Source organism: Massilia sp. 2TAF26, assembly GCF_052115005.1.
In the GTDB taxonomy this organism is placed as follows: Bacteria; Pseudomonadota; Gammaproteobacteria; order Burkholderiales; family Burkholderiaceae_D; genus Telluria.
In genome coordinates this window covers 109,199-222,768 of the sequence record NZ_JBFRFV010000006.1, presented here as the reverse complement: position 1 = coordinate 222,768, position 113,570 = coordinate 109,199, and the positions used below count along the sequence as shown (strand labels likewise).

At 66.7% G+C, this 113,570-nt stretch carries 97 protein-coding genes (2 of these 97 running past the window's edge); 51 read left to right on the top strand and 46 right to left on the bottom strand.

Annotation, left to right across the window (positions count from 1 at the left end):
* The 4 genes from AB4Z32_RS08945 to AB4Z32_RS08930 all read right to left on the bottom strand — a co-directional run.
* On the bottom strand, window positions 1-669 hold the 5' portion of the coding sequence (locus AB4Z32_RS08945; protein ID WP_442121492.1) for a dihydrolipoamide acetyltransferase family protein. It extends 687 nt beyond the left edge of the window; 669 of the gene's 1,356 nt are visible here — the first part of the coding sequence; it begins with the start codon at window positions 667-669; its stop codon lies off the left edge, out of view.
* 2 nt (window positions 670-671) lie between these two features.
* A complete protein-coding gene (locus AB4Z32_RS08940; protein ID WP_442121491.1) occupies window positions 672-1,676 on the bottom strand; it encodes an alpha-ketoacid dehydrogenase subunit beta in 1,005 nt (334 codons plus the stop codon).
* 40 nt (window positions 1,677-1,716) lie between these two features.
* Window positions 1,717-2,949, bottom strand: coding sequence for a 3-methyl-2-oxobutanoate dehydrogenase (2-methylpropanoyl-transferring) subunit alpha (locus tag AB4Z32_RS08935; protein ID WP_442121490.1), 1,233 nt, complete (start codon window positions 2,947-2,949; stop codon window positions 1,717-1,719).
* Between the two features lie 211 nt (window positions 2,950-3,160).
* Window positions 3,161-4,306, bottom strand: a complete 1,146-nt coding sequence (locus AB4Z32_RS08930) for an SMP-30/gluconolactonase/LRE family protein (RefSeq protein ID WP_442121489.1) — start codon at window positions 4,304-4,306, stop codon at window positions 3,161-3,163.
* 130 nt (window positions 4,307-4,436) lie between these two features.
* Between AB4Z32_RS08930 and AB4Z32_RS08925 the strand changes: the two genes are divergently transcribed.
* A complete protein-coding gene (locus AB4Z32_RS08925; protein ID WP_442121488.1) occupies window positions 4,437-7,658 on the top strand; it encodes a PAS domain S-box protein in 3,222 nt (1,073 codons plus the stop codon).
* Here the strand turns inward: AB4Z32_RS08925 and AB4Z32_RS08920 are convergent.
* Genes AB4Z32_RS08920 through AB4Z32_RS08905 form a run of 4 tightly spaced genes read right to left on the bottom strand, consistent with a single transcriptional unit; the run spans window position 7,648 to window position 11,357 of the window.
* On the bottom strand, window positions 7,648-8,094 hold the full coding sequence (locus tag AB4Z32_RS08920) for a GNAT family N-acetyltransferase (RefSeq protein WP_442121487.1): 447 nt from the start codon (window positions 8,092-8,094) through the stop codon (window positions 7,648-7,650). The two genes, AB4Z32_RS08925 and AB4Z32_RS08920, sit on opposite strands and share 11 nt — an antisense overlap.
* A gap of 4 nt (window positions 8,095-8,098) precedes the next feature.
* Entirely contained in the window at window positions 8,099-9,076 is a 978-nt protein-coding gene (locus AB4Z32_RS08915; protein ID WP_442121486.1) for an alpha/beta fold hydrolase, read from the bottom strand.
* Window positions 9,073-9,882, bottom strand: a complete 810-nt coding sequence (locus AB4Z32_RS08910) for an SDR family NAD(P)-dependent oxidoreductase (RefSeq protein ID WP_442121485.1) — start codon at window positions 9,880-9,882, stop codon at window positions 9,073-9,075. The genes AB4Z32_RS08915 and AB4Z32_RS08910 overlap by 4 nt, the downstream gene beginning before the upstream one ends.
* Window positions 9,879-11,357, bottom strand: a complete 1,479-nt coding sequence (locus tag AB4Z32_RS08905; RefSeq protein WP_442121484.1) for a flavin-containing monooxygenase — start codon at window positions 11,355-11,357, stop codon at window positions 9,879-9,881. Before AB4Z32_RS08905 ends, AB4Z32_RS08910 begins: the two co-directional genes overlap by 4 nt.
* A gap of 93 nt (window positions 11,358-11,450) precedes the next feature.
* On the opposite strand from AB4Z32_RS08905, the gene AB4Z32_RS08900 reads away from it, so the two are divergent.
* Together AB4Z32_RS08900 and AB4Z32_RS08895 are read left to right on the top strand one after the other, a co-directional pair.
* Entirely contained in the window at window positions 11,451-12,074 is a 624-nt protein-coding gene (locus tag AB4Z32_RS08900) for a TetR/AcrR family transcriptional regulator (RefSeq protein ID WP_442121483.1), read from the top strand.
* 181 nt (window positions 12,075-12,255) lie between these two features.
* On the top strand, window positions 12,256-12,651 hold the full coding sequence (locus tag AB4Z32_RS08895; RefSeq protein WP_442121482.1) for a YybH family protein: 396 nt from the start codon (window positions 12,256-12,258) through the stop codon (window positions 12,649-12,651).
* 10 nt (window positions 12,652-12,661) lie between these two features.
* On the opposite strand, the gene AB4Z32_RS08890 is transcribed toward AB4Z32_RS08895, so the two are convergent.
* From AB4Z32_RS08890 to AB4Z32_RS08875, 4 genes are read right to left on the bottom strand one after another with little or no spacing between them, the layout of a single operon-like run.
* Window positions 12,662-13,045, bottom strand: coding sequence for a DUF7668 domain-containing protein (locus AB4Z32_RS08890; RefSeq protein WP_442121481.1), 384 nt, complete (start codon window positions 13,043-13,045; stop codon window positions 12,662-12,664).
* Window positions 13,042-13,818: an exodeoxyribonuclease III gene (gene xth / locus AB4Z32_RS08885; RefSeq protein ID WP_442121538.1), complete on the bottom strand. Its 777-nt coding sequence runs from the start codon at window positions 13,816-13,818 to the stop codon at window positions 13,042-13,044. Before xth ends, AB4Z32_RS08890 begins: the two co-directional genes overlap by 4 nt.
* Before the next feature lie 34 nt (window positions 13,819-13,852).
* Window positions 13,853-14,473, bottom strand: coding sequence for an NUDIX hydrolase (locus AB4Z32_RS08880; protein WP_442121480.1), 621 nt, complete (start codon window positions 14,471-14,473; stop codon window positions 13,853-13,855).
* Window positions 14,474-14,475: 2 nt separating this feature from the next.
* A complete protein-coding gene (locus tag AB4Z32_RS08875; protein ID WP_442121479.1) occupies window positions 14,476-15,129 on the bottom strand; it encodes an HAD family hydrolase in 654 nt (217 codons plus the stop codon).
* Between the two features lie 232 nt (window positions 15,130-15,361).
* Between AB4Z32_RS08875 and AB4Z32_RS08870 the strand changes: the two genes are divergently transcribed.
* A complete protein-coding gene (locus AB4Z32_RS08870; RefSeq protein WP_442121478.1) occupies window positions 15,362-17,776 on the top strand; it encodes a TIM-barrel domain-containing protein in 2,415 nt (804 codons plus the stop codon).
* Between the two features lie 106 nt (window positions 17,777-17,882).
* The gene (locus AB4Z32_RS08865) at window positions 17,883-18,788 is read left to right on the top strand and encodes a hypothetical protein (RefSeq protein WP_442121477.1); all 906 of its coding nucleotides are present in this window, start codon (window positions 17,883-17,885) and stop codon (window positions 18,786-18,788) included.
* Window positions 18,789-18,812: 24 nt separating this feature from the next.
* Here AB4Z32_RS08865 and AB4Z32_RS08860 read toward each other — a convergent pair whose 3' ends face one another.
* Entirely contained in the window at window positions 18,813-19,202 is a 390-nt protein-coding gene (locus tag AB4Z32_RS08860) for a cupin domain-containing protein (protein WP_442121476.1), read from the bottom strand.
* A gap of 144 nt (window positions 19,203-19,346) precedes the next feature.
* Between AB4Z32_RS08860 and AB4Z32_RS08855 the strand changes: the two genes are divergently transcribed.
* From AB4Z32_RS08855 to AB4Z32_RS08835, 5 genes are all read left to right on the top strand, one after another.
* Complete coding sequence (locus AB4Z32_RS08855) at window positions 19,347-21,692, top strand: PAS domain S-box protein (protein WP_442121475.1); 2,346 nt, start codon at window positions 19,347-19,349, stop codon at window positions 21,690-21,692.
* Window positions 21,693-21,795: 103 nt separating this feature from the next.
* A complete protein-coding gene (locus AB4Z32_RS08850) occupies window positions 21,796-22,692 on the top strand; it encodes a PLP-dependent cysteine synthase family protein (RefSeq protein ID WP_442121474.1) in 897 nt (298 codons plus the stop codon).
* Window positions 22,693-22,764: 72 nt separating this feature from the next.
* Entirely contained in the window at window positions 22,765-24,723 is a 1,959-nt protein-coding gene (locus AB4Z32_RS08845; protein ID WP_442121473.1) for a CocE/NonD family hydrolase, read from the top strand.
* Window positions 24,724-24,757: 34 nt separating this feature from the next.
* On the top strand, window positions 24,758-25,330 hold the full coding sequence (locus AB4Z32_RS08840) for a flavin reductase family protein (protein WP_442121472.1): 573 nt from the start codon (window positions 24,758-24,760) through the stop codon (window positions 25,328-25,330).
* Window positions 25,331-25,417: 87 nt separating this feature from the next.
* The gene (locus tag AB4Z32_RS08835) at window positions 25,418-26,086 is read left to right on the top strand and encodes a TonB family protein (protein WP_442121471.1); all 669 of its coding nucleotides are present in this window, start codon (window positions 25,418-25,420) and stop codon (window positions 26,084-26,086) included.
* A 119-nt stretch (window positions 26,087-26,205) separates the two neighbouring features.
* On the opposite strand, the gene AB4Z32_RS08830 is transcribed toward AB4Z32_RS08835, so the two are convergent.
* A complete protein-coding gene (locus AB4Z32_RS08830; protein ID WP_442121470.1) occupies window positions 26,206-27,243 on the bottom strand; it encodes a lysozyme inhibitor LprI family protein in 1,038 nt (345 codons plus the stop codon).
* A complete protein-coding gene (locus AB4Z32_RS08825; protein ID WP_442121469.1) occupies window positions 27,240-27,914 on the bottom strand; it encodes a GntR family transcriptional regulator in 675 nt (224 codons plus the stop codon). Before AB4Z32_RS08825 ends, AB4Z32_RS08830 begins: the two co-directional genes overlap by 4 nt.
* Window positions 27,915-28,202: 288 nt before the next feature.
* Between AB4Z32_RS08825 and AB4Z32_RS08820 the strand changes: the two genes are divergently transcribed.
* The 5 genes from AB4Z32_RS08820 (at window position 28,203) to AB4Z32_RS08800 (ending at window position 34,230) form a co-directional block, all read left to right on the top strand.
* Window positions 28,203-29,738 (top strand): Rieske 2Fe-2S domain-containing protein, encoded by a 1,536-nt coding sequence (locus AB4Z32_RS08820; RefSeq protein ID WP_442121468.1) that lies wholly within the window; start codon window positions 28,203-28,205, stop codon window positions 29,736-29,738.
* Between the two features lie 18 nt (window positions 29,739-29,756).
* Window positions 29,757-30,752, top strand: a complete 996-nt coding sequence (locus AB4Z32_RS08815; RefSeq protein WP_442121467.1) for a PDR/VanB family oxidoreductase — start codon at window positions 29,757-29,759, stop codon at window positions 30,750-30,752.
* Window positions 30,753-30,808: 56 nt separating this feature from the next.
* Complete coding sequence (locus AB4Z32_RS08810) at window positions 30,809-31,672, top strand: class II aldolase/adducin family protein (protein ID WP_442121466.1); 864 nt, start codon at window positions 30,809-30,811, stop codon at window positions 31,670-31,672.
* A 154-nt stretch (window positions 31,673-31,826) separates the two neighbouring features.
* On the top strand, window positions 31,827-33,137 hold the full coding sequence (locus tag AB4Z32_RS08805; RefSeq protein ID WP_442121465.1) for an MFS transporter: 1,311 nt from the start codon (window positions 31,827-31,829) through the stop codon (window positions 33,135-33,137).
* Window positions 33,138-33,162: 25 nt separating this feature from the next.
* On the top strand, window positions 33,163-34,230 hold the full coding sequence (locus AB4Z32_RS08800; RefSeq protein ID WP_442121464.1) for a porin: 1,068 nt from the start codon (window positions 33,163-33,165) through the stop codon (window positions 34,228-34,230).
* 114 nt (window positions 34,231-34,344) lie between these two features.
* Here AB4Z32_RS08800 and AB4Z32_RS08795 read toward each other — a convergent pair whose 3' ends face one another.
* A complete protein-coding gene (locus tag AB4Z32_RS08795) occupies window positions 34,345-35,706 on the bottom strand; it encodes an amino acid permease (RefSeq protein WP_442121463.1) in 1,362 nt (453 codons plus the stop codon).
* 230 nt (window positions 35,707-35,936) lie between these two features.
* Here AB4Z32_RS08795 and AB4Z32_RS08790 point away from each other — a divergent pair, with 230 nt between their 5' ends.
* Window positions 35,937-38,294 carry a TonB-dependent receptor domain-containing protein gene (locus AB4Z32_RS08790; RefSeq protein WP_442121462.1) on the top strand — a complete coding sequence of 786 codons (2,358 nt, stop codon included), beginning with the start codon at window positions 35,937-35,939 and terminating at the stop codon, window positions 38,292-38,294.
* Window position 38,295: 1 nt separating this feature from the next.
* On the opposite strand, the gene AB4Z32_RS08785 is transcribed toward AB4Z32_RS08790, so the two are convergent.
* The 5 genes from AB4Z32_RS08785 to AB4Z32_RS08765 all read right to left on the bottom strand — a co-directional run bounded on the left by AB4Z32_RS08785 (window position 38,296) and on the right by AB4Z32_RS08765 (window position 42,847).
* Window positions 38,296-38,991: an MBL fold metallo-hydrolase gene (locus tag AB4Z32_RS08785; protein WP_442121461.1), complete on the bottom strand. Its 696-nt coding sequence runs from the start codon at window positions 38,989-38,991 to the stop codon at window positions 38,296-38,298.
* A gap of 81 nt (window positions 38,992-39,072) precedes the next feature.
* Window positions 39,073-40,602 (bottom strand): FAD-dependent monooxygenase, encoded by a 1,530-nt coding sequence (locus AB4Z32_RS08780; RefSeq protein WP_442121460.1) that lies wholly within the window; start codon window positions 40,600-40,602, stop codon window positions 39,073-39,075.
* Window positions 40,599-41,060 (bottom strand): DUF6691 family protein, encoded by a 462-nt coding sequence (locus AB4Z32_RS08775; RefSeq protein WP_442121459.1) that lies wholly within the window; start codon window positions 41,058-41,060, stop codon window positions 40,599-40,601. Before AB4Z32_RS08775 ends, AB4Z32_RS08780 begins: the two co-directional genes overlap by 4 nt.
* Window positions 41,061-41,062: 2 nt before the next feature.
* Window positions 41,063-41,494 carry a YeeE/YedE family protein gene (locus AB4Z32_RS08770; protein ID WP_442121458.1) on the bottom strand — a complete coding sequence of 144 codons (432 nt, stop codon included), beginning with the start codon at window positions 41,492-41,494 and terminating at the stop codon, window positions 41,063-41,065.
* Between the two features lie 45 nt (window positions 41,495-41,539).
* Window positions 41,540-42,847 (bottom strand): hemolysin family protein, encoded by a 1,308-nt coding sequence (locus tag AB4Z32_RS08765; protein WP_442121457.1) that lies wholly within the window; start codon window positions 42,845-42,847, stop codon window positions 41,540-41,542.
* Window positions 42,848-43,013: 166 nt separating this feature from the next.
* Between AB4Z32_RS08765 and AB4Z32_RS08760 the strand changes: the two genes are divergently transcribed.
* Complete coding sequence (locus AB4Z32_RS08760) at window positions 43,014-43,547, top strand: hypothetical protein (protein WP_442121456.1); 534 nt, start codon at window positions 43,014-43,016, stop codon at window positions 43,545-43,547.
* 27 nt (window positions 43,548-43,574) lie between these two features.
* Here the strand turns inward: AB4Z32_RS08760 and hmgA are convergent, their stop codons facing one another.
* Entirely contained in the window at window positions 43,575-44,855 is a 1,281-nt protein-coding gene (gene hmgA / locus AB4Z32_RS08755; protein ID WP_442121537.1) for a homogentisate 1,2-dioxygenase, read from the bottom strand.
* Between the two features lie 142 nt (window positions 44,856-44,997).
* Here hmgA and AB4Z32_RS08750 point away from each other — a divergent pair, with 142 nt between their 5' ends.
* From AB4Z32_RS08750 to AB4Z32_RS08720, 7 genes are all read left to right on the top strand, one after another.
* The gene (locus tag AB4Z32_RS08750) at window positions 44,998-45,903 is read left to right on the top strand and encodes a LysR family transcriptional regulator (protein ID WP_442121455.1); all 906 of its coding nucleotides are present in this window, start codon (window positions 44,998-45,000) and stop codon (window positions 45,901-45,903) included.
* A 37-nt stretch (window positions 45,904-45,940) separates the two neighbouring features.
* Window positions 45,941-47,020, top strand: a complete 1,080-nt coding sequence (hppD, locus tag AB4Z32_RS08745) for a 4-hydroxyphenylpyruvate dioxygenase (protein ID WP_442121454.1) — start codon at window positions 45,941-45,943, stop codon at window positions 47,018-47,020.
* Window positions 47,021-47,289: 269 nt separating this feature from the next.
* Window positions 47,290-48,081: a TorF family putative porin gene (locus AB4Z32_RS08740; RefSeq protein ID WP_442121453.1), complete on the top strand. Its 792-nt coding sequence runs from the start codon at window positions 47,290-47,292 to the stop codon at window positions 48,079-48,081.
* A gap of 9 nt (window positions 48,082-48,090) precedes the next feature.
* Window positions 48,091-50,034, top strand: a complete 1,944-nt coding sequence (locus tag AB4Z32_RS08735) for a methyl-accepting chemotaxis protein (RefSeq protein WP_442121452.1) — start codon at window positions 48,091-48,093, stop codon at window positions 50,032-50,034.
* A gap of 50 nt (window positions 50,035-50,084) precedes the next feature.
* Window positions 50,085-50,444 (top strand): CidA/LrgA family protein, encoded by a 360-nt coding sequence (locus AB4Z32_RS08730; RefSeq protein WP_442121451.1) that lies wholly within the window; start codon window positions 50,085-50,087, stop codon window positions 50,442-50,444.
* Window positions 50,437-51,177, top strand: a complete 741-nt coding sequence (locus AB4Z32_RS08725; protein WP_442121450.1) for an LrgB family protein — start codon at window positions 50,437-50,439, stop codon at window positions 51,175-51,177. Before AB4Z32_RS08730 ends, AB4Z32_RS08725 begins: the two co-directional genes overlap by 8 nt.
* An 84-nt stretch (window positions 51,178-51,261) precedes the next feature.
* A complete protein-coding gene (locus tag AB4Z32_RS08720; protein WP_442121449.1) occupies window positions 51,262-53,646 on the top strand; it encodes a sensor domain-containing protein in 2,385 nt (794 codons plus the stop codon).
* Between the two features lie 147 nt (window positions 53,647-53,793).
* Here the strand turns inward: AB4Z32_RS08720 and AB4Z32_RS08715 are convergent, their stop codons facing one another.
* A complete protein-coding gene (locus tag AB4Z32_RS08715) occupies window positions 53,794-54,372 on the bottom strand; it encodes a hemerythrin domain-containing protein (RefSeq protein ID WP_442121448.1) in 579 nt (192 codons plus the stop codon).
* A gap of 150 nt (window positions 54,373-54,522) precedes the next feature.
* Window positions 54,523-55,023 (bottom strand): arsinothricin resistance N-acetyltransferase ArsN1 family B, encoded by a 501-nt coding sequence (locus AB4Z32_RS08710; RefSeq protein WP_442121447.1) that lies wholly within the window; start codon window positions 55,021-55,023, stop codon window positions 54,523-54,525.
* 220 nt (window positions 55,024-55,243) lie between these two features.
* Here AB4Z32_RS08710 and AB4Z32_RS08705 point away from each other — a divergent pair, with 220 nt between their 5' ends.
* Together AB4Z32_RS08705 and AB4Z32_RS08700 are read left to right on the top strand one after the other, a co-directional pair.
* The gene (locus tag AB4Z32_RS08705) at window positions 55,244-55,432 is read left to right on the top strand and encodes a hypothetical protein (RefSeq protein ID WP_442121446.1); all 189 of its coding nucleotides are present in this window, start codon (window positions 55,244-55,246) and stop codon (window positions 55,430-55,432) included.
* A gap of 76 nt (window positions 55,433-55,508) precedes the next feature.
* A complete protein-coding gene (locus AB4Z32_RS08700; protein ID WP_442121445.1) occupies window positions 55,509-56,396 on the top strand; it encodes a ZIP family metal transporter in 888 nt (295 codons plus the stop codon).
* Window positions 56,397-56,411: 15 nt separating this feature from the next.
* Here the strand turns inward: AB4Z32_RS08700 and AB4Z32_RS08695 are convergent, their stop codons facing one another.
* Entirely contained in the window at window positions 56,412-58,007 is a 1,596-nt protein-coding gene (locus AB4Z32_RS08695; RefSeq protein ID WP_442121444.1) for an EAL domain-containing protein, read from the bottom strand.
* A gap of 162 nt (window positions 58,008-58,169) precedes the next feature.
* Window positions 58,170-59,516 (bottom strand): MFS transporter, encoded by a 1,347-nt coding sequence (locus AB4Z32_RS08690; protein WP_442121443.1) that lies wholly within the window; start codon window positions 59,514-59,516, stop codon window positions 58,170-58,172.
* Between the two features lie 165 nt (window positions 59,517-59,681).
* Here AB4Z32_RS08690 and cyoA point away from each other — a divergent pair, with 165 nt between their 5' ends.
* From cyoA to AB4Z32_RS08655, 7 genes are read left to right on the top strand one after another with little or no spacing between them, the layout of a single operon-like run.
* On the top strand, window positions 59,682-60,707 hold the full coding sequence (gene cyoA, locus AB4Z32_RS08685; RefSeq protein ID WP_442121442.1) for a ubiquinol oxidase subunit II: 1,026 nt from the start codon (window positions 59,682-59,684) through the stop codon (window positions 60,705-60,707).
* Window positions 60,708-60,710: 3 nt separating this feature from the next.
* Window positions 60,711-62,714, top strand: a complete 2,004-nt coding sequence (gene cyoB / locus AB4Z32_RS08680) for a cytochrome o ubiquinol oxidase subunit I (protein ID WP_442121441.1) — start codon at window positions 60,711-60,713, stop codon at window positions 62,712-62,714.
* Window positions 62,707-63,342, top strand: coding sequence for a cytochrome o ubiquinol oxidase subunit III (gene cyoC, locus AB4Z32_RS08675; RefSeq protein WP_442121440.1), 636 nt, complete (start codon window positions 62,707-62,709; stop codon window positions 63,340-63,342). The genes cyoB and cyoC overlap by 8 nt, the downstream gene beginning before the upstream one ends.
* Entirely contained in the window at window positions 63,339-63,764 is a 426-nt protein-coding gene (gene cyoD, locus AB4Z32_RS08670; protein WP_442121439.1) for a cytochrome o ubiquinol oxidase subunit IV, read from the top strand. The genes cyoC and cyoD overlap by 4 nt, the downstream gene beginning before the upstream one ends.
* Before the next feature lie 7 nt (window positions 63,765-63,771).
* Window positions 63,772-64,623: an SURF1 family protein gene (locus AB4Z32_RS08665; RefSeq protein ID WP_442121438.1), complete on the top strand. Its 852-nt coding sequence runs from the start codon at window positions 63,772-63,774 to the stop codon at window positions 64,621-64,623.
* Window positions 64,604-65,914 carry an ATP-binding protein gene (locus AB4Z32_RS08660; protein WP_442121437.1) on the top strand — a complete coding sequence of 437 codons (1,311 nt, stop codon included), beginning with the start codon at window positions 64,604-64,606 and terminating at the stop codon, window positions 65,912-65,914. The genes AB4Z32_RS08665 and AB4Z32_RS08660 overlap by 20 nt, the downstream gene beginning before the upstream one ends.
* A 19-nt stretch (window positions 65,915-65,933) precedes the next feature.
* Window positions 65,934-66,494, top strand: a complete 561-nt coding sequence (locus AB4Z32_RS08655; RefSeq protein ID WP_442121436.1) for a response regulator transcription factor — start codon at window positions 65,934-65,936, stop codon at window positions 66,492-66,494.
* A gap of 60 nt (window positions 66,495-66,554) precedes the next feature.
* On the opposite strand, the gene AB4Z32_RS08650 is transcribed toward AB4Z32_RS08655, so the two are convergent.
* From AB4Z32_RS08650 to AB4Z32_RS08625, 6 genes are all read right to left on the bottom strand, one after another.
* Window positions 66,555-67,271 (bottom strand): hypothetical protein, encoded by a 717-nt coding sequence (locus tag AB4Z32_RS08650; RefSeq protein ID WP_442121435.1) that lies wholly within the window; start codon window positions 67,269-67,271, stop codon window positions 66,555-66,557.
* A gap of 107 nt (window positions 67,272-67,378) precedes the next feature.
* Window positions 67,379-67,897, bottom strand: a complete 519-nt coding sequence (locus AB4Z32_RS08645; RefSeq protein WP_442121434.1) for a YbaK/prolyl-tRNA synthetase associated domain-containing protein — start codon at window positions 67,895-67,897, stop codon at window positions 67,379-67,381.
* Window positions 67,894-68,586, bottom strand: a complete 693-nt coding sequence (locus tag AB4Z32_RS08640) for an HAD family hydrolase (RefSeq protein WP_442121433.1) — start codon at window positions 68,584-68,586, stop codon at window positions 67,894-67,896. The genes AB4Z32_RS08645 and AB4Z32_RS08640 overlap by 4 nt, the downstream gene beginning before the upstream one ends.
* Window positions 68,583-69,215 (bottom strand): helix-turn-helix transcriptional regulator, encoded by a 633-nt coding sequence (locus AB4Z32_RS08635; protein WP_442121432.1) that lies wholly within the window; start codon window positions 69,213-69,215, stop codon window positions 68,583-68,585. The genes AB4Z32_RS08640 and AB4Z32_RS08635 overlap by 4 nt, the downstream gene beginning before the upstream one ends.
* Before the next feature lies 1 nt (window position 69,216).
* Window positions 69,217-69,759 carry a gamma carbonic anhydrase family protein gene (locus AB4Z32_RS08630; protein WP_442121431.1) on the bottom strand — a complete coding sequence of 181 codons (543 nt, stop codon included), beginning with the start codon at window positions 69,757-69,759 and terminating at the stop codon, window positions 69,217-69,219.
* A gap of 123 nt (window positions 69,760-69,882) precedes the next feature.
* Window positions 69,883-72,330: a TonB-dependent receptor plug domain-containing protein gene (locus tag AB4Z32_RS08625; protein ID WP_442121430.1), complete on the bottom strand. Its 2,448-nt coding sequence runs from the start codon at window positions 72,328-72,330 to the stop codon at window positions 69,883-69,885.
* 187 nt (window positions 72,331-72,517) lie between these two features.
* On the opposite strand from AB4Z32_RS08625, the gene AB4Z32_RS08620 reads away from it, so the two are divergent.
* The 3 genes from AB4Z32_RS08620 (at window position 72,518) to AB4Z32_RS08610 (ending at window position 76,462) form a co-directional block, all read left to right on the top strand.
* The gene (locus AB4Z32_RS08620) at window positions 72,518-73,933 is read left to right on the top strand and encodes a metallophosphoesterase (RefSeq protein ID WP_442121429.1); all 1,416 of its coding nucleotides are present in this window, start codon (window positions 72,518-72,520) and stop codon (window positions 73,931-73,933) included.
* A 213-nt stretch (window positions 73,934-74,146) separates the two neighbouring features.
* Window positions 74,147-75,328 (top strand): cation:proton antiporter, encoded by a 1,182-nt coding sequence (locus tag AB4Z32_RS08615; protein WP_442121428.1) that lies wholly within the window; start codon window positions 74,147-74,149, stop codon window positions 75,326-75,328.
* Window positions 75,329-76,462, top strand: coding sequence for a YbdK family carboxylate-amine ligase (locus AB4Z32_RS08610; RefSeq protein ID WP_442121427.1), 1,134 nt, complete (start codon window positions 75,329-75,331; stop codon window positions 76,460-76,462). It begins immediately after the preceding gene.
* 7 nt (window positions 76,463-76,469) lie between these two features.
* Here AB4Z32_RS08610 and AB4Z32_RS08605 read toward each other — a convergent pair whose 3' ends face one another.
* Window positions 76,470-76,976, bottom strand: coding sequence for a MarR family winged helix-turn-helix transcriptional regulator (locus AB4Z32_RS08605; RefSeq protein WP_442121426.1), 507 nt, complete (start codon window positions 76,974-76,976; stop codon window positions 76,470-76,472).
* 62 nt (window positions 76,977-77,038) lie between these two features.
* Here AB4Z32_RS08605 and AB4Z32_RS08600 point away from each other — a divergent pair, with 62 nt between their 5' ends.
* The 3 genes from AB4Z32_RS08600 to AB4Z32_RS08590 all read left to right on the top strand — a co-directional run bounded on the left by AB4Z32_RS08600 (window position 77,039) and on the right by AB4Z32_RS08590 (window position 83,753).
* Entirely contained in the window at window positions 77,039-78,388 is a 1,350-nt protein-coding gene (locus AB4Z32_RS08600; RefSeq protein ID WP_442121425.1) for a chloride channel protein, read from the top strand.
* Between the two features lie 58 nt (window positions 78,389-78,446).
* On the top strand, window positions 78,447-81,257 hold the full coding sequence (locus AB4Z32_RS08595) for a bifunctional diguanylate cyclase/phosphodiesterase (protein WP_442121424.1): 2,811 nt from the start codon (window positions 78,447-78,449) through the stop codon (window positions 81,255-81,257).
* Window positions 81,258-81,344: 87 nt separating this feature from the next.
* Complete coding sequence (locus AB4Z32_RS08590; protein WP_442121423.1) at window positions 81,345-83,753, top strand: penicillin-binding protein 1A; 2,409 nt, start codon at window positions 81,345-81,347, stop codon at window positions 83,751-83,753.
* Between the two features lie 205 nt (window positions 83,754-83,958).
* Here AB4Z32_RS08590 and AB4Z32_RS08585 read toward each other — a convergent pair whose 3' ends face one another.
* Window positions 83,959-85,059, bottom strand: a complete 1,101-nt coding sequence (locus AB4Z32_RS08585; RefSeq protein ID WP_442121422.1) for a mechanosensitive ion channel family protein — start codon at window positions 85,057-85,059, stop codon at window positions 83,959-83,961.
* Window positions 85,060-85,178: 119 nt separating this feature from the next.
* Entirely contained in the window at window positions 85,179-85,361 is a 183-nt protein-coding gene (locus tag AB4Z32_RS08580; RefSeq protein ID WP_442121421.1) for a DUF3606 domain-containing protein, read from the bottom strand.
* Between the two features lie 309 nt (window positions 85,362-85,670).
* On the opposite strand from AB4Z32_RS08580, the gene AB4Z32_RS08575 reads away from it, so the two are divergent.
* Genes AB4Z32_RS08575 through AB4Z32_RS08565 form a run of 3 tightly spaced genes read left to right on the top strand, consistent with a single transcriptional unit; the run spans window position 85,671 to window position 87,734 of the window.
* Window positions 85,671-86,003: a thioredoxin family protein gene (locus AB4Z32_RS08575; protein ID WP_442121420.1), complete on the top strand. Its 333-nt coding sequence runs from the start codon at window positions 85,671-85,673 to the stop codon at window positions 86,001-86,003.
* The gene (locus tag AB4Z32_RS08570; RefSeq protein ID WP_442121419.1) at window positions 86,000-87,286 is read left to right on the top strand and encodes an MFS transporter; all 1,287 of its coding nucleotides are present in this window, start codon (window positions 86,000-86,002) and stop codon (window positions 87,284-87,286) included. Before AB4Z32_RS08575 ends, AB4Z32_RS08570 begins: the two co-directional genes overlap by 4 nt.
* A 25-nt stretch (window positions 87,287-87,311) precedes the next feature.
* Window positions 87,312-87,734 carry a GFA family protein gene (locus AB4Z32_RS08565; protein WP_442121418.1) on the top strand — a complete coding sequence of 141 codons (423 nt, stop codon included), beginning with the start codon at window positions 87,312-87,314 and terminating at the stop codon, window positions 87,732-87,734.
* Here the strand turns inward: AB4Z32_RS08565 and AB4Z32_RS08560 are convergent.
* Entirely contained in the window at window positions 87,722-88,528 is an 807-nt protein-coding gene (locus AB4Z32_RS08560; protein WP_442121417.1) for a DUF481 domain-containing protein, read from the bottom strand. The genes AB4Z32_RS08565 and AB4Z32_RS08560 overlap by 13 nt on opposite strands.
* 208 nt (window positions 88,529-88,736) lie before the next feature.
* Between AB4Z32_RS08560 and AB4Z32_RS08555 the strand changes: the two genes are divergently transcribed.
* On the top strand, window positions 88,737-89,369 hold the full coding sequence (locus AB4Z32_RS08555; protein WP_442121416.1) for a response regulator: 633 nt from the start codon (window positions 88,737-88,739) through the stop codon (window positions 89,367-89,369).
* 297 nt (window positions 89,370-89,666) lie between these two features.
* Window positions 89,667-92,324, top strand: coding sequence for a GGDEF/EAL domain-containing response regulator (locus AB4Z32_RS08550; protein WP_442121415.1), 2,658 nt, complete (start codon window positions 89,667-89,669; stop codon window positions 92,322-92,324).
* Here the strand turns inward: AB4Z32_RS08550 and AB4Z32_RS08545 are convergent.
* The gene (locus AB4Z32_RS08545) at window positions 92,309-93,601 is read right to left on the bottom strand and encodes an NCS2 family permease (RefSeq protein ID WP_442121414.1); all 1,293 of its coding nucleotides are present in this window, start codon (window positions 93,599-93,601) and stop codon (window positions 92,309-92,311) included. The two genes, AB4Z32_RS08550 and AB4Z32_RS08545, sit on opposite strands and share 16 nt — an antisense overlap.
* A gap of 323 nt (window positions 93,602-93,924) precedes the next feature.
* Between AB4Z32_RS08545 and AB4Z32_RS08540 the strand changes: the two genes are divergently transcribed.
* The 4 genes from AB4Z32_RS08540 (at window position 93,925) to AB4Z32_RS08525 (ending at window position 101,156) form a co-directional block, all read left to right on the top strand.
* The gene (locus AB4Z32_RS08540; RefSeq protein WP_442121413.1) at window positions 93,925-95,142 is read left to right on the top strand and encodes a hypothetical protein; all 1,218 of its coding nucleotides are present in this window, start codon (window positions 93,925-93,927) and stop codon (window positions 95,140-95,142) included.
* Between the two features lie 516 nt (window positions 95,143-95,658).
* A complete protein-coding gene (locus AB4Z32_RS08535) occupies window positions 95,659-96,894 on the top strand; it encodes a glycosyltransferase (RefSeq protein ID WP_442121412.1) in 1,236 nt (411 codons plus the stop codon).
* 79 nt (window positions 96,895-96,973) lie between these two features.
* Window positions 96,974-98,245 carry a lipoprotein-releasing ABC transporter permease subunit gene (locus tag AB4Z32_RS08530; RefSeq protein WP_442121411.1) on the top strand — a complete coding sequence of 424 codons (1,272 nt, stop codon included), beginning with the start codon at window positions 96,974-96,976 and terminating at the stop codon, window positions 98,243-98,245.
* A 79-nt stretch (window positions 98,246-98,324) separates the two neighbouring features.
* Window positions 98,325-101,156 carry a M16 family metallopeptidase gene (locus AB4Z32_RS08525; protein ID WP_442121410.1) on the top strand — a complete coding sequence of 944 codons (2,832 nt, stop codon included), beginning with the start codon at window positions 98,325-98,327 and terminating at the stop codon, window positions 101,154-101,156.
* Here the strand turns inward: AB4Z32_RS08525 and AB4Z32_RS08520 are convergent.
* From AB4Z32_RS08520 to AB4Z32_RS08505, 4 genes are all read right to left on the bottom strand, one after another.
* The gene (locus AB4Z32_RS08520; RefSeq protein WP_442121409.1) at window positions 101,143-101,976 is read right to left on the bottom strand and encodes a metallophosphoesterase; all 834 of its coding nucleotides are present in this window, start codon (window positions 101,974-101,976) and stop codon (window positions 101,143-101,145) included. The two genes, AB4Z32_RS08525 and AB4Z32_RS08520, sit on opposite strands and share 14 nt — an antisense overlap.
* Window positions 101,977-102,054: 78 nt before the next feature.
* Entirely contained in the window at window positions 102,055-103,209 is a 1,155-nt protein-coding gene (gene glf / locus AB4Z32_RS08515; protein WP_442121408.1) for a UDP-galactopyranose mutase, read from the bottom strand.
* Window positions 103,210-103,546: 337 nt separating this feature from the next.
* Entirely contained in the window at window positions 103,547-103,873 is a 327-nt protein-coding gene (locus tag AB4Z32_RS08510) for a hypothetical protein (RefSeq protein WP_442121407.1), read from the bottom strand.
* A gap of 126 nt (window positions 103,874-103,999) precedes the next feature.
* Window positions 104,000-105,115 (bottom strand): mechanosensitive ion channel family protein, encoded by a 1,116-nt coding sequence (locus tag AB4Z32_RS08505; RefSeq protein WP_442121406.1) that lies wholly within the window; start codon window positions 105,113-105,115, stop codon window positions 104,000-104,002.
* Window positions 105,116-105,254: 139 nt separating this feature from the next.
* Here AB4Z32_RS08505 and AB4Z32_RS08500 point away from each other — a divergent pair, with 139 nt between their 5' ends.
* Together AB4Z32_RS08500 and AB4Z32_RS08495 are read left to right on the top strand one after the other, a co-directional pair.
* Window positions 105,255-108,560 (top strand): response regulator, encoded by a 3,306-nt coding sequence (locus AB4Z32_RS08500; RefSeq protein ID WP_442121405.1) that lies wholly within the window; start codon window positions 105,255-105,257, stop codon window positions 108,558-108,560.
* Window positions 108,557-108,982: an NUDIX hydrolase gene (locus tag AB4Z32_RS08495; RefSeq protein ID WP_442121404.1), complete on the top strand. Its 426-nt coding sequence runs from the start codon at window positions 108,557-108,559 to the stop codon at window positions 108,980-108,982. Before AB4Z32_RS08500 ends, AB4Z32_RS08495 begins: the two co-directional genes overlap by 4 nt.
* Here the strand turns inward: AB4Z32_RS08495 and AB4Z32_RS08490 are convergent.
* Entirely contained in the window at window positions 108,971-111,286 is a 2,316-nt protein-coding gene (locus AB4Z32_RS08490; protein WP_442121403.1) for an ATP-binding protein, read from the bottom strand. The genes AB4Z32_RS08495 and AB4Z32_RS08490 overlap by 12 nt on opposite strands.
* Before the next feature lie 182 nt (window positions 111,287-111,468).
* On the opposite strand from AB4Z32_RS08490, the gene AB4Z32_RS08485 reads away from it, so the two are divergent.
* Complete coding sequence (locus AB4Z32_RS08485; protein ID WP_442121402.1) at window positions 111,469-112,299, top strand: phytanoyl-CoA dioxygenase family protein; 831 nt, start codon at window positions 111,469-111,471, stop codon at window positions 112,297-112,299.
* On the opposite strand, the gene AB4Z32_RS08480 is transcribed toward AB4Z32_RS08485, so the two are convergent.
* The 4 genes from AB4Z32_RS08480 to AB4Z32_RS08465 all read right to left on the bottom strand — a co-directional run.
* Window positions 112,296-112,568 (bottom strand): hypothetical protein, encoded by a 273-nt coding sequence (locus tag AB4Z32_RS08480; RefSeq protein ID WP_442121401.1) that lies wholly within the window; start codon window positions 112,566-112,568, stop codon window positions 112,296-112,298. The genes AB4Z32_RS08485 and AB4Z32_RS08480 overlap by 4 nt on opposite strands.
* Before the next feature lie 70 nt (window positions 112,569-112,638).
* Window positions 112,639-112,905 (bottom strand): DUF5985 family protein, encoded by a 267-nt coding sequence (locus AB4Z32_RS08475; protein WP_442121536.1) that lies wholly within the window; start codon window positions 112,903-112,905, stop codon window positions 112,639-112,641.
* A gap of 11 nt (window positions 112,906-112,916) precedes the next feature.
* Complete coding sequence (locus AB4Z32_RS08470) at window positions 112,917-113,180, bottom strand: DUF5985 family protein (protein WP_442121400.1); 264 nt, start codon at window positions 113,178-113,180, stop codon at window positions 112,917-112,919.
* Window positions 113,181-113,570: the 3' portion of a hypothetical protein gene (locus tag AB4Z32_RS08465; protein WP_442121399.1), read on the bottom strand. The gene runs 3 nt beyond the window's last position; only the last 390 of its 393 coding nucleotides appear in the window; its start codon lies off the right edge, out of view — the gene reads right to left on this strand; the stop codon is at window positions 113,181-113,183.

Sequence of the window (113,570 nt, the reverse complement as noted above, 5' to 3'; positions counted from 1 at the left end):
CTCCTCGCCATGCAGCTCGGCGTAGCGGCTGTCGGCGCTGCCGTGCACGGCATGGCCCTGCTTCCGGCCGGCGACGAAGTTGTCGAGGTCGGCATGCGTGATGCGGCCGGCCGGACCGCTGCCGCCCACGTACTGCAGCTCGATGCCCATGTCCCAGGCGCGCTTGCGCACGGCGGGCGCGGCCAGGGGTTTTTCGTTCGCATCACGGAAAGTCGCGCGCGAGGCGGCGCCATTGCCGGCGCGGTCGCCGGAGCCCGCGGATTTCGCCGCCGGGGCAGGGACCGGCACGCTCGCCGCGCCGGCCACGATGCGCTGCGGCTCCGGCACGAAGCCGTGCGGCAGATCGGCCGGCTCGTCCGCAACCTGGGCGGCGGCCGGGGCAGCGGCAGCCGCCGGCTTCGCTGCCTCACCCTTGAAATTGCCGGCCCCCTCGATTTCGAGGCGCACCAGTTCGGCGCCCACGGCCAGCGATTCGCCGACCTTGCCGCCCAGCGCCATGACGGTGCCATGCACCGGCGACGGGATCTCGACCGTGGCCTTGTCGGTCATGACGTCGGCCAGGATCTGGTCTTCGGTAACGGTGTCGCCGGGCTGCACGCGCCAGGCCACCACTTCGCATTCCGCAATACCCTCGCCCACGTCGGGCATTTTGATGACGTGAATACCCACCTTTATGCCTCCATCGCTCGTTTGAATGCCGCGCCGACGCGGTCCGGTCCGGGGAAGTACGCCCACTCCTGCGCATGCGGATAAGGGGTATCCCAGCCGGTCACGCGCTCGATCGGCGCTTCCAGGTGGTAGAAGCAGTGCTCCTGCACCAGGGCGGCGAGTTCGGCGCCGAAGCCGCTGGTCCTGGTGGCCTCGTGGACCACGACGCAGCGGCCGGTCTTCCTGACCGATTCGACGATGGTGTCGAGGTCGAGCGGCCACAGGGTGCGCAGGTCGATGATCTCGGCATCGATGCCGGTCTCGTTGGCGGCGGCCTCCGAGACCCAGACCATGGTGCCGTAGGTCAGCACGGTGAGGTCGGCGCCGGGACGGAAGATCGCCGCCTTGTCCAGCGGGACCTTGTAGTAGCCTTCGGGGACCTTGCCCAGCGGGTGTTTTGCCCAGGAAGTGACCGGACGGTCGTGGTGGCCGTCGAAGGGGCCGTTGTACAGGCGCTTGGGTTCCAGGAAGATCACCGGGTCGTCGTTCTCGATCGAGGCGATCAGAAGGCCTTTCGCATCGTAGGGGTTGGACGGCATCACGGTGCGCAGGCCGCAGACGTGGGTGAAGAAGGCTTCCGGGCTCTGGCTGTGGGTCTGGCCGCCATAGATGCCGCCGCCGCAGGGCATGCGGATGGTCAGCGGCGAGGTGAAGTCGCCGGCCGAGCGGTAGCGCAGGCGCGCCGCTTCCGAGACGATCTGGTCGGTCGCCGGATAGAAGTAGTCGGCGAACTGGATCTCGACCACCGGACGCAGGCCGTAGGCGGCCATGCCGACCGCGGTGCCGACGATGCCGCCTTCGGAGATCGGGGCGTCGAAGGCGCGGTGCTTGCCGTACTTGGCCTGCAGGCCGTCGGTGACGCGGAACACGCCGCCGAAATAGCCGACGTCCTGGCCGTAGACGACCACGTTCTCGTCGCGTTCCATCATCACGTCCATGGCCGAACGCAGGGCCTGGATCATCGTCATCGGGGTTACTACTACATCCTTCTCGATATCTCGCATCACTTCACACCCCCAGTTGTTGGCGTTGGCGGCGCAGGTGTTCGGGCATGTCCTTGTAGACGTCCTCGAACATCGATGCGGCGCTCGGCACGCGGCCATCGATCAGCGTGCCGGATTGCTCGGCTTCCTTCTGCGCGGCCAGGACTTCGGCTTCCAGCTCGGCCTGCAAGGCCTCGTGCTGGGCGTCCGACCACCAGCCCTTCTTGACCAGGTGGCGCCGCAGGCGGCCGATCGGGTCGCCCAGCGGGAAATAGGTCCATTCGTCGGCCGGACGGTAGCGCGAGGGGTCGTCGGAGGTCGAGTGCGGGCCGGCGCGGTAGGTGACCCATTCGATCAGGGTCGGCCCCAGGTTGCTCCTGGCGCGTTCGGCGGCCCAGCAGGAGGCCGCGTACACGGCCAGGAAGTCGTTGCCGTCGACGCGCAGCGAGGCGATGCCGGCGCCGACGCCGCGGGAAGCGAAGGTGACGCTCTCGCCGCCGGCGATGGCCTGGAAAGTCGAGATGGCCCACTGGTTATTGACCACGTTCAGGATCACCGGGGCGCGGTAGACGTGGGCAAAGGTGAGGCCGGTGTGGAAGTCGCTTTCGGCGGTGGCGCCGTCGCCGATCCAGCCGGAGGCGATTTTCGTGTCGCCCTTGATGGCGGAGGCCATGGCCCAGCCGACCGCCTGCGGAATCTGGGTGGCGAGGTTGCCGGAAATCGTGAAGAAGCCATCTTTCCTGGACGAGTACATCACCGGCAGCTGGCGGCCCTTCAGCGGGTCGCGCTCGTTCGACAGCAGCTGGCAGATCATGTCGACCATCGGGTACTTGCGCGCCATCAGCAGGCTTTGCTGGCGATAGGTCGGGAAACACATGTCGCCATCCTTCAGGGCCAGCGCGTGGGCGGTGCCGATGGCCTCCTCGCCGAGCGAGGTCATGTAGAAGGACATCTTCTTCTGGCGCTGGCCGATGACCATGCGGGCGTCGAAGATACGGGTCTTCATCATGGTGCGCAAGCCGGACAGGAGGGTCTCCTGGTCCAGCGCCGGGACCCAGGGGCCGACGGCGTCGTCGTTGTCGTCCAGCACGCGGATCAGGCTGGAGGCGATCTCCGCGGTGTCCTGGTAGCGCACGTCGACGGGCGGACGCGGGACGATGCCCGCGGGATTAATTCCAAGATACGAAAAATCAGTCTTGCAACCCGGGCGGCCGGTAGGCTCCGGGACGTGCAGCGACAGAGGTTGACTCTGGCTCATAGTTCGCTTTCCCCTCGGTAAAGGTGTGTGCAGCAGAAAACATATTAATTGCGGCAAGACCGCGCACGCATGTTTTGCGAGAATATTTTTCTGCTGCTTTGCAGCACGGATAGCGCCTGGAAAGATCGCGGCTGCCCGCGGGATCAGGTCAAGACACTAGCACGCGGCGCAGCGAAGCCATGCCGATTGCGGCAAGCGTGCGCGGCACTGCTCAGCGCTGATTGGACCGTTCGGCGAGGCCGGCGCGGGATTTCGGTAGCCAGCCGATGCCGCCCGCGTGCACGCTCTGGATGTACAGGCGGTCCGCGGTTTCCAGCACGCCGGTCGTGTCCGGATAGGCACCGGTCGGGTCCTGCAGGTCGGCGACCACCCGGCCATCCTCGGTAAAGGCAAGTACATGGCCGTAGGCGGGCGGCACCGGCCACAAGGAGCGCGGCAGGCGCAAGGCCAGCTTGCGCATGAAGGGATGGGCGGCCGCCACGTCGCCGGAGGCGGTGCGCGGCTTCGCCAGGCCCAGCCAGATGCGGCCGTCCATGCCGCGCATCAGGTTGTCCGGGAAGCCCGGCAGATCGGCGAGGATGACACGGGCCTGGGCGCCGGGAGCGCGGGTGAGGTCGAGGCCGCGGGCATCCGCATCGATGCGCCAGACCCGGTAGGCGCCGCTCTCGGCCACGAACAGGGAGCGCTCGTTGCGCGACAGGACGATGCCGTTGGCGAAGGACAGGCCGTCGGCCACCACTTCGACCTTGCCGCCTGGCTGATAGACCAGCACGCGGCCGGTCGGCCGGTGTTCGAGGTAATCGAGGACGCTGGCCTCGAAGGGGCCGCCATTCTCGGCCGGCGAGAAGCGCCGGCTGGCGTCGGTGAAGTAGACCCTGCCGTCACGCGCCAGCGTCACCGCGTCCGGAAAGCGGATCGGATCGCCATCCGGCAAGCGGTCGGCGAGCACCGTCACGTGATGGGGCGGCGCCGCGGCGATCGCCACCAGGCCGCGATACGCGTCGGCGGCGATCATCCGCCCATCGGCATCGAAATCGAAACCCAGCACCCGGCCGCCGGTCTGGGCCCACACTTCGAGGCCGCCGCCGTCCGGCCGCATGCGCAGCACGCTGCCGCCCTCGACCCCCGTATACAGGAGGCCCTCGGGCCCGAGAGCGATGTGTTCGGGACCGATGGCGCCATCGAGGCCGATGGTCCGGAGGCCGGTGAGCCGGCGGTTGGCTGCGTACACACCGGTGTAGCCGGGGTTCGGCGGCGCTTCCCAGGCCACCGGATCGACCGCCAGCGGCTTGCGGCTCAGACAGCCGCCCAGGGCAATCAGCAACAGCGCGGCAGCACCGGCAAGACGGCGTCGCATACGGCCTCCATCGTGTCATCGTTATAAATTTGGTATCGCTCCTGATATTACTTCAGGTGAACTGTGTTCCATAGAAAGGTGAAACCCCTTACAATCGCTGACTTCACAATTTCCTGGACTTATTGACAACATGGCGATGCGCGACGCGGCCCCGGCCAGGACCTTCGGCAGCAACGGTGGACTCCTCGGACAGCTGATCGACGATGCCGACTGGAGCGCGACCAGCCTCGGGCCGGTCGACCGCTGGCCGGCTGCGATGCGCACCACGCTCGAACTGGTGCTGCGCTCGCCGGTGCCGATCGCCACCCTGTGGGGACGCGAGGGCGTCCTGATCTACAACGAGGGCTATGCGGGGTTGTCCGCCGCGCGCCATCCGGCCATCTTCGGCGCCAGGGTGGCCGAGGCCTGGCCGGAAGCCGCGGCCTTCAATGCCAATGTGCTCGAGGTGGTGCTGGCGGGCGGCACGCTGTCCTACCGCGACCATCCATTGAGTCTGGAGCGTAAGGGCAAGCCGCCGGAATGCTGGTTCGACCTCGACTATTCGCCGGTCACCGGCGAGGATGGCGAGGCGATCGGCGTGCTGGCGGTGGTGACCGAAACCACCGCCAAGGTCATGGCCGAGGCCGGCCTGAGCGCGGAACACAGCCGCCTGCGCGCGATCTTCCAGCAGGCGCCCGGCTTCGTCGCCCAGTTGACCGGACCCGACCACGTCTTCGCCCTCGTCAACGCCTCCTACAGCGCGCTGATTGGCGGACGCCCGGTGCTCGGCCGTCCGCTGCGCCTGGCGCTGCCGGAGACGGTGCCGCAGGGCCTGGTGGGGGTGCTCGACCGGGTCTACCACAGCGGCGAGCCGCACACGGCCCATGCCGCGCCGATATGGCTGGCCGAGGACGGCCACCAGCGCTGCCTGTACTACCTCGACTTCGTCTACCAGCCGATGCGCGACGAAGGCGGCAACGTCACCGGCGTGTTCGTGCAGGGCCACGACGTCACCGAGCGGGTGCTGGCCGAACAGGCGCTGAGGGAAAGCGAGGCGAAGTTCCACAGTTTTGCGCAGGCGATCCCGCACCAGGTCTGGAGCGCGACCGCGGACGGCAAGAACGACTGGTTCAACCAGCACGCCTATGCCTACAGCGGCCTGGGGCTGGACGAACTCGGCGGCATAGGCTGGACCGCCATCGTGGATCCGGACGACCTGGCCCAGGTGACCACGCGTTGGGCGATCGCGGTCGCTTCCGGCTCGACCTACGAGGCCGAGATGCGCCTGCGCGCGCAGGACGGCAGCTACCGCTGGCACCTGTCGCGCGCGGTCGCCCAGCGCGGTGCGGACGGCGAAGTCAGCGGCTGGGTCGGCACCAATACCGACATCGAGGACCGCAAGCGGGGCGAGCAGCGCCTCGAACACCTGAACGCCAGCCTGGAGCAGACGGTGTCCCTGCGCACCGCCGAGCGCGACCGCATGTGGCGGCTGTCGAAGGACATCATGCTGGTGGCCGGTTTCGACGGACGGGTCGAAGCGGTCAGCCCGGCTTTCGGCTCGCTGCTGGGCTGGAGCGATGCCGACGTCGTCGGCCGCAACTTCCTCGATCTGGTGCACCCGGAAGACCAGGCCGCCACGACGACGCAGATGGATTCGCTGGGCAAAGGCCATCACGTGTACAAGTTCGAGAACCGCTTGCGCCGCAAGGACGGCAGCTGGTGCCTGCTGTCGTGGTCGGCCGCGCCGGACACCGTCTACATCCACGCGATCGGACGCGACATCACGGCCGACCGCGAACAGGCCGAGCAGATCCGCCGCACCGAGCTGGCCTTGCAGCAGTCGCAGAAGATGGAGACCATCGGCAAGCTCACCGGCGGCGTGGCCCACGACTTCAACAATCTGCTGCAGATCATTTCCGGCAACCTGCAGCTGCTCGAGGTGCAGTGCGAGGGCGGCGAAGCCCTGCGCTGGATCGGCAATGCCCGCTCGGCGGTCGAGAAGGGCGCCAAGTTGGCCAGCTATCTGCTCGCCTTCGGCCGCCGCCAGCCGCTGGAGCCGCGCGTGGTCAAGATCAGCCGCGTCGTGATGAGCATGGAAGACATGCTGCGCCGGTCGCTGGGCGAGGAAATCGAGGTCGAGCTGGTGATCTCGGGCGGCCTGTGGAATACCGCGGTCGACGTCGCCCAGGTGGAAAATGCGGTGCTGAACCTGGCCATCAATGCGCGCGATGCGATGAACGGGGCCGGCCGGCTCACCATCGAGGCGAACAATGCGGTGCTCGACGACCTGTACTGCCGCAACCATGCCGACGTCGCGCCCGGCCAGTACGTGATGATCGGCGTGACCGACACCGGCGCCGGCATGACGCCGGAGGTGCTGCGCCAGGCCTTCGAGCCTTTCTTCTCGACCAAGGAAGAGGGCAAGGGCACCGGCCTCGGCCTGTCGATGGTGTACGGCTTCGTCAAGCAGTCCGGCGGCCACGTGAAGATCTACAGCGAGCCGGGGCAGGGCACCACGGTCAAGATCTACCTGCCGCGCACCCTGGCCGCCGAGGACGCGATGGCGCCGCCGGTCGAGCCCTCGCCGCCCGTCGGCGGCACCGAGACCATCCTGGTGGCGGAAGACGACGAAGCCGTGCGCACCACGGTGGTCGAGATGCTGACCGACCTCGGATATCGCGTACTGAAGGCGGCCGATGCCGCCAGCGCGCTGGCGGTGGTGGAATCCGGGGTGCCGATCGACGTGCTGTTCACCGACGTGGTCATGCCCGGCACCCTGCGCAGTCCGGAACTGGCGCGCATGGCGCGCGAGCGCCTGCCCAACCTGGCGGTGCTGTTCACGTCGGGCTATACGGAAAGCGCGATCGTCCACGGCGGGCGCCTCGATCCCGGGGTCGAGCTGCTCGGCAAGCCCTACACCCGCGAAAGCCTGGCCCGCCGGATCCGCCAGGTGCTGGCCAACCAGCGCAGCCGCGCGCTGGGCGGACCGGCGCCGCTGCGCCCGCGTGCCGACGAGAGTACGGTGGGCCCGGCGCTGCGCATCGTGCTGGTGGAGGACGAAGAGGAAATCCGCGACAGTACCGAAGCCCTGCTGATCCACCTCGGCCACGAGGTGCGCTCGGCCGCTACCGCGGAGGATGCGCTGGCGCTGATCTCGAACGAATCCGGCGTGCTGATCACCGACGTCCAGCTGCCGGGCATGTCCGGCGACATGCTGGCGGCCGAGGCGCGCGTGCTGGCGCCGGGGATCCGGATCGTGTTCGCGACCGGCAAGGGCGAGGTCAGCAACTGGCCGGATGCGGTGGTGCTGCGCAAGCCCTACGACCTGATGGCGCTGGCGGCAGTGCTGACCAACGTGGCTGTTACAGCTTGAGCGAGTACTCGTAGAAAGATTCGTCGCGTACCCAGCCCTGCGACTCGTACAAGCCCTGGGCGGTGGTATTGGTGCGCGCGGTCGACAGCGCCAGGCGCAGGGCGCCCTGTTCGCGGCCGAAGGCGGCTGCGGCGTCGAGCAGGGCGCGGCCGATGCCGTTGCCGCGGCCTTGCGGCGCCACGAACAGGTCGTTCAGGATATAGATGCGGCCCGCGGACACCGAGGAGAAGGACGGGTAGAGCTGGGTGAAGCCGAGCGGCTCGCCATCGTCGCCGAGCGCCAGGAAAATCGCCGAGTCCGCGTTCGCCAGGCGCTCGGACACGAAGCGCAGGGCGACGTCGGGCTCGGCCGGCTTGCCGTAGAACTGGCGGTAGGCATCGAACAGGGGAGCGACGAGCTGGGCGTCGGCGGCGAGGGCTGGGCGGATCGTGGTCATCCGATTATTGTACTCCGGCGCCGGCAGCGCTGAGCGCTTCTTCGATGAAGCGCGCACTCAGGGCCGCCTGCGTCACCGGCAGCATATGGCCGCCCTCGACCAGCTCCAGCTTCGCACCCGGCACCTTGTCCACCAGCGCCTGACCGTTCGCCTTCCAGTCGAGGATGCGGTCGTCCTTCCCGTACAGGACGTGTACGGGCAGCCGCAATTCCTCGTAACGCGCCTGTACCAGCGGCAGGTGCGCCGGCAGGGCCTGCATGTCGGCCGAGGCGGACAGGAAGGCGGAAGGACGCAGCGAGAGCAGGCCGCCGCCCTTGGTCGCGAAATCGCGCGGCACCGCTTCCGGCCCGAACACGGCTTCCAGCGTGGCGGCGCTGTTCTTGACGGAGGCCGGAATCGCCAGCGTCCAGGCCACCAGCTTGCGCACAAAGGGCGACTCGATCGCCAGGCCCTTGAACACCGGCGGCACGTCGTCGCGCATATGGGTCAGCGGCGCCAGCAGGGCCAGTCCCGCCACCTGCCGCGGATGTTCGAGCGCCAGCGTCAGCGCGACCGCGCCGCCCAGCGAGTGGCCCACCACGAAGGCCTGGCCGGGACCCAGGGTGCGGATCAGGGCCGCCATCGATGCGGCCTGGGCCGAAAGGTCGGCGGAGGTGTCCGGCGCGCGGGTCGAATAGCCGGAGCCGGGGCGGTCGACCACCACGATGCGGTGATGCGCGGCCAACCGGCCGACCACGCCATAGGTGTAGTGCGAGAGCTGCCCGGCCAGGCCGTGGATCATCAGGATGGCCGGTTCGCCTGCGCGCGCTTCGCCGAATTCACGGATGTGCAGGCGTGCGCCGGGTACGTCGACGAAGCGTCCCTTGGGCGGCAGCACGGACTGCACCTTGCGCGCCGTCCAGGCGCTGAACAGGACCAGGATGGCGGCCAGCACCACTAGCGCGCCAAGCAGGAAGCCGGCGACGGTCAGGAGGGTAGTCATCGCTTGATCGCTTTCTTCAGGAGCTTCCAGTAGCCGACCGGAGCCAGGCGTTCGAGGAGGGCGGCGGCCTTGGCGTCGCTGCCGACCAGGATGCGGGCCTGGCGCTTCTCGATGCCGCGCACGATGATCTCGCCGGCCTGTTCGGGCGGCATGCGCAGCAGCTTTTCCGTGGTCTTGCGCCCGCGCTCGACCTCGTCCTGCGGGGCGCCGTGAGGGATCCGCGCATTCCTCGCAATCGAGGTGGCGACGCCGCCCGGATGCACGACGGAGACGGCGACCGTGCTGCCTTCGAGTTCGTGGCGCAGCACGTTGGAGAAGCCGCGCACCGCGAACTTGCTGGCCGAGTAGGCGGCCTGGCCGGGCGGTGTGATGATGCCGTAGATGCTGGAGACATTGACGATGCGGGCATCGTCCGAGCCATGCAGCAGCGGCAGGAAGGCGCGCGTCATCCTGACCACGCCTTGGAAGTTAATCTCCAGCAGCCAGTCGAAATCGGCCTCGCTGACCTGCTCGAAGGTGCCGCCCAGGGCCACGCCGGCATTGTTCATCAGGATGTCGAGCTTGCGGTGCGCGGCCCGGACCTCGTCGGGAAAGGCGCGCACGGCCTCGCGGTCGGCGACGTCGAGGCGGTGGGCGGTGGCGCGTACGCCGAATCCCTGGGCCAGATGCGCAGTTTCGGCGACGCTCTCATGGTCGATGTCGGCCAGCGCCAGGTGGCAGCCGCGCCTGGCCATCGCCAGCGCGGTGGCGCGGCCGATGCCGCCGCCCGCGCCCGTGATCAGGGCAACCCGGTTTTTCAGCTTCAAGGCAGTACTCCTTTCGCTCCAAAATGCATGACGCCGTCGGCGATGCGGCCGTAGCGGATGGTGATCATGTCCTGCAGGTAGTTCTGGTAGACCTGCCAGGGGCGGCGCGAGCCCTGCTGCGGCAATTCGCCTTTGGCGCGCTGCACATAGCCCGAGGTGAAGTTCAGGAAGGGTTCGGGCTCGACCCCGGCTTCGCGGCGCGGCACCGCGATGGCAACGCCCTTGCGGTCCATGTAGCGCAGCAGCCGGCACACATAGGCGGCGGTGAGGTCGGCCTTCAGGGTCCAGGACGCGTTCGTATAGCCGAAGGTCATCACGCAGTTCGGCAGCTCGCTCAGCATCATGCCCTTGTAGGACATCGATTCGCCGGCGTGGAAGGGCTTGCCGTCGACGGTGACGGCGACGCCGCCCAGCACCTTGATCTTCAGGCCGGTCGCCAGCACCACCACGTCGGCCGCCAGCTCCTTGCCGGACTTCAGCAGGATGCCGGTTTCGGTGAAGCGCTCGATGTGGTCCGTGACGACCGAGGCCTGGCCCTTGCGGATGGCCTTGAACATGTCGCCGTCCGGCACCACGCAGACGCGCTGGTCCCAGGGTTTGTAATCGGGCGTGAAGTGGGTGGCGACGTCGAAATCCTTGCCGAGCTGGTGGCGCGCCATCGCCACGATCTTCTGCCTGGCCAGATCCGGCTTGCTGCGCGCCAGGCGGTACAGCAGCATGGATTCAAGAATCACGCGCCAGCGCGTGGCCCAGTAGGCGGCCCGTTCCGGCATCCACTTGCGGAAGCGCTGCGCGAAGCCGTATTCGGAGGGCCGGGTCACCACATAGCTCGGGGAACGCTGCAGCATGGTCACGTGGGCCGCCGCGCCGGCCATCGCCGGCACCAGGGTCACGGCGGTGGCGCCGCTGCCGACCACCACGACCTGCTTGCCGGCGTAGTCGAGGTCCTGCGGCCAGAACTGCGGATGCACGATGCGGCCGAGGTAGAGGTCCTCGTCCTCGAAGGGGGGACGGTAGGCTTCCTCGTAGCTGTAGTAGCCGCTGCACATGTAGAGGAAGCGGGTGCGGATCGTGCCAGGGGTGCCGTCGTGGTCGGCTTCGATGGTCCAGCAGGCGTCCGCGCTCGACCATGCGGCCGCGACCACCTTGTGCCGGAAGCGGATGTGGCGGTCGATGCCGTTGTCGCGCGCGGTGTCGCGGATGTAGCCGCGGATCGAGGGGCCGTCGGCGATCGCCTTGCCCGCGGTCCATGGCTGGAAGCCGTAACCGAGGGTGTACATGTCCGAGTCGGAGCGCACGCCGGGATAGCGGAACAGGTCCCAGGTGCCGCCGATGGCAGCGCGCGCCTCGAGGATCGCGTAGCGCTTGTCCGGGCAGCGCTGCTGCAGGTACCAGGCGGCGCCGATGCCGGACAGGCCGGCGCCGACGATCAGCACGTCCAGGATCTCGCCGCCCGCAGTGGAAGCTTGGGGCATGGTGTCTCTTGTTCTGGTTCTTGGTACTGACACTGTACATTGTCAGTTTATGTCTGACAACAATTTTGCAATGTTCTATGCCAGAATAGAGGGATGTCTCGAGAAACTCTCCCAGCGCGTCCCTACCGCGGCATGTCGCAAGACGAGCGCCGCGCCCAGCGCCGCAGCCAGTTGATCGCCGCCGCCATCGAAGTGTACGGAGAGCGCGGCTACCGCCAGGCCACGGTGAAGGCGGTCTGCGAAGCGGCAGGCCTGACGGAACGCTACTTCTACGAATCCTTCGCCAACAGCGAGGACCTGCTGATCGCGTCGTACAACGCAGTGACGTATTCCGTGTTCGGCGAGATCCGCAAGGCCGCCGAAGAAGCGGGGCCGGTCCGCACCGGGCGCGCGCGCGCCATGCTGCGCGCCTACTTCACGGCCCTGCAAAGGGATCCGCGCTCGGCGCGCGTGTTCCTGGTCGAAATCCGTGGCGTCAGCCGTGCCGTCGACAAGGCCTTCGATGCATCGCTGCGCGCGATCGGCGAGGAAGTCGGCCGCATCGCCGGACCCGAAGCGGAAGGCGCCGACCCGCTGCTGCAGGCCGGCGTGGTGGGCGGCGTGATCCACATCGCGCTGCGCTGGATCGAGGACGACTACAGCCCGGACATCGACAGCGTCACCGACAGCGCGATGCGCCTGGTGATGGTCGACGCCAGGCCCAGGCCCGCGCCCTGAGCTTGCACGGCCCTGGATTCGCTGTTAGCCTGAAGGCATGAAGAGCGCATCCGCCACCCTGGCCATCATTATTCCCGCCATTCCCTCGATGGTGGGTTAGCGCTTGTCAATCATCGCAACCCGCCTGGAGGCGGGTTGTCCAGTGCCTGTCTCCGCGCATTCACTTCAAGGAGACTCACCTATGGCACCGCATCCGCTGCAAGCACTCATCCAGTCCGCCGACCGCGCCATCACCGCCGAGGATTTCGACGCGCTCATGAATTTCTATACCGACGACGCCGTCCTGGTCGTCAAGCCCGGACTGAACGTGGCCGGCAAGGACGGCATTCGCGCGGCCTTCGTGAAGATCGCGGAAATCGTCCGCCATACCCTGCGCGTGGGCCAGGGCAGGATGGAGGTGCTGGAGGCCGGCGACAGCGCGCTGGTGATCATGGAATCGACCCTCGATTACATGGACGCGGACGGGACGCAGGTGCACGCGAACCGCCGCGCCACCTATGTGTTCAGGCGCGGCGCGGACGGGCGCTGGCTGTGCGCGATCGATAATTCCTACGGGACGGCGCTGCTGGACGCCTAGCGGCCGGCGCTCACGGCACGTACACCAGGTGGACTTCGAACAGGTAGCCTGCGCCATGCTCGCGCACCCGCACATCGAGCACCAGGTCGCTGGCGCCTTCGGCCTCGGTGTACAGGTCGACCAGTACATGCCAGTAGCCGTCCATCCACTGGGAGACCGAGGTCTCCCAGGCTTCGTCGGGCAGGCTGACCAGGGTCGCGCCGTAATCCTCGATGCTACCGGCGGTGATCTGCGCGTCCTCCGGCGACAGGGGGCTGACCTCGGGGATGCCGCGCGCCAGTTCGAAGTCGCCCTCGCGGAAGGCGTCGACAATGGCGGCGAGGGTTGGCCGCCAGATGGCCGGCACCGGCGTTTGCTGGTCTTCGCTCAGGTCTGCGCTCATGTCTTCGCTCATGGCCAGTCCAGTTCCACCCAGGTCGGCGCGTGGTCGCTCGGTTTCTCGCGCCCGCGCACGTCACGGTCGACGCCGGCCGCTTTCAGCGTCGGCGCGAGCGCCGGGCTGAGCAGCAGGTGGTCGATGCGCAGGCCGGCGTTGCGGCCGTAGGCATCGCGGAAGTAATCCCAGAAGGTGTAGATCACTTCGTCCGGATGCATGGTGCGCAGGGCATCCGTCCAGCCCTGGTCGAGCAGCTTGCGGTAGGCGGCGCGGGTCTCGGGGCGGAACAGGGCGTCGTCGAGCCAGCGCTCGGGCTTGTAGACATCGAGTTCGGTCGGCATCACGTTGTAGTCGCCGCACAGGATCACCGGCGCGCCGGTGTCGATCAATTCCTGGGCGCGCGCATGCAGGCGTTCGAACCAGCGCAGCTTGTAGTCGAACTTCGGACCCGGCGCCGGATTGCCGTTCGGGAGATACAGGCAGCCGATCAGGATGCCGTTCACCGCCGCTTCGATGTAGCGGCTCTGCTCGTCCTCCGGGTCGCCCGGCAGGCCGCGCCCGATTTCCTGCGGTTCCGTATCGCGCGCGAGGATGGCGACGCCGTTCCAGCTTTTCTGGCCGTGCCAGATCGGATGATAGCCGGCGGCACGGATCTCCATTTCCGGGAACTTCTCCTGCGGCGCCTTCAGCTCCTGCAGGCAGGCGACGTCAGGCCGGGTCTCTTCCAGCCATTGCAGCAGGGCGGGCAGGCGGCTGTTGATGCCGTTGACGTTGAAGGTCGCCACTCTCATTCTTCGCTTCATGGTCCGTATCCATATGGTTGTTTTAATCGAACAATGTGCTTTGGCCAGGGCTACGATAGTGCGCGAATGCCCGCTCGATGTCCTCCTCGACGATTCTATCCTTGCACAGCCTGGGCAGGCGGTCCAGCGGGAAGAATGCGGCGTCCGACACTTCGGGGCCGGGCCTGGGGACTGCGTCGCCGGTACGCTCGCAAAGGAAATAGAATTTGTAGAACTCGCGGGCATCGGGGTTGAACGGCCCCTTGGCCTTGTGCCTGACGCTGTAGAGTTGCTTTGCGACGACATCGATGCATGCTTCTTCCGCGATCGCCTTGACGACATTCTCCGCGGCGGAGAGCCCGACATCGGCGAATCCGCCTGGCAGAGTCCACAAGCCCGAGACCCTTTCCCGAACCAGCAGAATCCGGTCATCTTCGATCACGGCACCGCGGACGTCGTTCATCGGGGTCACATAGGTCCTGGAGCCTGGCGCAAGCGCAGCGATCTGCGTAGTCGGTGCCATGAACAGCTTCGACAACATGGCCTCGGCTATCTCCTTGATTTCCCGATAGCGTTCGATGTCGTATTCCCCTTTGGCGTATGCCAGGCCGGTCAGCGCCGAAGCCTGCAGGCGCTTGGCATACGTCAGCCATTCGTTTTCCATTCTTATTCCGTCACAGGCAGGGGAAGTCCCAATGCCCTCAGCCTGAAGCGCAAGTCGGCGGCGCCTTGAAAATGAATGCCGCGCAGGCCTTCCTTGGTGGAGGCCTCGACATTGCGAATGCTGTCATCGATGAAAACGGTGTTCTCCGGGACCAGTTTGTAGCGATCGATCAGAAGCCTGAAGATCGCCGGATCCGGCTTCACGAGTTGTTCGCGGCCGGACACCACGATGCCTTCGAACCAGGCAAGGAATGGAAAACGCCTGAGAGCGATGGGGAAGGTTTCGTCCGACCAGTTGGTGAGGGCCAGCAGACGGACATCGAGCGCGCGGAGTTCCGCGAGGACCTCTACGGTCTCCTCGATCGCGCCCGGTATCATCTCTTCCCAACGCTCACGAAAAGCCCTGATATGACGTTCATGGGAAGGGTGTGTTTGAATCGCCATGTCGATTCCATCCTTCCATGAACGGCCCCGGTCTTGCTGCTCGTTCCATTCCATGTTGCACACCTCGGACAGGAAATGCTCCATTGCCGCTTCGTCGTCGGCAAACAGCTTCCTGTACAGGATGCGCGGATCCCATCGAATCAGAACATTGCCGAGATCAAAAACGACGGTGTGAACAAGCGGCGGTACTTGGGGTTGGGTAGTCGGACTCATGGCTCTCCTGGCTGGCCCCTGGATGTTACCTCAAGCAGAGGAGGGGCCGCCGCACCGGTTAGGGGCTGAGCCGGCGTAGTCAAACTACGTACGGCTGTCGCATGCAATTTCTGAGGTATACCAGCTCGTTTGCCCCGTGCGTGTAAATTAACTACCTCAACCATGTAAATTCTGGCATGCTCTTGCCTGCGGCCGCCCAGGCCGCCAAGATCACGACAACGACCACGAGACCATGAAATTCACCACCTTTGCGGTGGCGTTCGCCTCCGCGTTCGCCGCCTTGACCGCCAGCCCGTTCGCCCAGGCCCAGAACGCCGACCGCCACTTCCTCGGCTTCAAGAGCGTCGGCGGCAAGGGCTATGAGATCGCCACCAGCGACGGCCGCTACCTGATCAAGCCCTACGCGCCCAACATCGTCGAGACCAGCTTCGTGCCCAGCGCGGAAGAGGGCATGCCGCAGGCCGCCTCCCACGCCGTGGTGCTGGCGGCGGGCCAGGTGCCGGTCCGGGTGCAGGAAGACGCGGCGCGCGTCGTGCTCGCCACAGAGGGCATCACGGTCACGGTCGAGAAGTCGCCCTTCCGCATCGGCTACAGCTACAAGGGCAAACCGCTGGTGGCCGAAAAGCGCGGCTACGGCCGCGGCGACCAGCTGGAGTCGATCGAATTCGCGGTCGACGGCGGCGAAGCCCTGTACGGCGCCGGTTCGCGCGCGGTCGGCATGAACCGCCGCGGCTACCGCTTCCCGCTGTATAACAAGGCCTCCTACGGCTTCGGCAGCCACGCCGAGCAGATGGGTTACGGGATTCCGATGGCGCTGTCCTCGAAGCGCTATGCGATCCACTTCGACAATCCGCAGGCCGGCTACCTCGATCTCGACAGCCGCAAGGACGGCACCCTGCGCTTCGAAGCCATCGGCGGTCCCAAGACCTACCAGGTGGTGGCGGGCGACGACTGGGCCCAGATCATGGACGGCTATACCCGCCTGACGGGCCGCCAGCCGCTGCCGCCGCGCTGGGCCTTCGGCAATTTCGCGAGCCGCTTCGGCTATCACACCGAGCTTGAAACCCGCGCCGTGGTCGACAAGTTCATCGCCGACGGCATTCCGCTGGACGCGGTCGTGCTCGACCTCTACTGGTTCGGCAAGACCGTCAAGGGCACCATGGGCAACCTGGCCTGGGACCGCGACAACTTCCCCCAGCCCGAGAAGATGATGGCGGACTTCCTGCAGAAGGGCGTCAAGACCGTCCTGATCACCGAGCCCTTCATCCTGACGACCTCGAAGCGCTGGAATGAAGCCGCGCAGCAGGGCGTGCTCGCCACCGGCAGCGACGGCAAGCCCCTGCGCTACGATTTCTATTTCGGGAACACGGGCCTGGTCGACGTCTTCAAGCCGGAAGCCCAGACCTGGTTCTGGAACATCTACAAGAACCTGAAGTCGGGCGGCGTGGCCGGGTGGTGGGGCGACCTGGGTGAGCCCGAAGTGCATCCGGCCGAAGCCCGGCACGCGGCCGGCACGGCCGACCAGGTCCACAATATCTACGGCCACGAGTGGGCGCGCCTGATCCACGACGGCTATGCGCGCGACTATCCCGACGAGCGCCCCTTCATCCTGATGCGCTCGGGTTATTCGGGCTCGCAGCGCTTCGGCATGATCCCCTGGTCCGGCGACGTCAGCCGCGGCTGGGGCGGCCTGCAGTCGCAGATGGAGATCTCGCTGCAGATGGGGATGCAGGGCCAGGCCTGGATGCATTCCGACCTCGGCGGCTTTGCCGGTCCGGTGCTGGACGACGAACTCTATGTGCGCTGGCTGCAGTACGGCGTGTTCCAGCCGCTGTTCCGCCCGCACGCCCAGGAAGAGGTGGCGGCCGAGCCGGTGTTCCGCGAACCGAAGACGAAAGCGCTGGCGCGCGAGGCGGTGCGCCTGCGTTACGCGATGCTGCCGTATAACTACACGATCGCCTTCGAGAACAGCCGCAGCGGCATGCCGATGATGCGTCCGATGCTGTTCGAGGAGCAGGACGAGGAAGCGGCGGCGGCGATCTCTTCGACCTATCTGTGGGGCCCGAGCTTCCTGGTGGCGCCGGTGGTCGAGCCGGGCGCGACGCGCAAGGAAGTGCACTTCCCCGACAAGGGCGTTACGTGGTTCGATTTCCATACCGACGAACCGCACCGTGGCGGCATCACCGAAGTGGTCAAGCCCGTCGCCGACCATATTCCGACCTATGTGCGGGCCGGCGCCTTCGTGCCGCTGGCGAAGGTGGTGCAGAGCACCCGCGACTACTCGACCCGTGCGCTCGACCTGCACTACTGGCACGACGCTGGCGTGAAGAGTTCGTCCGGCCAGCTGTACGACGACGACGGCAAGACCCCGAACGCCTTCGAGGCCGGCAAGTACGAGCTGGTGCGCTTCAGCAGCCGGCTCGATGCCGGCAGGCTCGAGATCGCCCTGCAACCGGAGACCGGCGCCAGCTATGCCCCGACTTCGCATGCCTTCACGCTGAAGGTCCACAACGTGGGGCGACAACCACGTGCCGTGCAGGTCAACGGCAAGGCCCAGGTCTTCCGCTGGGACGCCCGCCGGCGCCTGCTGGAAGTGAGCCTGCCGGCTCTGCGCCAGGCGCCGATGGCGGTGGCGATCGCGCTCTGAGCAGGGCCCCATACGCTTGAGTTGGGGGCGCGCCCGTGTTCAGGCGCGCTCCGGCGTGGTCGGCGATTCGTTAAACTGCGGGGAAGCAGAAGCGATCTACCGCACCATGAAGCCTCAACTCCTGCAGGATCTCAACGAAAGCGGCTCAGCGCAGTCCAAGCCGCCAATCCCTGGCGCCGCCGAGCAAGTCACGCGGCCGCGCCCGACCGTCGAGCCGCGTCCGCAAGCGGCGGAGCCCGGCGACACCGTCCCGGCAACGGGATTTGCGCCGCAGCCCCCGGCCTTCGCCGAGCCCATCCCGACGCCAGCGCCAAGGCCGCCGCCGATGCGGGCGACGGCGCAGGCGACCGAACCGTGGGCACCGGCCGACAGCACGGAGGAGCAGGTGCCGGGCTGGCTCGCCGAACGCCTGGCCCTGGACGCCGAGGAGCAGCGGCGCACGGAACGCAGCCGTCTCTGGGGGCGGCGCCTCGTCGCCTGGGGTGCGGCCGGCGTGCTGCTCGCACTGCTGGCCAGCGGCGGCCTCTATCTGTACGACCAGAGCCAGGTCGAAGACGCGCTGGTGGTGGTGGCGAACACGAATCCCGCCCCCGCATCCGCCGCCCCCGGCCTGGAAGCGGCGCAGGCATCGCGGGCCTTGCCGGCAAGCGTGGCGGCGCCCGTCACGCCGGCGCCCGCGCCGGCTGCGCCTGTCAGTGCGGAGGCAAGGACCGCGGAGCGAAGCACCGCGGTGGGCGGATCGGCAGCGGCGCAGACCGACGCCGGCGCAGGCCAGCCCGTGCCGGCCGAAGACCAGCCCGCCGACCTGGCGCCGCCGCCCAAGCGCCAGCGCAGCCATGTCCGCAAGCGCGTCAAGGCCGAGGCCAGCGCCAGGGCCGCCGACGCCGAACCCTCGGCCCGCCAGCGCCGCGAGGAAACGCTGATGCAATGCCGCGCCCACGGCTATGACGAACACCAGTGCCTGCAGCGCGGTTGCGAAATGACCCGCTACGGCTTCGCCTGCAAGGGCTGAGGCCTGAGGCCGCGGCGGGCGGCATCAATCTTCGTGGTGGTGTTTCTCGTACTCGTCGGCCTCGGCCTTGGTGGCGTGCACGATGCCGTCCGGGTGCTCCGGCGGCGTGTACAGGGTGTAAAGGCGCATCGGCTCGGTCTTCGAGGTGTTGATCACGTTGTGCTCGGTACCGGCCGGCACCACCACGGCCACGCCGTCTTCCAGCTTGTGCTCTTCGCCGTCGAGGATGGCGACACCGGTGCCGGCTTCGACGCGGATGAACTGGTCGTGGCCGGTGTGGTGTTCCATGCCGATCTCTTCGCCGGCCTGCAGGGTCATGATGACCAGCTGGCTGCGCGGGGTCGTGTACAGGACCTCGCGGAAGTTGTTACCTGCGAGGGTTTTTTCTTCGATATTGATGCTGTAACCCGACATGCTTGTTCTCCTGTTGACTCAGTTTCGGCAGCTGCCTCTTGCGTTCGACAGCTGCTGCCCAATATCGATTGTATAAGACCGCAGGATTCCGCGCAGGCGGCCACCCCACTGTTATACTCGGGAATTTAAAGTTTCCATAATTTCATGTCGAGCGACCTCAATGCCCAGCGCCGTGCCCAGCTTCTCATCGAGCGGGTGGCGGACTACGCGATCTACATGCTCAATCCGGACGGTACGGTGGCGAGCTGGAACGCCGGTGCCCGCCGCTTCAAGGGTTACGAGGAACAGGAAATCCTCGGCCAGCACTTTTCGCGCTTCTACGCGGAAGCCGACCGCGCGGCCGGCGTGCCCGAGCGGGCCCTGAAGACCGCGCTGGAGTCGGGACGCTTCGAGGCCGAAGGCTGGCGCGTGCGCAAGGACGGCAGCCGCTTCTGGGCCTCGGTCGTGATCGACGCGATCCACGACGACAACGGCGAACTGTTCGGCTTTGCCAAGATCACGCGCGACATCACCGACAGGAAGCTGGCCCGCGATGCGCTGCGCCACACCGAGGAGCAGTTCAAGCTGCTGGTCGAGAGCGTGGTCGACTACGCCATCTATATGCTCAGCCCCGAAGGCGTGGTGACGACCTGGAATGCCGGCGCCCGCAAGATCAAGGGCTATGCGGCCGATGAAATCGTCGGCAGCCACTTCAGCCGCTTCTACACCGAGGAAGATCGCCGCAACGGCAAGCCCGAACAGGTGCTGGCCCAGGTACGTGCGGACGGCCGCTTCGAGGCCGAAGGCCTGCGGGTGCGCAAGGACGGCACCGCCTTCCGCGCCAGCGTGGTGATCGACGCCATCCGCGATCCCGAAGGCAAGCTGGTCGGCTTTGCCAAGATCACCCGCGACATCACCCAGCGCACCCAGCTCGAGGATGCGCGCCAGGCCTTGCAGCATTCGCAGCGCCTGGAGGCGGTCGGCAAGCTGACCGGCGGCGTGGCCCACGACTTCAACAACATCCTGCAAGTCATCGGCGGCAGCCTGCAGCTGATGAGCGGCACCGTGGCCGGCATCCCGGCCGCGCAGCGCCACCTGAACATGGCCTTGTCGGCGGTGGACCGCGGCGGCAAGCTGGCGGCCCAGCTGCTGGCCTTCGCGCGGCGCCAGCCGCTGCAGCCGGTGGTGCTGAACGCCGGCCGCGTGGTGCGCGGCATGGAGGACCTGGTGCAGCGCGCCGTCGGCGAGAGCGTCGAGGTGGAGATGGCGGTCTCGGCCTCGCTGTGGAATACCCTGGTCGACCCGCACCAGCTCGAGAACGTGGTGCTGAACCTGGCGATCAACGCGCGCGATGCGATGCCGAACGGCGGCAAGCTCACCATCGAGCTGTCCAACACCATGCTCGACGATACCTATGTGAGCGCGGCCCACGAGGTGCCGTCGGGGCAGTACGTGCTGCTGGCGATCAGCGACACGGGTACCGGCATGACGCCCGAGGTGCTGGCGCGCGCCGTCGAACCCTTCTTCACCACCAAGGGCGAAGGGCAGGGCACCGGCCTGGGCCTGTCGATGGCCTTCGGCTTCGTCAAGCAGAGCGGCGGCCACTTCCGCATCTACAGTGAAGTCGGCCACGGCACCACGATCAAGGCTTATTTCCCGCGTTCGCTGGAAGCCGAGCAGACGCTGCCGGAACAGGTCGGCGGCGGCGACATGCGCGGCGGCACGGAGACCATCCTGGTGGTCGAGGACGACCTGAACGTGCAGGCCACCGTGGTCGGCATCCTGTCCGAACTCGGCTACCAAGTGCTGCGCGCCGATAACGCCGAGATGGCGCTGGCCGTGCTGCGCGCCGGCGTGCGCTGCGACCTGCTGTTCACCGACGTCGTCATGCCGGGCAAGATCAAGAGCACCGAGATGGCGCGCCAGGCGAGAAGCCTGTTGCCCAACCTGAAGGTGCTGTACACCTCCGGCTACACCCAGAACGCCATCATCCATGGTGGCCGCCTCGACGCCGGTGTGGAACTCCTCAGCAAGCCGTATCGCCGCGAGAAGCTGGCCGCCAAGGTGCGCCAGATGCTGGGCGGCCAGGGCCAGCAGGCCGCCGCGGCGCCGGAGCCCCCGGCCCAGCCGGGCCGCGTCGTCCACCCGGACGGCCTGCGCGTGCTGCTGATCGAAGACGATGCCCAGGCCAGGGAACTGTACCGCGACATCCTGGGCACTGCCGGCTACCGCGTCGCTGAAGCGCCGACGGCCGCCGCCGCGATCGCGATCCTGGCGCGCGAGCGCTTCGACGTCGCCGTGGTCGACTACAGCCTGCCCGACCAGGACGGCCTGACCCTGGCGCGCCGGATCGTCGCCGACCATCCGGGTGTGGCGCTGGTGTTCGCGTCCGGCTACGGCAGCCTGGTGGCGGGCGCCTCCGACCTGGCGGCGCGCGTGCTGACCAAGCCGTTCACGGACCTGCAGCTCAAGCAGGCCGTGATCGCCGCCGTCGCCGCGCGAAGGCTGTGATCCCCAGACTGTGACACGTGGCGCACGATTGTTTGCAATCTTGCGCCACGTAAAAACTCTTCATGCTAGCCTTGCTCCATAGCAATTATAAGGAGGAGAAGGCGTGCAATCCCAGGTCAGAAATTCCGTGATGGACGCGATCGGCGAGACCCCGGTCGTCAGGCTTGGCCGGGTGTTTCCGGAGGCGAACGTGGTGGCCAAGCTCGAGTACATGAACCCGGGCGGCAGCATCAAGGACCGCATGGTGCGCTACATGCTGCGCCATATGCCGGCCGGCACCCGCCACGTGGTCGAGAGCTCGTCCGGCAATACCGGCGCCGCCCTCGCCATGGCCAGCGCCGTGCTGGGCCTGCGCTGCGACGTCACGGTGCCGGACACCACCAGTACCGAAAAGCTCAGGCGCATCGCCGCCTACGGCGCCACCGTCCACGCTTGTGCGCCGGACGACTACCATGCTTGTGCCGAAGACCTGGCCCGCGACAACGAAGCCCATTATCTCGACCAGTACTGCACGCCGCTCAACCGCGAAGCGCATTACCGCGACACCGGCCCCGAACTGTGGCGCCAGCTGGCCGGCGAGATCGACGTCTTCGTCTGCGGCGTCGGCTCGGGCGGCACCATCTCCGGCATCGGCCGCTACCTGAAGGAGTGCGATGCGCGGGTGCGCGTGATCGGCGTCGAGCCGCTGCACTCGTCCTACCGCAAGCTGGTGACCGACGAGCGGCCGCATGGCGAGTTCAAGACGGTGATAGAAGGCGTCGGCAAGCGCCAGCCTTCGCGCAGCTTCGATCCGGCCGTGGTCGACGACGTGGTGCAGGTGGCGGACGAGGACGCGCTGGCCTGGTGCCGGCGCCTGGCCAGCGAGGAGGGCATCCTGGCGGGTGGATCGAGCGGCTGCGTGGCCGCCGGCATCGCCGGCCTGCGGCCGCGGCTGCGGGGCTTGCGCATCGCCACCGTATTCCCGGATTCGGGCGCCTTCTACCTGTCGAAATACTTTTGACGGGCTGTCAGGAATGACAAATCTTACTTACTGAACATATACTGGCGGCTTTATCTTTCCGATAAGGAAATCATGAGCCGCCGTCCTCTTTCGATCCTCGCACTGTCACTGGCCCTCGCATTCGCGGGCGCAGCCTCCGCCCCGGCTTTCGCCGCCAATGCCGTGGCCGCCGATGCGCCCGCCGTCCAGCGCGACCTGCGCGCCAGCTACACCAAGTATGAGTACCGGATCCCGATGCGGGACGGCACCAGGCTGTTCACCGTGGTCTACGTGCCGAAGGACGGCTCGAAGAGCTATCCTTTCCTGATCAACCGCACGCCATACAGCGCCGGCGTGTACGCCGACGGTGAGCTGCGCTACGGCGAGGACTGGTATCCGACTTCGATCGGCCCGTCGAAGGAATTCGAGGATGCCGGCTACATCTTCGTCAAGCAGGACGTGCGCGGCCGCTATATGTCCGAGGGCAAGTGGCAGGAGATGACCCCGCACCTGAAGGCGCAGCGCGCCGCCGGCGAGGGCCAGGAAAGCCAGGACATGTATGACACCATGGAATGGCTGCTCAAGCACGTCCCCAACAACAACGGCAAGGCCGGCATCTACGGCATCAGCTACCCGGGCTTCTACACCTCGGCCAGCATCATCGATTCCCACCCGTCGATCAAGGCGGCCTCGCCGCAGGCGCCGGTCACCGACCTCTTCATGGGGGACGACTCCTATCACGGCGGCGCATTCATGCTGGCGGCGAACTTCGGCTTCTACGCCAACTTCGTCGAGCAGAAAAACCCGACCACCGGCCCGAAGAGCCGCGAGCGCTTCGACTATGGCGCGTCCGACGCCTACGACTTCTACCTGCGCCACCTGACCATGCCGAACATCCTGGCGACCTTGACCGACGGCCAGCGCGCCTACCTGGCGCCGACCATCGAGCACGACACCTACGACCAGTTCTGGCAGACCCGCGACATCTCGCGCCACCTGAAGGGCGTCAAGGCGGCGGTGCTGAGCGTCGGCGGCTGGTTCGACGCCGAAGACCCGCAAGGCCCGTTCACGACCTACCAAGCGGTCAAGAAGTTCAACCCGACCACCTTCAGCGGCCTGGTGATGGGCCCGTGGGTGCACGGCGGCTGGGCGCGCTACGACGGCCAGCAACTGGGCCACGTGCGCTTCGACAGCAAGACCGGCGAATACTTCCGCACCCAGATCCAGTTCCCCTTCTTCGAACAGCACCTGAAGGGCGTGAAGCCGGCCCGGCCGATCGCCGAGGTAACCGTGTTCGAGACCGGCTCCAACGTCTGGCGCCAGTACACGGCCTGGCCGCCGGCGCCGGCCAAGGCCCGCATGCTCTACCTGGCACCGGGCGGGAAGCTGAGCTGGACCCAGCCCGCCGCCGGCGCCGACTATGACGAGTACGTATCGGATCCGAAGAAGCCGGTGCCCTACATCGGCTACCCCTCGTTAGGGGTGCCGCAGGAATACATGGTGTCCGACCAGCGCTTTGCCGCCACCCGTCCGGACGTGCTGACCTACCAGTCGGACGTACTGGAAGAGGACGTCACCATCGCCGGACCGGTCACGCCCAAGCTGTTCGTCTCGACCACCGGCACGGACGCCGACTGGGTCGTCAAGCTGATCGATGTGTATCCGAACGAGTACCCGTCCGGCGAACGCGGCCCACGCGGCAAGGACGTCGGCGCGCCCGAGACCAGCCTGGCCGGCTTCCAGCAACTGGTGCGCGGCAACCCGCTGCGCGGCAAATTCCGCAACAGCTTCGAGAAACCGGAGCCTTTCGTGCCGGGCAAGATCGAGGCGATCAGCTACCATCTGGGCGACGTCAACCACACCTTCCGGCGCGGCCACCGCATCATGGTGCAGGTGCAGAGTTCCTGGTTCCCGCTGATCGACCTGAACCCGCAGACCTTCACCTCGATTCCGAAGGCCAGGCCGGAAGACTTCAAGGCCGCGACCCAGCGTGTCTACCATGCGGCGCAGACGCCTTCGGGACTGCAGCTGATGGTAATGCCGGCGCATTGATGCGCGCACGCGGCCGTTCGAAAGGAGCAGCAGGATGAGCGACCGCGTACCAGTCGAGCTAAGCAAAGCCTACCGCCTGATGAACCACGGCCCGACCGTGATCGTCACCAGCCACCACGGCGGGCGGTCCAACATCATGTCGGCGGCGTGGTCGATGCCGCTCGACTTCGACCCGCCCAAGGTGGCGGTGGTGATCGACAAGTCGACCTTTACCCGCGGGCTGATCGAGGCCTCGGGCGAGTTCGTGCTGAACATTCCGTCGCGGGCGCAGGCGCGCCTGACCGTCGATGTCGGCAACGAGACCGGCGCCGAGGTCGACAAGTTCGCCGCGCACGGCATTGCCACCGCCGCGGGATCGAAAGTAGCCGCGCCGCTGGTCGAAGGCTGCCTGGGCTGGCTGGAGTGCAGGCTGATTCCGGAACCGCATATCCAGCAGGCCTACGACCTCTTCCTCGGCGAAGTCGTGGCTGCCTGGGCCGATCCCGCCGTGTTCGACGGCGCGCACTGGAAGATGGAACAGGGCGGCATGCGCAGCATCCATTATGTGGCGGGCGGCCACTTCTTCGAGATCGGGGCGCCGTTCTTTGCCGGGGACGACAAAGGGTGATTCCGCGTCGGCGGCATCGAAGCTTGCCGCTGTGATGACAATGCCATAATATTGTCGTTCCAATCACTTTCGTATCGAGCGCGCGCCATGAAGCGGACCACCTTGACCCTCGTTCTCGCCGCGGCCCTGTCTCATACGGGAGGTTCCGCGCTTGCCGAGGAAACCCGGTTCAAGCTGCCCTCGATCGACGCGGCGCAGTGCAAGTTTCCCGGCTATCCAAAGCCGGCCTTGAGAAGGGGCGAGGAAGGCCTGGTCATCGTCGGCGTCCAGGTGGATGAAAGCGGCACCGTGCTCGATACGAAAATCCTGTTGTCCAGCGGTTCGCCCGACCTCGACCAGGCCGCGCAGACCGCGTTCCGGAAGTGTCCCCATAAGCCTGGCACGGTCGATGGTCGGCCGGTGACGATGTGGGGACAGGTTCAGTATGTGTGGACGATGGAGCCGTCGAGCGGCAAGCTGTGGAAGGGGCTCCAGCAAGCCGCCCTCGACGGAAACCTGGAAGCGCGCTATGCGCTTGGCGCGCTGCTGAGCGGGCCAAGCAGGACGGAGGCCGAGCAGGCGGCGGGCCTGAAGCTGGTGATCAGCGCGGCGGAGGCTGGGCAGCCCATGGCGCAGATTGCGCTGGCTTCAAAATACGAGTCCGGAAAGCAGGTTCCCAGGGATCTCGCCGAAGCGCACCGCCTGTACGCCGAGGCCGCCGCGCAGGGCAACGTCGTCGCGATCGACCACTTGCGCGTGCTGGGCGATGCACACTGAGGGTGCTTCAGGACCCATGACGTGGCGGGCGGCCACGTTCCGGGCGACCCCGGCGTCCACGTGCCGGCGATGCCGGTCGATTCCTCCCTGTCGACCCTGAGCGTCGACGCCCGCCCGCGCTAGCGATAGCTCTCGAGTGCGCGCAGCTCGGCCGTCCGCTGGGAGGTCAGCAAGGTCCTGATCGCGTCCGCGCCTGGACCCGAAGGCAGGCTGGCGCGGAAGGCGAGGAAGGCGTCGCGGTAGGCCAGCCAGAGGCGCTGGTCCTTGCGCACGTCGGCGTGTTCGATGGTCGAGTCGCCGATGCGGTCGGGATGGCCGTCCTGGGTCGACGGAATCGCCATGACCTTGCCATAGGCATCGTTCAGCTGGCGGTCCCATTGCGCGAAGTCCTCGGCCGACGCCGGCGGCAGCTTGCCGGCGACTGTGTCGAGCATGGCTTGCATGGCTTGTTCGCGCAGCTTGGCCTGGCGCTGGAACGCGAAGTCCGCTGCAGCCGTGCCGCGGGCGTCGTTCTCGCCGCTGCCGGCTTCGCTGGCGTAGCGCTCCGCCGCCTGGCGAAGCTTCGAGAATGCTGCGCGGCTTGCGGCAGGAAGCGCGCGTTCCATTCGCTCCAGGCGGGAATTGCGCGTCCGACCGTTCTGCGTTTCCCGCCGCTGCGCGCAGACGGCGCCCATATAGCCGCTGGTGATGTCGTCGCAGACATCGATGGGTTTGTCCTGTGCCTGCGCGCCGGCGAGATGGGCGACGCGCGACGTCATCTCGGCCTTTGCGATGTAGTCGACGATGCAGGCGTGATGAATCGCACGGTCCATATCGCGCGCCACCCCGTAGCCGTTCGCATACAGCATCATCAGCACGCCGTTGTCGTTCTTCGCCAGCGCGCAGGCGCGGACCTGATCCCATTCGGCCTGCGAGGTGCTGGCCTGGCTGCGCTTGTGGTCATAGAGGTCGATGGCGTCGCAGTCCTGCGCCGCCCTGACTTGTGCAGGCGCAGGCGCCGGCTGCAGTCGTTCGACCCGCATGCACTGCTTGTACCAGTCCTCATCCTTTGAAAACGGCACCCCGAAGTTAGCGGTGTTCGGATAGGGGCCGGCAGCCAGCACCGCAGCCGATGCGGCCAGCGCCATCGCCGCCCAGGCCAAGGCAAGGCGTCTCATGCTACCCGATGGCTCAGAACTTCATTCAGCCGCGCCACCAGATTCAGCCGCGCCTCGGTCGCATGATGGTCGGACATCTCGACCGCCCGCGCGACGTCGCCGGCCGCGATCGCCTGCGCCATCGCCTCGTGCTCGTCCCAGATCGATTCGCGCTGCATCGCCGACTGCAGCACCGCCCCCATCACGCGCCGCAGGTGCACCCAGTGGAACTGGGTCGTCTCGAAGATCAGCGGATTGCCCGAGGCCTGGTAGATCGCCGTGTGGAAGGCGATGTCGGCGTCGATCATCGCTTTCACGTCCTTGCCGCGCGAAGCCTTGCGGCCGTTGGCGATGATCTGCGGGTCGATGGCGGCCCTGCGTTCGGCGGCCAGGCGCGCCGCCAGGGTGTCGAGGGCGCCGCGCACCTGGTAGAGGTTGCCGATCCATTGCGGATCCAGTTCCGCCACCAGCACGCCGCGTCCCGGCGCATCCTTCACCAGACCGTCCTTCTTCAGCAGGCGCAGGGCCTGCAGCACGGGCGAGCGCGAGACGTCCATCTGCTCGGCGATTTCTTCCTGGGTGATGCGGGCGCCGGGCGGCAGCGAGCCGTCGCTGATGGCGTCGAGCAGTGTTTGATAGACCTGGTCGACGAGGTCCGGACGTACCTGAATTTTCGATAGTTGTTTGAGCATGGGTTCACCTTTGTATTCAGTATACGTCCAGTTGACCCGAAGTCAATTTATTAAGCCGAGTCACCGGAGCAGGAGCGCGCGATACAAAAAATCGGTTGACAAGCGATCCACGGAAGCGAAGAATGTATTCTGTATACAGAACACAGAGTGGGCGGAATCGTAAGAAAGATTCCCGACCGCAAACTGTGCGAGCGACAAAAATTTTTTGCCTGTATGCTTTGTATACAGAATACGGAACACGGATGCGCCTCCGGGACGCAGCCACCATCGAGCCAGAGGAGACACACAATGAACACCCGCGACAAGACCGCCGAAGCCGCAGCCCAGACCCAAGCGGTTGCGAAGAAACTGATCCCGTACGGCGGCTACCACACCAATAAAGTGCCGGGCCACGATCCGGAGCTGACCGAAGTCGGCCCCGGCACGCCGATGGGCGAGTACATGCGCCGCTTCTGGCATCCGGTCTGCATGTCGATGGAGTTGACCGATACCCCGCACTTCCTGAAGATCCTCGGCGAAGAGCTGGTCGCCTTCCGCGACGGCTCCGGCCGCGTCGGCCTGCTGCATGCCCATTGCGTGCACCGTGGCGCCTCGCTGGAATATGGCGCGATCCAGGAAAAGGGCATCATGTGCTGCTACCACGGCATGGTGTTCGACGTCGACGGCAGCTGCCTGCACGTGCCTTTTCCAAAGGGGGAAGAGAAGGAAGCCGAGAAGTATGCCTGCTCGATCAAACAAGGCGCGTACAAGGCTTTCGAGCGCCACGGCCTGGTGTTCGCCTATATGGGCCCGCCGGAAGAGGAACCGCCTTTCCCCGAGTGGGAGGGCAACTTTACGGTGGCCGAGGGCGACGAGCTGGTCCCCTACAGTAACTTCCAGCACTGTAACTGGCTGCAGGTGCAGGACAACGCCGCCGACAACTTCCACCCGACCGCGCTGCACTCCGCCAAGAACGTCGTCAACAAGCAGTACCAGGGCACGACCTTCGACGAAGTCGGCGCCGCTTCGATGGAAGTCGCGCCGGACATGCAGTTCATCCCCGTGCACGGCGGCCGCGGCCTGGCCTGCGCCGGCGCCCGCCGCGTGAACAAGGACAAGCTCTTCGTGCGCGTCCAGCACCAGGTACTGCCCAACCTCAGCCTGCACGCCTACACCTCGGAAGACGGCTCGAACAAGAAGCTGTTCTCGCGCTTCCACATCATCCGCTGGACCGTGCCGGTCGACGACGTCAATTCGAAGATGATCGGCTGGCGCGTGATGGGCCCCGGTATCGACACCCGCGGCATCGGCAACAAGGAGATGGTCGGCTACGAGACCATCGACTTCCTCGAAGGCCAGGTGGCGATGCGCCGTCCCGAACGCTTCGGCAAGTACAAGCTCGAAGACATGCCGCCGATCCCCTCGGACCACCGCGCACGCCACAACTACAAGGAGTGCCAGTACGCGCCGGGCGACTACGAAGCCATCATCAGCCAGCGCCCGATCGCGGTGCACGCGCTGGAGAACCCGACCAAGTTCGACGCCGGCGTGTTCCTGTTCCGGAAGATGCTGCGCGACGCCGTCCGCGGCAGCAACCCGGCCGCCGGTCCGCGGGAATTCGCGCAGTGGCTGCGCGATAACGCGGCCGCGCCGAACAGCTACTGCTCGGGCAATGTGCTGGAGGTGCCGGAAGGCGGAACCGTCGAGGAAGAGGTGGCGCGCCGCCGCCATGTGACGCGCCAGATCGTCGCCATCCTCACGCAAAGTGAAAACATGAAGGGCGACGAACGCGCGGCCTTCGTGCGCCAGAAGTTCGACGAGCTGGAACAGTCGACCAGGCAGTAATCCCGCGGGAGACCCGACATGGAAATGACCCAGACCCATATCATCAGCCGCGACAGGAGCAAGCTCTCGCTGCTGGTGAAGCAAATCCGCTTTGAGGCGAGCGGCATCAATTCGTACGAACTGGTGCACCCGCAGGGCGAGGAGCTGCCGTCCTTCAGCGCCGGCGCACACATCGACGTCCATCTTCCGAACGGGATGACGCGTCAGTACTCGCTGTGCAATCCGCCGGCCGAGCGCCACCGCTACGTGATCGCGGTCCTGCGCGACGAGAAGGGACGTGGCGGTTCGAAGGCCCTGCATGACGCGCTGCGGGTGCAGGACCTGGCCACGGTCAGCGCACCGCGCAACAACTTCGAACTGGTGCCGCAGGCGAAGAAGGTGATCCTGCTGGCAGGCGGCATCGGCGTGACCCCGCTGAAGTCGATGGCGCATGCGCTCGACCATGCCGGCATCCCCTTCGAGCTGCACTACTGCGCCCGCAATCCCGGCTGCGCCGCGTTCAGGGAAGAACTCGGTATCGCCTGGGAACACGGCAAGCTGGTGCACCACTTCGACCACGGCAATCCGGCCGACGGCCTCGATATCGGCGCGCTGTTGCGCGAGCCGGAAGAGGGCGCCCACCTGTTCTACTGCGGCCCGGCCGGCTTCATGAAAGCCTGTGCGGAAGCGTCCGGCCACTGGCCGGCCGGCACCGTCCACTGCGAGCACTTCAAGGCGCCCGAGCCCGCGCCCGACACCGGGGCACTGGCGCCCGGCGCCTTCATGGTGAGGATCGCCAGCAGCGGCGCCCTGCTCGAAGTGCCGGCCGACCGCAGCATCGCCGACGTGCTGGAACAGAACGGCATCCGCATCGAGACTTCCTGCCAGGCCGGCCTGTGCGCGACCTGCAAGATCCGCTATATCGAGGGCGAGGTCGACCACCGCGACTACATCCTCGGCGACGACGAACACGGCCAGTTCCTGACGGCCTGCGTGTCGCGCGCCACCAGCCCCGTGCTGGTACTGGACCTCTAAACGCCACCGTCGTTCCCGCGAAGGCGGGAACCCAAGTTGATACTCAAGGAGACAACATGCTGGACAAAGTAAAACAGTTCGCCCCCGTCGAGGCGGAGCGCATCGCGCAGTCGCAGAAGGACGCGCTGCGATCGATCTACCATCCGCGGCAGAGCGACGTCATCTACCCCGAGATCCCGGCCTTCGGCGATCCGGCCGACGAACGCCGCCACCGCAAGGAGCGCCTGGTCGCGGCCTGCCGCGCCTTCGCCCAGCACGGCTTCGACTATGGCTTCGCCGGCCACCTGACGGTGCGCGACCCCGAGCATCCGGAGCTGTACTGGACCAACCCGATGTGCGTCCATTTCTCGCAGGTGAAGGTGTCGAACCTGATCCTGGCCGACCACCAGGGCCGCGTGGTCGAGGGCGAGTATGCGATCAACCGCGCCGGCTTCGTGCTGCACGCCGCGGTGCATGAAGCGCACCCGGACATCGTCGCGATGTGCCATGCGCACACCGTCTACGGCACCGCTTTTGCATCGCTGGGCCGCGAGCTCGATCCGATCAGCCAGGACGCCGCCGCCTTCTTCGAAGACCACGTCGTGATCCGCGAAGAGGCGGGCCAGGTGGCGGTTGAGGAAAAGGCGGGGCTGTCGGTGTGCGACTGGTTCAAGGGCGTGAAGGCGGCGATCCACCAGAACCACGGCCTGCTGACGGCGAGCCGCCACAGCATCGAAGCGGCCGCCTTCTGGTTCATCGCGCTGGAGCGCTGCTGCCAGCAGCAGCTGATGATCGAAGCGACCGGCATCAAGCCGGTGATGGTGCCGCCGGACCGCTCGCGCTACAGCCGCGAGCACGTTGGCAGCGAATACATCGGCTGGCTGCACTTCCAGCCGATTTTTGACCAATTGGCAAAAACGCAGCCCGATATGTTTAACTGAGGTTTGACTGATGTTCAGTTAGCTATCCCGCTGCTCCATTGTTTCAAACCGCCGACCACGGGCGGTGACACCGCGGACGATAGACCACGGAAGCGGCATCCACGAGATGCCGCCATACCGGGCACGTTCCATAACCATATCTGGAGACAAAACAATGCTGAGCTCAACCAAGGTGGCAGTAGGCACGTCCACGATCGACGAAGCGTCCAGGGCATATTCGAAGGTCGCCTGGCGCCTGCTGCCTTTTCTGTTTCTATGCTACGTGTTCGCCTATCTCGATCGCGTAAACGTCGGCTTCGCGAAGCTGCAAATGATGTCCGACCTCGGCCTGTCAGAGGCCGTCTACGGGATGGGCGCCGGCGTGTTCTTTGCCGGCTACCTGATGTTCGAAGTCCCGAGTAATATCGTCATGCTGAAGGTGGGCGCCCGCAAGTGGATCACCCGCATCATGGTGACCTGGGGCGTGATCTCGGCGGCCATGATGTTCGTGAAGTCGCCGGCCAGCTTCTACGCGCTGCGCTTCCTGCTGGGCGTCGCCGAAGCCGGCTTCTTCCCCGCCATCCTGCTGTACCTCACCTACTGGTTCCCGGCCAGCCGCCGCGGCAAGGTCACGGCGCTGTTCATGACCGGCATCCCGATGTCGGGCGTGATCGGCGGACCGCTGTCCGGCCTGATCATGGGCACGATGGACAATGTCGGCGGGCACCACGCCTGGCAATGGGTGTTCGTGCTGGAGGCCATCCCGACCATCATCCTCGGCTGCATGGCCTGGTTCTACCTCGACGACAAGGTCGCCGACGCCAAATGGCTGGACGACAGCGAGAAGTCGCTGATCGAGCACGACCTCGCCCAGGACAAGCAGGGCGGCCACCTGCACAAGCTGCGCGACGGCCTGGTGAACCCGCGTGTCTGGCTGCTGAGCGGCATCTACCTGTTCTACACCATGGGCCTGTACGGCATCAGTTTCTGGCTGCCGACCATCATCAAGGCCAGCGGCGTCTCCAGTCCCTTCGACATCGGCATGCTCACCTGCATTCCCTATGCCGCGGCCACCGTCACCATGATCCTGGTCGGTCGCAGCTCCGACATCCGGCGCGAGCGCCGCTGGCACCTGGCGCTGGCTGGCGTCGCCGGCGCCGTTGGCCTGACCTGGAGCGCGGCCTATGCCGACAACACGGCCATCGCCATGCTGGCGCTGACCCTGGCAACCATGGGCATCATCACCACGATCTCGCAGTTCTGGCTGCTGCCTCCGGCCGTATTGACAGGTGCGGCTGCCGCTGCCGGCATCGCGCTGGCGAATTCGGTCGGCAGCGTGTCCGGCATGATCGCGCCCTACATGCTGGGTGTGGTGAAAACCATGACAAACAGCACCAATGCGGGCGTGATCGCGATTGCTGTCTGTCTATTAGTTGGCTGTGTGCTAACCTTTGCATTGCCTGCAAAGGCGGTCAACCCAAGATAATGCGGACAAAAAACGGAGACAACGGATGAGGAAGAAACTGATCGTATCTGCCTTGCTGGCGTCAGCATCGCAGTTGGCTGGCGCCCAGAGTAACGTCACCATTTACGGCATGCTCGACACGGCGGTGGTACGCGAAAGCGGCGGCACCGCCGGCTCGATGACCAAGATCACCGGCGGCACCACCGGCGGCTCGCGGCTCGGCTTCAAGGGCACCGAGGACCTCGGCAACGGCCTGAAGGCGCTGTTCCTGATGGAGAGCGGCTTCCAGCCCGACACCGGTGCATCGGGCCAGGGCGGCCTCCTGTTCGGACGCCAGATCTATGTCGGTTTGCAGGGCGGCTTCGGCAGCGTGCTGCTCGGCCGGCAATACACGCCACACTACCTGGTGCAGGTGTTTGCCGATCCCTTCGGTTCGGGCTGGGTTGGCGATACCAAGAACCTGCTCGGCACCAGCGGCAATTCCTTCAGCCGCATGGATAATACGGTCAAGTACATCTCGCCGACCGCCAACGGCGTGACCGTGGAACTGGTGGCGGCGCCGGGCGAGGTCAGCGGCAGCAGCGCCTCCGGCCGCCAGCTGGGCGGATCGCTGGCCTGGGCCAACGGCCCGCTGCAGGTGCGGCTCGGCTACCACAACCGCAACAACGATAGCGCGACCCTGCACGGTACCGAGAACGCCAAGAACACGACGATCGCCGCCGTCTACGACTTCGGCGTGGTCAGGCTGCACGGGCTGTACGACTGGAACCGCGGCCTGAACAGCTCGGTGCTGCGCAACACGGCGAATCCCTTCGGCCGGCCGGCGATCGCCTCGACCGACAGCCGCGATGCGATGGTGGGTCTGACGGTGCCCATCGGTGGCGTCCACGCCCTGCTGGCCTCGTACATCTACAAGGATGACCGTACGGCCTTCAACCAGGATGCCTCGCAGCTTGCGATCGGCTACCGCTATACCTTGTCGAAGCGGACCGACATCAATATGGCGATCTCGAAGATCAATAACCGGAATGGTGCGAGCTATACGGTGGGTAGTGCGATCGAGTCGGGGACCGGGGATAAGTCCGCGATGATCGGGTTGCGGCACGCGTTCTGATCGGATGACGTGCTGACGGGAGCGGCGCCGAGGCGCCGCTTTTTTATTTGCGGCTACGGCGTCATGGCTTCAAGCGCGTGCGGGCGGCCTGCTCGGAAGCAGGCCTTCGTCCATTCAGGCCGCCGCCGTGTCGCGGGTCCGCATCCGCATCCGGTAGCCGACACCCAGCACCACCAGCCAAACCGGAATCAACCAAACCGAAACCCGCATCTCCGGCGTCATATACATGATCACCAGGATCCCGGCCAGGAACGCCAGGCACAACCAGTTCGTCACCGGATAGAAGGGGCTGGCGAATACGGGCTTGGCACCCTGGGCCGCCTTGGCCTGACGGAAACGCAGATGACTCCAGCTGATCATCGCCCAGTTGATCATCATGCCCGCCACGGCCAGGCCCATCAGCATGCCCAGCGCCTTGCCCGGCAGCGCATAGTTGACCGCCACGCAGATGACGGTCGCCACCGCCGACACGCTCAGCGACACCAGCGGCACGCCGCGCTCGTTCACCTTCAGCAGCGCGCGCGGGGCGTGGCCCTGGGTGGCGAGGCCGTACAGCATGCGGCTGTTCGAATACACGCAGCTGTTATAGACCGAGACGGCGGCCGTCAGCACCACCAGGTTCAGCACGTGGGCGACCGCGCCGGCGTCCAGCGCCTTGAAGATCAGGACGAAGGGGCTGGCGCCGGGCTTGATCTGGTTCCAGGGATACAGCGAGAGCAGCACGGCCAGCGAGCCGACGTAGAACACCAGGATGCGCCACAGCGCCTGGTTGGTGGCTTTCGGGATCGACTTCGACGGGTTGTCGGCCTCGGCCGCCGTGATGCCGATGACTTCCAGGCCGCCGAAGGAGAACATCAGCACCGCCATCGACATCACCAGGCCTTCGATACCGTGGGCGAAGAAGCCGCCGTGCTGCCACAGGTTGGCCACGCCCGCCTGCGGACCGGCGCCGCCGGAGAACAGCAGGAAGATGCCATACAGGATCATGGCGACGATGGCGACCACCTTGATGACCGCGAACCAGAATTCGGTCTCGCCGAAGGCGCGCACATTGAACATGCTGATGGCGTTGGCGAACACGAAGCAGCCGAGGGCCGAGACCCAGGTCGGGATCTCCGGGAACCAGTACTGCACGTAGATGCCGACCGCGGACAGCTCTGCCATGCTGACCAGCACGTACAGCACCCAGTAATTCCAGCCGGTCAGGAAGCCGGCGAAGCGGCCACAGTATTTGTCGGCGAAGTGGCTGAACGAGCCGGCCACCGGTTCGTCGACCATCATCTCGCTGAGCTGGCGCATGATCAGGAAGGCGATCAGGCCGGCCACCGCATAGCCCAGCAGGATCGAGGGGCCGGCCATGCTGACCGTCTGCGCGACGCCGAGGAAGAGGCCGGTACCGATCGCGCCGCCGAGGGCGATCAGCTGGATGTGCCGGCTCTTGAGGCCGCGTTTGAGGTGGTTTTCGTGGAGCGCCATCGGGTTCCCGCCTTGGGTTGTCTTGCCTGAAAGACAGGAATGATAATCGATGCCCGCCGTGCGGGGGAGAATATCGCCGGCCGAGCTCCGCGCACTCACGTATTGACATGTGCAAAGAGTTGTAAGTCTCGGCAACTTTCGCTGCTGTTCAGGTATCCTGCACGCTTCGTTCGGCCGGCATTGCGTCCGGTCGGCGCTTTTGAGACTCGTTCAACGCCTACAACAATCAAATGAACCACTCCCAACGCAAGCTTGGCGGCGGTGCGTCCCGGCGGCGCCGCGCCCATTACCTGGCAATCGGCCTGGCCTTGTGCGACCTGGCCGTCCTGCATCCGGCCATCGCCCAGACGACGGGCGGCGCGCCGGCCGCGGCACCGGCATCGAGCGGCGCCACCAGCGGCCAGGCCGCGCCCGGCGGCAAGGTCCAGTCCGTGAACGTGGTCGGCGAACGCCAGACCAACCGCATCGACCGCCAGGTCTACGACGTCAAGAGCGACGCCAGCAGCTCGAACGGCAGCGCCGCCGATGCCCTTGGCAATGTGCCCTCGGTCGGCGTGGATCCGGACGGCACCGTGTCCCTGCGCGGCAATACCAATGTGCAGATCCTGGTCGACGGCAAGCCTTCGGCAATGCTGCAGGGAGAAGGGCGCGGCTCGATGCTGCAGGCCATGCCGGCCGAGGACATCGACTCGATCGAGGTCATCAACAATCCCGGCGCGGAATTCGGCAACGAGGGCGGCGGCGGCCCGATCCTGAACCTGGTGATGAAGCGTTCGCGCCGTCCCGGCGGACAGGGCGTGGCCAACGTCAACTATGGGACGGCGGGGCGCTACAACGGCCAGGTCAGTGGCGGCTACAACAGCGGACGGTGGGGCATGCAGGGCGGTGTCAACTTCCGCCACGACGGCCGCAATTCGACCGGCGACACCGAGCGTGACCGCATCGATCCGCGCACCGGCGCCGACCAGCACACGATCCAGACCTCCTCCAGCACGGGCCTGAACGACATGGCGGGGGCGCGCGGCCAGCTGACCTATAACCTGGGCCAGGACGATACGCTGGAAGCCAACGCCGGCTACATGAAGCGCAACAACGACAACCTGAACCAGAGCCACTACACGCTGGCCAACGATGGCGCGCCGTACAGCGACTACTTCCGCACGACCAGGCGCACCGGCGAGAATACCAACTCGACATGGGGCGCCCGTTGGGACCACAAGGGCGAGAAGATCGGCGAGCTGTTCCGCATGGACCTGCGCGTGTCGGACAGCGACAACAGTAATGACTCGCGTTACGCGAACCAGTACCTGATCGCGCCGCCGCGCCCGATCGACCCGGGCCAGCCGTTCTCGGGAACCGATACCAGCAGCCTGCAGGACGTCGCCAACAAGGTCAGGATCGTCGACTACACCGGCGACTACGAGACCCCGCTCGAGAGCGGCGCCATCGTCAAGCTGGGATACAAGATCATCGACACCGACAGCCAGTTCGATACCCGCTACTTCGACTTCGATCCCTTGAGCGGCGCGGCGGTGGCGAACGGCCGCCGCACCAACGCCTTCGAGGTCGACGAGCGCGACGCCGCCCTGTACGGTTCCTACCAGTGGAAGGTGAACGAACGCTGGGGCGCGCTGGTCGGCCTGCGCGCCGAGCACACGCACATGGACCTGGACGAGATCACGACCGGGCTGAGTGCCACCAACAGCTACCTGAACTGGATTCCGAGCGCCTTCGCAACCTACAAGCTGAACGAGACGACCAATCTGCGTTTTGCCTACGCCCACCGGATCCGCCGCGCCACCGGCCAGCAGCTCAATCCCTTCGTCGTCTACCAGGACGAGTTGAACGAGTCGAGCGGTAACCCGAAATTGAAACCGGTGCAGACCGATTCCTTCGAGATCGGCTACGAGACCAAGGCCGGCCAGCTGAACGCCAACCTGCGCGCCTACTACCGCGCTGACCGCGACATGATCCGCAGCCGCCAGGTGGCGGTCAACGACACCGTGCTCTTGACGACGCTGGAGAACGGCGGCCATAACCGCGCCGGCGGCCTGGAGTTCACCTTGAGCGGCAAGCTCACGCCGCAACTGACGATCAACACCAGCGGCAACCTGGCCTACACCGAGCAGCAGCAGATCGACATCACGGGTGCCGAGTACACGCGATCGGCGACCTCGCTGACCGCGCGCGGCCGCCTGAACTACCAGATGACGCCGCAGGACATGCTGCAGTTCATGATCAGCGCCCAGGGCAAGACCCTGGCCGGTACCGGCTACCGCGAGCCGTCGGCGACGCTCAACTTCACCTACAAGCGCAGCCTGACGCCGCAGCTGTCGCTGGTCTTCGATGTGCGCGACGTCTTCCGTTCGCAGAAGATGGAAACCATCACCGATACCACCTACCTGAAGCAGCACTCGATCACGCGCTACGATGGCCGCATGGCTTTCATCGGCCTGTCCTACCGCTTCGGCGGCGTGCAGGGCGGTGGTCAGCGCCGGGAACGCGGTGGTCCTGAGGGCGAAGGCCGGCATGGCGGCCCGGGCGGCTTCGGCGGCGGCGGCCCGGGCGGCGGCGGCCCGGGTATGTGATTCAGACGCTGTGCGGCAGGCCGAGGTTGCGGTTTGCCGGCACGGCGACGTCGATCAGCTTCGGCTTGGGCAGGTTCAGCTGCCCCATCAGCTGCACGAAATCCTCGCGCGAGCGTCCGGCCAGGCGCGCGTTGTTCCTTTTCTCCCAGCCGATGGTGGACACCGACTGTCCCTTGTAGTCGTGGCCCGGCCAGACCCTGGTCTCGTCGGGCAGGCCGAACAGCTTGCCGGTGACGCTGTCGTACAGCGCCTCCGCGCTGCCACCCTGGAAATCGGTGCGCCCGCAGCCGTTGATCAGCAGGGTGTCGCCGGTGAACACACTCCCCCGCCAGACATAGCACATGCTGCCCGCCGTGTGGCCGGGCGTGTGGATCACCGAAATCGTTTCAATCCTGCCGAAGCGGATGGTGTCGCCGTCGCGCAGCTGCAGTTCCGCCGTCGGGACGCCGCAGCCGCTCGGTACGGCGGTCTTGGCCCCGGTCAGCGCGTGCAGGCGGCCCGCCGAGGTCACGTGGTCGGCATGGACGTGGGTCTCCAGGACGTAGGCCAGGCGCAGGCCGAGCCTTTCGACATGGGCCAGGTCGCGCTCACAGTGCTGGTCGACCGGATCGATGATCACCGCTTCCTTGTCGTCGGGACCGGCGATGATGTAGGTGAAGGTGGACGAGACGGGGTCGAACAGTTGGATCGGATTCATGCCATGTCTATACAAGAAGGTGGATGCCGCAGTGTGCCATGTTGCTGTCGGAGCGGCAAGTTTCCGGACCCTCGGCCGCCTCTACCCCGTGAACCGCTGATACCCGATCTCCCGAAAATAATGCCGAATCCCCTCCGGCCGCGCCTGCGGATCCGCCAGCGCCACATACCCGTCCGGCCGCAAGAGATAAGCCGCATCCCGCGCCAGTCCGGCGTGCTCATGCGCCCGCTCCCAGTCGAACACGTGCAGCGCCAGGCCGACGTGGTGGCACCAGCTTGACAGCGCATCGGACGCCCGGCCATACACATGCACCTGCCAGTCCACGGTGCCGGTCGGCGCGTAGTTGTCGAGTGCGGCGCCGTGGGCCCAGGGCAGGCGGTCGCCGCCCTTGACCTTGCCGGCCGAGCCGCTGCTGAGCGGGCTGCCGTGGTAGTTCAGCATGCACTGGGACACCAGCCGGAACATGAACTCCCGCACCCCTTCCACCTTGTAGGCCGCGCTGACGAACAGTGGGGCGATGCGGGTGCGGACGAAGTTCGCGAAGCCGCCCTCGGCGGAGACGAAGGTGAAGACGCGGTCGGTGGTCTCGACCAGGGTGCGCGCGAAGGCCAGGCGTTCGCTGTCGTAGCTGTCGAGCAGGCGGTCGGCGGCGTCGCCGTGGAGGACCGCCTTCAGCTTCCAGGCCAGATTGATGGCGTCGCCGATGCCGGTGTTCATGCCCTGGCCGCCGGCCGGGCTGTGGATGTGGGCGGCGTCGCCCAGCAGGAACACGCGTCCGTGGCGGAAGTGCTCGGTCAGGCGGTGGTGCACCTTGTAGGTCGAGAACCAGTTCACCTGTTTGACCTCGACACCCAGGCCGCGGATCGCGCGCTCGCTGACGTCGTCGAACGTCAGCTCGCGGTCCGGCGCGACGCGGTCTTCGCGGATGCTGCCGATCAGGCGCGCCAGGCCGTCCTTGGTGTACGAGAACAGCGCCAGGAAGTCGGCATCGTCCAGCGAGACGTGGATCTGGCCGTCCGCCGGCGGACCGCACGCGACCACGTCGGCGACGTAGAACAGCTGGTCGTAGGTGCCGCCTTCGAAGTGGGCGCCGAGCTGGTGCCGCACCGGCGAGCGCGCGCCGTCGCAGCCGGCCAGGTAGCGCGCCTCGCAGGTCTCCTCGCCGGCGGGGCCGCGCAGGCGCACCTGCACGTGGTCGTCGTGCTGCTCGAAGCCCAGCAGCTCGGTCTCGCGCTCGACCTTCACGTCCATCTGCTCCAGGTGGGCGATCAGGAGGCGCTCGTGCCGGTCCTGGGGAAAGACCAGGATGAAGGGGTAGGGCGTGAGGTCGGTGCCGGCGTCGATGAAGGTGATGTGGGCGCGCCGCTTGCCGCGCACCCAGAGGTTGATGCCTGGATTGACCATGCCGGACGCGATCACCTCGCCGGCCATGCCGAGCTGGCGGTAGAGCTCCAAGGTCCGCGCATGGACCACCACCGCGCGCGAGGTGGTGCCGGGGCCGGCGGTCTTGTCGACGATGCGCACCTTCACTCCCTGGCGCGCCAGCCACAGGGCCAGCACCAGGCCGGTGGGACCGGCGCCGGCGATCAGGACGTCTTCGCGTTGCTTCATGGAGTCTCCGTTGCGGGTTGGGGAGGTCCGCCCGAGGTGCGCCGGGCGTTGATTCGTTCGCTGACTTCGAACACGGCCATCCCGGCGATCATGGCGGCCACGAACAGCAGGGTCGGCCAGCCGCCGACGCCCAGGCTGGTGAGCGCGGGACCGGGACAGTAGCCGACCAGGCCCCAGCCGACGCCGAACACCACGCTGCCGAGTATCAGCCTGGCGTCGATGTGGCGGGCGCCGGGCAGGTGGATGGTGGCGCCGAGCACGGTGTGGGCGCGTTCGCCGCCGGCGCGGAAGGCGACCGCCGCCACCAGGATCGCGCCCAGCATCACGAACAGCAGCGAAGGATCCCAGCGGCCGGCCAGGTCGAGGAAGGCCAGCACCTTGGCGGGGTTGCTCATTCCCGACAGGATCAGGCCGGAGCCGAACAGCAGGCCGGCAATGAAGGCGGTGACGGTCGGCATGATTAGCCCAGCACGTGACGCATCACGTAAACGGTGACGAAACCTGCCGCCACGAAACAGATGGTGGCGACGATCGAGCGCGGCGACAGGCGGGCGATGCCGCACACGCCGTGGCCGCTGGTGCAGCCCGAGCCGAAGCGCGTGCCGAGCCCCACCAGCAGGCCGGACACGGCCAGCAGCGCCGGCGTGTGGTCGATCTGGGCCGGCGGCATCGCCTGCAGCGCCAGCCAGCCGAGCGGCGCGGCCAGCAGGCCGAGCAGGAATGCGAGGCGCCAGCCGATGTCGCCGCGCGCCGGACGCAGCAAGCCGCCGGCGATGCCGCTGACGCCGGCCACGCGTCCGTTGGCCAGCAGCAGCACGGCGGCGCCGAGCCCGATCAGCAGGCCGCCGCCGAACGAGGCCAGCGGGGTGAAGTGGATGCTGTCGATGACCATGTCGTTCCTCCCCTCAGCTGAATTCTGGCAGGTATGCCGACGCTGTCAAGGAAGGCTTGCGGCGGGCATCACCAGCAGGCGGTCGATGCGGTTGCCGTCCATGTCCGCGACTTCGAACAGCCAGCCGCCCCAGTCCAGGCGCTCGCCGGGCTTCGGGATGTAGCCGAGCTGGTAGAGGATGAAGCCGGCCAGCGTGTGATAGGCGTCCGAGCCCTCGTCCGGGAATCTGAACTGGGCCCCGGTCAGGTAGCGGAAGCGGTCCAGCACCATGCCGCCGTCCATGAACCAGCTGCCGTCTTCGCGCTGCACGGCGTCCGGGGCTTCCTCGTCCTCGACCGCAGGCACTTCGCCCACCAGGGCGCCCATCACGTCGGTGAGGGTGATCATGCCCTGGATCTCGCCGTACTCGTCGACGACCATCGCGAGTTCCGCATGGTTCTTCTTGAGCTGTTCGAGCAGGTCGATGGCGCTGACCGATTCCGGCACGTAGAGCGGGGCGTCGAGCTCGGCCTCGATGTCGATTTCCTGGAGCGAGCCCTTGCGGATGGCCTGGCGGAACAGGTCGCGCGCGTTGACGATGCCCAGCACCTGGGAGCGGTCGCCGCGGTAGACCGGAAAGCGGGCGTAGGGACGGTCGGCGATGTGGACCAGGTTGACTTCCAGCGGGTTGGCGAGGTCGAGGTATTCGAGATCGACGCGCGGCGTCATCAGCGCCCGCAGATGCCAGTCGTCCAGGCGCAGGGCGCGCGCGGCGATGTCGTACTCGGCGCGCTCGAAGACGCCGGCATCGGTGCTCTCGCGGATCATGCCGGTGACTTCTTCCTCGGTCGGGGTCTCGTCCTTGTGGTGGCGCATGCCGAGCAGCCGCATGATGAAGTCGGTCGTCAGCGACAGCAATTGCACGAAGGGATGCATCAGGCGCGACAGCGCCTTCATCGGCCGCGCGATACGGCTGGCCAGCAATTCCGGGTAGAGGATGGCGATGCGCTTGGGCACCAGCTCGCCCAGCACGATCGAGGCGAAGGTGATGCCGACCACGACCACGGTCAGCGCCGCCGGGCGCGCATACGTTTCCGGGATGCCGATGTCGGTCAAGGAGGGAATCAGGCGCGCCACCAGCGAGGCTTCGCCGAAGGCGCCATTGAAGATGCCGATCAGGGTGATGCCGACCTGGACGGTGGAGAGGAAGCGGCTGGGATCTTCCGACAGCCTGATCGCGGCCGGGGCGCCCGCATTGCCTTCGGCAGCCATCTTCTCGAGGCGCATGCGCTTGGCCGAGACCACCGCCAGTTCCGACATCGCGAAGATGCCGTTGAGCAGAATGAGGACGAGGATGATGATGATGTCGGCCATGCGGATTCCGTGGGTTGTCACCTTATCATCGCACGGCAGCAATCGCGCGCCAACGGTCGCACGATTCGCCGAGGGCAAGAATGGATGAGAAACGGCTTTCCTTGCAATAAGAGCAATAATACCCGTACACTTGACGTTCGCCGCGCCTGGAACGGAGCTCGACCGGATGAAGATGACCTTTCCTCATTTCTGCAAGCAGGTACGAAGAATCCTCTTCCTGGTCCTGGCCTTGATGGCGGCAGGCCCCGGCTCGGCAACCGAGCCCCTGATCGACCAGTATGCCGATGGCGCACGTAGCGGCCGTATTTTTCCGTCGAGCTGTTGCTGGGTCGAGCTGCCCGACAACGAGCGTATATGGAAAATCCGTCGCAAAGAATTCGGATGCTCCGCCATTGGCGGCCCCGTCGGGCGGTTCAGGCTGGAAGACGGGAAGCTGTGGATGACCGGCCTCATGAAATGCAGCGGCGACATCCCTCTGCAGGAAATCTATCCCGACATGAAAAGCCCGGCCTTCGCGGAATGGCTGAGCGGCACCTTCAAGACGGTACTGGACTACCGATGCCATGCAGGCAGCCAGTCCATTTATGCCGTGAGCCAGGAGCTGGTCGTCGAGAAGGGTGTGGTGCGCTCGCTGAAGGAAACAGCGAATGACCTCAGCGCTTGTGAGGCCCGGCATCGGCCGGAAGCGAAGTCCGAATAGGACAGCGCCTTCCGGCCGGCGATTGCATCAAGGGCGGGCCGGATCGAAATGCTTGCCGATACCCGCCCAGCAGTCCTGGTAATTCGCCTGCAACTGCGGCGATTCCAGGGCCTGGGCCGTCGCCACGATCGGCGTGCGGGTCTCGAACATGAAGGCCATCGTGTCGGTCACCTTGTGCGGCTTCGAGGTGTCGGCGCTGCTGGCCTTGTCGAAAGTCGCGGCGTCCGGCCCGTGGCCGCTCATGCAGTTGTGCAGGCTGGCGCCGCCCGGCACGAAGCCCTCGGCCTTGGCGTCGTAGGCGCCGTGGATCAGGCCCATGAACTCGCTCGCCACATTGCGGTGGAACCAGGGCGGGCGGAAGGTATCCTCGCCGACCAGCCAGCGCGGCGGGAAGATCACGAAATCGAGGTCGTCGACGCCGGGCGTGCTGGTCGGCGAATGCAGCACCAGGAAGATCGACGGATCCGGGTGGTCGTAGCTGATCGAGCCGATGGTGTTGAAGTGGCGCAGGTCGTACTTGTAGGGTGCGTAGTTGCCGTGCCAGGCCACCACGTCCAGCGGCGAATGCCCGATCGGCGCCGCCCAGAGCTTGCCGCCGAATTTCGCCACCAGTTCGAAATCTCCTTCCACATCCTCATGACGCGCCACCGGCGACAGGAAGTCGCGCGGATTCGCCAGGCCGTTCGAGCCGATCGGCCCCATGTCCGGCAGGCGCAGCAGGGCGCCGAAGTTCTCGCAGATATAGCCGCGCGCCGCGCCGTCCGGCAGGGCGACCGTGAAGCGCATGCCGCGCGGAATCACGGCGATCTGCTGCGGCTCGACTTCCAGCAGGCCCAGCTCGGTGGCGATTGACAGCCGGCCCTGCTGGGGCACGATCAGCAGTTCGCCATCGGCGCTGTAGAAATAGCGTCCCGTCATCGGCTGGTTGGCGGCGTACAGGTGGATCGCGCAGCCGGCCATCGCGCCCGGCGAACCGTTGCCGGCCATGGTCACCCAGCCGTCGATGAAGTCGGTGGGGGCATCGGGAATCGGCAGCGGGCTCCAGCGCATCTGGTTGGGCGAGGGCGCCAGGCCGTCGAAGCCGGCCGCGATGCGGGTCTGCTCGACCGGGACGAAGGCGCCGTGCATGGCGGCCGGACGGATCCGGTACAGCCAGCTGCGGCGGTTGTGGCCGCGCGGGGCGGTGAAGGCGGTACCGGAGAGTTGTTCGGCGTACAGGCCATAGGCCACGCGCTGCGGGGAATTGCGGTGGGCGGGCAGGGCGCCCGGCAGGGCTTCGGTGGCGAATTCGTTGCCGAATCCGCTCATGTATCCGTGGGTCAAGATTTTCTCCTGGACGATCTATGGCATATGACGTGGCTTTTTCGTCACTGTAGAGGAGACTTGCGAATTTTACGAGGTGAATATAAAAATGTAGACTATTTACCCCGTCAATAACACTATCGAGCGCATGATCGAACCGTCTAGCATCGACCTGAACCTGTTGTCCGTGTTTCAGGAGGTTTACCGCGAGCGCCAGATTTCGGGTGCGGCGCGCCGCCTCGGCCTGACCCAGTCCGCCGTCAGCAATGCGCTGGCGCGCCTGCGCCGCACCTTCGGCGACGAATTGTTCGTGCGGACCGCGCACGGCATGCAGCCGACCCCGCTGGCGCAGCAGATGGCCGAGCCGATCGGCGCCGCGATGGCCCAGGTGGCGCTGGCGCTGAGCCAGCGCAGCCGCTTCGAGCCGGGTACGAGTACGCGCCGCTTCACGCTTGCCATGACCGACGTCGGCGAGGTGTACTTCATGCCGGTGCTGATCGAACGCTGCCGCGCGCTGGCGCCGAACGTGGAGGTCGCCTCGAAGCGCGCCAACCCGCTCACGCTGAAGGACGACATGGAGACGGGCAGGGTGGACCTGGCGATCGGCGCCTTCGAGGAGGTGTCGGAAGCGCTCTACCAGCGCCAGCTGTTCCGGCAGCCTTTCGTCAGCATGTTCCGCAAGGGGCATCCGCTGGCGACCGGCAGCGTGGACCTGGCGCGCTTCGTGCAGGCGACGCACCTGATCGTGGATGCGGCCCAGAGCCCCTACGACCGGATCAACGTCCTGCTGGAAAAGGCCGGGGTGGGGACGCAGGCGCGCTTCCGGGTGCCGCATTTCACCGCGGTACCGTATATCGTGGCCACCTCCGACCTGGTGGTGACGGTGCCGCAGAAGCTGGCGGAGAGTGCCGCGGCGCCATTCGGATTGAAGTGGATCGAACCGCCGCTTGCCTTGCCGACCTTGCAAACCAACGTCTTCTGGCACCGGCGCTTCAACCACGATCCCGGCATCCAGTGGCTGCGCGGCCTGATTGCGGACGTGTTCGCAGAGTAGTACCGATAAAAACGCTTAATGAATAGAGGACATGACAATGGCTGACCTGTTTGAGAATCCGATGGGCCTGATGGGCTTTGAATTCGTCGAATTCGCTTCCCCGACCCCGGGCCTGCTCGAGCCGATCTTCGAGAAGCTGGGCTTCACCAAGGTGGCCGTGCACCGTTCGAAGGACGTGGTGCTGTACCGCCAGGGCGACATCAACTTCATCGTCAACAACGAGCCGAAGAGCGCGGCCGCCTACTTTGCCGCCGAGCACGGCCCGTCGGCCTGCGGCATGGCCTTCCGCGTCAAGGATTCCCACAAAGCCTATGCGCGCGCGCTGGAACTGGGCGCGATCCCGATGGAGATCCCGACCGGCCCGATGGAACTGCGCCTGCCGGCCATCAAGGGCATCGGCGGCGCGCCGCTGTATCTGATCGACCGTTTCGAGGACGGCAAGTCGATCTATGACATCGACTTCGAATTCATCGACGGCGTCGACCGCCATCCGCAGGGTCATGGACTGAAGATCATCGACCACCTGACCCACAACGTCTACCGGGGCCGCATGACCTATTGGGCCGGCTTCTATGAGAAGCTGTTCAACTTCCGTGAGATCCGCTACTTCGACATCCAGGGCGAATACACCGGCCTGACCTCGAAGGCGATGACGGCGCCGGACGGCATGATCCGGATTCCGCTGAACGAGGAATCGCAGGCCGGCGGCGGCCAGATCGAGGAATACCTGCTCAAGTTCAACGGCGAAGGCATCCAGCACATCGCGCTGCTGACCGAGAACATCTTCGAGACCGTCGACGGCCTGCGCGCCGCCGGCATCCCCCTGATGACTGCGCCGCCGGAAACCTATTACGAGATGCTGGAAGCCCGCCTGCCGGGCCACGGCGAAGACGTTGGCGCCCTGAAGGCGCGCGGCCTGCTGGTCGACGGCAAGGTCGAGGGCGATTCGAAGCGCCTGCTGCTGCAGATCTTCTCGGAAAACCAGCTGGGTCCGGTGTTCTTCGAGTTCATCCAGCGCAAGGGCGACGAGGGCTTTGGGGAGGGTAATTTCAAGGCGCTGTTCGAGTCGATGGAGCGGGACCAGTTGAAGCGCGGGGCGCTGAAGACCGCGGCGTAAGATTCGAGCGTTCGCTTTTCGTCGGGTCCCCGCTTTCGCGGGGACGACGACGCGATAGTCGCGGGGCGACGAAGCGATAGTCGCGGGGCGACGAAGCGATGGGCGGCGGGCAGGACGAAATAACTTTCCAGTTCGCTATCGTCTGAGACAGGAAGTGTTGTAAGCACGTCGCATTCCCACGCGAAATACGTATTTTCCCGTGGGAAAATACGCACATTCTCACGTGCACCACCTAGAATTTCCGCATGGCATCAATTTTCCCAGCCGTCATGCGACTCTCTCCACGTTCCACCCTTCCGCTGCTCGCCGGCTTCCTCGTTGCCGGCCACTGCAGCGCCGGCGACTATTCCACCGCCTCCGAAGAAGCATCGCCGTTCAGCGCCAACCTGGGCGTGGTCTCCCAGTATGTCTCGCGCGGCATCCGCCAGTCCTGGGGCCGTCCCGCCGTCCAGGCCGGGTTCGACTATGCGGGTTCGCGCGGCTGGAACGCCGGCGTCTGGGCCTCGAGCATCGACGAGCGCTTCGTCGAAAACGGATCGATGGAAGTCGACCTCTACGCCGGCTATGCGGGCACCATCGGTCCGCTCGGCTACAACGCCACGCTCACCTGGTACAAGTACCCGGGCGCGCGCGTCTCGGCCACCGGGACCAGCTACGACTACGGCGAAGTGCAGGCCGGCCTGAGCTGGAAATCCCTGTACGCCAAGTACAACTACACCTTCAGCCGCGATTTCTTCGGCATCCAGGATGCGCGCGGCACCGGCTACCTGGACGTCGGCGCCAATCATGAGCTCGGCCATGCGCTGGCGCTGCAACTGCATGCCGGCGATGGCCGGGTGGCGGGAGCCGGCAACGGGATCTGGGACTGGCGCGACCTGCGCGCCGGCCTCAGCAAGAAGTTCGAGGGCGGCTGGGTCGCCGCGCTGAACTACACCCGTGCCTTCGGCGGCGCCGGCGTCTACGACCGCTATACCACCGGCGTCCCGCGCGCCGACGGCCGCCCCGCGTTTGCGAACGTGGCCCGCCGCGCCCTGGTCCTCTCCCTCACCCGTACTTTCTGAGTCAGCCGCATGTCCTACAAAGTCCTGTCCTCCCTGTCGCTGAACGCACGGATTTGCCTCACCGCAACCGTGCTGGTGATCCTCAGCCTGGCCGTCACCGCCACCTTGATCGGCGTGCGCGGCAGCCGCAGCGCGGAAGCCGCCAGCATGCAGCTGGCCCGTACCGCGGCGCGCGAAGCCGCCGAAGCGGTGCAAGCGCGCATCGGCGCCAATCTCAGCGCGGTCGCCAACCTGGCCGCCGCGATGCGTGCGACCCGCGGCGCCGGCATGACCCTGGCGCGGCCGCAGATCGGCGAAATGACGAAAGCCACCCTGCTCGGTTCCGAGGACCTGATCGGCGCCGCCGTCACCTGGGAGCCCGGCGCGCTGGACGGCAAGGATGAAGAGTACGCCGGCAAGCAGCCCGAGTACGATGCCAGCGGCCGCTACATGCCTTACTACACCCGCAGCGGCGGCGGCGTGCACGTCGAGCCGATCGTGTTCTCGGACGCACCCGGCGCCAATGACTGGTACGACGTGCCGAAGCGGTCGCGGCGCCTGTTCTTCACGGAACCCTATGCCTATCCGGTCGGCGGCAAGCAGGTGCAGATGGCGTCGCTGGTGGCGCCGATCCTGATCGACGGCCAGTTCAAGGGTACCGTCAGCGCGGATTTCATGCTGACCCGCCTGGGCGACATCCTCGGCGGCATGAAAGCCATCAGCGGCGGCAGCCTGTCGCTGGTGTCGAACGGCGGCCTCTACGCCAGCCATCCGGACGCGGCGCGCAACGGCAAGAAGGCGGCCGATATTCCCGCGGCCGGCCTGGCGGCGGTCCGCGACGGCAAGGCCTATGAATTCGTCGACGCCGCCGGCATGGTGCACCTGCTGCAGCCGCTGCGCCTGCACGCCGACATCGCGCCCTGGTCGGTGCAGCTGGTGTTCCCGCAGAGCGTGGCCACGGCCGACGCCCGCAGGCTGCTGCAGGAGACCCTGGTCGCCGCGCTGCTGTCCGCCGCGCTGGCCGCCGCGGTGATGATCGCGGTCCTGAACCGCCTGACCCGGCCGCTGCGCGTGCTGGGAAGCACCATGAGCGGCCTCGCGAGCGGCAATGCCGACCTCACGGTGCGCCTCGAGGTGAAGGGCAGGGACGAGCTGGCGGCCATCGCCGCCGGCTTCAACGGCTTCGTGGCCAGGATCCAGGACGTGCTGGCCCAGGTGCGCCACAGCTCGGACAATGTGGCCTCGGCCAGCCACGAGATCAGGCAGGGCAATGCCGACCTGTCGGACCGCACCGAACAGCAGGCCAGTGCGCTGGAGGAAACCGCGGCCTCGATGGAGGAGCTGACCTCGACCGTCAAGCAGAACGCCGACAACGCTAGGGAAGCGCGCCGGCTGGCCCAGGCCGCCGCCGACACCGCCGCCAGCGGGGGCGCGGCGGTCGCGCGCGTGGTCGAGACCATGGATGCGATCAGCGCGGCCTCCGGACGCATCGTCGAGATCATCTCGGTGATCGACGGCATCGCCTTCCAGACCAATATCCTGGCGCTCAACGCCGCCGTCGAAGCGGCGCGCGCCGGCGAGCAGGGCCGCGGCTTTGCCGTGGTGGCCTCCGAAGTGCGCAACCTGGCCCAGCGCTCGGCCGCGGCGGCGAAGGAAATCAAGGGCCTGATCGGGGATTCGGCGGCCAAGGTCGGCACCGGCGCCACCCTGGTGGGCGAAGCCGGCATGACCATGGAGCAGGTGGTGGACAGCGTGCGCCGGGTCAGCGCGATCGTCGCCGAGATCAGCGCCGCCAGCGCGGAACAGAGCAACGGCATTGCCCAGGTCAATGCGGCGATCGTGCAGATGGACGGCGCGACCCAGCAGAACGCCGCCCTGGTCGAGCAGGCCGCCGCCGCTGCGGCCAGCTTGCAGGACCAGGCATCGCTGCTGGTCGGACTGGTCGGCAAGTTCCGGATCGAAGCCCGCGCCTGAGCGCCGATAACTGCTATCCTCGCCGAATCGATGAGATTCGGGAGGAAGCCTTGCTGTCCGCATTTGCCGTTCTGCTGGTGTTCCAATGCCTGGGCGAAGGCCTGGTGTTCCTGTTCGGCTGGCCCGTCCCCGGGCCGGTGACCGGCATGCTGCTGCTGCTGGCCGCCCTGGTCGCCTTGCCCCGCCTGCAGGACGTGGTGGAGGCCGGCGCCAACGAGCTGCTGCGCCACCTGTCGCTGCTGTTCGTGCCGGCCGGGGTCGGTATCGTGGTCGCGGCGTCGAGCGGGAGCGGGCAGTGGCTGGCGATCGGCGCCTCGGTGGTGGTCAGCACCCTGGCCACGCTGGCGGTGACGGCGCTGGTGCTGAAGGTCCTGATGCCGCGCCCGAAGGAGGACGGCGCCGATGTTTAATTTCGAGGAACTGACCCACTTCTGGGTCTACCTGTCCGCCTCGCCGCTGCTGGGCCTCACCCTGACCCTGTGCGCCTACGTGTTCGCGCAATGGGTGTTCGCGCGCTGCGGTTTCTCTCCGCTGGCGAATCCGGTGGCGATCTCGATCGCCATCATCAGCCTGCTGCTGGTGGCCAGCGGCATGTCCTACCAGCGCTACTTTGCCGGCGCCCAGTTCGTGCACTTCCTGCTCGGCCCGGCCACGGTGGCGCTGGCGGTGCCGCTGGCGCGCCAGGTGCCGCGGCTGCGCCGCAGCCTGCTGCCGCTGGTGTGCGCGCTGCTGTGCGGCTGCGTCACGGCAATCGTCAGCGCGGTGCTGGTGGCGCTGCTGCTGGGCGCTTCGCCAGAGCTGGCGCGCACCATCGCGCCCAAGTCGGCCACCACGCCGATCGCGATGGCGGTGTCGGAACGCCTGGGCGGCATTCCCGCGCTGACCGCGGTGCTGGTGATCGGCACCGGGATCTTCGGCGCCATCAGCGGGCGCTTCCTGATGAACACCCTGCGGGTCGAATCGCATGCGGCGCGCGGCCTGGCGCTGGGCGTGGCGGCGCACGGCATCGGTACCGCGCGCGCCTTCCAGGTCAGCCCCGAGATGGGCGCCTATGCGGGCCTGGGCATGGGACTGAACGGCGTGCTGACCGCGCTGGTGGCGCCCTGGCTGGTGCCGGTGCTGCTGGGCTGGATGGGGCATTGAGCCTGGATCCTGAACGCGTATCGCGCGCCGCCGGCGCTGCGGCGGCGTATGATGATTCCAGCCTGGCTGTTCCAGGAGGACATATTGAACCTCTCACCATTGCCGCTTGCCGTCTTCGTCGCCGATGTACACGGCACGATCATGAGCTGGAACCGGGCTTGCGAAAAGCTGGCCGGTTATTCGGCCGTGGAGATGCATGGCCGTACCCTCGACCAGCTGATCGAGTTCGACGATGCCGGCGGCCACGCATTGTCGGTCCAGGCCCGCGTCGATATCGACAGTGTCGGCAATCTCGTCTGCGCCGACGGCCGCCGCCTGCCGGTGCGCGTGACGGTGGCGCCGCAATCCCTCGATCCCGAACAACCGGGCAGCTACAGCATCATCGTGGTGCCGCGCGGCGCCACCGCGCCGTCGCGCTACTCCCTGATCCAGGACCTGCCGGTCAACGACATCATCGAAGGCCTGCCCTGTGTGTTCTACGTGATCGACCAGAGCGGTCGCCTGCTGCTGTGGAACCACCAGCTCGAGCAGGCCCTGGAAATGGAGAGCGAGGAGCTGCCGACGGTCGAGGTCAAGTACTTTTTCGAGCCGGCCTGCCGCGCCGAGATCGTGCAGAAGATCCTGGACGCCTTCGACGCCGGGAGTTCCTGGCATGAGGCGGAACTGATCGGCAAGCACGGCAAGCGTACCAGTTTCCTGTTCCAGTGCTGCCGTACCAGCCTGGGCAGCCTGCCCTGCGTGTTCGGCACCGGCCTGGACATCACCGCGCGCAAGCGCGCCGAGCACGTGCTGAAGGTGCGCGAGCGCGCCATCTACGCCAGCGTGAACGCCATCTGCATCACTTGCTGCGAAGGCAGCGAGAACCGCATCGAGTACGTCAACCCGGCCTTCGAGCGCGTTACCGGCTATACGCTGGGCGAGATCAAGGGCCGCGATCCGCGCTTCATGCGCATCGAGGGCTGCGACGTCGACGAGCACCGGCGCATCCACGAAGCCCTGCAGCGTCGCGAAAGTGTGCACGCGGTGCTGCGCAACGCCAGGAAGAACGGCCAGCTGTTCTGGAACGAGCTGCGCATCGACCCGGTGCGCAATGCCGACGGCGAGGTCACCCACTTCGTCGCCGTCATCAACGACATCACCGAGGCGCGCCACTACGAACGCCGCCTGCACCACCTGGCCCACCACGATCCGCTGACCGGCCTGGCCAACCGAACCCTGCTGCAGGAGCGGCTGAAGCTGGCGATCCAGTTCGCCGCGCGCAACCGCATGGTCGGCGCGCTGGCCTTTCTCGACCTCGACAACTTCAAGTACATCAACGACAACCTCGGCCACGACATCGGCGACGCCGTCCTGATCGAGACCGCCGGGCGCCTGCGCGCCAATATGCGCGAGGAGGACACGGTGGCGCGGGTCGGCGGCGACGAGTTCGTCCTCGTGATCAACGACCAGGGCGGCGCGGAGCAGGTGGCCGACCTGGTGGAGCGGATCCGCCGCAGCGTCGGCAGCCCGGTGCTGGTGGGCGGCAAGGAGATCGTGCCCAGCACCAGCATTGGCGTGGCCCTGTTCCCGCGCGACGGCAGCACGGTCGACAAGGTGATGCGCGCCGCCGACGCCGCCATGTACCACGCCAAGAGCCTGGGCAAGAACAACTGCCAGTTCTATTCGGCCGAATTGAACCGCCTGGTGCACCAGCACCTGCTGCTGGAGGCCAGCCTGGGCCGCGCGATCGGCAACCACGAAATGGTGCTGGGCTACCAGCCCAAGGTCGACCTGCGCAGCGGCCGCATGGTGGGCGCCGAGGCGCTGTTGCGCTGGAACCATCCGGAGCGCGGGCTGATCGGACCGGACAGCTTCATCCCCGTGGCCGAGCAGACCGGGCTGATCGTGCCGCTGGGCGAATGGGTGATCGAGGAAGCCTGCGGCGCGCTGCGGGCCATCGGCGACCTGGGCGAACACGATTTCGTCATCTCCGTGAACCTGTCGCTGCGCCAGCTGCGCCACCGCCAGTTCGTCGAGCGCGTGATGGAAAGCCTGGAGCGGCACCAGGTGTCGCCGTCCTGCCTGGAGCTGGAGGTGACGGAAAGCCTGCTGATGGACCGTCCCGACGAGGCGAAGGAAGTGCTGGCGCGGCTGAAGGCGCTCGGCGTGCGGCTGTCGATCGACGATTTCGGCACCGGCTATTCGAGCCTGAGCCAGCTGCAGGCCTTCCCGGTCGACCACATCAAGATCGACCGCTCTTTCCTCGGCGGCGGCATCGACGACGGCCACGGCGTGATCACGCGCGCCATCATCGCGCTGGGCCACAGCCTGCAACTGAAGGTGATCGCCGAAGGCGTCGAGACCCGCGAACAGCTGGCCTTCCTGCGCGACCACGATTGCGACCAGATGCAGGGCTTCTATTTCAGCCCGGCGCTGTCGCAGGCGGCGCTGGCGGACATGCTGAGCCGCGGCGTTCGCTTGCACGCGTGATGGGAATTCGAGGGGAGCGGGCGCCCGCCGCGTTGACGGGCGGCGGGCTTGGCAGCAGCGGGCAGGCCGCTGCCGGGGGAGCGCAACGGCGTTGCCGCTGCGAAAAACGGAGAGTCCGCCAGGTGGGGCGGTGTACCTGGCCTGCCCTCAGGCCGGCTTGCGGGTGATGGCCCGGGCCGCGAACAGGGCTCCGGCCACGCCCATGACGATGGCGGCGGTGCTGCCGGAGAAGCCGACCGCGGTGTTCCTGGCGATCCTGCCGGCCTTCGGCGTGACCAGCTGCAGGCGTCGCTTGGTCATCTCGCTGCCCAGTTCCGACAGGCGTTCCTTGCTGAGGGTCTGTTCGGCTTCCGGCAGCAGCACGGTTTCCTCGTCGGCCACGTGGTGCTGGACGTCGCGCATCAGCTCGAACAGCAGCTCGTCGTGGCGGGTGTCGCGCGGATCGGTGCGGCGCAGCTCATCGATGATGCGGCGCATTTCCATATGCTCCGGCTCGCTCTTTTCCATGACTTTCTGGTCGGCGGCGCGCGCGCGCATCACCGGGTAGAAGATTTCCTCTTCCAGGGTGGCGTGGATCTCCAGGGCGTCGCAGATGGTTTCGGCCAGCGCCTTCTTGACGCTCGGGCGCTTGTCCCTGGTGTACTGGTGGAAGGTCACCATCACGTGCGAGTGATCGAAACGGATCATGTCGGTGATGGACGGGCTGAGTTTGTTCAGAGAAAACATCATCTTCTCCTCGATTGAGATGCGATTTGTCGTCGGATGGATGAATCTTAGAGTGCGCGCCATGGCTGCCGCGTAGGAGCGCGACGCGGGCGGATGTCAGCGCAGGGCGCAGGGTCCGGCCCGTCCAGGCCGTCACTCGGCGCTGCAATATTACTGCAGGCTCAACTGCCAGTAGCCGACGTCGACCCAGGCCCCGAACTTGTGGCCGACTTCATGGAAGCAGGCGACCTGGCGGAAACCCATGCGCTCGTGCAGGGCGATGCTGGCGGCGTTCGGCAGGGCGATGCCGCCGATGACGGTGTGGAAGCGTCCCTGCAGGCGCGCCAGCAGGGCGCGGTAGAGGGCCTGGCCGTGGCCGCGCCCGCGCAGCTCGGGATCGACATACACGCTGGATTCCACCGCGTGCCGGTAGCCGGGCCGGGCCCGCCACATGCTCGCGTAGGCGTAGGCGCACACGCGGCCGTCTTCGACCAGCACGATCCAGGGGAGGGCGGCGTCCTGGATCGCGGCGATGCGGCGCGCCATCTCGGCCGTGTCGATCGGATCGTTCTCCATCGAAATGACGGTGGTTTCGACGTAATGGTTGTAGATGGCCGCGATGGCGGCGGCATCGGCGGGGAGGGCGTCGCGCAGGGTGCTTGTCGTATGCATGGTGGATAGTCGAAGCCTATGAAGCGGATTGGGTTTTTCTATAGGGCGCCAAGGAGTCCTAGCAAAGAAAGCTATCGCGGCGATAGATCTAAACTATTGCGTGGATAAATTCAATTATTACATTACTATTGGTTTATATCAACAGCTTGTCGCTCCGAGTCCTACACAAGCACGGCGGACACGCTGATTCCCGGTTACTGCAAGCCTGCGATCATGGATCATGCCACCAACCCAATCGGACGGCTGCAGCGGCGAGGCCGAGGTCAAGCTGTCGGCCAAGGACATCGACATCCTCAAGGCGATGACCGAGCGCACCAGGTCGGATCCGGCCATCGATCCGCCGACCGGCGCCGAACTGGGCATGGGTAAGCAGACCCTGGCCGACGGCAAGACGGTGAAGGGCAAGTAAGTCTTCCCGGCTCCCAAGGGGAATCCGGCGCCGCACGGCTGGCACCGTGCGTCGTCTTGCGGTATCAAGGACCTCCATGAATACGCATGTCGTACGCGCCCTGAAGCCGCGCAAAGCGCTTGGCTTCCTGATCTGCAGCCTGGGCTGCGTGCTGCTGTTCTCGAACCTGTTGCGGCAGATGCTCGAGTCCACCCCGAACCTGCGCGCGGCGTTGATCGGCGGCGGAACGGCGGCTGCCGCGACCGCGCTCGGCACCCTGCCGGTGCTGCTGTCGCAGAATTTTTCGAAGCGGACCTACGACTGCTTCCTCGGTTTCGGCGCCGGCGTGATGCTCGGCGCCACCTCGTTTTCCCTGGTGATCCCGGCACTGGCCGCGGCCAAGGCCGGCGGCGCCGGCAACTGGGGCGCCAGCCTGAGCGTCGGCGCCGGCGTGCTGATGGGCGCCGGCCTGCTGCTGGTGCTGAACCGCGTGATCACCACCGACAACATCCTGCAGCCGGCCGGCGACCGCAGTGCCCACTCCCTCAAGCGCGCCTGGCTCTTCGTCTGGGCGGTGGCCCTGCACAATATGCCGGAAGGGCTGGCGATCGGCGTTGCCTATGGCGGCGTCGACATCGGCAAGGCGAATTCGCTCGCCACCGGCATCTCGATCCAGGACGTGCCCGAAGGCCTGGTGGTGGCACTGGCCCTGCGCACCGTCGGCTACGGCCGCGGGCTTTCCACCGCGCTGGGCGTGGCCTCCGGCCTGATCGAGCCGGTGGCGGCGGTGGCCGGCGTGGCCCTGATCGGCGTCGCGGCCGGGCTGCTGCCCTTCGCCTTGGCGGCGGCGGCCGGCGCGATGCTGTTCGTGATCGCCAACGACGTGGTGCCGGAGTCGCACCGGAACGGCCACGGCACCTGGGCCAGCGTGGCGCTGATCCTCGGCTTCATCCTGATGACGGTGCTGGATACGGCGCTGGGCTGAGCGCAAGGACTCGGCTCAGGCGTCGTCCGGCTGCGGCAAGGTTCGCAACTGCCGCGCGGCCAGCGCCGCGCGGTGCAGGTCGGCCGCATGCTCGAAGCTGCCGGGCCGGCCGAACAGCCAGCCCTGCGCGAAGTTCACGCCGCGCACGCGCAGGAAGGTGGCCTGCTCGTGGTTCTCGACCCCTTCGGCGATCATCCTCAGCTCAAGGTTGTGCGCCATCCCGATGATGTGGCTGACCACCTGGCTGGTCGGCGCCGCGGTGCCGATCGATTCGATGAAGGAGCGGTCGATCTTCAGGAAGTCGAGGTCGAGCGACTCCAGGTAGGACAGGCTCGAATAGCCGGTGCCGAAATCGTCGATCGCCACCTCGATTCCGCGCGCGTGCAGGGCGGCGATCACTTCGCGCGCCGAATCCCGGTGCACGAATCCGCGTTCGGTGATCTCGACGATCAGGTTGCTCGGCCCGGCGCCGCAGCGCGACATCAGCTTGTCCAGCAGGCCGACGATGACGGTCGACTGCAGATCCGCCGGCGACAGGTTGATCGCCACGTGGAAGCCCGGATGGCCGGCCAGGAACTGCCCGGCGTCGTGGCAGACCAGTTCCAGCACGCGCTCGGTCAGCTTGCCGATCACGCCCGCCGATTCGGCCACCGGGATGAAGACCTCGGGCGGCACCAGCTCGCCGGCGCCGTCGCGCCAGCGCAGCAGCGCCTCGACGCCCACGCAGGCGCCGCTGCGCAATTCGATCAGCGGCTGGTACTCCATATAGAACTGGCCGCGCCGCAGGCCGGTGCGCAGGGCGGCGATCAGCGACATCTGCTGGCGCGCCAGCAGCAGCACGGCGGCGGCGCCGGCCAGGCCGACGAACACGCCGGCCGGCACCAGGCGCCCGGCGATCTCGGCGTAGCGGGCCTGCATGTTGGCGATGGGGATGGCGACGATGGCGGCGGTGAGGAAGCTGTGCGAGCGGGCGATGGTCACGAGGTGGTGGCCGTCGTTGAAGGTCACGCTGCCGTTGTTGCCGAGACGGTCGATCCAGGCCGGATCGATGTAGCCGTGCTGCAGGCTGGCGCGGCGGCGTTCGAGGTGAACCGAGGCCAGCGACACCCCGGGCGTGTTGGTCCAGATGTCGAGCGGCAGGTCGCGGTGGATGAGGGCGGCGTAGTGGTCGCGCGAAATCGCCATCAGCGGGTGGCCGTAGGTGGTGCGGATCGGGATGTCGAGATAGAGGTCGAACCCGGTGGAGGTCTGGAAGGCCACGGGGCCGAGCGGGACCGGCGGCCCGGTCATGGACGAGCAGGCCAGCTCGCCGTTGCGCACGTAGCCGATCGCTTGCAGGTAGGTCGAGGTCAGGTCGATCTCGCGCATCAGGGCGCGTGCGCCGCTGGAGCAGGGATCGAGGCCGGAGTTGACCAGCACCTTGATGGCGGCCAGCGCCTGGCGCACGGTCTCGTCGGTGCGGTGCAGGACGTCGTGGGCGTAGGCGAGGGTGAGGGAGGATTCGGCATCGAAGGCCTGGCGCTGCGCCTCCTGCAGGGCCAGCCAGGGCGGCAGGAACATCACCGCCAGCGCCAGCAGCAGCGTGAGAGCGAACGTGAACCGTCTGCGCATGATCATCCCCTCCCCGGGGTGCGGCGCTGGCACCGGTACCGGCGCTGCCGGGCTGGAGAGGCCCGTACCGTCCGATTATAGCGGGGAGAGAAAATCCGCAGCGCGCAAAAAAATGCCCCGGTCGGCGCCGGGGCAGAAGCTCTGCTGCTGTTTACTCTAGCTTCAGTTCCGGATCTCCAGCGCGCGGTTCACGCTCAGCGCCGCCAGCGATGCGACCGCGCCCGACAGCAGGTAGAGGCTGACGAAGCCGAGGCCGTAGTTGGCGGCCAGGCCCAGTGCGACCAGCGGCGCGAAGGCGGCGCCCACCAGCCAGGCGAGGTCGGAGGTCAGGGCGGCGCCGGTGTAGCGGTACTCGGCCAGGAAGTTGGAGGTGACGGCGCCGGCGGCCTGGCCGTAGGACATGCCCAGCAGCAGGAAACCGATCAGGATGAAGGTGTTCTGGCCGGCCACGCCGCCGTCCATCAGGGTCGGCACGAAACCGGCGAACAGGGCGATCAGCGCGGCCAGGGTGCCCAGGGTATTGCGGCGCCCGAATTTATCGGCGATCAGGCCCGAGGCCAGCACGCCGACGATGGCCAGTCCGCCGCCCCACATCTGGATCTGCAGGAATTCCGCCATCGAGCGGGTGTCGTAGAGCTGGAGCCAGGACAGCGGGAACACGGTCACCACATGGAACAGCGCATAGCTGGCCAGGGCGGCGAGGGCGCCCAGCACGATGGTGCCGCCCTGCTTGCCGACCACTTCGCGCACCGGCACCGGGTCCAGCTGGTGCTCGTCCAGCAGGTGGGTGTAGTCCGGGGTCGAGACCAGGCGCAGGCGGGCGAACAGCGCGACCACGTTGATCGCGAAGGCTACATAGAAGGGAAAGCGCCAGCCCCAGACCAGGAAATCGTCCTGCGACAGCTCGGCCATCAGGTAGGAAAATATGCCGGCTGCGATGATGAATCCGACCGGTGCGCCAAGTTGTCCCAACATCGCGTACCATCCACGCTTGTGTTCAGGAGCGTTCAGCGCGAGCAGCGAAGGCAGGCCGTCCCAGGTCCCGCCGAGCGCGAAACCCTGGCCCAGGCGCAGGATGGCGAGCGAAATGATGGCCCATTCGCCCCAGCGCGAGTAGGTCGGCAGGGCGGAGACGGCGACGGTGGCCGTACCGAGCATGAACAGGGCGATGGTCAGTTTGATTTCGCGGCTGAAGTGGCGCTGGATGGCCATGAAGATGACGGTGCCGATCGGCCTTGCAATATACGCAAGGGCGAAGATGGCGAAGGAGTACAGGGTTCCCTCGAGGCGGTCGGCAAACGGGAAGAACACCGCCGGGAATACGAGCGCGGAAGCGATCGCGTAGACGAAGAAGTCGAAGTATTCCGAGGCTCGCCCGATGACCACGCCGACGGCGATGTCACCCGGGGCGATGGCCGTATCGCGGGAATTGATGTTACGGGCACCGCTGTTTGGCGCGGTGATCGGAGCGGCGGCTGCGTCGCCGTACGTCGTGGTGTTCTGCTGCATATTTCGTCTCCTTTGGTCTCGATGACACTTTTGGGCCTGGGCCCCTTCAGGATGAAACGTCGACAACAAAAGCGCGAAGGGTGGGACAAAACGTCCAATCGCCAAACGTGCACCGTTGGCGTTACATTAGCATGTTATCTTTCCCATGTAACGTAAAACACAAGCATGATTCCTAAGACCGTAAGTCGCGGATTGCTTCTCACACCCCTGCTGGCGGCCCTTGCCGGCTGCAATACGGTGGTGATGAACCCGTCCGGTGACATAGCAAAGCAGCAGGCGCATCTGATCATCGTCTCGGTGGTCCTGATGTTGTTGATTATCGTACCGGTGCTGATCCTCGTTGTCTGGTTCGCCCGTAAATACCGCGCCAGCAATACCGAAGCCGAGTACCTGCCGGACTGGGACCACTCGACCAAGCTCGAACTGGTGATCTGGGGCGCACCGCTCCTGATCATCATCGTGCTGGGCCTGGTGACCTGGATCTACACCCACAAGCTCGACCCCTACCGTCCGCTCGACCGCCTCGCCGAAGGCCGTCCGATCCCCGCAACCGCCAAGCCGCTCGTGGTGCAGGCCGTCGCCATGGACTGGAAGTGGCTGTTCATCTATCCGGAGCAGGGCATCGCCACCGTGAACGAACTGGTGGTCCCGGTCGACGTGCCGGTGCGCTTCAAGATCAGCGCGACCTCGGTCATGAATGCGTTCTACGTTCCCGAACTGGCCGGCATGATCTACGCGATGCCGGGCATGGAGACCGCGCTGAATGCGGTGCAGAACAAGCCGGTGCAGTCGGTCGGCATCTCGTCCAACTACAGCGGCGCCGGCTATTCGGACATGAAGTTCGGCTACCGCGGCGTGCCGCAGGCCGATTTCGACGCCTGGGTCCAGCAGGTCAAGAGCACCGGCACCGCCAAGCTCGACCGCACCAACTACCTGGTGCTGGAGAAGCCGAGCATCAAGGATCCGGTCCGCCACTATGGCGGCGTCGATGACGACCTCTACTATCGCATCCTGAACCGCTGCGTCGCCGACGGCGCCGTCTGCATGGACAAGATGATGATGGACGACGCCCGCAAGGCGCGCGAGATGGCGATGAACCGGATGCCCCAACACGCGGCAGCGACCCGCCTGGCCCAGGCCAACAACGGCGAAGTCTGCACCACGCCCGATGAATCTGTGAAGAAGAAGTAAATCATGCACGAGCAATTTGACTTAGCGAAGTTGATCTTCGGTCGGCTCAGCTGGGAAGCGATTCCCTACCACGAGCCGATCCTGATCGCTACCTTTATCGCGGTGATCCTGGGCGGCATCGTCGTCCTGGGAGCGATCACCAAATTCAAGCTGTGGGGCTATCTCTGGAGCGAGTGGTTCACCAGTATCGACCACAAGAAGATCGGCATCATGTACATGATCCTCGGTCTGATCATGTTCCTGCGCGGCTTTGCCGACGCGCTGATGATGCGCGCCCAGCAGGCGTTCTCGTTCGGCGATTCGCACGGCTTCCTGCCGCCGCACCACTACGACCAGGTCTTCACCGCCCACGGCGTGATCATGATCTTCTTCGTGGCGATGCCGCTGGTGACGGGCCTGATGAACTACGTGGTGCCGCTGCAGATCGGCGCGCGCGACGTCGCCTTCCCGTTCCTGAACAACTTCTCGTTCTGGATGACCACCATGGGCGCCGTGCTGGTGATGGCCTCGCTGTTCGTCGGCGAATTCGCCCGCACCGGCTGGCTGGCCTATCCGCCGCTGTCCGGCATCCTGGCCAGCCCCGACGTCGGGGTCGACTACTACATCTGGTCCCTGCAGATCGCGGGTGTGGGTACGCTGCTGTCCGGTATCAACCTGGTGGTCACCATCGTCAAGATGCGCGCCCCCGGCATGGAACTGATGAAGATGCCGGTGTTCACCTGGACCGCACTGTGCACCAACATCCTGATCGTGATGGCCTTCCCGATCCTGACCGCCACCCTGGCGATGCTGGGCCTGGACCGTCTGTTCGACACCCACTTCTTCACGAACGAACTGGGCGGCAACGCCATGATGTACGTGAACCTGATCTGGATCTGGGGCCACCCGGAGGTGTACATCCTGATCCTGCCGGCCTTCGGCATCTTCTCGGAAGTCGTCGCGACCTTCTGCAACAAGCGCCTGTTCGGCTACACCTCGATGGTGTACGCGACCTGCGTGATCATGGTCCTGTCCTACCTCGTGTGGCTGCACCACTTCTTCACGATGGGCTCGGGCGCGAGCGTGAACTCGTTCTTCGGCATCACCACGATGATCATCTCGATCCCGACCGGCGCCAAGCTGTTCAACTGGCTGTTCACCATGTACAAGGGCCGCATCCGCTATGAACTGCCGATGATGTGGACCGTGTCCTTCATGATCACCTTCACCATCGGCGGCATGACCGGCGTGATGCTGGCGGTCCCGCCGGCCGACTTCGTGCTGCACAACTCGCTGTTCCTGATCGCCCACTTCCACAACGTCATCATCGGCGGTGTGCTGTTCGGCCTGTTCGCCGGCGTGAACTACTGGTGGCCGAAGATGTTCGGCTACAAGCTGGACCGTACCTGGGGCGTGCGCTCCTTCTGGCTGTGGTCGATCGGCTTCTGGGTCGCCTTCACCCCGCCGTACATCCTGGGCTTCATGGGCGTGACCCGCCGCGTGAGCCACTTCGACGATCCGTCGATCCACTGGCTGTTCCAGGTTTCGCTGCTGGGCACCCTGATGATCGCCGCCGGTATCGCCTGCCTGCTGATGCAAGTCTTCGTTTCGGTCCGCGACCGCAAGAAGCTGCGCGACGTGACCGGCGACCCGTGGGACGGCCGTACCCTGGAATGGGCCACCTCGTCGCCGCCGCCGGCCTACAACTTCGCGTTCACCCCGGTCGTGCATGACAACGACACCTGGGCCGACATGAAGAAAGCCGGCTACAAGCGCCCGCTGAACGGCTTCGTGCCGATCCACATGCCGGCCAACACCTGGGCAGGTCCGGTGATCCCGATGATCACCTTCGTGCTCGGTTTCGGCATCATCTGGCACATGTGGCTGCTGGTGGCACTGTCCTTCGTTGCGACGATCGCCGTGACCATCTACCACACGTTCAACTACAAGCGTGACTACTACATCCCCGCGGAAGAAGTGGCACGTACGGAAGAAGCCCATACCCGACTGCTGGAAGCCCATGTCTGACATTAATACCAACACCGTCAGCGCCACCGGCGCCGACATCAGCTCACGCTACTACGTGCGCGAGCATCACCCGGAAAACGGCACCCTGCTCGGTTTCTGGATCTACCTGATGAGCGACTGCCTCATCTTCGCCTGCCTGTTCGCGACCTATGCAGTCCTGGGCCGCAACTACGCGGGCGGCCCGTCGGGCGCCGAGATCTTCGAGCTGCCGCTGGTGGCCATCAACACGGCCTTCCTGCTGTTCTCGTCGATCACCTACGGCTTCGCGATGCTGGCTGCGCAGAAGAAAGACCTGGGCAAGACCCAGCTCTGGCTGGCCATCACCGGCGTGCTGGGCGCCTGCTTCCTGGGCCTGGAACTGTACGAGTTCTCGCACCTGATCCACGAGGGCTTCGGCCCGTGGCGTTCGGGCTTCCTGACCGCGTTCTTCTCGCTGGTCGGCACCCACGGCCTGCACGTGACCTTCGGTATCGTGTGGCTGGTCACGCTGATGGTCCAGGTCGGCAAGCACGGCATCACCGGTGCCAACTACCGCCGTCTCGCCTGCCTGTCGATGTTCTGGCACTTCCTGGACGTCGTCTGGATCGGCGTATTCACCTTTGTCTACCTGATGGGAGTTCTGCCATGAGCGATCACCACACCCACGCTCACGGCCATGACGACCACGCGCACGGCCACGGCATCGACCACCACGACCACATGGAAGCCCACGGCAGCCTGAAGGATTACTCGATCGGTTTCATCCTGTCGGTGATCCTGACCGCGATCCCGTTCTGGCTGGTGATGACCCACCAGCTGGCGCCCGGCACCACCAAGGCCGTGATCCTGGCCTTCGCCGGGGTCCAGCTGGTCGTGCACATGATCTACTTCCTGCACATGAACTCGAAGTCCGAGGGCGGCTGGAACATGATGGCGATGCTGCTCACCGTCATCCTGCTGTTCATCGTGCTGACCGGTTCGATCTGGGTCATGTACCACATGAACGCCAACATGATGCCGAACATGGGCAACGATGGCTCCGCCGTGCACGGCATGCACGACATGCAATAAGCAGTAGATGCAAGTAAACGATCAGTCAGCGGGGTCCGGCCATCCGGCGCCTGGCGCTCCGGCGGCCGGTACCGCCCGGAAGGCCCCGCGCATCATCCTGGGAATCCTGGCGCTGCTGCTGATCGTGCTGTTCGCAGGTCTGGGCACCTGGCAGGTCTACCGCCTGCAATGGAAACTGGACCTGATCGCCCGCGTGAACGCACGCGTGCACGCCGCCCCGGTGGCGCCGCCGCCAAGCGCGCGCTGGGAAGGCATCACCGCCGACTCCGACGAATACCGCCGGGTACAGGTCGCCGGCACCTATCTCTACGAATACACGACGCCGGTCCAGGCGCTCACCGAGCAGGGCAGCGGCTATTGGCTGCTGACGCCTCTGTGCACCGCGGACGGCCACGTCATCCTCGTCAACCGCGGCTTCATTCCCGCCGAACCCGGCGCGCGCACCCGCTACGCGCCGCGCAAATCCGAGGGCTATCCCTGCGCCACCAATGCCGGCGGCGCGGTCCAGCTGGTCGGCCTGCTGCGCATCAGCGAGAAGGGCGGTGCCTTCACCCGCTCCAACGATGCCGCCGCCAACCGCTGGTACTCGCGCGACGTGGCCCGGATCGCGGCCGCGCGCGGCCTTCCCAGCTCGCTCACGGCGCCGTTCTTCATCGACGCCGCCGCCGGCCAGAACCCGCCCGGCTCGCCCGACCAGCCGCAGGGCGGCCTCACGGTCGTCGGTTTCCACAACAGCCACCTGGTCTATGCCCTCACTTGGTATGCTCTGGCCTTGATGGTGGCGGGCGCATGGTGGTACACCACGCGCGGCGCCGGATCGCGATCGGGCAAGACCGGGAATGATGACGACGACCACTGAGCTACTGAAGAACACCGCCGCCGACGTCGAATACGTCGCCGGCCACAAGAACATGCTGCAGCTGATCGAGCTGCGCTGGATCGCCGTCATCGGCCAGATCACCACGATCGCGGGCGCGATCCTGATCTTCGACGTCAAGCTGCCGCTGGTGCAGATGCTCGAAGTGCTTGCCTGCCTGATCGCCTTCAACGTCGCCAGCCACCTGCGCTGGCACGAACACCGTCCCGTCACCAACAACGAGCTGTTCCTGGCCCTGCTGGTCGACGTCGCCAGCCTGACCATGCAGCTCTACCTGTCGGGCGGCACCACCAATCCCTTCGCCTTCCTGTACCTGCTGCAGGTGATCCTGTCGGCGGTGCTGCTGGAAGCCTGGTCGACCTGGACCATCGTCGGCATCACGTTGCTGTGCCTGGCCGGACTATCCATCTTCGCCAAGCCGCTGGCGCTGCCCTTCGACCACGCCCGCGGCATCTCCAGCCTGTACGTGCAGGGCATGCTGATCTGCTTCGTGCTGAACGCCGCGCTGTTGGTGGTCTTCATCTCGCGCATCAGCAACACCCTGCGCGGCAAGGCGGCCCAGCTGGCGGCGCTGAACCAGCGCGCCGCCGAGGAAGAGCACATCGTGCGCATGGGTCTGCTGGCCTCGGGCGCGGCCCACGAACTCGGCACCCCGCTGGCGACCCTGTCGGTGATCCTCGGCGACTGGAAGCGCATGCGCGAGTTCAAGTCGAATCCGGACCTGCTGGCCGAGATCGACGAGATGCAAACCCAGCTCAAGCGCTGCAAATCCATCGTCAGCGGGATATTATTGTCGGCAGGGGAAGCGCGCGGCGAATCGGCGATCCGCACCACGATCCGCGACTTCCTCGACGACCTGGTCGAGGACTGGCAGGACAGCCGCCCGGTACGCGCCTTCGACTACGTGAACCGCATCGAGCAGGACCTGCCGGTGGCCTTCGACGAAGCTCTCAAGCAGATGATCGACAATGTGCTCGACAACGCGCTGGAAGCCTCGCCCGACTGGGTGCAGCTGGAAGCCGAGGTCGAGAACGGCATCCTGGTGCTGTCGGTGCTGGACCGGGGGCCGGGCTTCACGCCGGCCATGCTGGTCAACTACGGCAAGCCCTATCATTCCACCAAGGGCCGGCCGGGCGGCGGCCTGGGCCTGTTCCTGGTGGTGAACGTGGCGCGTACCCTGGGCGGCACGGTGGCGGTGACCAACCGGGCGGAGGGCGGGGCCAAGGTTACGCTGACCCTGCCATTGAAGGCGATCGCCCTCGCCAACGAGTGAAGACGACAAGAACACGAACATGTCCAGTATCGAAGAACTTGAAGATATCGAAGACCGCCTGCTGCTGATCATCGAGGACGACGACGCCTTCGCGCGCACCCTCGGCCGCTCCTTCGAGCGGCGCGGCTACCGGGTGCTGCACGCGCCGGGCCTGGAGGAGGCCGAGGCGCTGCTGAAGGAGCACAGCCCCGGCTATGCGGTGGTTGACCTGAAGCTGAAGGGCAACAGCTCCGGCCTGGCCTGTGTGCAGATGCTGCATGCCCATGACGACGAGATGCTGATCGTGGTCCTGACCGGCTTCGCCAGCATCGGTACCGCGGTCGAGGCGATCAAGCTGGGGGCCAGCCAGTACCTGGCCAAGCCGTCCAATACGGACGACATCGAAGCGGCCTTCGGCCACGTGGCCGGGAATACGGAGCTGGAGCTGACCAAGCGCTCGACCTCGATCAAGACCCTGGAGTGGGAGCACATTCACGCGGTGCTGGCCGAGACCGATTTCAATATCTCCGAGGCGGCCCGGCGGCTGGGGATGCACCGGCGGACGCTGGCGCGGAAGCTGGAGAAGCAGCGGGTCAAATAGTGTGTCCCGTCGTTCCCGCTTTCGCGGGAAGTCGGGTCGGGCAATGCCCGGCGCGACGAACTAGACGTTCAACACCACCGCCTTGCTATCCGCCCCTACCTTGGGCACCGCGATATCCGCACCGCGCGCCAGCTTCACCACCGTCCCCATGAAGCCGGATACGTCGAAGGCCACCTTGGCCAGCATCGGAATCGCATCCTTCACCGGCGCCATCCGCACCAGCTCCATCGGGTTCATGCCGGCCTGCGACGCCATCGCCTTGCCCTGGCGGCCCAGGTCGGCGGCCTGCAGGGCGCCGATCGCGAAATTCAGCAGGGCCTGGCCGATCAGTTTCTTTTTTTCGCCGTCCAGCGCGGCCATGCGTTTTTCCATGTCGCCGGAATCGATCAGGCGCTTGGTCTCGCTGGCTTCCGCATCGTACAGGGCGCTGTAGCGGGCCGCGCGTTCCTTCGGGTCGGACAGCTGCGCGATCGCGGCCAGGGCGGCGCGCTTGGCGCTCAGTTGTTCTTCGTTGGCGAAGGCGGCGTTGATCGCGGTGACCGAACGGCCGGCGATCTCCGACAATTCGGCGCTCTTGCGCACGAAGCCGTCGACGTCGTAGGCGTCGGCGCCGGCCAGCGGATTCGCGCCGCCGGCCAGCATGCCGCCGATGGTGCTGGCCAGGCCGCCGAGGGCGGACAGCTGGGCGTGGGCGGCGTTCATCGAGAGCAGGCAGGCGCCTGCGGTAAGCATTGCGGCGATCCGGGAAGCGGTGCGGGTCATGGTGTCCTCGTTCATTGTCCGATATTCGGGAGCTGCGATGGCTGCACGATATCTCCCGTCGGTACGCATGACAATGCACCGGACGCCGCTTCCCCCACAGGTGGGGCCGCTTGTTGCCGGGCTCAGAGCTGGCGGATCCGCACCAGCTCCGGCCGCGCGATGCGCAGGTAATCGCCGGCGTCGAGGACCATCGAGGCATCCAGCCGGCCGGCGTTGAAGGCGATCTCGCGATAGCGTTCGAACAGATCGGGATCCGCCACCAGCTGCAGCTCGGAGTGGAAGGAGAAGGGTGGAATCGCGCCGAGGACGCAGCCGGTCATGACGGCGATCTCCCTCGGGCTCATCAGGCTGGCGCGCCTGGCGCCGAAGTGCGCGGCGAGGGCGGCCAGGTCGAGCTGGCGGTCGGCGGCCAGCACCGCCAGCACGTGCTTCGCCGGCGCATCCGGTATCTGCAGCTTGCAGGCCATGGCCTTGGCGCCCTGGCCGACCTCCGTGCCGCGGATGCGGGCGACTTCTTCGGACTTGCCGGCGGCCGGGTGCTCGATGACCCGGTAGCCGGCCGCGCCGGCGTCGAGCAGCGCGACCAGTTTGAGGAAGACGGGCGTGGGGCCGACGCCGGGCGGAGTCGATAATTCAGTCATGCGGATGCCGTTTGAAAGAGTGGTTCGGAGGGGAGGAGAGCATCGAGTTCACGCGCGAGTTCGGCCTCGAGTTCGCGATGCGAGCCCACCACACGCCAGGCGCCGTCGAAGGGATAGCCGGCCAGCAGCGTGCTGCGCAGGACGATGCAGCGCAGGCCGGCGGCGCGGGCGGCGGCCAGCCCGCGCGGCGAATCCTCGACCGCGACGCAGTCCTCGGCGCGCAGGCCAAGCTTGTCCAGCGCATGCAGGTAGGCGTCCGGATGCGGCTTGGGCCGCTGGCCGTCCGCGCGGGCGACGATGTGGCCGATGTGGTCGAGGGCCTTGCCGGCGCGGTGGGCGAGTTCGATGTGTTCTGCAAACGAGGCGGTCACGATGCACATCGGTACGCGCCGCGCCAGACGCGCCAGCATCGCTTCGACGCCCTCGAAGCACAGGCCCGGCGCATCCGACAGCAGTTGTGCGTAGCAGTCGTCGCGGGCGGTACGGACTTCCGCGATCCTTCTGTCGTCGTAGCCGCGGGCGCGCAGCACGTGCCAGGCGCCGTGGTTCCGTTCGAGGTACCAGGCCACGTATTGCGCGTGGGTGAGGGCCAGGCCGTGGGCCTCGAGGACGCGGCGGTTCGCTTCGAAGAACAGGCGCTCGGTGTCGCACAGGACGCCGTCGTTGTCCCACAGGATTGCCTTGATCATTGCCTGCTGATGTCGTTGTAGGCGGTGGCGCGCGAGATGCCCAGGTGGGTAGCGGCGATCTCCATGGCGCGCCGGATCTCGAGGAAGCCGCCGGCCTTCAGCTCGCGCATCAGCGCGCGGCGCTCGTCGGCCTTCAGGAGCTGAGGCGACGATGCCAGGCTGGCCGCGTACTGGTCGATGCGGCGCCGGATCGCCTCGGCGTTGGCCGGATCGAGGGATTCCTGCAGCGGCGAGGCATCGGTGGCGGTGAACTGTTCGAGCGCGTTCCGCATCGAGCGGAACAGGGTCAGGTCGACGTTCAGGCAGAGGGCCGCAACGTAGCGGCCATCGGCGTCCCTGATGCCGATCGAGGTGCTCTTGGCGGGGCGGCCGTCGGCGAACTGGTTGGTGTAATTCGCCAGGATCTGCGGATAGTCCGGGTCGGCAATGCGCGCCAGGCCCAGCTCCGTGGCGGGGTCGCTGGCGGCGCGGCCGGACAGGTTGTTGTGGATGGCGAGCACGGCATGCTGGGGATCGCGCAGGTCGTGCACGACCACCTCGCAGAAGGGCGCGAAGGTCTGGGCGAGGCCGGCGGCAATCTGCCGGACCTGTTCGATCAGCGAGGCCTGGGTCTCGGATGGCTTGGGCATCTCAGGCACGGTCCGGGCCCTTGAGGTAGTTGTCCTTGACGCGCACATAGTGCTCGGCCGAATAGCGCAGGTAGGCGATCTCGGCCTCGGTCAGGGCGCGGACCTTGACGGCCGGTCGTCCTATATACAGGAATCCACTTTCCAGTATTTTGTTCGGCGCCACCAGACTGCCGGCGCCGATCATCACGCGGTCCTGCACCACGACGTCGTCCATCACGATGCTGCCCATGCCGATCAGGCATTCGTTGCCGATCCGGCAGCCGTGCAGGATCACCGAGTGGCCCACGGTGACGTAGTCGCCGATGACGAGCGGCGAGCCGTCAGGCTTCATGGTCGACCGGTGCGACACGTGGCCCATCGCGAAGTCCTGGACGTTGCTGCAGCGGCCGATCACGATGTCGTTGACGTCGCCCCGCAGCACGGTGTTGCACCATACCGAGGAATCCGCGCCGAGCCGGACATTGCCGATCACCTGGGCGGATGGGTGGACGTAGGCGCGCTCGTCGAGGGCGGGGAAGGCGTCGAGGTAGTTCGAGAGTGGCATGTCCGGGCTGGCTGGAATAAATGTCTAAGTCCGGACATTTTGCCAAATGTCGCCTTATACCGCAAGCCGGAATGAAAAACGGCAGACCGGAGTCCGCCGTTCGCAAGCTGAAACCAGCAAACCTTACCAGGTATATCCCACCTTGCCGTAGAAGAAGCGGCCATTGAAACCGTTCGGCGCCCACACGCTGTAGGGCTGGGTGCCGTTCACGTTCAGGTTGCCGCTAGCCGTCACTTGCGCCGGATAGCGGTTGGTCAGGTTGTCGATGCCCAGAGTCACGCGCCAGTTGCTGGCCACGCGCACGGAAGCCGAGACGTCCAGCACCCATTGCGGATCGTAGGTCTGGTCCAGCGCCACATTGTTCTGCGGGACGGTGAATTTTCCGTAACGCGTCACGTTGGCGTGGCCGCTCCATTGGCCGCGGGTGTAATCGCCCGCCAGGGTCAGCTTGTCCTTCGGCGAACCCACCGTGAGACGATTCACGGTCTGGCGGTCGGCCAGCACCAGGTTGGCGTTGGCCAGCACGGCCGGGGTGGCGGCCACGTGGCGGACTTCGTTGTCGTTGTGGTTGTAGGCCAGGGTGAAGTCGGCGCGCGCGCCCTGGGCCAGGTTCATGCGGTAGGTGCTGACCAGGTCCACGCCCTTGGTGCGGGTGTCGACGGCGTTGGTGAAATAGCGCGCCGCGCCGACGAAGATGCCGCGGTTCTGCAGCGCCGTGTTGAGGCCGGCGGCCGCGGCGCTGGAAAGCTGCAGGTTCGACGAGAAGATGATGCGGTCGTCGATGTCGATGCGGTAGAGGTCGACGGTGGTGGTCCAGTTGCGAATCGGCTGCCACTGGGCGCCGAAGCTCAGGTTGCGGGCGCGCTCGGGCTTCAGCGGCTGGGCGCCGAGGGCCTGGGCGGCGGCGCTGTTGACCGGGAAGGTGCCGGTTTCGATCGGCGTGTTCTGGCCGTTGATCACCAGGAAGTTGGTGGTCGTGATGGTGTAGTACTCCTGGGCCAGCGAGGGTGCGCGGAAGCCGTTCGACACCGTGCCGCGCAGCGCGAATGCCGGCGTGAAGGCGTAACGCGCCGAGGCCTTGCCCGAGGTCGTGTTGCCGAAGTCGCTGTAGCGCTCGTGGCGTACGGCCAGGGAGCCGGACAGCTTCTTGGTGATGTCGCCTTCCAGGTTCAGGTAGAGCGACTGGTTGTTGCGGCTGTTCTTGCCGGCGTTCTCGGGGCGGAAACCGGAGAAGCCCTGGGCGCCGCCGCCGAAGTAGGAATTCGGCTCGCCGGCGCCGATCTCATACGATTCGTGGCGGGCTTCAAGGCCCAGCGCCACCGTCAGCGGGCCGGCCATCATTGATACCGGAATGTCGCGCGCGACGTCCAGGTTGAACAGTTCCTGGGTCGAGCTCAGTTTGCCGGCGTAGAAGCTGGTCTGCGAGGGATTCGGGAAGCCGGCGCTCAGGTTGGTGGTGTTGTCGACGTCCAGGCTGAAGCGGTTGCGGCCGTAGTTCAGGCTCGCATCCCAGCGCCAGCCTGCCAGCTCGCCGCGCAGGCCGGTCACGACCGAGGAGTCGGTCGACTTGCTGTCTTCCAGCGGCAGGAAGCCTTCCGGGTAGAGCGCCGAACGCTGCACCGGTCTGGCGGCGTTGAACGGCGTGGTGTAGGCGGTGCGCCAGGTGGCGGCCGACGAGGTCTTGCGCTCGCCGTAGTTGGCGAAGGCGTACCAGTCGATGTCGTCGTTGATGGCGTACTGGCTGTTGACGAACAGGGTGCGCGGACGGCTGTCCGGATCGCCGTAGCGCTGGGTGATGGTGCCCTGGCGCGGACCGGCCTCGGGGCGCGGGTCGGCGAAAGCGCGGTTGGTCGGGTTGCGGTTGGCGGCTTCCAGGGCTACGCGCACCCAGCCTTTGTCGCCCAGCTTGAAGCCGGTCGAGCCGCGCACCGTGGTCTGTTCGCCGTCGCCCTTGTCGTATTCGCCGTACTGGATCTCGGCATCGCCGCCGTCGGCGCCCTTCTTGAGGATGATGTTGACGACGCCGGCGATGGCGTCCGAGCCGTATTGCGCGGCGGCGCCGTCGCGCAGCACTTCGATGTGGTCGATCGCGGCCAGCGGGATGGCGTTCAGGTCGACCGGGGCCGAGCCGCGGCCCAGGGTGCCGTTGACGTTCACAACGGCCGAGGTATGGCGGCGCTTGCCGTTCACCAGCACCAGGGTCTGGTCCGGCGACAGGCCGCGCAGCTGGGCCGGGCGCACGGCGTCGCTGGCGTCGGCGCCGGTCGGGTGGGGGAAGTTCATCGACGGCAGCAGGCGCGACAGCACGGTGGCCAGCTCGCTCGAGCCGGTGCTCAAGAGTTCCTTGCTGCCGATGACGTCGACCGGCGATTCGGTCTCGAGCGTGCGGCGGTTCAGCGAGCGGGTGCCGGTGACGACCACCGATTGCATCTGGCCGCCGGCATCGGCGGCGGTGTTGCCGGTATTGGCGGCGGCGCCGTCCTGGGCGCGGGCGGCGGGCAGGGCGGAGGCGATCAGGCTCAGGGCGAGCAGGGCGCGCGCGGGGTTCGAACGGGAATATTTGACGCTCATGTTCTTCTCATCAATGTTGCACAGCACAAAGGCTGGGAGGGTGGGGAGCTTAACAGGCTGAAAATTGGCTGACCAATAACGTTTCGGATTATGCTTATACTCAGATGGGATAAGCGCTAGATTGCATTAGGAAATCTTATGCATGGTGGGTGTGGTAAATTGTCAATTTTCCGTTTACCGAACGCCCATGTCATTTCAACGCTTTCCCCTGGCTGCCCTGAGTGCGGCCATCCTGGCCGGTTGCGCCGGCATGCAGCCGGCCGGCGAACGAGTGGAATCCGCCTTCGTGATCCTCGGCGACGACGGCATGGCGACGGCCCGCGCCATTACCACGGCGGCCAGCTGCCCGGCCATCCAGATCGACGGCAAATCCGCACCGATGGCGGTGCGCTCGCCCCTGTCGCCGATTCCGCCGCGGCCCCAGGCCGGCGAGGCGAAGGATCGCCCTGTGGCCGTGTCGTCGCCGGTGCAGAGCTGCGAAACGCCGCTGCCGGCGGGTGCACGCAGCGTGCTGGTGGCCGGCCGCGCGCTGCCGCTGCCGGTGCCCGAGCCGAAACGCATCGTGGTGATCGGCGACACCGGCTGCCGCCTGAAGGGCAAGGAATTCCAGGACTGTAACGATCCGGAAGCCTTCCCCTTCGCCAGGGTCGCCGCCAGCGCGGCCGCCTGGAAGCCGGACCTGGTGATCCACGTCGGCGATTTTCACTACCGCGAAGACCCCTGTCCGGCCGACCGCCCGGGCTGCGCCGGCAGTCCCTTCGGCTATGGCTGGGATGCGTGGAAGGCCGACTTCTTCGCCCCGGCGACGACCCTGCTGAAGGCGGCGCCCTGGGTGGTCGCGCGCGGCAACCACGAGAACTGTGCGCGTGGCGGCCAGGGCTGGTGGCGCTTCCTCGATCCGCGCCCACTGCGCCCGGAATCGAGCTGCGACGATCCGGCCAGGGACGAGACCGGCGACTATACCGACCCCTACACCGTGCCGCTCGGCGGCGACGCCCAGCTGCTGGTGTTCGACAGCGCGAATACGAGCTATAGAGGCTTCAAGCCCGGCGACGTCCGGATCGAGAAATATTCCGACACCTACCGCAAGATCGAGGCGCTGTCGTCGAAAGCCCGCCACACCATCGCGGTCGACCACCACCCGCTGTACGGCTTCGGCGCCACCGAGGACAAGAAGACCGGCGCGATCAGCCTGTTCGGCGGCGACGCCGGCCTGATCCAGGCCTTCGGCGCCATCCAGCCGCGGCTCTTGCCGGCCAATGTCGACGTCCTGCTGTCGGGCCACGTCCACCTGTGGGAGCAGGTCAGCTTCTCGTCCGATCATCCGACCCAGTTCGTCAGCGGCTTCGCCGGCACCGCCGAGGACATCGTGCCGCTGCCGGTCAGGGTCGCGCCGGGCACCACCCCGGCGCCGGGGGCCATCGTCGAGTCCATGAGTTCCTGGATCGACGGCTTCGGCTTCATGACCATGGAAAGGACGGGCCCGCAGCGCTGGTCGGTGGTGATCCACGATCGTGACGGCAAGGAACGGAATACCTGCAGCGTCGAGGGACGCCGTTCGCACTGTGCGCTGCCGCAGGTGCCGCGCATGGTACAACACTGAGCTTTTCTGTAATGCAAGATGTATTTGCTCAAATGTGATTGCCTGCAACACATAATTTATGTCACAATTGGAGTGTGAGCGGGGCGGTCGGCGCTGAGCCGGCCCGTCTTCGTGATCAGCGATGAGGATACTTTGTATCTCTTCAGCTCCCGGCTGGCCCGGGAGCTTTTTTTCCCTGGTTGCCCGCTCCACCGTACCGACGGAGGAGGGTATATGAACGAGTTGATTTCCGCCGCCGCCCAGCTGGCCTGGCCCCTGGCCCTGGTGGTGTCCTGGATGGCGGGCGAACTGGCGCACCGCTGGACCGGCATCCCCCGCATCAGCATCTACGGCCTGGCCGGTTTCCTCGCCGGTAACCTGGCGCTCGAAGTACAAGGTCCGATCGACCATTCTCCCTATCTGCTGTTCGCCAGCCTGGCCTTCGGCCTGGTGCTGTTCGAACTCGGCTACCGCATCAACCTGCGCTGGCTGCGCGCCAATCCCTGGATCCTGGCGACCTCGCTGCTCGAATCCGGCCTGACCTTCATCGCCGTCTACCTGGCCTCGACCTGGTTCGGCGCGCCGCCGATCAGCTGCGGCCTGCTGGGCGCGCTGGCGATGGCGACCTCGCCGGCTGGCCTGCTGCGGGTGCTGAACGAGCAGGGCGCCGGCGGCCAGGTGAGCGAACGCGCGATGCACCTGGCGGCCCTGAACTGCGTGGCCGCCGTGTTCGTGTTCAACCTGATCGTCGGCGTCAAGGTGTTCCAGACTTCGGGCGACCTGCTGCATGCGGCCGGCTCCAGCCTGCTGGTGCTGGCGGTGTCCGGCCTGCTGGGCGCCATCGCCGGCACCCTGGTGCCGCTGTGGCTGAGGAGCGTCGGCGGCAAGGATGCCACGCTCACCTTCGCGCTGGCGGTGCTGCTGGTGGTGGCCGCCACCCACGTGCTGAAACTGTCGCCGGTGCTGGCGGCGCTGTGCTTCGGCCTCGCCGCCCGCCACCGCCGCAGCGCCCTCGGCGTCACCCAGCGCAACTTCGGCGCCCTCGGCGACATCCTGTCCGTGCTGCTGTTCGTGTTCGCGGCCTCGACCCTGACCTGGCAGAATGCCAGGGAGGGCATGGTGCTCGGCCTGCTGGTGGTGCTGGTGCGGATGGTGGTCAAGGTGGGGGTGTGCGCCGCGCTGGCCCGTCCGTCCGGGATTTCGGTGCGCAAGGGTGCGCTGTCCGGCCTGGCGCTGGCGCCGGTGGCGGTGTTCACCGTGCTGATGATCGAGCAGACCCGGCGCCTCGGCGTCGAGTTCAACTACAGCCTGGCGCCGCTGACCGCGATGGCCCTGGTGCTGCAGGTGTTCGGTCCCATCATCACCCAGCGCGCGCTGGTCTGGGCCGACGAAGCCCATCAACACAAGGAGGTTTGAATGACCTTGGGACCCTTTGCAACCTCGGAATCCCTGACCATGGGGGTGGAGCTCGAGCTCCAGCTGGTCAGCCTGTCCGACTTCGACCTGGTGCCGGCCTCGCCGGACATGCTGGACCTGCTGGCGCGCGCGCCTTTTCCGGGCAATGTCACGCCCGAGATCACGCAGAGCATGATCGAGATTAACAGCAGCGTACACTGCGGCCACGAGGGCCTGGTGGCCCAGCTGCGCGAGATCCGCGACACCCTGCTGGCGGCGGGCGACCGCCTCAACGTCGGCGTCTGCGGCGGCGGCACCCATGCCTTCCAACAATGGTCGGACCGGCGCATCTTCTCCAAGCCGCGCTTCCAGGAAGTGTCCCAGCTCTATGGCTACCTGGCCAAGCAGTTCACGGTGTTCGGCCAGCACGTGCACATCGGCTGCCGCTCCGGCGACGAAGCCATGTACCTGCTGCACGCGCTGAACCGCTATGTGCCGCACTTCATTGCGCTGTCCGGCTCATCGCCTTTCCTGCAGGGCTCCGATACCAGCTTCCAGTCGGCCCGCCTGAACTCGGTGTTCGCCTTCCCGCTGTCGGGCAGGGCGCCGTTCCTGCTGAGCTGGAACGCCTTCGCCGAGGACTATTTCGAGCGCATGGCCGGCACCGGCATCGTGAAGAGCATGAAGGATTTCTATTGGGACCTGCGGCCCAAGCCCGAGTACGGCACCATCGAGCTGCGCGTCTGCGATACCCCGCTGTCGGTCGAGCGCGCCGCCGCGCTGGCCTGCTACCTGCAGGCGCTGTGCCGCTACCTCCTGGCCGGCAACGAACCGGCGCCGCGCGAGGACGACTACCTGGTCTACAACTACAACCGCTTCCAGGCCTGCCGTTTCGGCCTCGACGGCACCCTGGTGCACCCGCAGCGCCACGAACAGATGGTGCTGCGCGACGACATCCTGGCGACCCTGAAGCGCCTGGAGCCGGATTTCGAGGCCCTCGGCTCGACCGCCGCGCTGGCCCAGCTGCGCCGCGACATCGAGATGGGCAGCGACGCCGACTACCTGCGCCGGGCCTGGCGCGAAGGCGGCAGCCGCGAAGCCGTGGTCGACGCCGCGCTGGAGCGCTTCCGCCAGCCGGAGCCGGCGCTAGTCTGATGCGGCGTCAAAGCTGCTGGGACAGCGGGACCTTGGCGCTGGCTTCGTCGGCTTCGAGCATGGCGATCAGCTTGCCGAGGTCGGCTTCCAGGCGGTCGAGGGTGGCCGGGTCGAGGCTGGACAGGGCGTCGGGCAGCACGCCGGCGAAGGGCAGGGGCGCGCTGTTCAGCACCGTCTCGCCGTCCTGCGCGATGCGCAGGGCCACGCTGCGGCGGTCCATGCCTTCGCGCGCCGCCGTGACCAGGCCGCGCTCGGTCAGGCTCTTGATCAGGTTGCTGGCGGTGGACTGGTGGATGTCGAGCTCGCGGGACAGCTCGGTCACGCCGATGCCGGGGCGGCGCTGGATGACGGACAGCGCCCACAGCTGGGCGCCGCCGACGCCGGCTTCGCGCTCGACCTGTCGGAAATGGGTTTTGACCGAGTTGAAGACGACGCGGAACTGCCGCAGCACGCGGGTCGCGGGTGCGGGATCGTTGGGGTCGGCCGGATTGGCCGAAGTTGAAGAAGAGGACATGGACGAATGATAACGGAAAATTCACAAGCAGAGCCAGCGCCGTATCGCGGCGCCACAACCCGATGAGGCCGCCACGCAGCATGCGCGAGGCGTTGCGCCAGGAGCTTGCCGACTGGCGCCTGTGGTGGGCGCGCACCGTGGTGGTCGCGGCCGCCGTGGCCGCCGGCCTGACCGTGGTCGGCTTCACCTGGCTCGCCGAAACCGCCAGCCATTATTTCGGCGCCATGCGGGCGCTGGCCTGGTGGTCGCCGCTGCTGGCCGCGCCGGCCTGCGCCGCCGCCGTGGTGTGGCTCACGCGCCGCTTCGCACCGGGTGCGGCCGGTTCCGGCATCCCGCAAGTCATGGTAACCCTGGAAAAGGAAGTCGGCGAGGGCGAGCGCGGCCTGTTCGTGTCGCTGCGCCTGAGCGTGGCGAAGATCCTGCTGACCTCGGCCGGCCTGCTGGGCGGGCTGTCGCTGGGCCGCGAAGGTCCCTCGGTGCAGATCGCCGCCGGCATCATGCTGCAGGCGCGCCGCCTGATGGGCTCGGCAGCGCCGGTCGGCATCCACGGCCTCTTGGTGGCCGGCGGCGCGGCCGGCATCGCGGCCGCCTTCAATACGCCGCTGGGCGGCGTGATGTTCGCGATCGAGGAGCTGGCGCGGGCGCCGGAACGCCGCAGCAGCGGCCTGATCATCGCGGCGATCGTGCTGGCCGGCCTGGTGGCGGTGTCGGCCCACGGCAACGGCGCCTATTTCGGCGTGATCCACGCCGCCGCCCCCGGCCTCGGGCTGCTGTTGCCCGGCCTGCTGCTGGCGGTGCTGGCCGGCATTGCCGGCGGCCTGTTCTCGCGCCTGATGATCGCTTCGCTGTCCGGGCAGTCGCCGGACTGGTTCAGCCGCCAGCGGGCGCGCCGTCCGGTCCTGTTCGCCGCCGGCTGCGGGCTGGCGGTGGCGATCATCGGTGTCGTCACCGCCGGCGCCGCCTTCGGATCCGGCTACGGCTCGACCCGCACCATGGTCGAGGGAAGCGGGGCGATGCCGGTGGCCTACGCCCTGTTCAAGTTCCTGGCGACCTGGATCACGAGCTGGTCGGGCGTGCCGGCGGGTATCTTCGCGCCCTCGCTGGCGATCGGCGCGGCGATCGGCAACGATGTCGCCCTGCTGCTGTACGGTACCCAGGCCCCGGCCCTGATCGCGCTCGGCATGGTCGGCTTCCTGTCCGCCGCCACCCAGGCGCCGCTGACCGCGTTCATCATCGTGATGGAGATGGTCGACGGTCATGCGATGGTGCTCAGCCTGATGGCCTGCGCCCTGGTGTCCTTCGTGGTGGCGCGCGCGATCAGCCCGCCGCTGTACGCGACCCTGGCCGGGTTCCAGCTGGCGCGGATTCCCCTGGCGCCGGGCGAACAGCCGCGCAGCCTGGAACACCACTAGGCTCGTCCCGCCGGCGCAATCCGGCATGTGCGCGACACCATCCCTGCTACCATGAACCATGTCGTCATGGATCGCGCGCATCGGCCGCGTCCGCTTGCGGCCACCCGATATCGCCGCCGTCCTGACCTTGCTGGGCGGCGTGGCGATTGCTGTTGCCCTCGCCGCCGGACTGCATGAGGCCGAGCGCGAGCGCGCCCATGCCGAATTCCTGCAGCGCGCCGAAACCCATTACGCCGCCGTCGCCGACAGCTTCGGCGACGTGCTGGTCGTGTTGCAGGCCAGCAACGCCCTGTTCGAATCGATCGGTGCGGTCGGCAGCGACCAGTTCGGCGCCTTCATCCGTCCGTTGCTGCGCAGCCACCCCTACCTGGACGCAGTGGCCTTCCACCGCCTTGTCAACGATGGCCAGCGGGCGCGGTACGAAGCCGAGCTGGGCCGGCGCCAGCCCGGCTTCCGCATCCTCGAGCGCGGTCCGGCCGGCCTGAGCGCGGCCGGTGTGCGTTCTCGTTACCTGGTGGCCGAATACGTCGAACCGCTCAACCGCTACGAAGACGCGCTCGGCTACGACAGCCTGTCGACCGCGCCGCGCGCCCGCGCCTTCGACGACGCCGTCGACAGCGGCCAGCCGACCGCCAGCGTCCTGGTGCCGCTGCTGCGCGACCGCGCCCGCCTGGGGGCGGCGCTGGTGATGCCGGTCTACCGCGGCGGCGTGATGCCGCCGAGCATAGGCGGGCGCCGCGCCAGCGTCATCGGCGATACCGCGGTGATCGTCGACGTCGCCGCCCTGGTCGGCAGGGCCTTGGCGAACGCCAACCTGCTGGGCCGCGCCGGCATGGCGGTCGAGCTGGACGGCATGGGGATGCGCGGCATGCGCACCGCCTTTCGCTGGGACCGGCTGGAACGGCGCGCGGTACCGGCCTGGCACGGCTGGCTGGGTGAGGAAATCTTTACGGTGCGCCATCCGTTCGAGCTGGCCGGCCAGCGCTGGGAACTGCGCCTGTCCGGGCGCTCGACCGAGATGCTCGGCGGCGCTGCGCCGCTGACGGTGCTCTTGCTGGGCACCTTGCTGAGCGCCGCGCTGGCGTCCTGGGTGCGCGGCCGATTCCGCCGCGCCGGCCGCGTCGAAGCGCTGGTTGTGAGCCGCACGGCCGATCTCCAAAACGCTCTCGGCCAGATGCACCTCTACCTGCGCGCGATCGAAGCCAGCGCCAATGCCATCATCCTGGTGAACGCGGCGCCGCCGGATTACCGCATCGAATACGTGAACCCCGCCTTCACCCGCATGCGCGGCTTCAGCGCCGCCGAAGCGGTCGGGCAGCGCCTGTTCGACGCCGCCGAGGCCGAACCGGACCAGGGCGCGGTGGCCGAGCTGCTGAACGCGATGCGCGAGCGCCGCGAAGCCCACGCCACCATGCGCCTGCGCTGCAAGGACGGGCGCGAACTGTATGCCGACGTGTATATCGCGCCGGTGTGGGAGGGCGGCGCCGAGCCTGGCCACTTCGTCATCACCCAGTACGACGTCAGCACGGCCAAGCGCTACGAGGCCGAGCTGGAGGTGAAGGCGCGCTACGACACCCTGACCGGCCTGGCCAACCGGGTGCTGCTGCAGGACCGCATCGAAGCGGCGATCGCGCTCGCCGGGAGCGACGCCGCCGTGTGGGTTGCGGCGCTCGACCTCGACCACTTCAAGTACGTCAACGACACCCTCGGCCACGGCGCCGGCGACGAGATGCTGAAAGTGGCCGCGGCGCGCCTGCAGAAGGCGGTCGGGCGCGCCGACACGGTGGCGCGCACCGGCGGCGACGAGTTCGTGCTGGTGCTGCCCGGCCGCGCCGACGAGAGCGAGGCCGAGGCCACCATGCACGCGGTGCTGGAGGCGCTGGCCGAACCGTTGCGCCTGCACGGCCAGGAGCTGGTGATGACCGGCAGTGCCGGGCTGGCGGCCTGGCCGGCCGACGGCCACGACGCCCCCACCCTGGTCCAGCATGCCGAGGTGGCGATGTACCGCGCCAAGGACCTCGGCCGCAACGCGGTGCAGTTCTATACCCCGGCCATGAATGCGCGCGCCCGCGAGCGCATGGCCCTGGAAGGCGCCCTCCGCAGGGCCCTGCAGCAGGGCGAGTTCGAGCTCTACTACCAGCCCCAGGTCGACCTCGAAACCGGCTGGGTGGTCGGGCTGGAGGCCCTGATCCGCTGGCGCCACCCGAGCCTGGGCATGGTGAGGCCCGACCGTTTCATCCACCTGGCCGAGGAGACCGGCCTGATCGTGCCGATCGGCGCCTGGGTGCTGCGCACCGCATGCCGCCAGAGCCGCGCATGGCAGCACGCCGGCTACGGCCCGCTGCGCATCGCCGTCAACCTGTCGGCGCGGCAGTTCGCCCAGCCCGGCCTGGTGTGCGACATCGCCCGGGTGCTGGAGGAGACCGGCCTGTCGCCGCACTGCCTGGAAATCGAGCTCACCGAGAGCCTGGTGATGGAGGACGTCGAGGGCGCGATCCGCACCATGGGCGAGATCAAGGCCATGGGCGTCAAGCTCTCCATCGACGACTTCGGCACCGGCTATTCCAGCCTGTCCTACCTGCGCCGCTTTCCGGTGGACGTGCTGAAGATCGACCGTTCCTTCGTGCGCGACATCACCAGCAGCGAGGACGACGCCGCCATGGTGGCCATCATCATCGAGCTGGCGCGCGGGCTGCGCATGCGGGTGATCGCCGAAGGGGTCGAGACCGAGGCCCAGCTCGATTACCTGAAGCGGCGCGGCTGCGACGAGGTGCAGGGCCATGTGTATGCACGCGCCGCGTCGGGCGAGGACGTCGAGGCCATGTTGAAGACGGGACGGCGCGTCGAGCCGCACGACGCCACGGCCTAGCGTCCGCTATGCGGCATGCCGCACCGTCGTCAAGCCCGCCCTCGGCTATACTTGCGGCGGTCATCAGAGAAGTTTCAGGAACACCACGTGGACGATCATAACAATAACGAAGAGCAGCAGAACCAGGAACCGATGGGCTATCCGGGCCTGGAGCGGCGCCGGCCGGGAGCCGTCGCGGCGCGCGCCCGCGCCCGTTACGCGCAAGTGAAGGCCGGCCTGATGGCGCGCCCGCCGCTGCAGCGCTGGCTGCTGATCGGCCTGTGGTCGGTGCTGGCCATCATCGTGGTGTTCGCCATCTACGTGGCGCTGCTGTTCCCGCTGACGCCCGGCATCGAGGACGTCAAGCAGGCGCGCGTGGCCCAGCCCACCGTGGTGCTGTCGAGCGACGGCCGCGAGCTGGCCAGCTTCGAGCAGGGCTTGCAGGAAAAGGTGAAGCTGTCGCAGATCTCGCCGAACGTCATCACCGCCCTGATCGCCACCGAGGACCACCGCTTCTACGAACACCATGGCGTCGACTTCACCCGCATCGCCGGCGCAGTGCTGGCCAACCTGAAGGGCGACGCCCAGGGCGGCTCGACCATCACCCAGCAGCTGGCGCGCAATATGTTCCCCGAGGAGATCGGCAGCAAGCGCAACCTGAACCGCAAGCTGAAGGAACTGATCACCGCCTTCAAGATCGAGAACACCTACAGCAAGACCGAGATCCTGGAAGCCTACCTGAACACGGTGCCTTTCCTGTACAACACCTACGGCATCGAGATGGCGTCGCGCACCTATTTCGACAAGCCGGCCGCGCAGCTGAGCGAAACCGAGGCCGCGACCCTGGTCGGCATGCTGAAGGGCACCGCCTACTACAATCCGGTGACCAACCCGGAGCGCTCGAAGGCGCGCCGCAACGTGGTGCTGGCGCAGATGATGAAGGCCGGCGCCTTCGACGAGAAGCGCTACGAGCAGCTGGCGAAACGGCCGCTGAAGGTGCGCTTCACGCGCCAGCAGGAGCGCAACGGCAAGGACGACCACTTCACCGCCTATGTGCGCCGCTGGCTGGTCGAGTGGGCCGACAAGAACGACGTCAACCTGCAGCAGGACGGCCTGGTGGTGCAGACCACCCTCGACTACGACCTGCAGCAGGAAGCCCGGCGCGCGGTCGAGCGCCAGGCCGATGCCCTGCAGGAGATCGCCGACGTCGACTGGGCCCATTCCTGGCCGGTCAACTCGACCTCGGCCCAGACCTATGCCGACATGCGCGGCAACGTCACGCCCTTCGACTATTTCTGGCAGTCGCATGGCGAGCTGCTGGACGCCTTCGTGCGCGAATCCGGCGAGTACAAGCATGCGGTGGAAGGCGGCGAGGCCCCGGCCGCGGCCCTCAAGCGCCTGAAGGCCGAGCGCGACTTCATGCGCCAGCTGAAGGCCGCCAAGTCGCGCCTGGAGGCCGGCTTCGTCGCCATGGACCCGACCACCGGCGAGGTCAAGGCCTGGGTCGGCAGCCGCAACTTCCAGCGCGAGCAGTTCGACCACGTCAACCAGGCGAGCCGCCAGCCGGGTTCCACCTTCAAGCCCATCGTCTACGCGGCCGCGCTGGAACGCGGCATCACGCCCGACCATCCCTACCTGGACGCGGTGACGACCATCCGCGGCCCCAACGGCTTCACCTGGCGCCCGACCGACAACAGCGGCACCACCGGCCGCCGCCTGACCATGCGCGACGGCCTGGTGTACTCGAAGAACACCATCACGGCCCAGGTGATGCAGGACGTGGGCGTGGCGCCGATCGTCAAGCTGGCCCAGGACATGGGCGTGCGCGGCAGCAAGCTGCAGGCGGTGCCCTCGATTGCCCTCGGCACCAGCCCGGTGACCCTGCTGGAGATGGTCAGCGCCTATTCCACCATCGCGGCCCAGGGCGAATACCGGCGTCCGGTGTTCGTGCGCAGGATCACCGACCGCGACGGCAAGCTGATCGCCGACTTCGCCACCCAGACCCCGCAGCGGGTACTGTCCCAGGCCTCGAGCGAGACCCTGATCGACATGATGCGCGGCGTGATCAACCGCGGCACCGGCACCGCGGTGCGCTACCGCTTCGGCATCCTGGGGGACGTCGCCGGCAAGACCGGCACCACCCAGAACAATGCCGACGGCTGGTTCATCATGATGCACCCGAACCTGGTGGCCGGCGCCTGGGTGGGCTTCAACGACAACCGCGTGACGATGCGCTCGAACTACTGGGGCCAGGGCGGCCACAGCGCGATCCTGCTGGTGGGCGACTTCTTCAAGTCCGCCCTCGACAGCGGCAAGCTGGCGGCCGACGCCCAGTTCCCGGGCTACCGCAAGCCGGAGCCGGTGGTGCGCCACGAGGAGCCCGAGGAAGACATGGAAGAGGGCGGCGACATGCAGGAAAACGGCCCGCCGGCCGACCTGCCGCAGCCGCCGGAACCGCCGGAGCAGCCGTCCGAACCGCGGCAGGACGTGGGGAACCGGTTTCCGAACGACGCCTGACGGTTTGCCCGTCGTTCCCCCAGGTTGACCTAGGGTGGGCGGAGGCCCGCCCACCCTACAGGATCGGCGATGTCGCCCGGCATCAGCACCGCCTGCGGCCGGCTTGCTTCACGAGGCGCTCGGTTTCCTCCGCATCCTCGTGCTCGTTCAGGCAGGCGATCAGCAGGTCGGCGCCGGTTCCCCATCGACACCGTGGCCTGCGATCCTACGCCGTTCCGAATCGTGGCGTCGCCGGCTTCGGACCCGTCGCGTCGTTCAGCAGCAGCTCCTGGGTGCGCGGCGCGGTGGAAATGCCGAGTTCGCGGCACATCTGCATCGCCTCCAGCAGCACCTGCTGCTGGGTCTTGAGGAAGAGGCTGAAATCGGCGTCCGACAGGTTGTAGACGATGTCGAACTCGATGTAGTTCTGGTCCAGCACCGTCAGGTTGACGTGGTCGAGCCTGACCTTGTCCTTGCCTTCGATGATGGACGACAGCTTCGGCGGGACCTTGGCCGCCAGCTCCGGCGGGGTCGATGGATTGATGCGCAGCGCGAACTGCACGCGGCGGGTATTCATGCGCTTGAAGTTGTGCACTACCTTGCGCAGCAGCTCGGCGTTGGCGATCACGATCTGCTCGCCGGACAGGGCGCGGATGCGGGTGGTCTTCAGGCCGACGTGTTCGACCGTGCCCGAGAATTCCGGCACCGAGACGAAGTCGCCGACTTCGAAGGGCTTGTCGACCGCGATCGACAGCGAGGCGAACAGGTCGCCGAGGATGTTCTGCACCGCCAGGGCCACCGCCACGCCGCCGATCCCGAGGCTGGCCACGAAGGTGGTGACGTTGATGCCGAGGTTGGACAGCATGGCCAGCAGGAACACGGTCCAGACGCTCCACTGCAGGGCCCAGATCATCAGGGTGTGGGCCACCGTGACCTGCTCGTTTTCCTTGTTCTTGCCGTGGATGCGGAAGTAGCGCCGCGCCGTCACGCCGATCGCGCGGTGCAGCCACACGGCGAGCTGGGCGCCGAGGGTGAGGAACCACAGGTGGCCGATGCGCCGGTCCCAGGGTGGCGGCAGGTCGAGCACCGAGGCGCCGATCAGGATCGAGGTCGCCAGGATCGCCACGTTGCTGGTGCGCGCCAGCGTGTGCTGGAGGACGTCGACGATGGGTCGTTGGGCGGCTTCGCCAGAGAGCTTGTCCAGGCGGCGCCGGAACAGCACCACCGCGGCGTGGATGAGGATGAAACTGAGCACCGCCGCGGCGATGGCGAAGGCGGCGTTGGTCCAGCTGATGTCGAGGGATGTGAAATAGCCGCGGATGTCCATTGGGCTCCTTTCATGATGGGGCGGGGAAGGCGCGCGGAAGGGGCGCGCGAAAGACGGCCTGCCGGGGCAGGCGGGCGCCTGCTGCCGGCGCCCGGGGATGCTTTGGGATCAGTGCCTGCTCAGTGCTTGGTACGCAGGTGCTGGCGTACGGCTTCGGCGCTGTTGCCCGCCTGCTTCACGGCCTGCTCCAGTTCTTCTTGGGTCACGCCGAGGGCTTTGGTCCAGTACTGGATCTCGTGCTTCTCGTGCAGGTTGATGCGGGAGCGGTCCTGTTGGCCGCGGTTCTGCAGATTGTCGGACATCTTGGCCTCCTTTTCATCATTGACGCGTACCTTGTCAGGATGCCAGCGCCCATCGCCATATTCGGTTCGCTAATTCACGTTACGCGAACGAAAAAGTTCCCATGCGTCAGCGATACAGCTTGAGCACCATCAGCTATCCCAGGAATGCCGGTCCGGCCGCGGGCCTTTTTGCTCATTGAAATATGCAACTAACCCACAAGATGCGAAGACCCAGAAAAAACCCGCCACCAGGAAAGAGGGTGGCCGCCACACTCGCCGCCGGCATGCATTTGAGGTACGCTACTGTCAATTGCACAATAAGGAGAAAGCATGCCCAAGCCCTATGAAACCGCCCAGCCCGACCGCGCTGCGGTCGATGCGATGCCCGGCGTGGTGGCCGTCGATTTCGGCACCAACTGGTGCGGCTACTGCAAGGCGGCCGAACACGATATCGACGAGGCGCTGAAGGCCTACCCGGCGGTCAAGCACGTCAAGGCAGAGGATGGCCCGGGCCGTCCGCTGGGCCGCTCCTTCCGCGTCAAGCTGTGGCCGACCGTGGTCGTGATGAAGGACGGCCAGGAAGTGGCGCGCGTGGTGCGCCCGGCCGGTGCGCAGGAAGTGAAGGATGCCCTGGAAGCGGCCGGCAAGGCAGGCGCCGCATGATCGCAGCCGAACCGCAAACGGTGCGGGCCCCCGCAAACCGTCCGGCGACCGTGCTGTTCGCCAGCCTGATCGGCACTACCATCGAGTTCTTCGACTTCTATATCTACGCCACCGCCGCGGTGCTGGTGTTCCCGAAGCTGTTCTTCCCGGCGGCCAGTCCGGCCGCCGCGACCCTGCAGTCGCTGGCGACCTTCGCGATCGCCTTCTTCGCGCGTCCCGTGGGCTCGGCCGTGTTCGGCCACTTCGGCGACCGCATCGGCCGCAAGGCCACCCTCGTCGCGGCGCTGCTCACCATGGGCCTGTCGACCGTCGTGATCGGCCTGCTGCCGACCTACGCGTCGATCGGCACCCTGGCGCCGCTGCTGCTGGCGGTGTGCCGTTTCGGCCAGGGCCTTGGCCTGGGCGGCGAGTGGGGCGGGGCGGTGCTGCTCGCCACCGAGAATGCGCCGCCGGGCAAACGCGCCTGGTACGGCATGTTCCCGCAGCTGGGCGCGCCGCTCGGCTTCTTCCTGTCCGGTTCGACCTTCCTGGTGCTGTCGCAGACCCTGTCGGACGCCGATTTCTTCGCCTGGGGCTGGCGGATACCCTTCCTGGCCAGCGCGCTGCTGGTGGTGATTGGCCTGTACGTGCGCCTGAAGATCACCGAGACCCCCGACTTCCAGAAGGTCCTGGAGCGCAACGAGCGTGTGCGCCTGCCGGTGGTCGCCGTGTTCAAGTCGCATCCCGGCCCACTGGTGCTGGGCACCCTGGCCGCGCTGTCGACCTTCGTGATCTTCTACCTGATGACGGTGTTCGCCCTCAGCTGGGGCACCACGGCCCTGCATTACTCGCGCCAGCAATTCCTGCTGCTGCAGCTGTTCGCGATCCTGTTCTTCGGCCTGACGATCCCGGTGGCAGCAAGGCTGGCCGACCGCCTGGACCGGCGCCGCGTGATGATCGGGGTGTCGGCCGCGATCGCGGTCTTCGGCCTGCTGTTCGGGCCGATGTTCGGCTCCGGCTCGCTGGCGATGGTGACGCTGTTCATGGTGCTCGGCCAGTGCCTGATCGGCATGACCTACGGGCCGCTCGGGACCCTGCTGTCCGAGATGTTCCCGCCCGAGGTGCGCTACACCGGCGCCTCGCTGACCTTCAACCTGGCCGGCATCCTGGGCGCCTCGCTGGCGCCCTACGTGGCCACCTGGCTGGCGACCAACCACGGCCTGTCCACCGTGGGCTGGTACCTGAGCGCGGCAGCCCTGATCAGCCTGGCGGCGCTGCTGCCGGTGAAGTCGGCGGCGCGCTGAACATGCTTCCCTGAAGGAGGCGGCGATGGGACTCGAGGGAGGCTGTTCCTGCGGCGCGGTGCGCTATGAAACGGAGGCGGTGCCTTTCCACCGCACTCTCTGCCATTGCATCGATTGCCGGCGTGCGGCGGGGGCGCCGGCCGTCGCCTGGTTCACGGTGCCGGCGGCCGAACTGCGCTACGTCCGGGGTGAGCCGGCCGTGCACCGATCGAGCCCGCAGGTCGAGCGCAGCTTCTGCGCCGCCTGCGGCACGCCGCTCAGCTACCGCAACGACGGCTACGCGCACGAAATCGACGTCCTCACCTGCACCCTGGACGATCCCGAGGCGGCCTCGCCGCAGGACCATACCTTCGCTTCCCAGCGGCTGGGCTGGCTGCGCGTCGACGACGGCATGCCGGTGTATCCGCGCAGCCGCGGGGAAGGACTTCAGGAGGATCAGAAGGAGTAGACCAGGGTCAGCGAGGTCTGGGTGTCGGTGTTCTTCTTGTCTTCCGGGACCTTGCTGTCGCTGCGCGCGCTGAACGCCGCCTTCATCTGCATGGTGCCGTTGATCTTGGTGCTCAGGGCCGTCTCCGCCACGGTGTGCGTATTCGAGGTGCCGCGTTCGACGCTGACCGTCTGGCTGAAGTTGGCCGAGGGGCTGACGCGCCAGCGCAGCTGGGCGGCGCCGTGCACCGTCATGCCCGAATCCTGTTCGCCGGACGCGCTCTCGCCGTGGAAGTAGCCCGGACCGATCTCGACGTCGACCGACTTGTCTTCGCGCTTGAGCAGTTGGGTGCCGTAACCGACCGCCAGGGTCGAATAGCGGGTGTAGGCGCCGAACTTGTCGTTCACGTGGGAGCCGAGCACGAAGGCGCGGTTGCCGTCCTGGAGCAGCTTGAAGGCCGCCTTGGCCGACAGCTGCCAGCGTTCCGCCGAGCGGTTCTTGGTACGGCTGCCGTCGTCGTGGACCACTTCGTCTTCCTTGAAGAAGCCGCTGAAGATGTACTCGTTGCTCCAGTTGCTCATCTCGTGGCGGGCGTCGATCTTGCCCGTGACCGAGGTGCCGGTGGTGTTGCCCGAGGTGGTGATCGCGCCCAGTTCGGCGGACGTGTACCAGCTGCTGCCTTCCGGCACAGCGATGGTCGGTGCTTGCGTAAAGTAGGTGGACGACGGGGCAGTATTGCCGTTGTCGTCCGGCGCGGCGGCTGCCGTGCCGGTTGCGCCGGCCAGAGCCAGCGCCCAAAGTAGCTGAGATCTCATGAGCATCCCGTCGTTCATTGGATGGCCCGACATTGTAAACCAAAGCCGGGCTTCAAACCCATCCGTCGCAACATTTTCCCCACAGAATTACATGCGGATATAATGCAATTGTTAAGTCGACATTCATTGTGTTTGCAATCCAAACCGCGGCACGCCTAGAATGTCGGGTTTTTGCCGGACATACCGGCATGTATGTTTGGGAGCCACATTGAGCAGGCTGGTCATCATCGACGACCACGAATTGATCCGCGAAGGCATCAAGAAGATCGTGCGCGCCTGCGCCGACCTGAAGGTCGCCGGGGAGGCGGGCGATCTCAGGCAGGCGCTGGCGCTGGTCGCCCAGGTCCGGCCCGACGTCGTCGTGCTGGACATCAGCCTGCCGGACACGGACGGGCTGGAAGGCCTGGCCGAACTGCGCCGCCACTTTCCGGACTTGCGGGTGGTCATGCTGAGCATGCACCCTGAGGAGCGTTATGCACTCGCTGCCCTGCGCGCTGGCGCACTCGCCTATGTGTGCAAGGCCAGCGTCTCGACCGACCTGGTCGAGGCGGTGCGCAAGGCGGCCCAGGGGGTGCGCTGGCTCGGCTCACGCGTCGCCCGCCTCCTTGTGCAGGAGGCGAGCTGTCCGCCGTCGGCCCCGCCGCATCACCTGCTGACCCCGCGCGAAGGGGAGATCGTGGCCCTGATCGGCGCCGGCCTGCAGGTCAAGCAGGTTGCCGCCGAACTCGGCATCAGCATCAGTTCCGTCAACACTTATCGCAACCGCATCTTTCGCAAGATGGGCCTGTCCTCGAACGCGGCGCTGATCCGATACGCATTGCGCCACGGTCTTGCCGGCTGATTTCGACGTTGCCGCGAGGTAACAATGTGAAACGCGCCGTGTCGTTAAATATGCGACAGCCGACGCCCGATTCGCGACCGTCCTGCACCTCCTTCATTCTCCGTTTTTCCTCTGTCGGCCGGGGTGCGGGCGACGGTCGCCGGCCGGCCCCGGCGCCGCTGTAAATACGATGTCGCGCTGGCAGCCTCTGCTACTGACTGCCGCCACAATGTTATAACTTCTCCATCTTGCCTATCGATATTGCAAGTTTCCCAGCGAGGCAGCGTACAAACGATGATCACTAAGCGAGAGAGAGCCATGCCCGGGGACACGGTGGAGGTCCTGGTCGTGGAAGACAGCCCCACCCAGGCGCAGCACCTCGCGCGCCTGCTGGCCAGCGAACCCGGATGGAAGGTCCGGATCGCCGGCGACGGCTCGGCCGCGCTGGCCGAAGTGGCGCGCCGGCGCCCCCACCTGGTCATCAGCGATATCGCGATGCCGGGCATGGACGGGTTCACCCTGTGCCGCACCCTGAAGGAAGACCCGGTCTACGCCAACCTGCCGGTGGTGCTGCTGACCCGCCTGTCCAGCCTGAACGACATCGTCCAGGCCCTGGAATCCGGTGCCGACAGTTTTGTCCGCAAACCCTACGACGGCATGCAGTTGCGCGAGCGCCTGCGCCGCATCCTCCAGGATTGCGCCCTCGGTTCGCCCGACCGTCCGCTGGAGTTCATGGCCGCCGAACGGCGCCAGATCTACGAACTGCTGGTCGCCACCCACGCCCAGGCCTTGCGCATGAATGCCGAACTGGCCGAGCAGCGTGCTTCGCTGGAGCGCTCCGTCCGCTCGCTGGCGACCCTGCACGGCATGGCGGCGGCGCTGAACGAGGCGGTCGGCGAACACGCCGTGGCCGAAGCGGCGCTGGCCCACCTGCTGGCGATGCCGGGCCTGGCCGGCGCCGCGGTCGGCGCGCTGCGGCCGAACGGTGGGCTCAGGATGCTGGCGGCGCGCGGCATGCCGGCCGGCGAAGCGCCCGGCATGCACCTGCTGCGCCTGCCGCTTTACGCCGAACACCGCGAGGTCGGCGTGCTCGAGCTGCTGCCCAATAGTCCCGAACTGGGCGAGGCCGAGCGCTCGCTGCTCGACAGCGCGGCGACCCAGCTCGGCTCGGCGCTCGAACGCGCCCGCCTGTACGCCTGCATGGAAGCGCTGGTAGTCGAGCGCACGGAGGCCCTGCGCTCGGAGCGCAACCGCCTGTCCGCGGTGGTCGATACCGCCGGCGCGCTGGTGCTGCTGGCGGCGCCCAGCGGCCACATCGTGATGTTCAACCGCGCCTGCGAGGACGCGCTGGGCTGGAATGCGAACGAGGCGATCGGACGGCCGGCCTGGGAGGTCGTGCGGCGGGTCGACGACGAACTGGCGGTAAGGCGCGCGTTCCTGCATCTGGACAGCCTGCCGGAAACGGCCCGCATCCAGGGCGAATGGCATACCCGGGACGGCAAGTGCCGTTCCATCCTCTGGACCTCGACCCTGCTGCGGCGCGAGGACGGCAGCGTCGAGTACGTGCTTGGCACCGGCATCGACGCCACCGAGCTGCGCGGCGCCGAGGAACGCCTGCGCTACGTCAGCAATTTCGATGCCGTGACGGGCCTGCCGAACCGCCTGCTGCTGCGCGACCGCCTGCGTCAGATGAAGGGGCAGGCCCAGGGCGCGGGCCAGGTGCTCGGCTTCATGCTGCTGAGCCTGGGCCGCATGCCGCTGATCCGCGAGGCGCTGGGCCCGGCGGCCGAACAGGCGCTGCTGCAGGAAGTGGCGGGGCGCCTGCGCGAGACCGCGGGCGCCGACCCCGTCGGCCGCTTCTCCGACGGCAGCTTCGCCGTGCTGGCGCTGCGTTCGGTAGGCGAGGACCTGGCCGTCGCGGCGCGCCGCCTGCTGGCCGCGGTCGCCAAGCCGTATTCCTGGGAATACCAGGAGCTGCACCTGGACCCGGCAATCGGCATCGCGGTATTCCCGAACGACGGCCTGAAGTACGAACTGCTGGTGCAGGGCGCCGAAGCCGCGCTGCGCCAGGCGGCCGAAGGCGTCGGCCAGCGCTATGCCTTCTACCGTCCCGAACTGAACCGGGGCGCCAACGAGCGCTTCAAGCTGGAGAGCGCCCTGCGCCGCGCCATCGAGCGCGAGGAGCTGGTGCTGCACTACCAGCCCCAGGTCGACCTGGCCAACGGCCGCATCGTCGGCGCCGAGGCGCTGGTGCGATGGCAGCATCCGGAGCGCGGCCTGGTGCCCCCTGGCCTGTTCATTCCGCTGGCCGAGGAGACCGGCCTGATCCTGCCGATGGGTGACTGGGTACTGAACGCCGCCTGCCGCCAGCAGCGCGATTGGCGCGAGGCCGGCCTGCCGCTGGTGCCGGTGGCGGTGAACCTGTCCGCCAACCAGTTCGACGACCGCATCGTGGAGACGGTCGGCCGGGTGCTCGAGGAATGCGGCATCGAGCCGGAGCTGCTGGAGTTGGAGCTGACCGAATCGGCCTCGATGGCGGACGCCGACAAGAGCTGTGCGCTGCTGGCCCAGCTCAAGAGCATGGGGATCCGGCTGGCGATCGACGATTTCGGCACCGGCTTCTCGAACCTGAACTACCTGAAGCGCTTCCCGGTCGATACGCTCAAGCTCGACCAGTCCTTCGTCGCCGACATCCTCGACACGGCCGGCGACGACCTGGCGATCTCGCAGGCGGTGATCGCGATGGCGCACGGACTGGGATTGAAGGTGGTGGCCGAAGGGGTGGAGAGTGCCGGCCAGCTGGCCCTGCTGGCCGAGCATGGCTGCGACCTCATGCAGGGCTATTACTTCAGCAAGCCGGTGCCGGCCGCGCAGTTCGCGCAGATGCTGCGCGAGGGGAAGACGCTCGACCTGGCGCCGCTGGGGCGGCACCCGGCCGAGGAGGCATCAGGCGCGGGCCATCACGTCCCGATGTAGACGATCTTGAAGGCGAACAGCGCCGCGATCACCCACACGATGGTCGCGACTTCGCGGGCGCGGCCGGTGGTGAGCTTCAGCACCGCATAGGTGATGAAACCGAAGGCGATACCCTCGGCGATCGAATAGGTGAAGGGGATGGTCAGCGCGGTGATGGCGGCAGGGATGGCTTCGGTGGTATCGCCCCATTCGATGTCGCCGAGGTCGCGCAGCATCAGGCAGGCGACGAACAGCAGGGCCGGGGCGGTGGCGTAGGGCGGCACCACGCCGGCCAGCGGCGCGATGAACAGGCAGGCCAGGAACAGCACGGCGACCGTCAGCGCGGTGAGGCCGGTGCGGCCGCCGGCCTGGACCCCGGATGCCGATTCGATATACGCCGTGGTGCTCGAAGTGCCGAGGACGCTGCCGGCGACGATGGCGGCGCTGTCGGCCAGCAGGGCCTTGTTCAGGCGTTCCATCTTCCCTTCGACCAGCAGGCCGGCGCGGCTCGCCACGCCCATCAGGGTACCGGTGGCGTCGAACAGTTCGACCAGGAAGAACACCAGGATCACGTTGAGGATGCCGACGCTCAGGGCTCCCTTCACGTCCAGCTGCAGGAAGGTCGGGGCCAGCGAGGGCGGGGCCGAGACCACGTTGTGGAACTGGTTCCCGCCGAAGAAGAAGCTCAGGATCGTGACCGCGATGATGCCGATCAGGATCGCGCCGCGCACCCTCAGGCGGTCAAGGGTCACGATCAGCAGGAAACCGACCATGGCCATGATGGCGCCGGCCTGGTGCAGGTCGCCGACCTTGACCAGGGTCGGCTCGCTGGCCACCACGATGCCGGCGTTCTTCAGCGCGATCAGGGCCAGGAACATGCCGAGACCGACCGTGATCGCCACCCGCAGCGAGCGCGGAATCCCGTTCACGATCATCGCGCGCAGGCCGAACACCGAGACCAGGATGAACAGGCAGCCGGACACGAACACCGCGCCCAGCGCCGCCTGCCACGACACTTTCATGCCCAGCACCACCGCGTAGGCGAAATAGGCGTTCAGGCCCATGCCCGGCGCCATCGCGATCGGATAGTTGGCGTACAAGCCCATCACCGCACTGCCGAGCGCCGCCACCAGGCAGGTGGCGACGAACACGGCTTCCTTCGGCATCCCGGCGTCGCCGAGGATCGAGGGGTTGACGAAGATGATGTAGGCCATCGTCAGGAAAGTGGTCAGACCGGCCAGCATTTCGGTGCGGACGTCGGTGCCGCTTTGCCGCAGGTTGAAAAGGCGTTCAAGCATGGTGGTGGAGGGCTCCAGTATTCGTCGCTCCCGCGACGGTATGAATCGACGGGTGTTTACGCGAAAACGACGGTGCCGGTGTCGCGTGCACACGTCCGCTTATCGATGACCGAAGCATAACACCAGACGGCAGATCAGCCATATCCTAAACCAGGGCATCATCGGCATGGACGACGTCGCCCGGCAGGACGCGGCGCCGGTCGAGGAAGCCGCCGCCGGCGCGCGGACGCCGCAGGAACTGTCGCGCGAGCCATCCGACATGCTGGGGGCCGGGCGGGCGATTTGATAACATGGTGGCTTGTTCACTCTTTACGAATGCCGCCATGCCCAAAAACAAGCGCCCAGCTCCCCGCAAACCTGTGAAACAGGCGGCGGAGCCCGACCACGAGGCGCTGGCCCAGAACCTGGTCGATCTCGCGCTCGAGATCACCGAGGCCGACCCCGAGGACCTGCAGGCCGCCGCGCGCAGGCCGCAGTACGAGCAGGATCTGCTGACCCTGATCCGCCGCACCCTGCGCCGCCAGCACGACGAGATCCTGTACGGCGCCATCGAAGCCGCCCGCTACACCGATCCCGAGTGCTGCCGCTACCTGCAGGAGCACATCGAGGAAGAGGCGGCGACCCTCCATTTGCGCGACGACGACGGCGCCGAGCTCGAGATCGACGCCTTCATGATCCCGCTGTTCGTCAGCAGCACGGGCGGCCTCAAAGCGGCCGAGGTATTCCAGGACGACGCCGCCTTCGAGGAACTGAGCGACAGCTTCCGCCACACCGGCCTGGCCAGCGCCGACAGCCGCGTCGTACTGGTGCGCTACCTCTACGACCTCGACGAGGTCGACCACATCAGCTACAGCGTCATGCAGCAGATGCTGAGGGAAGCCGCTGCCACCATGCGCAGCAAGAAGCTGGTGGCGGCGCCCACCATCGAAGCCAGCATGCGCGGCTGGCACGCCAGCGGCTACAACCCGGACGACGAGGCGATGGAACTGCGCTTCCTGCTCGGCTTCTCGCTCAAGCACGCCGACGACCCCTTCTATAAGGTACCGAAGGACGAAGCGGCGGCGGACGCCTTTTTCGAGGGGCGCATGGCGCGCTACCGCATGTGGGCCGGCAGCATCGCGCCGCTGTTGTCGCGCTGCCTGTCGCCGCGGCCGGCGGAGATCGAACTGAATTTCCTTTACCAGGACCTGTTCTACGGCGCCAAGGAGCAGGGCGTGGCCGAGCTGGCGATGCTGGCTACCCTGGCCGACGTCAACGCCCGCCTGGACGAGCTGGACGCGGAGCCGGAGCGCATCAAGGCCGTGGTCGCGCCGGTCGACCTGGGCGACCACGCCGCGCTGCGCATCAACCTGTATCCACTGGACGGCGGCGCCCCGCTGGCGACCGTCGACAAGCCGCTGGACCTGGCGGCCGACCTGGAAACCGAGATGGAAGACCTGTGCGACGGCTTGAGTACGGTCGGGCTGGATGGGGTGCTGGTGGCGCGCGGCTTCGACGAAGGTGGGCAGCCGGAGGGGGCGGAGGCTTATCTGAGTGATTGAAGTGTAGGACGTCGTTCCCGCCACCTCAGCGTCGTTCCCGCGCAGGCGGGAACCCAGGTTCGACGCGCTTTGATAGCACATGCAAACTTGGGGATAGTGCCACGGGCACTATCCCGCATCCGCGGGAACGACGTTAACGGTCTCGCAATCCCTCCATTTCCAACAATTCCTTCCCCGTAAACACGTTTTTTTCACAGTTCCGTTCTCCATTTAACCCTCCGCACGCTTGAGTGCATGGGCGATTTTCGTAGTGTTTTTTCCTGATTAATCGTAGGAGTGCGCCTACATTTTTTACCGATAGTCACAAGCTTCCCTAGGGAGGCAGAGTGCCGTTTTCTCATTTCTGTTACCTATTATTAATATTGCAATTGGCAAATGAAAATCTTGAGAATTTTGCATGTTACGATTCTCGGGTCCGGCAACCGGAATCCTGCCGCCGCCAAGCGACATGCGAAGGGTTCCGCCGGTTGAATTCCAGATCAACGAGAACGCCCTGAGGCGAAAGGAACTTGAAAAATGCCAACCCTGATCGTGTTTTGCCACCTGCGTTGGGACTTTGTCTTTCAGCGTCCCCAGCACCTGATGACGCGCCTGGCGGAACACTACCGAATCCTCATCGTGGAGGAACCGGTCTACCACGAAGGGCAGGCGCACCTGAAGAAAACGGCCGTCGCGCCGAACATCACGGTGTGCCAGCCGCATACCGCGATCCATGCACCGGGTTTCCATGACGACCAGATCCCGACCCTGCAGACCCTGCTGGCCGACCTCGTGCCGGAAGGCGAGAAGCCGGTGGTCTGGTTCTACACCCCGATGGCCCTGCCGCTGCTGCAAAGCTTCGAGCCTTCGTTGGTCGTGTACGATTGCATGGACGAACTGGCAGCCTTCCGCAACGCGCCGAAGCAGCTGCTGCAGCGCGAGAGCGCCCTGCTGAACATCGCCGACCTGTGCTTCACCGGCGGTCCGAGCCTGTACAACTCGAAGAAGGAGCGCCACAACAACGCCCACTGCTTCTCGAGCAGCGTCGACGCCAGGCACTTCCAGCAGGCCCGGGACCGCTCGTACAGCCACCCGGACCAGGCGAACATCCCGCATCCGCGCCTCGGCTTCTACGGCGTGATCGACGAGCGTTTCGACACCGAACTGATCCGCGAAATGGCCGCCGCCCGTCCGGACTGGCAGATCGTGCTGGTCGGCCCTGTCGTGAAGATCGATCCGGCCCACCTGCCGCAAGCCGCCAACATCCACTACATGGGCCAGCGCACCTACGAGGAGCTGCCGAAGTTCCTGGCCGGCTGGGACGTCTGCCTGCTGCCGTTCGCGATGAACGAGTCGACCAAGTTCATCAGCCCGACCAAGGTGCTGGAGTACATGGCCGCCGAACTGCCGTCGGTCAGCACGCCGATCACCGACGTCAAGGTGCCCTACGGTGACGTGGTCGCCATCGCCGAGACTCCGCAAGAGTTCATCGAGGCCTGCGAGCGCATGCTGAACGCGACTCCGGAACAGAAGGCCTCGCTGGCCGGGCGCATGCGCGCCATCGTGGCCCGCACCTCGTGGGACAACACCGCGAATGCGATGCACCGGCTGATCCAGACCACCGAGCCGGCCAACCGTGCCCAGCGTTTGAAGGCCCACCTGGCCGACATCGCCGGAGCCGGCGCCGACAACGTCAGCCCGCTGCCCATCAAGCAGGCAGCACCGGTGGTCGACGTCGACCAACAGCCGATCAAGGCCCAGGCAGCCGAATAATCTGCCCGGCCTGAAGTAAATCCGCCCCGGCGCAGCGATGCGCGTGGGCGGATTTTTGCTTTTGTGGCAAAATCGCTGGATGAGTATCCTGCACCGTCTGCCTTACGAGTGGCTGATCGGCCTGCGCTACACCCGCGCCGGCAAGCGCGCCAGCCGCAACCGATTCCTGTCCTTCATTTCCCTGATCTCCGTGGCCGGGATCGCCCTCGGCGTGGCCGCGCTGATCGTCGTGCTGTCCGTGATGAACGGCTTTGAAAAGGAGGTTACCGCGCGCATGCTGTCGGTGCTGGCCCACGTCGAAGTGATTGCCGCCGACGGCGCCATGCCGGAGTGGCGTTCGCTCGAACAGCAGGCCCTGCGCAACCCCGAAATCAAGGCCGCCGCGCCCTTCGCGGAGCTGCAGGGCATGCTGCTGCGCGAAGACAGCATGAAGCCGGTGGTGATCCGCGGCGTGCTGCCGGAAGCCGAGGCGGCGGTGTCCGAGATCGCGCAGCAGACCAAGTCGCATAGCCTGTCGTCGCTGACGGCCGGTTCCAACAACGTCGTGCTGGGCAGCGAGCTGGCACGCTCGCTCGCGGTCAAGACCGGCGACAAGGTGCGCCTGCTGGTGGCCGCGCCGGGCACCTCCGGCCAGCCGGGGCAGATCGCCACCCGCCAGGGGGTGTTCACGGTGTCCGACGTCTTCGATTCCGGTAACTACCAGTTCGATTCGGCCCTGGCCTTCGTCCACATCGAGGATGCCGAGAGCCTGCAGGGCTTGAGCGCGCCCACCGGGCTGCGCATGCGCCTGGCCGACATGTACGCGGCCCCGCGCGTGGCGGTGGAGCTGGCGCGCAGCCTCGACGAGCGCTTCATGGTGCGCGACTGGACCCGCGTGAACGCCACCTGGTTCGCCGCGGTGCAGTCGCAGAAGCGCATGATGTTCGTGATCCTGACCATGATCATCGCGGTGGCCGCCTTCAACCTGGTCTCGACCCTGGTGATGACGGTGCGCGACAAGCAGGCCGACATCGCCATCCTGCGCACCCTGGGCGCCTCGCCGAGCTCGATCATGCGGATCTTCGTGATCCAGGGCACCCTGGTCGGCATCCTCGGGGCGCTGCTCGGGGTCTTGTTCGGCGTGCTGGTCGCGCTGAACGTGGACGTGATCGTGCCCGCCATCGAGCACCTGTTCGGCGTGCAGTTCCTGGCCAAGGACATCTATTTCATCAGCGAAGTGCCGAGCGACCTGCGCTGGGCCGATGTCGGCCGCATCGGCGGGGTCGCGGTGCTGCTGGCCTTCGTGGCGACCCTGTATCCGAGCTGGTCGGCGGCGCGCCTGCAGCCGGCGGCGGCGCTGCGCTACGAATGAGGTGAGATTCCGCGCACATTCGGAGGTTTGCGGCTGATAAGCTCTGCGGGTTGTTTTTCAACCTGCAAGGAAGCACCGGATGCGCCGCATTCTCTCCCGTACCGTCCTCGCCGCCGCGCTTGCCGCGCTGCTGGCACCCGGCATTTCCGCCGCCGCCTTCGACCCGGACGCGGTGGTCCCGACCGGCCCCGACGTCAAGATCGGCAAGCTGTCCAATGGCCTGACCTATTACATCCGCCAGAACAGGCATCCGGCGCGCCGCCTCGAACTGCGCCTGGTGGTCAAGGCCGGCTCCATCCTCGAAGACGAGGACCAGCGCGGCCTGGCCCACTTCACCGAGCACATGGCCTTCAACGGCTCGACCCATTTCAGGAAACACGAGCTGGTGTCCTGGCTGCAGTCGATCGGCGTGAAGTTCGGTGCCGACCTGAACGCCTATACCTCCTACGACGAAACGGTGTACATCTTGCCGGTGCCGAGCGACAGCCAGGAGCACATCGACAAGGGCTTTACCATCCTCGAAGACTGGGCCCACGGCATCGCCTTCGACGATGCCGACATCGACCAGGAGCGCAGCATCGTCCTCGAGGAGCTGCGCACCCGCAAGGGCGTCGGCGAGCGCGTCGGCAAGCTGGTGCAGCCGAAGCTGTTCAACGGTTCGCGCTATGCCGATCGCCATATCGGCGGCACCGACGATTCGATCCGCGGCTTCAAGCCGGACGCGCTGCGCCGCTTCTACCGCGACTGGTACCGGCCCGACCTGATGGCGGTGGTGGCGGTGGGCGACGTCGAGCCCGAGGAACTCGAAAAGCAGATCAGGGCGCACTTCGGCGCGCTGCGCAATCCGGCCGCGCCACGTCCGCGCACCTATGCCGAGATCGTGCCGCTGGCGGCCACCGAAGCGCTGGCGGTGACCGACCGCGAACTGCCGATCAATTCCGTGTCTGTGCACTACCCGGCGTCGCCGGCGCCGGAGCGCAACACCTACGGCGCCTACCGCGAGCGCCTCCTCGAACGCCTGACCGGCGCCATGCTGGCCCAGCGCCTGGCCGAGCTGTCGCAACAGCCGAATCCGCCCTTCGTCGGCGCCAGCAGCGGGCTGGGACAGATGACACCGCGCTACCGCGCCTATACGGCGCGCGCGGTGCTGGGTGCGGGCGGCAGCGCGCCGGCGCTGGCGGCGCTGCTGCAGGAACAGCAGCGGGCGCGCCGCCACGGCTTCAGCGAGGCCGAACTGGAGCGCGCGCGCAAGAGCCTGCAGCGCAGCCACGAGCGCAGCTACAACGAACGTAACAACACCTCGTCCGGCAGCTACGTGGCCGAGTACCTGCGCAACTTCCTGACCGGCGAAGCGCTGCCGGGCAGCGAGGCCGAGCACCGCATCGTGCAGGAGATGCTGCCGGCCATCACGCTGGAGGAAGCGAATGCCTTCGCCCGCAAGACCATCCCCGGCGACTCGGCCAAGCTGGTGATCTACACCGGCGGCGAAGCGGCGCCCGCACCGGCGTCAAGCCAGCTGCTGGCCGAAGCCGCCGCCGGCGAACGGGCCGCAGTATCGGCGCGCGAGGAAAAGGCGGTGGCCAGCCGCCTGATGGAAGCGCCGCCGAAGCCCGGCGCCATCGTCGCCGAAAGCGAGGACAAATCGCTGGGCGTGACCCGGCTGACGTTTTCGAATGGGGTCAAGGCCATCGTCAAGCCGACCACCTTCCAGCAGGACGAAGTCATGTTGATGGCCTGGCGCCACGGCGGCCAGAACCTGTTCGACGAAAAGGACCTGGTCAACGCCCGCCACGCCAGCGCCCTGGCGGCCGCCATGGGCCTGAAGGATTTCTCGCCGCTCGAACTCGGCAAGATGATGGCGGGACGCCGCGCCCACGCCGGCTTGCAGCTCGGTCCCGACGTCGAAGTCGCCACCGGCGTCGCCGGCGCCACGCCAGGCGAGATCGAAGCCATGCTGCAGATGTTGTGGCTGCGCTTCGACGGCGTGCGCCGCGACGAAGGCCTGTACAAGTCCTACCTGGCCAAGGAAGAGGAAGTCCTGCGCCAGCGCGACGCCTTGCCGCAGACGCGCTTTGCCGACGCGCTGGTCGACACCCTGTACGCGAATCACCCGTACGAGCCGCGCGCCACGGTACTGGCCGACCTGCCGAAGGTCGACCTCGACCGCAGCCTGGCACTCTATCGCCAGCGCTTTTCGAGCGCCAGGGGCTTCACCTTCGTGGTGGTCGGGAATGTCGACCTGGCGAAGCTCAAGCCGATGCTGGCCGCCTACCTGGGCAGCTTGCCGACGCCGGACCTGCCGCTGGCTTACCGCGACGTCGGCCTGCGCTACGCGGGCGGCGTGATCAAGCGCGAAGTGAAGGCCGGTTCCGAGCCGAAGAGCACGCTGTCCCTGAACTTTACCGGCCCGGCCAGCTGGTCGCCCGACGAGCAGCTGCGCCTGGACGCGCTGGTCGAGGTCATGAACCTGCGCATCGTCGAGGTCCTGCGCGAAAAGATGGGCCTCATCTACAGCGGCCGCATGAGCGGCGGCATCAAGCGCACGCCCTACGAGCATTACCGGATCGGCACCACGCTGCCGACCGGCCCCGACCAGGTCGAGCGCGTGACGGCGGCCCTGTTCGCGGAAATCGAGCGCATCAAGAAGGAGGGACCGGATCCGGCCGACCTCGACAAGGTCAAGCGGAACTGGGGCCAGTCCTGGCCGCGTATGCTGCGCAGTAACGCCTTCTGGGCGGCGCACCTGGCCGGCGCGGAACTCTACGGCAGCGATCCGCATCGCGTCCTCGACCAGCTGCAGCGCGCGGCCAGGCTCACGCCGGACGATGTGAAGCGGGCGGCGCAGCGCTATTTCGATACCGGCAACTATGTGCACATGGTGCTGAATCCGGAGACGCTCACACCTCGATGACCAGCTCCGGCTGGAAGGCCGCCTGCTCGCCCTTGTTCGCATAGCCGAGCGGATTGGCGACCACGCGGCAGGCACGCGGCCGGCCCCCGGCTTCGCCTTCGACCACGTAGTCGTTGGCGCAGTGCAGGTGGCCGTGCATCCAGATGTCGGCCCAGGGAATCAGGGCATCCATGCTGTTGCAGAAGCCGGCCGTGCCCGGCGTGAGGCCATAGCGCGGGTCTGCGCTGCGCAGGCTGGGCGCGTAGTGGGTCACGGCCACCGTCGGGCCGTCGAATGGCGCGGCCAGGGCGGCGCGCAGCCATTCCTGGCAGGCCAGCGACATCTCGCGTTGTTGCTCGGCCAGCACCGGCTCGCCCTTGCGGAAGGTGGTGTTCTTGCTCAGGTAGTAGTTGGCGGCGCGGAAGGCCTTGCCGCGCGCCTGCAGCTGCCTGGTCAATTCCCGTTCCTGGCCGGCGAGGGCGTCGAAGTCGCTCCACAAGGTGCTACCGATGAAGCGCACGCCGCCGGCGACGATGGTCTCGCGGTCCAGCCATTCGATGCCGAGGTAATTGCAGACGCGCTGCAGGCGTTCGTAGGCGTCGTCGTGTTCGAGGCCGTCGAATTCGTGGTTGCCGGGGACGTAGAGCACCCTGGCAGCGCCGAAATCATTGCGTCGAGGGGAAAAGCGCGCCAGGCCGAAATCTTCGTCCGGCAGGCGCGACCTGGCCTGGTAGGAGCCGATGTCGCCGGCCAGTACGATCACGTCGGTGCCGGGGTGGATGAGGGGTTCGAAGCCGGGGTCGCGCTCGAGGTGCAGGTCCGAAAAAAGCTGAATTCGCATGATCGGACCAGTATAGCCGTTACGCGGAGCCGGTGCGCCGGACGGGAGCCAGGCGCACCGCACCGGGTGCCGCGGCGCTCAGGCCAGCGGGTCGATCGCGAACGCCGGCATGCGCGCGTTCTTCTGCGCGGCGTCGAGGAATGTATCGGCGGTGCTCAGCGCCTCGTTGATGGTGACATCCATGTCGAGGTAGCGGTAGGTGCCGAGGCGGCCGACGAAGGTCACGTTCTCTTCCTGCCTGGCCAGGTTCACGTAGCGCTCCAGCTGGGCCTTCTCGCGCGCCTGGCGGATCGGGTAGTAGGGCACGTCCTTTTCTTCGCACTGGCGGCTGAATTCCTTGTACATGATCGAGCCTTCGTGCTGCTCCCACGGCGAGAAATGCTTGTGCTCGGTGATGCGGGTATAGGGCTGGGCATCGTCGCAGTAGTTGATCACGGCGTTGCCCTGGTAGTCGCCCTGGGCGCGGAAGACTTCGAAGTCCAGGGTGCGGTAGGGCAGGCGGCCTTCGGCATGCTTGAACCAGGAATCGATCGGGCCGCTGTAGAACACGTGGTCGTAGTCGACCTTCGAATCCGGGTCGAACCTGGTGTTCAGGTGCACCGTGATGCCCGGGACGTCGAGGATGCGCTCCACCAGCACCGTGTAGCCGTCCTTCGGCATGCCCTGGTACTTGTGGTTGAAGTAGTTGTCGTCGTAGTTGAAGCGTACCGGCAGGCGCTTCAGGATGCTGGCCGGCAGTTCGCTCGGGTGCAGGCCCCATTGCTTCATGGTGTAGGTCTTGAAGAAGGCTTCGTACAGCTCGCGGCCGACGAAGCGCAGCGCCTGTTCCTCGAAGGTGGTGGGGTTCTCGATCGACTTGTCGCCCAGCTTGGCCAGGAATTCCTGGGCTTCGGCCGGACGCATGGTCTTGCCGAAGAACTGGTTGATGGTCAGCAGGTTGATCGGCAGGGTGTAGACGGCATTGTTGGTGATCGCCTTCACGCGGTTCACGTAGGGCATGAACTCCATGTGACGCGTCACGAATTCCCAGGAGCGTTCGATATCGGTGTGGAAGATGTGCGGTCCATAGACGTGGACCATGACACCGGTTTCCGGATCACGTTCCGAATGACAATTGCCCGCCACATGGGGACGGGACTCGAAGACTTCGACGTTATAGCCCGCCTTTGCGAGCTGGTTGGCGATCACGGCTCCCGAGAATCCCGCGCCGACGATGGCGATATTTTTTTTCATCTGTTTTATCCTAACTGTTGAGTTGAATCCGCAGGCTTGCGGCGGCCGCAAGACCTGATGCTTGGGTGCAGGATGTGAACATGGGGCGGAGCAGAGTGCACAGGAAACAGGCACAGGCAGCATGCGCGGCCGGCCCTGCGTGGGGCGCGGCGTTCAATATCGTGCCAAAAATATATCATCGATCACCCATTCGGCATCGCACAATTGGATGCGCCGGAAGGGGTATAGATGGAGTGATGGACGGGGCGGCTTGCTGTGATGCATCACAACAATTTTGGTCTGTAAACGAGAACCGCCGGCAGGGCCGGCAGTCGAAGGTGTAGCGCGTCAGGCAAGATCAGCGCTTGTCGCTTTTGCTGCCCTGCGATCCGGGCCGCGTCTGCTGTTGCGACGAACCGCCGCGCATATTCGAGGAATTGTCCACGCTATTATCGCTCAGCAAATCGTCACTCTGCTGGTTGACCTGGCGATTGCTTTGCTGGCTGCCCTGCTGCAGCCCGCTTTGCCGGCTACCCTGCTGGCTGTCCCGGTCCAGGTTCTGCGAGGATAGCTCGCGATCCTGGTCCATCCTGTGGCCGCCGCTCTGCTGGTTGCCGCCTTGCTGCTTGCTGCCCTGCTGGTTACGATTCTGTTGATTGCCATTTTGCTGGTTGTTTTGTGCCATGATCATTCTCCTTCATGAATGGTTGCCATGAAATCCTCGTCAGAGGAGATGTGTTCATTCTATGCAACCAGCATATCGTGCGCTATAGGAGATGCCATGGCAGGCTTGTAGGAAGAGTCTGGCTGACTAATGCCGCCAGGAAGCTCCGGGCGGCGTCCCTGTGGCGGCCTGCATCAGCACCGACGGCGGATCGGCCAGGCGTACGATCGACAGCGGATGGGCGAAGCGGATACCTTCCTCCTGGAAACGGCGGTAGATCTCCAGGAAGATGTCCTGCTGGGCGTCCATGTGCAGGATGTAGTCCGGGCTGCGGAAGTGATAGACGACTTCGAAATTCAGCGACCACTCTCCCCACTGGAAGAGATGCGCCCGCTCGAAGTCGACGTTCTGCTTGGCGGAGATGATCTCGCGGATGATGCGCGGCACCCGGCACAGCAGCTCCTCGCTGGTGCCGTAGGCGATGCGCAGCACGAAGGCGACCCGCCGCGTCTCCATCCGCTTGTGGTTGTGGATCCGGCTTTTCAACAGGTCGCCGTTCGAGAACACGACCTGTTCGCCACCCAGGCCGCGCACCCGGGTCGTCTTCAGGCCGATGTGCTCGACCGAACCCAGCACCTCGCCGACGATGATGAAGTCGCCGATCTCGAAGGGTTTGTCGAGGGTGATCGAGAGCGAGGCGAAGAGATCGCCGAGGATATTCTGCACCGCCAGCGCCACCGCGATGCCGCCCACGCCCAGGCTGGCCACCAGGGCCGTGATGTTGACGCCGAAGTTATCGAGCACCATCAGGAACACGATCACCCACAGGGTCAGGCGCAGGCTGAACCCGAGGATGGCGCTGGAATTGCGCCGTGTACTGTCCTGGGCCTGGTAGAGCTGGTTGCGCCAGGCGCGCAGGCCGACGTCGCCCCAGACCGCCACCTGCATCAGCAGGGCGGCCACGCCGACCCGGGAGACGAACAGCGCGCGCGGCCGGCTCAGCTCCAGGAAAGTGCTGCCGAAATAGATGCCGAAGGCGACGATGAACAGGAGATAGGTCCGCGACAGCATCTTGACGACCAGGTCGTCGATCCTGGTCTCGGTCGCGGCCGAGCGCGCGGCCATGCGGCGCAGCACCAGGGCGCGCACGGTGGCCATGGCGGCCGTCGCCAGCACCGTGGCCAGCAGGGCCAGCGCCCAGTCTTCGAGGGAATTGCCAAGGAAATCAAGCTGGCGCAGGTGGGCCAGGTCGGGAACACGCATCGATACACTCCGGGGACATTCGAAAAAACCCGTCCTAGTTTGGGGGCGCCCGGCGCTGAGGTGCGCACAATTGACTTTCGGAAGCGTGGAGCATACATTGCCTTATTTGCATCATCCTGCCCGCAACAGTCCTTTCCGCATGGCGAACGACCATACCAGCATCCTCCTCGTCGACGATCAGCCCGCCAACCTGGCGGTGCTGGAGGCAACGCTTGCCGGGCTGGCCGAGGAACTCGTTTCCGTGACCTCGGGCGAGGCCGCGCTGCGCGAAGTGCTGGCGCGCGACTTCGCGGTGGTGCTGCTGGACGTGCGCATGCCGACCATGAACGGCTTCGAGCTGGCGGAGCTGATCCGCCAGCATCCCCGCACCCAGGCGCTGCCGATCATCTTCCTGACCGCTGGCGACGCTGAGGAGTTCCCGATCGAGCGCGCGTATGCGCTGGGTGCGGTCGACTACATGACCAAGCCCTTCAACACCACGGTACTGCGGGCCAAGACCGGCGTCTTCATCGAGTTGTACCGCAAGCGAGCCGAACTCGCCCGCATCGAGGAAGAGCGCCACCAGGCCGCCATCCGGCACCGCGACGAGCAGCTGGAACGCACGGAGCGCCGGGCCCAGGCCGACCGCGACCGCCTTTACCGCGAGATCGAGTCGGCCAGTGAGCGCATGCGCGACATCTTCCAGCGCGCCCCGGCCCTGATGTGCGTGATGAGCGGCCCGGACCACGTGGTCGACATGGCCAACCAGCGCTTCGTCGAACTGGCCGGCGGCCGTTCCCTGGCCGGGCAGCCGCTGCAAGCCGCGATGCCGGAGCTGGAGGGCCAGGACTTCGTCGAGCTGATCGACAAGGTCTACCGCAGCGGCGAAGCGGTCGACGCCAGCAATGCGCGCTTGCTGCTGCGCGCCTCGGCGCCGCGCGCCGGGCTGGACGAGCACTTCCTGGACTTCGTCTGCATGGCGCTGCGCGATCCGGACGGCGCGGTGTCCGGGGTGCTGCTGCACGGGATCGACGTCACCGAACGAACCCGTGCGAATGCGCTGGCGGTGGGCCAGCGCGGCGCCCTCGAACTGGCCGTCACCGACGCCCCGCTTGGCGACGTGCTCGATGTACTGGCCCGCACCGCCGAGGATTACAGCGGCGGTGCCGCGCTGGCCTCGGTGCAGCTGATGTCGGGTGACGGGGAATTTCTGCGCCACGCCGCCGCCCCCTCGCTGCCGCTCGAATTCCAGCTCGCGATCGACGCCGTGCGCATCGGCCCTGTCGCTGCCGCCGCCGGCAGCGCGGCCTGGCGCGCCGAGGCCGTCGCCACCGACGATATCGCCAGCGATCCGCTGTGGACCGGGCGCCAGGAGCTGGCCCTCGAGCACGGCCTGGGCGGCAGCCGCGCGCTGCCGATCCTGGCGCCGTCCGGGGAGGTGCTGGGCGCCTTCACGCTGTATTACCGCGATGCCGGCCACCTCGCGCCGCAGGAGGAATCGGCGCTGGCCCTGCTGGCGAACACCGCCTCGCTGGTGATCGGCCAGCGCCACGAGGCGGCCGAGCGCCAGGCCGCCGAACACCGTTCGCGGGCGATCCTGGAGAGCATGAGCGAGGGCTTCGTCGCCCTCGACCGCGAGTGGCGCATCACCTATGCCAACGGCGCTTTCGAGTCGCAGACGCGGCGCCGCCGCGAAGACCTGGTGGGCGGCCAGTTCTGGGAACTGTTCCCCGAGCTGCGCGGCGGCCCGGACGAGCAGGCCTTGCGGCGCAGCGCCCACGAGCGCACCCGCAGCCGCATCGAAGTCTACGACGAGGCCGAGGCGCGCTGGTTCGAGATCAACTCCTTCCCGATGGAGTCGCCCGGCACCGGCGACGAAGAGGGTCTGGCGCTTTACTTCCGCGACGAGACCGACCGCCGCCGCGCCGAGGAAGGGATCCGGCGCCTGGCCGCGGTGGCCGAACAGTCTTCCGACTTCATCGGCATCTTCACGCCGGACGCCGGCGGCATCTACCTGAATCCGGCCGGGCGCCGCATGGCGGGCCTGACGGCGGACACGAATATCGCGGCCTGGCGCATGCTGGACTTCTTCCCACGCGAAGACCGCGGCTTCGTGCGCGACCAGATGATGGCGGCCCTGACCGGCGAGCAGGCCGAATGGGAGGGCGAGCTGCGCCTGGCCCAGCCCGAGGGGCGCGAACCGATCCCGGTCTATTTCAAGGGCTTCGCGGTGCGCGACGCGAATGGCCAGAACATCGGCCTGGCCACCATCACGCGCGACATCACGGCGCAGAAGCGCGCCGAGGACGAGCTGCGCCGGGTCGCGACCGACCTCTCGGAAGCCGATCACCGCAAGAGCGAGTTCCTGGCGACCCTGGCGCACGAACTGCGCAACCCGCTGGCGCCGATCCGAACCGGCCTCGACCTGCTGCGCCTGGCGCCCGGCGATCCGAAAGCCGCCGAGCGTGTGCACGGCATGATGGACCGCCAGCTGGGCCACCTGATCCACCTGGTGGACGACCTGCTCGACATCGCCCGCATCACGCGCGGCAAGATCGAGCTGAAGAAGGAGCCGGTGCTGCTGCGCTCCATCGTCGCCACCGCCGTCGAGACCAGCACCGCGCTGATCGAGGCCCACGGCCACAACCTGAGTGTGGAACTGCCGCCCGAGCCGCTGGAGCTGGAGGCGGACGTCACGCGCATGGTGCAGGTGCTGTCCAACCTGCTGAACAACGCAGCCAAGTACACGCCGGCGGGCGGGCGCATTGCGCTGTCGGCCTGGCGCGAGGACGGCCACGCGGTGATCGCGGTGGCGGACAGCGGCATCGGCATTCCGCCGGAGAGCATCGGTTCGGTGTTCGAGATGTTCACCCAGGTGCGCGGGAGCCTCGATCGCGCCCAGGGCGGCCTCGGGATCGGGTTGTCGCTGGTGCGGCGCCTCGTCGAGCTGCACGGCGGCCGGGTGAGCGCCTTCAGCGGCGGCCGCGGTCAGGGCAGCACCTTCACGGTGCGCCTGCCGCTGCGTCCCGGAACCCCGCATGCGCAGACACTGCTTGCCGCGGACGGCTTGCCCGCCGAGGAGGCGGCCGACAGCCCGCTGCGGGTGCTGGTGGTGGACGACAACCTGGATGCCGCCGACAGCCTGGTGGCGCTGCTGGAGGTGCTGGGCCACACCACCACGGTGGCGCACGACGGCGTGCAGGGCCTGCGGGCGGCGCGCGACTTCGTGCCCGACCTGGTCATCCTCGACATCGGCCTGCCCGGCATGAGTGGCTACGAGGTGGCGCGCGAGATCCGCCGCAGCGCCTTGCTGCGCAAGGTGGTGCTGATCGCACTCACCGGCTGGGGTTCCGAGAGCGACCAGCGGCAGTCGCAGGAAGCCGGCTTCGACCAGCACCTGACCAAGCCGGTCAGCCTGGAAGCGCTGGAGCAGGCGCTGGCCGCCGCCGCGCGGGGCCTGCCATGAGCGAACTTGCGGTCTCCTGCGGCACCCTGGTGGTCGACGGCGCCGGCCGCCTGCTGATCTGCCACGTCACCGGCACCCCGAAGTGGGATATCCCGAAAGGCTTGCAGGACCCGGGCGAAGGCACGCTGGCGGCGGCGATGCGCGAGCTGTGGGAGGAGGCCGGCCTGGCCTTCGATCCGGAGCGCTTCGTCGACCTGGGCCGCTTCGACTACCGGCGCGACAAATGCCTGCACCTGTACAAGGTGGAGGTGGGCGACGAACTGCCCGACCTCGGGCACCTGGTGTGCCGCAGCTTTTTTCCGCACCACGTGACGGGCAAGCCGACCCCGGAAACCGACGGCTTCCGTTGGGCCACGCGCGAGCAGGTCGCGAAGCTGTGCTGGCCGCGCATGGCTCAGCGGCTGCTGGGCCTAGGCTGGTGAGGCCAGGCGCGCCAGTACGGCCTCGATCGCGGCCACCGTCGCCGGCTTGGTGAGGTGGGCGTCGAAGCCCGCCGCGCTGGAACGGGCGCGGTCGGCTTCGCCGCCCCAACCGGTCAGGGCCACCAGCCTGACGCCGTCCAGCGCCGGATCGGCGCGCACCGCCTCCGCCACGTCATAGCCCGACATGCCGGGCATGCCGATGTCGAGGAACACGACCTGCGGGCGCAGGCTGGCGATCATGCGCAGGGCCTGGTGGCCATCGGCCGCCATCGGCGCGGTGTGGCCCATGATCCCGAGCAGGGCGGAAAGGGTTTCGGCGGCGTCGCGGTTGTCGTCCACCACCAGCAGGCGCAAGGCGCCCGGCTCGTCCGCCGCCGCTACCCGTGCCTCCGGCAGCGCCGGTCGGTCCATGCCTGCCAGCGGCAGGCGCAGCGTGAACACGCTGCCGGCGTCGATGCCGGGACTGGCCGCGGTGATGGTCCCGCCGTGCAGGGCGACCAGGCTGCGCACCAGCGACAGACCGATGCCGAGGCCACCCTGACCGCGCTGGGTCGGGTGCGGCACCTGGGTGAACATCCGGAATACAGATTCCAGCGACTCGGCCGGGATCCCGATGCCGTTGTCGGACACGACGATCACGGCCTGGTCGCCGTCACGCTCCGCGGCGACCAGGATGGCGCCGCCGCGCGGCGTGTACTTGGCGGCGTTGTTGAGCAGGTTGCTGATCACCTGGGTCAGGCGGATCGGATCGGCGTACAGGTGCAGCGGTTCGGCCGGCAGGCGCAGGTCGAGGCTGTGGCGCGAGGACTCGATCAGCGGCGTGCTGGTATCGACCGCGGCGCGCACCATCGCGTCGAGCTCGAGCCATTCCGGTTTCAGCTCGATCTGGCCGCGCGTGATGCGGGCCACGTCGAGCAGGTCGTCGACCAGGTGCACCAGGTGGTCGAGCTGGCGGTCCATGATGTCCTGCACCCGCGCCAGCGCGGCCGGGTCGCCCTTGGCGCGCCGCATCAGCTGCAGGCCGCTGCGGATCGGCGCCAGCGGGTTGCGCAGCTCGTGGGCCAGGGTCGCCAGGAATTCGGTCTTGCGGCGGTCCTGTTCGGCCAGGTCGTCGGCAAGGCGGCGCAGTTCGAGTTCGGTGAGGCGGCGCTCGGTAATGTCCGTGAACAGCACCACCACCTTGCGGCTACCGGCCGGTCCGACGCGGGCGGCGTAGACGTTGTACCAGCGTCCCAGTCCCGCGGCTTCGTCGACGAAGCGGATCGGCTCGCCGGTGGTGGCGACCCGGCCATAGGTTTCGAACCAGTGGCTTTCATGCGCGGGCACCATGCTGCGCACAGTCCTGCCGACCGCATTCTCCAGCCCCGTATGCGCGAGGAAGGCCGGATTCACCTCCAGGAAGCGGTAGTCGCAAGGCTCGCCGGCTTCGTCGTACAGCATCTCGATCACGCAGACGCCGTCGTCGATCGAATCGAACAGGGTGCGGTAGCGTTCCTCGCTGGCCTGCAGGCGTTCGGCCGCCTGCTTCTGCATGGTGATATCGATTACCGCGCCACGCAGTATCCGGTCGCCGCGGCTACTTTCGATGCGGCCGCGGGACAGCAGCCAGCGCCAGTCGCCCTCCGGTCCGCGCACCCGGTAGGTGGCTTCGTACGGCCGGCCGGCGGCCATGGCTTCCGCCAGGCAGGCTTCGGCGCCAGCACGGTCGTCCGGATGAACGGCGGCAAAGTAGGACGCCACCGGCGCGCCTTCTGCGTCTTCCGGACCGAGGCCGAACAGGGCGGCCATGCGGCGGTCGGCGACCACGCGGTCGGTACCAACTTGCCAGCTCCAGACGCCCACCTCGGCGGCGGCGATGGTCGACTCCAGCCGCGCCCGGGTTTCCTCCAGCGCCGCCTCGGCGCGGGTGCGCTCGGCCGCGGTGGCATAGGCGTCCAGGTAGAAGCGCGCCTTGGCCCTCAGGATCGGCACCGAGATCGGCTCTTCCAGCACCGACAGGGCGCCGGCTTCGTATAGCGGCTCGACCTTGAAGTCGCGTTGCCGCGGCAGCCCGACGGCAACCAGCGGCACCGGCGGGAAAGCCGCGCGCAGGCGCTTCAGGGAGGCGGCGAAGTCGTCCACCTTGCCCGTATAGCCGGCCAGGATCAGGGCGAAGCCGGGCGGCGCGATGTATTCGAGGGCTTCGTCTGCACTGCGCACGCGCAGTACGTCATAGCCGAGCTCGGCGGCGACGCTGGCCACGGCCGGATCGGCCTGCGGGCGGTCGCAGACGAACAGGACGCGGCCGCGCGCGGACTGGTTCACGCCGGCCTCCGCGGGACAATGGCGGTACGGCGGGCGGGGCTGGCAGGAGGCGCAGGGTTCATGCAGTGTCTGTCTAGTCGATTGTCTAGGCAATGTAGGAGTAGTCCCACCCAATGTCAACCATCGGCCGTGCGCGCCGCTTGCCGGCTTGGCGTTAGGATGGCGACCCAGGAGGAAGAATCATGAGCAATGGAATCGACGAACGATACGACATGGGCGCCATCATGGGTGGCCTGTATGGCGACGGCATCATTGCCTGCAAGGGCGCGTTCACGCAGGAATGGGTGGCGCATCTGAAGGAAGACATCGAGAAGCTGTTCGCGGAAGCGAAGGCGCGCCCCGGCGGTGTCCTGGAGCGCGGCCCGCAGCGCTATTACGTCGAGGTGCATCCGGAGCGCGTGCGCGGCTTCGTCGAACTGGTCACGCATCCCTGGGTGGTGGCCGTGTGCCGCGCCGTGCTCGGCCCGGACTACAAGGTGGTGGAGACGGGTTTCGACATTCCCTTCCCGGGCGCCATGCACCAGCCCTGGCACCGCGATTTTCCGGCACCCGAAGCGACCCTGGTGGGACGGCGCCTGAATTCGCTGGCCTTCAACATCACGACCGTCGACGTGACCGAGGAGATCGGTCCCTTCGAGATCGCACCGGGCACCCAGTGGGACGATCTTGCCGGCAGCGATCCGATGTTCCCTGATAAGTCGCTTTACCCGCGCTACGAAGCCCGCGCCCAGCGCAAGCTGCCGAGGGTGGGCGACATTTCCGCGCGCTCGGCGCTCACCATCCACCGCGGCACAGCCAACCGCTCGCAGCAGTCGCGGCCCGTGTTCGTGCTGGGCGTGGATGCGCCGGACGCCCGCAACGCCGACAAGCACGATCTGCAAGTCACCCAGGCCTATTGGGACCGCTTGCCGGAAGAGGTGCGTGCCCACCTGACGTGCCGGGTGGTGAGCTCGCTCGAGGATATTTACCAGGCCCATACGATCGAAGGCCTGAGGATGGGTGTTACGGTCTAGTCGTCTTTCTTCAGCGAGTCGGCCAGGGCATCCGAGGCGATGCCCTTGGGCACCTTGCCGACCCGGCGGGTGGCGTCCGACTGCTGGTCCATGTTCACTTCTTCGGCGACCTCGAAGCGGCCGTCGGCAGTATTGTCGGCGGCGCCGGCCGGAAGCAGGTCTTCAGAGCGGCTGAGCTCGCCGTTTTCGTCAGGCGTGGCGCGCTGCTGGTTCTGCCGGCCCTGCTGTTTCCGGCCCTGTTCCTGGTTCCGGTTCTGCTGGTCTGCCATCGCTTCCTCCTGTATGCGTGTCGATCGCTGTCGGGCGATTATGGCGCAGGGCAGGGTGGGCGGGCGCACGCTACTGGCTGCCGTCCTTGTTCCGCTGGGGCAGGTTCTTTTCCAGGATAGCCCAGATGATCAGGCCATAGGCAAGCAGACGGACCAGGTAGTGCAGCGGCGAGTCCTCGGCATCCTGGTAAGTCAGGGCCGAATACACGCGGTGGGCGCCTTCGATCCCGAAGGACAGGGCAAAATACATGAAGAAGCGGTCGCGCGTGCTGCGCCAGAACCGCAGGAAGAACAGCGCGATCACGGTCGAGGCCATGGCGATGGCGCCGGTGAGCATGTCGGTCACGGTTATTCCTTTTCGTAGATCAGGCCATACAGCAGGAGAAGCATCGAGACGAGCGCCGCAATCAGGCGCACCGGCAGCAGGTTGACGTCGGGATCGGGGAACACGATCTTGTCGAGCACCAGGAACAGGTTATTCACCGTCATCGCCACGAAGGACCAGCCGCTCCAGAACAGCAGGCGGTGCCGGGTGCGCCGATAACTGGCCAGCAGCAGCACGGCACAGGCCAGTGAAGTCAGGGCGCAGAGAGTGTAGATGGTAAACGCCACTTAGGAATCCTTTCGCCATTTGAAGGCGTCGGCAAACTGCTGCGCCTTGCGGTCGAGGGAAGAATGGATGAGGTGTGTGACTTCGACCAGGTGGCTCGCGTAGACGTCCGCCAGGCGGTCGATGCGTTCGCGCAGCGCGTCTTCGCGCGGCCGGTAGCAAAAGGCATCGGCACTGGCGTCCGGCCATGGCGCGGCCATGCCGGAACGGCACAGCTCGTCGAGCAGGCCCTCCGCCACTTTGTCGCGCACGTAGAGGCGGCGCGCCAGGGTATCCCGGGTCCATACCTGCTCCGGATCCGCCCGCATCAGCAGCAGGGCTTCCAGGAAGGGTACCGAAGGGATGCTGGTCAGCACGAAGCGCCGGAGATCCTCGGGAATGGAGTGTTTATC

What these genes read in the sequence shown, in the direction of transcription:
- AB4Z32_RS08485 (WP_442121402.1), top strand. Translation starts at nt 111,469, where the DNA reads ATGAGCAATGGAATCGACGAACGATACGACATGGGCGCCATCATGGGT.
- AB4Z32_RS08615 (WP_442121428.1), top strand. Translation starts at nt 74,147, where the DNA reads ATGAACGAGTTGATTTCCGCCGCCGCCCAGCTGGCCTGGCCCCTGGCC.
- AB4Z32_RS08835 (WP_442121471.1), top strand. Translation starts at nt 25,418, where the DNA reads ATGAAGCGGACCACCTTGACCCTCGTTCTCGCCGCGGCCCTGTCTCAT.
- AB4Z32_RS08920 (WP_442121487.1), bottom strand. Translation starts at nt 8,094, where the DNA reads ATGACCACGATCCGCCCAGCCCTCGCCGCCGACGCCCAGCTCGTCGCT.
- AB4Z32_RS08535 (WP_442121412.1), top strand. Translation starts at nt 95,659, where the DNA reads ATGCCAACCCTGATCGTGTTTTGCCACCTGCGTTGGGACTTTGTCTTT.
- AB4Z32_RS08690 (WP_442121443.1), bottom strand. Translation starts at nt 59,516, where the DNA reads ATGCAGCAGAACACCACGACGTACGGCGACGCAGCCGCCGCTCCGATC.
- AB4Z32_RS08725 (WP_442121450.1), top strand. Translation starts at nt 50,437, where the DNA reads ATGTTTAATTTCGAGGAACTGACCCACTTCTGGGTCTACCTGTCCGCC.
- AB4Z32_RS08665 (WP_442121438.1), top strand. Translation starts at nt 63,772, where the DNA reads ATGCAAGTAAACGATCAGTCAGCGGGGTCCGGCCATCCGGCGCCTGGC.
- AB4Z32_RS08805 (WP_442121465.1), top strand. Translation starts at nt 31,827, where the DNA reads ATGCTGAGCTCAACCAAGGTGGCAGTAGGCACGTCCACGATCGACGAA.
- AB4Z32_RS08815 (WP_442121467.1), top strand. Translation starts at nt 29,757, where the DNA reads ATGGAAATGACCCAGACCCATATCATCAGCCGCGACAGGAGCAAGCTC.
- AB4Z32_RS08655 (WP_442121436.1), top strand. Translation starts at nt 65,934, where the DNA reads ATGTCCAGTATCGAAGAACTTGAAGATATCGAAGACCGCCTGCTGCTG.
- AB4Z32_RS08495 (WP_442121404.1), top strand. Translation starts at nt 108,557, where the DNA reads ATGAGCGAACTTGCGGTCTCCTGCGGCACCCTGGTGGTCGACGGCGCC.
- AB4Z32_RS08605 (WP_442121426.1), bottom strand. Translation starts at nt 76,976, where the DNA reads ATGTCCTCTTCTTCAACTTCGGCCAATCCGGCCGACCCCAACGATCCC.
- AB4Z32_RS08820 (WP_442121468.1), top strand. Translation starts at nt 28,203, where the DNA reads ATGAACACCCGCGACAAGACCGCCGAAGCCGCAGCCCAGACCCAAGCG.
- AB4Z32_RS08580 (WP_442121421.1), bottom strand. Translation starts at nt 85,361, where the DNA reads ATGTCCGACAATCTGCAGAACCGCGGCCAACAGGACCGCTCCCGCATC.
- AB4Z32_RS08900 (WP_442121483.1), top strand. Translation starts at nt 11,451, where the DNA reads ATGTCTCGAGAAACTCTCCCAGCGCGTCCCTACCGCGGCATGTCGCAA.
- AB4Z32_RS08500 (WP_442121405.1), top strand. Translation starts at nt 105,255, where the DNA reads ATGGCGAACGACCATACCAGCATCCTCCTCGTCGACGATCAGCCCGCC.
- AB4Z32_RS08940 (WP_442121491.1), bottom strand. Translation starts at nt 1,676, where the DNA reads ATGACGATGATCCAGGCCCTGCGTTCGGCCATGGACGTGATGATGGAA.
- AB4Z32_RS08505 (WP_442121406.1), bottom strand. Translation starts at nt 105,115, where the DNA reads ATGCGTGTTCCCGACCTGGCCCACCTGCGCCAGCTTGATTTCCTTGGC.
- AB4Z32_RS08830 (WP_442121470.1), bottom strand. Translation starts at nt 27,243, where the DNA reads ATGAGACGCCTTGCCTTGGCCTGGGCGGCGATGGCGCTGGCCGCATCG.
- xth (WP_442121538.1), bottom strand. Translation starts at nt 13,818, where the DNA reads ATGAGAGTGGCGACCTTCAACGTCAACGGCATCAACAGCCGCCTGCCC.
- AB4Z32_RS08640 (WP_442121433.1), bottom strand. Translation starts at nt 68,586, where the DNA reads ATGATCAAGGCAATCCTGTGGGACAACGACGGCGTCCTGTGCGACACC.
- AB4Z32_RS08870 (WP_442121478.1), top strand. Translation starts at nt 15,362, where the DNA reads ATGAAATTCACCACCTTTGCGGTGGCGTTCGCCTCCGCGTTCGCCGCC.
- AB4Z32_RS08540 (WP_442121413.1), top strand. Translation starts at nt 93,925, where the DNA reads ATGCCCAAAAACAAGCGCCCAGCTCCCCGCAAACCTGTGAAACAGGCG.
- AB4Z32_RS08595 (WP_442121424.1), top strand. Translation starts at nt 78,447, where the DNA reads ATGTCGTCATGGATCGCGCGCATCGGCCGCGTCCGCTTGCGGCCACCC.
- AB4Z32_RS08635 (WP_442121432.1), bottom strand. Translation starts at nt 69,215, where the DNA reads ATGCCCAAGCCATCCGAGACCCAGGCCTCGCTGATCGAACAGGTCCGG.
- AB4Z32_RS08510 (WP_442121407.1), bottom strand. Translation starts at nt 103,873, where the DNA reads ATGGCACAAAACAACCAGCAAAATGGCAATCAACAGAATCGTAACCAG.
- hppD (WP_442121454.1), top strand. Translation starts at nt 45,941, where the DNA reads ATGGCTGACCTGTTTGAGAATCCGATGGGCCTGATGGGCTTTGAATTC.
- AB4Z32_RS08525 (WP_442121410.1), top strand. Translation starts at nt 98,325, where the DNA reads ATGCGCCGCATTCTCTCCCGTACCGTCCTCGCCGCCGCGCTTGCCGCG.
- AB4Z32_RS08570 (WP_442121419.1), top strand. Translation starts at nt 86,000, where the DNA reads ATGATCGCAGCCGAACCGCAAACGGTGCGGGCCCCCGCAAACCGTCCG.
- AB4Z32_RS08625 (WP_442121430.1), bottom strand. Translation starts at nt 72,330, where the DNA reads ATGAGCGTCAAATATTCCCGTTCGAACCCCGCGCGCGCCCTGCTCGCC.
- AB4Z32_RS08810 (WP_442121466.1), top strand. Translation starts at nt 30,809, where the DNA reads ATGCTGGACAAAGTAAAACAGTTCGCCCCCGTCGAGGCGGAGCGCATC.
- cyoD (WP_442121439.1), top strand. Translation starts at nt 63,339, where the DNA reads ATGAGCGATCACCACACCCACGCTCACGGCCATGACGACCACGCGCAC.
- AB4Z32_RS08935 (WP_442121490.1), bottom strand. Translation starts at nt 2,949, where the DNA reads ATGAGCCAGAGTCAACCTCTGTCGCTGCACGTCCCGGAGCCTACCGGC.
- AB4Z32_RS08890 (WP_442121481.1), bottom strand. Translation starts at nt 13,045, where the DNA reads ATGAGCGAAGACATGAGCGCAGACCTGAGCGAAGACCAGCAAACGCCG.
- AB4Z32_RS08790 (WP_442121462.1), top strand. Translation starts at nt 35,937, where the DNA reads ATGAACCACTCCCAACGCAAGCTTGGCGGCGGTGCGTCCCGGCGGCGC.
- AB4Z32_RS08785 (WP_442121461.1), bottom strand. Translation starts at nt 38,991, where the DNA reads ATGAATCCGATCCAACTGTTCGACCCCGTCTCGTCCACCTTCACCTAC.
- AB4Z32_RS08855 (WP_442121475.1), top strand. Translation starts at nt 19,347, where the DNA reads ATGTCGAGCGACCTCAATGCCCAGCGCCGTGCCCAGCTTCTCATCGAG.
- AB4Z32_RS08480 (WP_442121401.1), bottom strand. Translation starts at nt 112,568, where the DNA reads ATGGCAGACCAGCAGAACCGGAACCAGGAACAGGGCCGGAAACAGCAG.
- AB4Z32_RS08550 (WP_442121415.1), top strand. Translation starts at nt 89,667, where the DNA reads ATGCCCGGGGACACGGTGGAGGTCCTGGTCGTGGAAGACAGCCCCACC.
- AB4Z32_RS08760 (WP_442121456.1), top strand. Translation starts at nt 43,014, where the DNA reads ATGAAGATGACCTTTCCTCATTTCTGCAAGCAGGTACGAAGAATCCTC.
- AB4Z32_RS08915 (WP_442121486.1), bottom strand. Translation starts at nt 9,076, where the DNA reads ATGACTACCCTCCTGACCGTCGCCGGCTTCCTGCTTGGCGCGCTAGTG.
- AB4Z32_RS08630 (WP_442121431.1), bottom strand. Translation starts at nt 69,759, where the DNA reads ATGCCACTCTCGAACTACCTCGACGCCTTCCCCGCCCTCGACGAGCGC.
- AB4Z32_RS08860 (WP_442121476.1), bottom strand. Translation starts at nt 19,202, where the DNA reads ATGTCGGGTTACAGCATCAATATCGAAGAAAAAACCCTCGCAGGTAAC.
- AB4Z32_RS08840 (WP_442121472.1), top strand. Translation starts at nt 24,758, where the DNA reads ATGAGCGACCGCGTACCAGTCGAGCTAAGCAAAGCCTACCGCCTGATG.
- AB4Z32_RS08905 (WP_442121484.1), bottom strand. Translation starts at nt 11,357, where the DNA reads ATGCCCCAAGCTTCCACTGCGGGCGGCGAGATCCTGGACGTGCTGATC.
- AB4Z32_RS08705 (WP_442121446.1), top strand. Translation starts at nt 55,244, where the DNA reads ATGCCACCAACCCAATCGGACGGCTGCAGCGGCGAGGCCGAGGTCAAG.
- AB4Z32_RS08475 (WP_442121536.1), bottom strand. Translation starts at nt 112,905, where the DNA reads ATGCTCACCGGCGCCATCGCCATGGCCTCGACCGTGATCGCGCTGTTC.
- AB4Z32_RS08660 (WP_442121437.1), top strand. Translation starts at nt 64,604, where the DNA reads ATGATGACGACGACCACTGAGCTACTGAAGAACACCGCCGCCGACGTC.
- AB4Z32_RS08710 (WP_442121447.1), bottom strand. Translation starts at nt 55,023, where the DNA reads ATGCATACGACAAGCACCCTGCGCGACGCCCTCCCCGCCGATGCCGCC.
- AB4Z32_RS08610 (WP_442121427.1), top strand. Translation starts at nt 75,329, where the DNA reads ATGACCTTGGGACCCTTTGCAACCTCGGAATCCCTGACCATGGGGGTG.
- AB4Z32_RS08735 (WP_442121452.1), top strand. Translation starts at nt 48,091, where the DNA reads ATGTCCTACAAAGTCCTGTCCTCCCTGTCGCTGAACGCACGGATTTGC.
- AB4Z32_RS08865 (WP_442121477.1), top strand. Translation starts at nt 17,883, where the DNA reads ATGAAGCCTCAACTCCTGCAGGATCTCAACGAAAGCGGCTCAGCGCAG.
- cyoA (WP_442121442.1), top strand. Translation starts at nt 59,682, where the DNA reads ATGATTCCTAAGACCGTAAGTCGCGGATTGCTTCTCACACCCCTGCTG.
- AB4Z32_RS08560 (WP_442121417.1), bottom strand. Translation starts at nt 88,528, where the DNA reads ATGAGATCTCAGCTACTTTGGGCGCTGGCTCTGGCCGGCGCAACCGGC.
- AB4Z32_RS08520 (WP_442121409.1), bottom strand. Translation starts at nt 101,976, where the DNA reads ATGCGAATTCAGCTTTTTTCGGACCTGCACCTCGAGCGCGACCCCGGC.
- AB4Z32_RS08695 (WP_442121444.1), bottom strand. Translation starts at nt 58,007, where the DNA reads ATGCGCAGACGGTTCACGTTCGCTCTCACGCTGCTGCTGGCGCTGGCG.
- AB4Z32_RS08645 (WP_442121434.1), bottom strand. Translation starts at nt 67,897, where the DNA reads ATGACTGAATTATCGACTCCGCCCGGCGTCGGCCCCACGCCCGTCTTC.
- glf (WP_442121408.1), bottom strand. Translation starts at nt 103,209, where the DNA reads ATGAAAAAAAATATCGCCATCGTCGGCGCGGGATTCTCGGGAGCCGTG.
- AB4Z32_RS08795 (WP_442121463.1), bottom strand. Translation starts at nt 35,706, where the DNA reads ATGGCGCTCCACGAAAACCACCTCAAACGCGGCCTCAAGAGCCGGCAC.
- AB4Z32_RS08880 (WP_442121480.1), bottom strand. Translation starts at nt 14,473, where the DNA reads ATGGAAAACGAATGGCTGACGTATGCCAAGCGCCTGCAGGCTTCGGCG.
- AB4Z32_RS08700 (WP_442121445.1), top strand. Translation starts at nt 55,509, where the DNA reads ATGAATACGCATGTCGTACGCGCCCTGAAGCCGCGCAAAGCGCTTGGC.
- AB4Z32_RS08930 (WP_442121489.1), bottom strand. Translation starts at nt 4,306, where the DNA reads ATGCGACGCCGTCTTGCCGGTGCTGCCGCGCTGTTGCTGATTGCCCTG.
- AB4Z32_RS08530 (WP_442121411.1), top strand. Translation starts at nt 96,974, where the DNA reads ATGAGTATCCTGCACCGTCTGCCTTACGAGTGGCTGATCGGCCTGCGC.
- hmgA (WP_442121537.1), bottom strand. Translation starts at nt 44,855, where the DNA reads ATGAGCGGATTCGGCAACGAATTCGCCACCGAAGCCCTGCCGGGCGCC.
- AB4Z32_RS08825 (WP_442121469.1), bottom strand. Translation starts at nt 27,914, where the DNA reads ATGCTCAAACAACTATCGAAAATTCAGGTACGTCCGGACCTCGTCGAC.
- AB4Z32_RS08875 (WP_442121479.1), bottom strand. Translation starts at nt 15,129, where the DNA reads ATGAGTCCGACTACCCAACCCCAAGTACCGCCGCTTGTTCACACCGTC.
- cyoB (WP_442121441.1), top strand. Translation starts at nt 60,711, where the DNA reads ATGCACGAGCAATTTGACTTAGCGAAGTTGATCTTCGGTCGGCTCAGC.
- AB4Z32_RS08585 (WP_442121422.1), bottom strand. Translation starts at nt 85,059, where the DNA reads ATGGACATCCGCGGCTATTTCACATCCCTCGACATCAGCTGGACCAAC.
- AB4Z32_RS08620 (WP_442121429.1), top strand. Translation starts at nt 72,518, where the DNA reads ATGTCATTTCAACGCTTTCCCCTGGCTGCCCTGAGTGCGGCCATCCTG.
- AB4Z32_RS08800 (WP_442121464.1), top strand. Translation starts at nt 33,163, where the DNA reads ATGAGGAAGAAACTGATCGTATCTGCCTTGCTGGCGTCAGCATCGCAG.
- AB4Z32_RS08925 (WP_442121488.1), top strand. Translation starts at nt 4,437, where the DNA reads ATGGCGATGCGCGACGCGGCCCCGGCCAGGACCTTCGGCAGCAACGGT.
- cyoC (WP_442121440.1), top strand. Translation starts at nt 62,707, where the DNA reads ATGTCTGACATTAATACCAACACCGTCAGCGCCACCGGCGCCGACATC.
- AB4Z32_RS08750 (WP_442121455.1), top strand. Translation starts at nt 44,998, where the DNA reads ATGATCGAACCGTCTAGCATCGACCTGAACCTGTTGTCCGTGTTTCAG.
- AB4Z32_RS08765 (WP_442121457.1), bottom strand. Translation starts at nt 42,847, where the DNA reads ATGGCCGACATCATCATCATCCTCGTCCTCATTCTGCTCAACGGCATC.
- AB4Z32_RS08780 (WP_442121460.1), bottom strand. Translation starts at nt 40,602, where the DNA reads ATGAAGCAACGCGAAGACGTCCTGATCGCCGGCGCCGGTCCCACCGGC.
- AB4Z32_RS08770 (WP_442121458.1), bottom strand. Translation starts at nt 41,494, where the DNA reads ATGGTCATCGACAGCATCCACTTCACCCCGCTGGCCTCGTTCGGCGGC.
- AB4Z32_RS08600 (WP_442121425.1), top strand. Translation starts at nt 77,039, where the DNA reads ATGAGGCCGCCACGCAGCATGCGCGAGGCGTTGCGCCAGGAGCTTGCC.
- AB4Z32_RS08715 (WP_442121448.1), bottom strand. Translation starts at nt 54,372, where the DNA reads ATGTTTTCTCTGAACAAACTCAGCCCGTCCATCACCGACATGATCCGT.
- AB4Z32_RS08650 (WP_442121435.1), bottom strand. Translation starts at nt 67,271, where the DNA reads ATGAACGAGGACACCATGACCCGCACCGCTTCCCGGATCGCCGCAATG.
- AB4Z32_RS08845 (WP_442121473.1), top strand. Translation starts at nt 22,765, where the DNA reads ATGAGCCGCCGTCCTCTTTCGATCCTCGCACTGTCACTGGCCCTCGCA.
- AB4Z32_RS08575 (WP_442121420.1), top strand. Translation starts at nt 85,671, where the DNA reads ATGCCCAAGCCCTATGAAACCGCCCAGCCCGACCGCGCTGCGGTCGAT.
- AB4Z32_RS08775 (WP_442121459.1), bottom strand. Translation starts at nt 41,060, where the DNA reads ATGCCGACCGTCACCGCCTTCATTGCCGGCCTGCTGTTCGGCTCCGGC.
- AB4Z32_RS08565 (WP_442121418.1), top strand. Translation starts at nt 87,312, where the DNA reads ATGGGACTCGAGGGAGGCTGTTCCTGCGGCGCGGTGCGCTATGAAACG.
- AB4Z32_RS08545 (WP_442121414.1), bottom strand. Translation starts at nt 93,601, where the DNA reads ATGCTTGAACGCCTTTTCAACCTGCGGCAAAGCGGCACCGACGTCCGC.
- AB4Z32_RS08895 (WP_442121482.1), top strand. Translation starts at nt 12,256, where the DNA reads ATGGCACCGCATCCGCTGCAAGCACTCATCCAGTCCGCCGACCGCGCC.
- AB4Z32_RS08740 (WP_442121453.1), top strand. Translation starts at nt 47,290, where the DNA reads ATGCGACTCTCTCCACGTTCCACCCTTCCGCTGCTCGCCGGCTTCCTC.